This is a genomic window from Yersinia vastinensis (assembly GCF_902726565.1).
Classification (GTDB): Bacteria; Pseudomonadota; Gammaproteobacteria; order Enterobacterales; family Enterobacteriaceae; genus Yersinia; species Yersinia vastinensis.
In genome coordinates, this window is the sequence record NZ_CACVAF010000002.1 from 226,933 (window position 1) to 342,275 (window position 115,343).

Here is a 115,343-nt window from a genome sequence, read left to right on the forward strand (position 1 = left end):
AAAAGCAAAATGTGCAAAAAAATAAAAAGGGCGATAGCTAAATTAGCTTATCGCCCTTTATTTTTCTGAATATCAAACTATTACAGTATTAGCTACTGACTGACCTTAGTGAACCGCACCTTCAGTTTTGCGTTTCTGTGCGCTCTGAAACTCATAAGCCAGTTGCTGTTTCTCTTTATCCAGCCCAACGGTGACCGAACCACCATCAACTAGAGAACCAAACAGTAACTCGTTTGCCAGCGGTTTTTTCAGGTTTTCCTGAATGACCCGCGCCATTGGTCGTGCGCCCATTGCCTTGTCATAACCTTTATCAGACAGCCAATTGCGTGCTTCTTCGCTGACTTCCAGCGACACACCTTTAGCATCTAATTGCGCCTGCAATTCAACGATAAATTTATCGACGACTTGCTGGATTACGGCCGGTGACAAGTGGTTGAACCAAATAATGTTATCCAACCGGTTACGGAACTCCGGCGTAAACACTTTTTTGATCTCTTCCAGCGCGTCAGTGCTGTTGTCCTGTTGTTTAAAACCAATAGAGGTGCGCTGTGTTTCCCGCACACCGGCATTGGTGGTCATTACCAGAATGACATTACGGAAATCAGCTTTACGACCATTGTTATCCGTCAGTGTGCCGTTATCCATCACCTGCAATAACAGATTAAACACATCTGGATGCGCTTTCTCAATTTCATCCAACAACAGAACAGCATGCGGATGTTTTATGACCGCATCGGTTAATAGACCGCCTTGGTCGTAGCCAACATAGCCTGGAGGTGCACCAATCAGGCGGCTAACCGTATGACGCTCCATATATTCTGACATATCAAAGCGCAGCAGTTCGATATCCAGTGCTTTCGCCAATTGCACCGTGACTTCCGTTTTACCGACCCCAGTTGGACCAGCAAACAGGAAAGAACCAACAGGCTTATGCTCATGGCCCAACCCTGCACGACTCATCTTGATGGCCTCTGACAGTGCCTCAATGGCCTTGTCCTGACCGAATACCAACATATTCAGACGGTCGCTCAGATTTTTCAGTACATCGCGATCACTCGCAGATACCGTTTTTTCCGGTATACGGGCGATACGGGCAACCACGGATTCAATATCCGACACATTGACCGTTTTCTTACGCTTATTTACCGGCATCAGACGGCTACGCGCCCCTGCCTCATCAATTACGTCAATTGCTTTATCTGGTAGGTGGCGGTCATTGATATATTTAACCGACAGCTCCACCGCTGCACGTATTGCTTTCGCGGTATAACGCACATCATGATGCGCTTCATATTTTGGTTTCAAGCCATTGATAATCTGAACAGTTTCTTCCGGTGTTGGTTCAGTAATGTCAATTTTCTGGAAACGTCGCGCCAACGCACGATCTTTTTCGAAGATATTGCTGAACTCCTGGTAGGTCGTAGAGCCAATAACCCGGATCTTGCCACTGGATAACAGTGGTTTGATTAAGTTAGCAGCATCGACCTGCCCACCTGAAGCAGCACCCGCCCCGATAATGGTGTGAATTTCATCGATAAATAGGATGCTATCTTTGTCATTTTCCAACTGCTTCAGCAGCGCCTTAAAGCGTTTTTCAAAATCACCACGATATTTAGTACCGGCGAGCAGAGAACCTATATCTAATGAATATAATGTGCACTCTGACATGACTTCAGGAACATCGCCCTGCACTATTCGCCAGGCTAGACCTTCCGCAATAGCCGTTTTACCGACGCCAGACTCCCCCACCAACAGCGGATTATTTTTACGACGACGGCACAATACCTGAATGGTGCGTTCTAGTTCTTTGTCGCGACCAATAAGCGGGTCAATGCCGCCAACGCGGGCCAGTTGATTCAGATTGGTGGTGAAGTTTTCCATACGGTCTTCCCCTCCTGCCTGTTCTTCATTCACCGGATTTTCTGCATTCGGTGCTTGACCCGGTTCGTCCTTACGGGCGCCGTGGGAAATAAAGTTCACTACATCCAGACGGCTGACATCATGCTTACGTAGCAGATAGGCCGCCTGAGACTCTTGTTCACTGAAGATGGCGACCAGCACGTTGGCACCAGAGACTTCATTGCGCCCTGATGACTGGACGTGGAAAACCGCACGCTGTAACACGCGCTGGAAACTGAGCGTCGGCTGGGTGTCGCGCTCTTCTTCACTCACAGGTAATGTCGGTGTGGTTTGTTCGATAAACGCTTCCAGTTCTTGGCGTAATGCCACCAAGTCAACTGAACACGCTTCCAACGCTTCCCGCGCGGCTGGATTGCTTAGCAATGCCAGCAGTAGGTGCTCCACGGTCATAAACTCGTGTCTGTGCTCGCGCGCTCTGGCGAAAGCCATATTGAGACTGAGTTCAAGTTCTTGATTGAGCATAGGCACCTCCCAATAATTGCCTTAATCAGGCTTTTTCCAGCGTACAAAGCAACGGATGCTCGTTCTCCCTGGCGTATTGATTTACATGTGCGACTTTGGTCTCTGCCACCTCGGCAGTAAAAACACCACAAATCGCCTTTCCTTGGTAATGCACATTGAGCATCAGTTGTGTTGCACGTTCAATATCATAAGAAAAGAACTTTTGCAGAACGTCAATCACAAATTCCATCGGTGTGTAATCGTCGTTGTTTAGTATAACTTTATACATAGACGGCGGTTTGAGCGCCTCGATTTGTTTATCTTTGACTAAATGTTCAAAATTCAGCCAGTCGTTGTTCTTGCCCATTGCCTGCCCATCATTTCACTGAACCATACAGGAGCAACATCTCACTCCGGTTATAAGACCATTTCATGCAGATATCTATTATTATTTTAACATCACTTATGCCATAACGCCGCCAGAGAAAGAAGTTGGTGTATTCGCATTAAAAACGGTTAAATTGTATCCAAATAAGTACAATAGCGTTAGCTACATCAAACTTTGAAGAACTGCCTCAGTAAGACAAAAGCCGCCCCCTTGACGTTAAGGCCATTTCCACTAGAGTGTATTTTCGTGAGCTGTTGGAGTTTTAACCAATTCGCGCTCACTTTAACCAGTGATTACCTCATCTCGAACTAGAATAGCCTTGCGAGGAACGTAGAAGTATGGAGACGGGTACTGTTAAATGGTTCAACAATGCCAAAGGTTTTGGCTTTATTTGCCCTGAGGGCGGCGGCGAAGATATCTTCGCTCACTATTCAACTATCCAGATGGATGGCTACCGAACGTTAAAAGCGGGTCAGATGGTTAACTTTGATGTCCATCAGGGACCAAAAGGAAACCATGCCAGCCTCATTGTTCCAATCGGGTTAGAGGTGGTATTGCAAGAAGCTGTACCGCAGGAACTCGCTGCATTGGCCTGACACCGCGCACTTCTCTGCCTGTTTATCTCAAGCATACCATCACCTAAAACACGCTGGTGCCAAAGGTATTGCCAAGGCGATTTGTTGCTATCTTACATCGATAACCATTCAAACATCTGTTCAAAATGCCAGCCAACAATGACTGGCATTTTTCTTTATTACTTTCCTATTATGCGGCCAACGTCGCTAATATCAACCCTTGACTCAATGTCAATTATTCACGTGCTAATGCATCAATAGGATTTAACCGTGCAGCACTGCGGGCCGGTAGATAGCCAAACACTACCCCTATTACCGTTGAGCACAGGAAAGCACTGAATAATGCCATTGGAGGGAAAGCAATTTGCCAGTTAGGTAAAAACATTTCCACAACCAAACCAATAGCAAAGGAGAGTGAAATACCGAGCGCCCCACCGACCAGACAAACCAAGATCGCCTCAATTAAAAATTGCTGCATAACATCACTGGAACGCGCGCCTACGGCCATACGAATACCTATTTCACGGGTACGCTCCGTTACCGACACTAGCATAATATTCATGACACCAATCCCACCAACCACCAGCGAAATCACTGCCACCAATGTCAGAAACAGTTGCATGGTTCGAGTGGTTTTCTCCGCGGTTTGCAGCAAGCTATCCATGTTGTAGGTGAAGATATCTTTCTTACCATGGCGCATAGTCAATAACCTGACCAACTGCTGTTCGGCCTCTTTGCTGCTATAGCCCTCTTTGATGCGAATAGTGATCGAGTCAAAATAGGAACGGCCCATCAAGCGACTCGCCATGGTGCTATAAGGAACCCATACTCTCAGCGCTTTACTGCTACCAAACATGGATTGCTTTTCCTCCACCACCCCCACAACCGTTGCAGGCATATTGCCAATCAATATGACCTGTCCGACCACCTCTTTAAGATGCGGAAACAAGCGGCGCTGAGTATTACGGTCAATGACCACGACTTGCGATTGGCGTTCAACCTGCTCACGGGTGATGGCCGTTCCTTGTTCGAGTTTCATACCATACACTCGAAAATACTGTTCGCTAACCCCGGAGACGCTGGCCGCCACATCAATATTGCCATACCGCAGCCGCATACTACCGGCGATAGTCGGGGATACGGCACTGACATAAGCTTGCGCTTTCAATGCGGTCATATCATCGTGGACCAGCGCTTGCCGGGTACTGGGGTCGTCATCACCAAAATCTTTGCCCGGATAGACATCAATCGTATTAGTGCCAATTGCCCGAATATCTGCCAATACCAACTGTTTCGCCGCATCACCAACGACCAAGATGGAGACGACAGATGCAATCCCGATAATGATGCCCAGCATCGTCAGCGCAGTACGCATTTTGTTGGCTGACATTGCACGCCAGGCCATCAATAGCGCCTCACGGAAACGACCGGCTAATTGTTGCCATGATGGTGCTGGTGGCGTCAGGCTGATAGCTTCCGACGTGGTGACTGTTTGCGCTGCTTTCGAACCAGAGTCGGCCATAATGCGGCCATCTTTGATTTCAATAATCCGCTCCGCCTGAGCAGCAACATTCGGATCATGGGTCACGATAATTACCGTGTGCCCTTGCTGTTGTAGCTGTTTCAGGATAGCCATGACTTCGACACTGGAATGGCTATCCAGTGCCCCAGTCGGTTCATCAGCCAAAATCACCTGCCCGCCGTTCATCAATGCACGGGCAATACTGACTCGCTGCTGTTGCCCACCAGAGAGTTGATTAGGCTGATAACCAACACGTTCGCCTAACCCCAAGCGGGTTAATAACATGGTCGCCCGTTCACGGCGTTCACTTTTGCCCAAACCAGCATAAACAGCAGGGACTTCCACATTATGAGCGGCACTCAAGTGAGGCAGCAGATGGTAGCGCTGGAAAATAAAACCAAAATGCTCACGACGCAATGCCGCCAGCGCATCATTATCTAATGCCGCAACATCTTGGCCGGCGACACGGTAAACACCGGCACTCGGCTTATCCAAACAGCCAAGAATGTTCATCAGTGTCGATTTACCTGAACCGGAAGCACCAATGATAGCTACCAGCTCGCCAGCATGGATAGTAAGTGAGACATCCTGTAAAACATCAACGGTTTCTTCGCCGGACTGATAGCTACGACGGATGCCTTTTAGTTCAAGCAATGCCGACATTATGCTTCCTCCGCCCCGCCGCGGCTCACAATGACATCCTCACCCACTTTCAAGCCCGAAACCACCTGCGCATCGACGTTATTACGGATGCCAATGGTCACTTCGCGTTTTTCTTCCTTGCCATCTTTCAGTACCGCGACCTGATAGCGATTAGTCCCCAACTCATCCCCTAGCGCTGACAACGGGATAACCATCGCTTGCGGAATATTCGCTAACTGAATTGATACCTGCGCAGTCATTTGCAGGCGCAATAATCGATCCGGATTCGGTACTTCAAAACGCGCTGAATAGAAAATGGCATCATTCACTTTTTCTGGTGTAGGTTGAATGTCTTTTAATACCCCATCAAAGCGTTTCCCAGGATCGCCCAGTACGGTGAAAGACGCTTTCATTCCCGGTTTGAGGTGAATAACGTCAGCCTCTGAAACTTGTGCATTCACTAGCATAGTGCTCATATCTGCCAGCGTCAGAATATTGGGTGCTTGTTGCGCGGCAATCACAGTTTGGCCTTGTAAGGTTGTGATTTGCACCACATCACCATCCATTGGAGCCGAAATCTTGGTGTAGTCCAGATTAATGTTGGCGGTATCCAGACTGGCCTTAGCTTTGTTAATCTGCGCATTGATAGTCTCAACTTGCGCCTTTTTCACCGCCAGAGTCGTGGTTGCTTGATCCAAGTCTTGACGTGAAACCACCTGTAATTTCGCTAAGTCTTGTTGGCGACGCAGTGTCACTGCAGCCAGTTGCATCTCGGCTTTCGCCTGCCCTAACTGTGCATTCAAATCCTGCAATGTGGCTTCCACTTCTTTAATTTGGTTTTGCGCCTGCTGTGGGTCAATCATCGCTAGCAATTGCCCTTGCTTAACTTGATCGCCAATTTCCACATACAGTTTTTCTAACTGTCCGCTGACCTGCGCACCAACATCGACTTTACGCACAGCATCAAGTTTACCGGTTGCCAGTACATTTTGTTGCAGGTCACGATTAGCCACTTTTACGGTTTGAAATTGAACCGGTGCAGGCGCCATTAGGTGCCTAATAATGAAAAAGCCACCGATAACTAACGCAGCAATTGCGATAAACCATCGGCGCTGACTTCTACTTAACTGCATCAAAGCAATTACCTTCCTTAAATTGAAATAACTAATCCGCTGAAAATAGCATCGGAAATTCTCATTTAGCTAAACCAGATATCAATGCCCATAGAGCAACAGGTGAAATCTAAGATGCATTGAGACTCCGTTTAGTTCCTGTTTGTTTCAATGTCGCTGGAAATATATTGATATAACGGATTTCATCATGCATAACATTAACAATACCGCATTAATCCCTAACAATATTAACCGTTGGGGGTTAATTACATTGCTATTCAAAGGTCATCAAGCACTCGGTGGTTCATGGAAAGAATTACAGTTTCGGCTTAAATTTATTGCTCGGGCCTTAATCTGCCCAAGGTTGACCTTTAACTTCCTCGGTGTTTTGGTGAAGCAGCCTCTTCTCAACAGCATACTACGCGCTCAACCTGATTTGCCTTGTAAATTACATCGTCCGTATCTGGCCAATACACTTAATAACCGCCAGAAACTTGGGGTACTACAGGATCATTTCCAGCTGATGAATCAATGTATGCCTGAATCATTACGTCATAACTATTTGCATTACTTGCCTTATAAACTGGCAGAGTTAACGGGCAAAAATGATGAAAAGTATTCTCTTTATTTGGGCTGTTTTCCGAAACTCAATAAAGAAGGCGAAATTACGCTGATGCTCGCCAATGAGCAACAGCAAACACTGGCACTGCTGACGTTCAGTCTCTTTTATTATCAAAATCAAAAAACTTTATTTATTGGTGGGTTACAGGGCGCAGATAATGGAACCCCGCACAGCGAAATTCAAACCAGCACTAAAGCTTGTTACGGCTTATTCCCTAAACGTTTAGTTTTGGAGGCCACTGGCTGTTTGGCTGAATTGATGGGAATAACTAATATTATCGCTGTAGGAAATGCCACTCATATTTATCAAAACTGGCGTTACCGGGCGAAGAAAAAAGATAAATTGCACGCAGATTACGATAATTTCTGGATTTCTCTGGGTGGAACACAGTGCACGGATGGTCATTTCCGCTTACCGGCCAGAATTGCACGTAAGCCGATTGAAGATATTGCCAGTAAAAAACGTGCCGAATATCGCCGCCGTTATCAGTTGCTTGAACAGCTTGAGAGCGGTCTGAGCGCGCATTTTACCCGCGACTAAACTCAGACCGCCTACATTCCCGCTAATCAGCACGTCCGCGCGCTAACCACACCACACGAGAAAACATTTTTTTCAGTAACGGGGGGATCGACTCTACCCCCCAGTCCCGCGCTTGGCTGGCAACCTCAATGGCTAAATCTGGCTTGGACGTGCGATGAATCGCTTTCTCAATCACCCTACGTGGCTGCATTTTGGCATTATCCGGAATGCCGGAGATCCGGTGATACACCCCGTCAAAACCTTCGCGATACAAAAAGTGCTCCATATCGGGTGCCGGTAATATCGTCAAGCGATCACGTTCATGGTCACGGCCATCATCCGCCATATTCCGTACCGTCGCGGCATACTTTTTACCCGCATCATCACCATCAGTCAGAACATGCCACTGTATTCCCATCCTGTTGGCAAATTTCAACAATGGGCGCAAACCACTCTGTGCAAATTCAATAACTTTGACCCCCTCAGCTTCAAAGTGATAACCACACTGGCGTGCTAATTCATTGAGTAACCAAATTTCTGTTTCACCTTCAACCAGTAGCCAACAACGAGCAAACAGTGCTGAAGGGCGGTTAAAACGAATATGGAAAGCGATGCGGCGGCTATCTTCAGAACTCATTCCTCGTGGGCCAAGACGGTAAGTGGCAACTTTAGAAGACTCACGGACCAACCGACAAATACTCTCGATTGGCACTAATGAGATTAACTCACCTGAGTTGGTGGTGGTGATGCGTTGCAGAGGAAGTTGACTGAGCAGCCCCCAAGCAACAGACAGCATAATCGGATGTAAACGGGTTTCAGGGTCTTCTACCAGCAGCAGTGGTCGAGCATGTGGGTCAAGGCTTAACGGCCCCTTTGCTTGCAGCAATGTTGAAAACATTCCCAGTAGAATTAATCGCATACTGCGGCTATTTGGCTCCGCGACCATGCGATTAATACTATCGAGAGCGAGCCAAGCCTCACGCTCCGGCTGCGGACGATAGCGATGATTACGCAAATTTGCTGACTGCGACCCCTGCTCGGCAAAGTAGTGCTCCAGCAGCTGGCGCATCGCTTCCAACCCTTGGCGCAGCTCAGAATTCGTCAGTTTCTGTGGATTACGCACTAACTCGCGACTCAACTGATCCAATTGTTGATTCAATGCGGCCTTATCAGGTTCACGATTATTTTCAGCAGCGGTATTGCGTAGACGACGGATAAAACGCGCATCCCGCAATCGCAATACGGGATGAATACGAATCACTCCCCGCGCCAATTTTTCAATATCGTGCAAAGCGAGTGGTTGCCCTTCTAAGTCGAGGAAACTACGCCAAGTGCACACCGTGTCGTCGTCCGCCAACTCTCCCTCGATACGATAATAAATACGATGTAAACCATCGTCGTTTTTTATCCATAGCGGCGCTAACTGGCGATAACGGGGGGCTCGCCAGTGACCAATATCTTTTTCGCAAAACGTGAAGATAATTTGTAAATGGCGTTCTTTGGCACTTTCATCGCCCGCTGGGTGATAAAAATCCTGCGAGGTGAAATGATAAAGTTGAGGTTCGGGGGACAACAGTAATGTTAAGGCGTCTAATAAGCTGGATTTGCCCCAGGCATTCTCACCGATGAGCACTGTATTATCATCAAGATTCAATGAAATGCGATTAATTCCGCGAAAACCAACAATATCGACACGTTCAAGATACATGCTACGCCTCCGGTGCGAATGTATTCATACTGATATTATCAGATAGCGGGCTTAATCTATTACCTGATTATCTGAAACAAAAAAACCTTATAGGTCAAGTACCACGGCAACCGGTGTTGCTTTACTCTTTCCCTGATTTTAGATAGCTTATTGCGCCACAGCCCATTATTCATCTGCAAATAATACCCAAAGTCATTGGCATTTCAGTAAGCCTCAATGAAAAGCGGTATAGGACGGTATAACTCGTGTATTCAGGATTGCTAATCATTCTTTTGCCGTTAATTATTGGTTATCTGATCCCACTTAGCCGCAAATCATTAATTCAGTTGATCAACCGCTTATTGAGCTGGATGGTCTACGTTATTTTATTTTTTATGGGCATCAGCCTGGCATTTCTGGAAAATCTCAGCGCTAACTTGCTGCTTATTTTCCAATATACCAGCGTCTTTTTTCTGTGTATTTTTTGCGCCAATTTATTCGCCCTGTTTTTACTTGAACGCAAAACTCCTTGGAAAAACACGCATCGTCAGGAAGCGTTACCGTCACGTCTGCATATGGCGTTGGAATCATTAAAACTGTGCGGTGTGGTCATTGTTGGTTTTCTGCTGGGGTTGACCCAATGGGCATGGTTGCAGTTTGCCGCGCAGGGTAGCGAATTGGCGTTGATCTTCCTGCTCTTTTTAGTGGGCATTCAATTACGTAACAGTGGCATGACTTTACGCCAAATTGTCTTAAACCGCCGAGGCACCATTGTAGCGTTTGTGGTGGCGGTCAGTGCATTAGCTGGCGGTGTACTCGCCGCAGTCTTGATGGGGTTACCAATTAAAACTGGATTGGCTATGGCTTCTGGCTTTGGCTGGTATTCATTGTCAGGTATTTTATTAACCGACACATTCGGCCCAGTAATTGGAAGTGCCGCATTCTTCAACGATTTGGCCCGCGAATTAGTGGCTATTATGCTGATTCCAACCTTGGTACGCCGTAGTCGCTCCACAGCACTGGGCTTGTGTGGTGCGACCTCAATGGACTTTACTCTGCCGGTATTACAGCGCAGTGGTGGTATAGAAATGGTTCCCGCAGCTATCGTACACGGCTTCTTACTGAGTTTGCTGGCTCCTGTCTTGATTGCTTTCTTTTCCTCTTAATCTTCCTGTTGCGCAGAGGGTCTCTTGGCTCACTGCGCTACATTCCCATCAAAACTGAATAAATTCTCATTCGCAGCAAAAGTTGCGCCAAATCAAAACAAGTTAAAGTTGCATAAGAAAAGCCTTTTTAAACCTCCATAGCGCATCTATGCTTTTAAACACGCATTACAAATGCAACTTTAAAAGGAAAAACAATTATGTTCTGTGTGCAATGTGAACAAACCATCCGAACACCTGCGGGCAATGGCTGCTCTTATGCGCAGGGTATGTGCGGAAAAACCGCCGAAACCTCTGATTTACAAGATTTATTGGTTGCCGTACTACAAGGGCTTTCAGCGTGGGCACTGACAGCCCGCGAGCTTGGTATTGTTGACCATCAAATTGATAGCTTTGCACCCAGAGCCTTTTTCTCAACCTTAACCAATGTAAACTTTGATTCTGACCGCATCATCGGTTATGCCAAAGAAGCCATTCTATTACGCCAGTCACTGGCTATCCGTTGCCGCCTGCTCGACAGCACCATCACTGTCGATCATCCGCTGGCCGAACTGCAATTGCAGTCAGACGACATTCCTACCCTGCTACAACAATCACAACAATTTGCGCTGAACAGTGACAAAGCCGATGTTGGTGATGATATTCATGGTTTGCGGATGCTGTGTTTGTATGGTCTGAAGGGAGCGGCGGCCTACATGGAGCACGCACATGTGCTGGGCCAGTATGATGAACAAATTTATGCCCAATACCATGCCTATATGGCGTGGTTGGGCACACAGCCACGTGATGTCGATACCCTGCTCAATAACGCCATGGGTATTGGCAAAATGAACTTCAATGTCATGGCTATTTTAGACCGTGGTGAAACCCAAGCTTACGGTGATCCACAGCCAACGTCTGTTAACGTGCGCCCAGTTGCCGGTAAAGCCATTCTGATTTCCGGCCATGACCTCAAAGACTTACAAATGCTACTGGAGCAGACACAGGGAACCGGAGTGAATATTTACACCCACGGTGAAATGTTGCCCGCCCACGGTTATCCAGAATTGAAGCGCTACCCGCATTTAGTGGGTAACTACGGCAGCGGTTGGCAGAATCAGCAGACGGAATTTGCCAAATTCCCCGGCCCTATCTTGATGACATCCAACTGTATCATTGACCCGAATGTGGGCCATTATGGCGACCGCATCTGGACACGTAGTATCGTTGGCTGGCCAGGTGTCAATCATTTGGAAGGTGAGGATTTTGCACCCGTGATTGAACAAGCACAAAGCATGGCGGGTTTCCCATACAATGAGCTAGAACATCTGATTACGGTGGGCTTTGGTCGCCAAACACTACTGAATGCTGCCGACACTGTCATTGATTTGGTTGCGAGTAAAAAATTACGCCACGTGTTTTTGGTCGGCGGATGTGATGGTAGTCGCACAGAGCGCAGTTACTTCACTGACTTTGCCCGCAGTGTGCCGCAAGACTGCATCATCATGACTCTGGCTTGTGGCAAATATCGCTTCAACAAACTGGATTTTGGGACGTTGGAAGGATTGCCGCGCTTACTGGATGTCGGTCAATGTAACGATGCCTATTCAGCGATTATGCTGGCAGTGAAGCTGTCAGAAAAACTAGGTTGTACCGTCAATGACCTGCCACTAAGCTTGGTGCTGTCTTGGTTTGAACAAAAAGCCATTGTTATTCTACTGACCTTATTGTCATTGGGCGTAAAAAATATCTATACCGGTCCAACTGCGCCGGGATTCCTGACCGACAATCTGATGGCCATTCTCTATGAGAAATTTGGTATGCGGCCAATCACTACCGTAGAACAGGATATGAACGAGATTTTGGGCCAGTAAGCCGAAAACAACCTGCCCGGTTAATGCATTTCTTATCTCTGACCGGGCTTTTACTCATGGTTTTTTACTGTTTTTTTTGCCTATTATCCAGATTCGTTGTGAGGCCCCGATGACCGATTTTATCCCAACCGATTGCCCAACGCCCCTCTGCCCAAATCGCATGCAAGTCCATTCTATCGTGCAAGAAACCCCCGATGTCTGGAGCTTGCACTTAATTAATCATGATTTTTACCCCTATTTGCCGGGGCAGTATGCCTTAGTCAGCATCTGTAACAGTGATGAGACTCTGCGGGCTTATACGCTTTCTTCTACTCCCGGTTTAAGTCCCTTTATCCAATTAACAGTGCGCTGTCTGGCCGACGGAAAAGGTTCCCGCTGGCTGACTCAACAGGTCAATGAGGGGGATTATCTGTGGCTGTCAGATGCTCAAGGTGAATTTACTTACGCCCATTTTGATGACGACCATTATCTGATGCTCGCCGCTGGGTGCGGTGTCACTCCTGTCATGTCGATGTGTCGCGACTTGTTAGCCCGACGCGCGCAAGCTGATATCCGGGTGATTTTTAATGTCCGAACACCTGCGGATGTCATTTTTGCAGATGAATGGCAAAGACTATTGCAACACTATCCACAGCAATTACAACTCACATTAATGGCTGAGTCAGAAGCCACTGCTGGGTTTATTGCCGGGCGAATCAATGCGCAGGTTATGCAACAAGTTGCCCCAGACATTGCCCGCCGTCGCGTCATGACATGCGGGCCTGCTCCCTATATGGATTGGGTCGAGCAATATTGTCGCGAACAGTCGGTTCCCAGTGATCATTTTCAGAAAGAGCAATTCCGCCCCACTGATGAGGCGATTGATTCCAGCAATGAATTGACAATGACCATCAGCCACCCGCTGCGCAGCGTGAAAGTTCCAGTCGGCGCGTCGCTCCTATTTGCGCTGGAGCAGCACAAAGTCCCAGTGATGGCAGCTTGCCGTGCCGGTGTTTGTGGTTCGTGCAAAACGCGCATTCTACATGGCGAATATACCACGACCAGCACCATGACATTAACGCCAGAAGAGATTTCCCAAGGCTATGTTTTGGCTTGCAGTTGTCAGTTACAAGGGGATATTCAACTGGCCTAAAGTCTATTTTTAACTGCCCCATCGCGGTCTCTCTCTACCATTAATGGGGCAAATATTGTTAAACGCGCCATACTTTGACCTCATAGAATAATGACTCGCCATTAATCCTTGAGGGAACAACAATGAAGCAAACTGTGGCAACACTGGTCGCAAAAACGTTGGAACAAGCTGGCGTTAAGCGAATTTGGGGGGTAACCGGGGATTCACTCAATGGCTTGAGTGATAGCCTGCACCGCATGGGCACGATTGAATGGCTGGGCACTCGCCATGAAGAAGTTGCTGCTTTCGCTGCTGGCGCTGAAGCGCAACTCACCGGACAACTGGCCGTATGTGCGGGGTCCTGTGGCCCTGGCAACCTGCATCTGATTAATGGCTTGTTTGATTGCCATCGCAACCATGTCCCGGTTCTGGCTATCGCCGCACACATTCCCTCCAGCGAAATTGGTAGCGGCTATTTTCAAGAAACCCACCCGCAAGAACTGTTCCGTGAATGCAGTCACTACTGTGAATTAGTCTCCAACCCAGAACAATTACCCCGAGTGCTGGAAATTGCCATGCGTAAAGCCATCCTTAATCGAGGGGTTTCAGTGATTGTGTTACCCGGTGATGTAGCGTTGCAAGCTGCACCAGAGGATGCCGCCGTGGTGTGGCAAACACCTAAATTACCGCTAGTTCAGCCGCCAATGAGCGAGTTGAATATTTTGGCACAGACATTGAACAAGGCGAAAAACATCACTTTGATGTGCGGCAGTGGTTGTGCCGATGCCCACGATGAAGTGGTGAAATTAGCTGAAATGCTTCAAGCGCCTGTGGTGCATGCCCTGCGCGGCAAAGAACATATTGAATGGGATAATCCCTACAGCGTGGGTATGACCGGCCTGATTGGTTTCTCCTCTGGCTATCACGCCATGATCAATGCCGAGACCTTGGTGTTGCTGGGAACACAATTCCCCTATCGCGCATTTTACCCAACCAACGCAAATATCATCCAGATTGACATCAACCCGGGGAGTATCGGGGCTCACTGCCCGGTCAATATGGCTCTGGTTGGTGACATCAAAACGACGCTGGGTGCCCTATTGCCCCAGTTGGAAGCTAAAAGTGATAACACATTTTTGACCAAAGCGCTGGAGCACTATCGCACCACCCGTAAAGATCTCGATGGGCTGGCAACAGCTAATGACAATCAACCCATTCACCCACAATATCTGGCACAACAAATCAGCCGCCATGCCACTGATGATGCCATTTTTACTTGCGATGTTGGCACTCCCACGGTGTGGGCTGCCCGTTATCTGGAAATGAACGGCAAACGGCGCTTACTCGGATCGTTTAATCACGGTTCAATGGCCAATGCCATGCCACAAGCTATTGGAGCACAAGCCACCGACCTCAATAGACAAGTGGTTGCTCTGTGTGGTGATGGCGGATTCACCATGCTGATGGGGGATTTCCTCACCTTGGCGCAACTAAAATTGCCGGTAAAAATTGTGGTATTTAATAACAGTGTACTGGGCTTTGTAGCAATGGAGATGAAAGCCGGGGGCTATCTAACCGATGGCACTGACTTACATAACCCAGACTTTGCCGCCATTGCTAATGCTGCGGGCATCAAAGGGATCCGGGTAGAAAAAGCCTCTGAATTAGATGCCGCACTGGAGAGCGCTTTTGCCCATCCGGGGCCAGTCTTAGTGGACGTTGTCACCGCCAAGCAAGAGCTATCAATGCCACCACAAATCAAATTTGAGCAAGCCAAAGGATTCAGCCTTTACATGCTTAGGGCAATCATTAATGGCCGAGGTGATGAGGTGGTCGAGTTGGCAAAAACTAACTGGCTGCGTTAAGTGCCGACACGTCAATTCATAAAATATCTTCTTTGTCTTTCCGGCCAATGATATCGGCTTTATACCGGTATCATTGGCAAATAATGATTGTATTTTTCTCCCTCAGCTAACAGTTTTCATATTGCATACAGATGAAAATTGAGCTGGTGCATGAGGCTGTTTTATATCAATCATGTGCGGCGTAAAATCACAATACAATCGAATCTTTCTCGGGGATAAATAAAATGGCAAAAAACACTATGTCAGATTTCTCGCCCTCCGCGGAGCTAATTTGCATACTCAGAGCAAAATCTTATGGCGAAAAAAGGGAAGGATACAAAACAGATGACTATATATCATTATTAATCTCACACTCCTTAACCTCATTTTTTTCAATGACACAAAAATCATTCTTGATGCCAGGCAATATTCTTTCGCCACAGATACCGGCAGGCAGTTATGAATTTTTAATTAGCCGAACAAAATATATAGATGAATTTTTTCAATTACATGCCAGTGAGTTTGCCAATATCTTTATTCTTGGTGCCGGTTTTGATTCCAGAGCGATCAGATTTCAGAACCAGCTACAACAAAGCTGTGTTTATGAATTTGACCATCCAGTATCGCAAAAGAATAAAATAGCAAAGTTACAAGAGCTTAGTATCCCCACTCCACCAAACCTGCGCTATATCCCCACTGATTTTAATCAGAGAAATTTGGCTGAAATTTTGCAGGAATTTCCAACTCGAGCAGGAGAAAAACACCTGTTTCTTCTTGAGGGGTTAATCATGTATTTACCCCCTGACACTGTGGAGAGTATTTTCTCTGCGATTAGCTCATATGCCCCCACTGGCAGTGAAATTATCTTCGACTATGTTTATTCCGATGTCCTCACCGGAGATAACACCTCATATGGTTCAATAGAAGTCTTTGAAGGGTTAAGAAATATTGGTGAACATTGGATTTTTGGTATAGAGAAAGAACATCTGGAGACTTTCCTAAATAGCCATCATCTAAAACTGCTTGATGAGATGGATGCCAACGCGCTGGAACAGCAATTTTTTACGAATAAAGAAGGCAAGCCGCTAGGGCGACTGAATACAGCGCTGGCTATCGCACACGCAATTAAATAAAAAACAGAATAAAATCAGCAAATAAACCGGACTCTCAGACGTAATCTGTTATTTAAAACAAATAACGTGTGAGTAGGCTTTTTTGTTTCAATATTCTCGCTATGATGAAACAACTCTTTTCTTTATCTATCCCGTGAGAAAATTATGCTGATTGATTTACGTAGTGACACAGTAACGCAACCAAGCGCTGAGATGCGCAATGCTATGGCCAATGCCGAAGTGGGTGATGATGTATATGGTGATGACCCAACGGTGAATGCTTTGGAGGCAGAAGCTGCGCGGTTATCCGGTAAAGAAGCGGCATTATTTTTGCCGACCGGCACCCAAGCAAATCTGGTGGCGCTGCTCACTCATTGTCAGCGCGGAGAAGAGTATATTGTTGGCCAAAAGGCGCATAACTACTTATATGAAGCGGGTGGAGCTGCAGTTCTCGGCAGCATCCAGCCGCAACCTATTGATGCCAATGATGACGGCACACTGCCTTTGGACAAGGTTCTGGCAGCTATCAAACCCGATGATATTCATTTTGCCCAAACTCGGCTGTTAAGTTTGGAAAATACCCACAGTGGTAAAGTCTTGCCACTCAGTTATTTGCAGCAAGCTTGGGCATTGACTCGTGAAAAGAAACTCGCGCTGCACATTGATGGCGCACGTATATTTAATGCTGCTGTAGCATTGAATGTTCCACTGAGTGAAATCAGCCAATATTGCGACACGCTAACCATTTGTCTTTCCAAGGGCTTGGGAACACCTGTTGGTTCCCTGCTGTGCGGCAGTGCTGAATATATTCATCGTGCCCGTCGCTGGCGCAAAATGACCGGCGGTGGCATGCGGCAGGCCGGCATTCTAGCGGCTGCGGGGTTATACGCATTGGAACATAACGTCGCCCGGCTCAAAGATGACCACGATAATGCGCTCTGGCTAGAGCAGCAATTGCGCGCATTGGATGTCGAAATTGTGGCCCCCGGAGCACAAACTAACGTGCTGTATATTAAGCAATCTGCCGATTTCGCTACCAAACTTGGCCCTTGGATGCGCGAACGTGGCGTATTAATCAGCGCAGCCCCTATCACTCGGATGATTACTCACATCAATATCAGCCGTGCAGATCTGGAAAAAGTGATTGCATTGTGGCGCGAATTTTTGGCCGAGCAGCGCTCATGACGCCACAACGGATATTAGTGCTAGGTGCTAGTGGCTATATCGGCCAACATCTGGTGCCCAGACTCAGTCAGCAAGGGCACCATGTCGTTGCTGCTGCACGCCGTATTGAGTGGCTGAAAGAGCAACCATGGCTAGGTGTTGATTGCCGCTTTGTTGACCTTTATCAACCCGCAACCCTCAGTGCCGCCTTGCAAGATATTGATGTTATTTACTATCTAGTGCATGGCATGGGAGACGGACAAGATTTGATTGAGCAGGAACGTATTGCTGCCAACAATGTGAAAACAGCGCTTCAACAACATCTAGCCGACGCATCCTCTTCGGTAAAGCAGATCATTTATTTGGGCGCATTGCAGCCGGATGATAATAGCTCCGCTCATCTGATTGCCCGTAAACTGACCGGCGACTTGCTGCGTCAAAGCGGCATCCCCGTGACAGAACTGCGCGCCAGTATCATCGTCGGCCCTGGCTCTGCCGCCTTTGAGGTGATGCGCGATATGGTTTACAACTTGCCCATCCTGACGCCTCCGCGCTGGGTACGTTCAAAATCATCCCCAGTTGCGCTGGAAAACTTGCTGGTGTACTTAACCGAATTACTCAATCATCCGGCTCCCGAAAACCGTATTTTTGATGTTGCTGGGCCGGAATATATTAGCTATCAGACCCTATTTGAGCGCTTTATTGCCATCAGTGGTAAACGGCGCTGGCTGGTCCCTATTCCATTGCCAACCCGTTTTATCTCAGTCTACTTCATCAGCATGATCACCTCTGTACCCACCTCGATTGCCAGTGCATTGATTGAAGGACTGAACCACGATTTACCGGCTGACGGCCAAGCGTTACAGGCGCTTATCCCCCAACAACTCATCCGGTTTGACGATGCAGTCAAAGAGACATTGCGTCGTGAGGATGAAGTCGTAGATTCACCTGATTGGGGATATGACCCTGAGGCGCGTGCTCGCTGGCGGCCGGGTTATGGTTTTTATCCTAAACAGGCCGGCTGCCAACTCTATACCACCGCATCCAGTGAAGCACTGTGGCATGTGGTACAACAAATTGGCGGCAAAGAGGGCTATTTCTATGGTAATCCACTCTGGAAAATCCGAGCCTGGATGGATGATATTGCTGGCGGCGGCGTTGTCTATGGCCGCCCGGATCGAGAAACACTGGAATTGGGTGACCTGATTGATGGCTGGAAAGTGATTACGCTAAAACCCTTACGTCAATTAGCGATGATGTTCGGCATGAAAGCACCGGGTTTAGGGCGTTTGACATTTACTATCAAAGAATTGGGTGGGCGTCGGAGTTTTGATGTCCGGGCATGGTGGCATCCGGCCGGTTTTAACGGATTACTGTATTGGTTTGTGATGATGCCAGCGCACCTATTTATTTTCCGGGGTATGGCCAAACGAATCACGACCTTAGCCGAACAATATGACCGCGAAAAAAACCAAGAAAGTCGCGCTCTGCCCAGTTCAAAGAATGACAAGCATACCCAATAGATTCCAAGATACAGGTAGGCGGCAAAGGAGAAACAAATCGGTCGGGAACCGATTTGAGCAGCGCCTGCGCGAGTCAGCAGGATGCGCCTCAAGGATGAGGTTCATTAATCCCGATGAGTTTACATCAGTCAGTGATTCGGGTGAGCGAGAGCAGCCAACCCCCCCCGGTGACTTGAAAGATGAAAGGTATAAGTCGTTTCTGATTGCATAGCGCATCATTTCACGGAAGAATGGCATCTTATTTGCTGGGCGAATAATTCGAAGCTCTAGCATTCTGATTTTTGGTGGGAACCGAATTCGTTATGAAGGTATTGGTTACCGGTGCAACCTGCGGGTTAGGCCGAAATGCCGTTGAATATCTCCGTCGTCAGGGCATCAAAGTCATCGCCACCGGCAACAACTCGGCGATGGGCGCATTATTGACAAAAATGGGCGCTGAATTTATTCACGCAGACCTGACGAATTTGGTTTCTTCACAGGCAAAAGCCATGTTGGCGGGTGTCGATACATTATGGCACTGTTCCAGTTTCACCTCACCGTGGGGCACAGAGCAGGCTTTTGAATTGGCAAACGTCCGCGCTACACGCCGCTTGGGTGAATGGGCTGCGGCTTATGGTGTCGAGAATTTCATTCATGTTTCCTCGCCAGCCATTTATTTCGATTACCATCATCATCGTAATATTCTGGAAGATTTCCGTCCGGCGCGTTTTGCCAATGATTTTGCACGCAGTAAAGCGGCCGGAGAAGAAGTTATTCAGCAATTGGCGCTGTCCAATCCGCAGACCCATTTCACTATTTTGCGTCCGCAAGGTTTGTTCGGCCCCCATGACACCGTGATGCTCCCACGCTTGCTACAAATGATTAAGTATTATGGCACTCTGCTGCTGCCCCGTGGTGGCGATGCATTGGTGGATATGACTTATCTGGAAAATGCAGTACATGCCATGTGGCGAGCAACCCAAAGCCAAGAGACCTTGTCCGGTCGAGCCTATAATATTACCAATCAACAACCCCGACCTCTACGCACTATCGTGCAACATCTGCTGGAAGAGTTACAGATGACCTGCCGTATCCGGTCCGTGCCTTATCCTATGATGGATATCATGGCCAGAGCGATGGAGAAGCTGGGAAACAAAGCAGAAAAAGAGCCGATACTGACACATTATGGTGTCGCCAAACTCAATTTTGATCTGACACTGGACACCCACCGTGCGGAGTTGGAATTAGGTTATCGCCCAATAGTATCGTTAGACGAAGGCATTATTCGCACTGCCCGCTGGCTAAGAGAACACGGTAAATTGCGCGGTTGATAGCAACCATCGTTACTGAAGTTGATGCTGATTTGCCATTCATGCTGCCGGGCTGCAACTCCACATTCTTTGGGTATATACTACAATCACTTTCATAATAGATTCTTTCACTTAAGGTCCTTATATGAAAAAGAAAAGTATTGCCCTAATTCTTCCCCTCGCTGTTTTACTTAGCGCCTGTACCAACACCGTCTCTCCGGCATTTAAGGATATCAGCAGCCGCAGCGCACCTTGCGTTGAAGGCGGACCCGATCAGGTAGCACAAAAATTCTATGATCTACGCATTCAGCAAATTGGGCATCTAAATGGTTTACCTGATGATAATTTATCTGCTCAATTCCGCCCTTATCTGAGTCAAGCACTCTACGAAAGAATTCAAACGGTCAGAAAACAAGCGAGTCATCGCACATCCGGCCAAGCGAATCCAACACAAACCATTAATGGCGATATATTTACCAGCCTGCGTGAAGGTAGCACCAGCGCTGAGGTTGCCAGCGCCTCAACCATTCCCAATACCGATGCCCGGAATATTCCGTTACGCGTCAATTTGACCCATCAAACCGCAGGCGGGAAATCGGTAGCATGGCAGGATGAAGTGTTGATGATCCGCGAAGGAACATGCTGGGTTGTTGATGATATCCGCTTTATGGGCGTCTCTGCCCCAGCCAGCAGCTTGCGCCAACTTTTGGGTGATCGATAAACCTCCGCCGCTTAAAAGATAACGAACATAAAATTGTACCGGTTTTATTCCATCAAACCGGTACGTATTGATTTATAAGAATAAACTTATTTTGGTTATTTTTTAGCCCACACTGCGGATACTCTGTCAGATTTATTCATCGCATGACAAATTCCCTTGGATAGCATTCAAATCCAAATGTTATGCTGCTATACCGCTGTAACACGGGTTATTAATAAATTTTAACGCACAAAGATTGCATAAGTATGCCGCGGAAGTTACCATTCACCGCATCATTGGCTATTCAGATTTGGCGCATGAGTATTCAACTTAACGGAATTAACTGTTACTACGGCGTGCATCAGGCGCTGTTCGACATTACATTGGATTGCCCTGCGGGCGAGACCTTAGTGCTATTAGGGCCAAGTGGCGCCGGTAAAAGCTCATTGCTGCGAGTCCTTAATCTGCTGGAAATGCCTCGTTCAGGCACCTTGCAGATCGCTGGAAATCACTTCGACTTTACTCAAGCTCCGGGCGCAAAAGCTATTCGCGAATTGCGTCAGAATGTAGGTATGGTCTTCCAGCAATATAATCTTTGGCCGCATCTGTCAGTGGTACAAAATCTGATTGAAGCCCCCTGCCGTGTGCTGGGTTTGTCAAAAGATGAAGCCATGGCACGTGCGCAAAAGTTACTGACGCGTCTGCGTTTGACTGATTTTGCCGATCGCTTCCCCTTGCACCTTTCTGGTGGTCAGCAACAGCGTGTGGCGATTGCCCGTGCATTGATGATGGAGCCACAGGTTTTGCTTTTTGACGAACCCACCGCGGCACTTGACCCAGAAATTACCGCGCAAATCGTCAGTATCATCCGTGAATTGGCCGGAACGGGCATCACTCAGGTGATTGTTACCCATGAGGTGGAAGTAGCCCGCAAAACGGCCAGCCGCGTGGTTTATATGGAAAATGGTCACGTAGTGGAACAAGGCGATGCCAGCCACTTTACACAACCAACAACTGAAGCTTTTGCCAGCTATCTGTCACATTGATATCTATTTGGGAATTTGCGATGAAAAAATTAATAATTGCTGCAGTCCTCGCCAGTATCAGTTTGTCTGCCTCTGCCGCTGAAACTATCCGTTTCGCTGCTGAAGCAACTTACCCGCCATTCGAATTTATTGATGCTAATAATAAAATGCAGGGCTTTGATATCGATCTGGCTAATGCGCTGTGTAAAGAGATGCAAGCCGAATGTACTTTTACCAATCAAGCCTTTGACAGCTTGATCCCAAGCCTGAAATTCAAACGTTTTGATGCGGTTATCTCTGGGATGGACATCACCCCAGAGCGCCAAAAACAAGTGGCTTTCACCCAACCTTACTATGAAAACTCCGCACTGTTTATTGCAGAGAAAGGCAAAGTTGCTGACATGGCTGCGCTGAAAGGCAAGCGCGTAGGTATGCAAAATGGTTCCACTCATCAGAAATTCTTGATGGAGAAACACCCTGAAATTACCGCAGTGCCTTATGACAGCTATCAGAATGCCATTCTTGATCTGAAAAATGGCCGTCTGGATGCTGTGTTTGGTGATACTGCCGTGGTCAATGAGTGGCTTAAGCAGAATGACCAACTGGTTGCGGTGGGTGACAAAGTGACTGACGCTAACTATTTCGGTACTGGTTTAGGTATTGCGGTTCGTCAAAACAACACCGAATTACAGGGTAAGTTAGATGCTGCACTGGCGAAAGTTAAAGCAGATGGCACCTATCAGACAATCTACAAAAAATGGTTCCAGCAGTAATTTAAGCACCCATGAATGAATTTCAACCTTTAGCAAGCGCCGCCGGCATGACCGTCGGCCTTGCCGTTTGTGCCCTAGCCCTCGGTCTGGTTCTGGCGATGCTGTTTGCCGTCTGTGAATCATCGCGTTGGAAAGTGGTCAGCTACCTGACCACCGGCTGGGTTACCATTTTGCGCGGGCTACCAGAGATACTGGTGGTCCTGTTTATCTATTTTGGCTCCTCTCAGCTCTTGATGATGCTATCTGACGGCTTCACTCTAAATCTCTACCTGTTTGAGCTACCTATTAAGCTCAATATCGATGATTTCGAGGTCAGTCCGTTCTTGTGCGGTGTTATCGCCTTAGCCCTGCTTTATTCGGCTTATGCTTCACAAACCTTACGCGGCGCTCTGAAAGCGGTGCCCGTTGGGCAATGGGAATCAGGCCAGGCGCTGGGATTAGGTCAGGCGGCTATTTTCTTCCGTCTGATCATGCCGCAGATGTGGCGTCATGCCTTACCCGGCTTAGGCAACCAATGGCTGGTGCTGCTCAAAGATACCGCATTAGTGTCGCTGATCAGTGTCAATGACTTAATGCTGCAAACCAAAAGCATTGCCACCCGAACTCAGGAACCTTTCACTTGGTATATGATTGCCGCGGCGATCTATCTGGTGGTGACCCTGCTGAGTCAGTATGTGCTCAAATGGATTGAGCTTCGTACCACCCGTTTCGAACGGAGCGCATCCTGATGTTGGAATATTTACCCGAGATCCTCAAAGGGCTGCACACCAGTCTGACGTTGACCATCGCCTCCTTGTTGGTGGCTTTAGTGTTGTCGCTGCTATTTACCATTGTGCTGACACTAAAAACCCCCATCATCACACCGCTGGTCAAAATTTATATCACGCTGTTCACTGGCACTCCGTTGCTGGTGCAGATCTTTTTGATCTACTACGGACCAGGGCAATTCCCCGCTATCCGTGAATATCCGTGGTTATGGAGTCTGCTATCGCAACCATGGCTGTGTGCAATGATTGCGTTGGCATTGAACAGCGCGGCCTATACAACTCAGTTGTTCTATGGTGCTGTCCGAGCCATTCCTGCGGGTCAGTGGCAATCCTGCGAAGCACTGGGGATGTCGAAGGCACAATCATTGCGTATTTTGCTGCCCTTCGCCTTTAAGCGCGCATTATCCTCCTATTCCAACGAAGTGGTCTTGGTGTTCAAAAGTACCTCACTGGCTTACACCATCACATTGATGGAAGTTATGGGTTACAGCCAATTGATGTATGGCCGGACCTATGACGTGATGGTATTTGGCGCGGCGGGGATAGTTTACCTGTGTGTAAATGGTTTACTGACCTTGTTGATGCGGTTGGTGGAGCGCAGAGCATTGGCATTTGAGCGGCGTAATTAGTGGGGCGCTTTTCCTCATGGTTTTGCTTGAACTAGGTGCTCAGCTCGGTTGTTAAAGTTTTACTGCTCACCTAATCTCCATCGCCTCAACCGGTTAAGGGTGTGTTGGCGCACACCCTTGACAATCCTGCGCCTACGCACGTATCGCTAACCCACTCCGTGGGTCCTCTCATTCATCGTTTCGGCTGGCAGACGGCTTTACGCGGGCCCCTCCGCGCGGCGCCTAAAACGGGCGTCCTGCCCATTTTCCTTGCCTGATCTCGTCACTCGGCTGCTCAAATGTGCTTTTAACATCGAAACCTACAAACCAGGGTTTTTGGACTTTGTTGTTAAGCGCAATCAGGAATATTGCCGACAAGGATAGCGGGTAGAGTGAGCGGGCCATGATGCCCATCGCGCTGGCTCGTTAAGCCCGAGAGACGCCGGAGGTTTACCCGCAGGGCAATATTCGCGCAAGCGTGGGATTCCACAAGGGTGTGCGCTCACACCCTTTGGCGGTTGGTTCATCCGAGATTAAGTGAGCAGTAGAGCTTTAACAACCGAACCGAACACCTAAATGAATATCCATCAAAATATCTCCCTCTTCTTTTATCACAAAAATAAAAACTAAATTTTTAATCACATTACTTGCATATAAATTCATAAAATGGCAATGTAAATACCATCAATCATCCGAATAAATCGCGATAAAGCATCACCAGAAATAATAAAATCAATAACTAACAGCATATTCTATTAAAAAAATTCAGACAGGAGTTTAAGCATGAAAAAGTTACTATTGGCATCAATCTTAAGTGGTATGGTTTTTAGCGCAACTGCCGCAGACACCATCCGTTTTGCCGCGTCAGCAACCTACCCTCCTTTCGAATCTATCGGTGCCGATAACGAAATTGTCGGATTCGATATGGATTTGGCAAAAGCATTATGCAAACAGATGGAAGCCAACTGTACTTTCACCAATCAGGCTTTTGATAGTTTGATTCCGGCGCTTAAATTCAAACGTTACGATGCCGTGATTTCCGGTATGGACATCACGCCTGAACGTAGCAAGCAAGTGGCATTTACCCAGCCTTACTATGCTAACTCTGCCATTGTCATCGCTACGAAAGGTAAATTCAGTTCTATTGCTGACCTGAAAGGTAAAAAGATCGGTATGGAAAATGGCACCACGCATCAGAAATACTTGCAAGATAAGCACCCTGAAATTCAAACAGTGGCTTATGACAGCTACCAAAATGCGATTATCGATCTGAAAAATGGCCGTATTGATGGGGTGTTCGGTGACACAGCCGTTGTAAATGAGTGGCTGAAAACCAACCCGAATCTGGCATCCGTGGGTGAGCATGTGACGGATCCGCAATACTTCGGTACTGGCTTGGGTATCGCCGTGCGCCCTGATAACACCGTGTTGTTAGAAAAATTGAATAAAGCAATTGATGCAGTGAAAGCAGATGGGACGTATAAAGCCATCAATGATAAATGGTTCCCTAACTGATTCCTCTTTTGAAACACTTATCCAACGTCATTGGTGTTGCAGGTAGGTGGCCAGCGAACTTATCCCGTAAAACTTACTCAGGTAAGTGATTCGGGTAAGTGAGCACAGCTCCTCCTGCGGCTTTAAGGGCGAAAGGCCAGTAGGGTCAGCACTTCATAATGGCTGGTGTGCGGGAACATATCGAACAACTGAACCCGTTCAATACGATAATCCGTTAACTGGCCAATATCTTTTACCATCGTTTGTGCATTACAGCTTGAATAGAGAATAAATTTAGGCGCCATCTGGCTGAGATAACAGCACAATTCAGTACCAATTCCTCGGCGCGGCGGGTTGACCAAAACCAACTGGGGCACTTGAGCCTCACTGGTTGCAAAACGGGTTGAATCGAGCGCGGCAAAATTGACATTCTTTAGCCCCAAATGATTCGCTGACTGCTGTGCACAGGCAATGGCCTCGGCACTAATTTCGATGCCCGTCAACCGAGTGTTGGCATCGGCACAGTGCAAACCAAAGCCTCCTACCCCACAGAATAAATCCCACATGCTCTCAATATTTAGCTCACGCACCCATTGACGCGCTGTGGCATACAGTGAGGCAGCCATCTGCGGATTGGTCTGGAAAAAACTTTGTGGGCGGATAAATAGCGGCACTTGATTGAATAACTCCGGTAGCGCCTGCTGCTCCGTTAATGCAATCTCTTGCTCTCCTTCCAAAATTGCCATATGGACTGGCTGAATATTGGCCGAGATAACCGCCAGTTGAGGCAATTGTTGCTGCAACCACGGCAAAGCCGCCCGCAGTTGCGCCAATTTCGTTTCAGAGCGCAACACAAAGCGCAGCATTAACTCACCGCTATACGTACTTTCAGTCAATAGCAGGAATTTCAGCTCACCGCGCTTACGGGCAACGTTATAGGGCGTCAACCCCGCGCGGGCGATAAAGGTTTTAAGCACCGTAAAAACGGGGGCGAAACTGGCTGGATAAAGTGGACAATCGCATAAATCAACGGCACTACCGTCACGATGCAACATCCCCAATAGCGGGCGCTCGACACTGCCACTGACCACCATTTTCGCTTTATTACGAAAAGCACTTTCACGACCAAAAACCGGCTCAAGCCATTGAGCTACGGCGTGACCGGATAATAAGCTGTCCAAATGATGTTGTTTGTCGGCCAGTTGCTGAGAATAAGGTTTCTCCAGCCACTGACAGGAACGGCAGCGACCCGCCGTATACTGTGCGCAATGCATTAATAATTAACCGTTATAATCTGAGACGTTGAATAATTTTCAGCCGAGGCTGTTGGTGGGGACGGATTGTAGCACTGTGTAACGCTAAACACTCATTTTGACGCGCGGGAATAGCGGTGCCAAGGGAAAAATAACAAACCGATAATCACTGCATCCGGGATTTTCTGTAACAGCAGACTATGCAAAATTTCAGCGCTGGTATCCCCATCAACGCGGAAAACATCCACATCCAACGTTAACCAATCCAGTGAGACCATTAACAAATAGATAATGACAAGTAATTGGCAAACCAGATAAAACCAACGCGCCCAGTTTTGCCGCAGACACACCGCAACGCCACACACAATTTCCAGTAGCAGCAGTAATATACTGATAACAAAGACCAGACCAGAATCCCAGCTTTGCAGGCTTTCATGAATAAAGCTGCCAGTACCACGCCAACCCAGTTCGGCAACTAACAACAATACCCCGAGAATACGGGTAGCAATAATGGCCGTTCCGGCAATTAATACCGGCACAGGAGTGGTGGCTGCAGATGAAAACGCTGGGGATGAAAATAACGATCTCATATTGCCCTGTCTGTCTCCCTGTTAGGGTTTTGCAACCTAATGTTATCCCTGACAATAACGCCGTTTTTACACGGCGTCAGAAGATGATGAAAGACTAACAGTTTTCAGGCTAATCAGCTACGGGCAGCTTTACGTAATTCGCGTAACCGCTGTTTTTCCGAACGAGACATAAACCACCACGCAATTAAGCCGATAATCCCAACCACCAGTAAGATAAGCGTCGCCAGCGCATTTATTTCTGGGTTAACCCCCATACGGACACTGGAGAACACCAGCATCGGCAAGGTTGTCGCCCCCGGCCCGGCCACGAAACTGGCGATGACCAAATCATCCAGTGATAAAGTAAAGGCTAACAACCAACCGGAAATTAACGCCGGCGCTATCATCGGTACAGTAATCACAAAAAAGACTTTCAATGGTGTCGCCCCTAGATCCATTGCGGCTTCTTCAATTGAGCGGTCCAACTCGCGCAAACGAGAGCTAATCACCACCGTCACATAGGCGGTACAGAAAGTCACATGAGCCAACCAGATAGTGAACATCCCGCGTTCCGCTGGCCAGCCAATCGCGTGGCCCATCGCCACGAACAGCAATAATAGAGACAAGCCGGTGATAACATCGGGCATCACCAGTGGGGCTGTCAGCATAAAAGCAAAACCAGTGGATCCTCGAAAACGCCCGAAACGCACCATAACGACTGCGGCTATCGTCCCCAGTACCACCGCCATCGTGGCAGAGGCCGCTGCGATAGTTAGACTTAATCCGACGGCTGATATCATCGCCGAGTCATTAAAAAGCTCGGTATACCAACGTGTTGACCATCCCGCCCATACAGTGACTAGCTTTGAACTGTTAAATGAGTAGATAACCAACATCAGCATTGGTGCATACAAGAATGTATAGCCGACAATCAAAATAGCCCGGCGCCAAACCGAACGCACTTCCGGCAGGTTATTCATACCGAGCCTCCTATCTCTTTATTCTGGTGCTTATGGAACCAGAGTATTGGCGCAATCAGCAATACCAGCATGACAGTCGCGACCGCAGAGGCCACCGGCCAGTCGCGGTTATTGAAGAATTCCTGCCACAAAATACGGCCAATCATGATGCTATCTGGCCCTCCGAGCAGTTCAGGAATAACAAACTCACCGACGGCTGGAATAAAGACCAGCATAGATCCGGCCACTATCCCACCTTTGGTCAACGGCACAATCACACTGACAAAGGTTTTAAATGGTTTGGCCCCTAAGTCCAGCGCGGCTTCAACCAATGAGTAATCCAGCCGGGTCAATGCGGTATAGATAGGCAATACCATAAAAGGCAGATAGGAATAGACCACACCAATGTATACCGCCAAATTGGTATGCAGAATGACCAATGGTTGATCAATAACTCCAGCCCACATCAGGAAGTTGTTTAGAATGCCGTTATTTTTCAAAATGCCCATCCAGGCATAAACCCGAATCAGGAATGATGTCCATGATGGCAGGATAACCAGCAACAATAAGATATTGCGTGTGGATGATTTACTGTGGGCGATCGCCCAAGCCAATGGATAACCAATAATCAAACAGCACAGCGTCGACACCGCCGCCACTTGGAGTGATTGCAAGTAGGCATCGATGTACAGTGGATCATCAAGCAGTTGCAGATAGTTGCCCAAATTGAGCGAGATATCCAACTTACCGTCAAGCCAGGTCACCAGATCAGTATAAGGAGGAACTGCACGCGCCATTTCCGCTAGACTGATTTTAAACACAATCAGAAATGGCAACATAAACAGCAGGAATAGCCACAAATAAGGCATCGCAATGACCACCTTGCGGCCATGCAACATCTGGAAACGTTGTATCAGCGCCTTGAGTGGCCCGACGGTTCGGGCCGGTGGCTCTGCGGCTCCACGGGTAGATTCTGGTATCACAATATTAAGCTCCCAACACCACGCAGCTATCAGCATCCCAGCAAAGTTGCACTTCATCACCCCAGGTTGGCATCCCTTTACGGTAACGGTGGCCATTCTGGAGTTGCGCGCTGAGCATCTGCCCACTGTGTAGTTTTACGTGGTAGATAGACAAATCACCCAGATAGGCAATATGCACCACTTCACCCACCGCAAAGTTACACCCATCTTCCGGCACCTGCTCACACAGCATGACCTTTTCAGGGCGCAGTGCAACGAAGACCGGGACACCGTCAACCACCGAAGCATCAGAATCCACTTTTAACGGATGGCGTAAACCGGGGCTATCAATGATCAGCGCCTCATCCATACGTTCTTTTAGCACGCCTTCAAACACATTCACCGAGCCGATAAATTCAGCACTGAATCTGCTGTTTGGATGCTCATAAATCTCTTCAGGTTCGCCAATTTGTACAAACTTGCCACGATTCATAATGGCAATGCGCCCAGCCATGGTCATCGCTTCTTCCTGATCATGGGTCACCATGACGCAAGTCGCGCCTACCCGCTCCAGAATATCCACAACTTCCAGTTGCATGCGGTCGCGCAGCTTTTTATCTAATGCCCCCATTGGCTCATCCAACAGCAGCAGCTTTGGCCGTTTGGCCAGACTGCGCGCCAAAGCCACTCGCTGGCGCTGACCACCAGATAACTGGTGCGGTTTACGTTTGGCAAACTCTTGCATGTGCACCAGTGTTAGCATCTCTGCTACCCGGCTTTTAATTTCATCAGTCGGTAATTTATCCTGCTTCAAACCAAACGCGATATTTTGCTCAACAGTCATATGTGGGAATAGTGCATAAGACTGAAACATCATGTTGATTGGGCGCTGATAAGGCGGTACGTGCGATAAATCCTGCCCATCAAGAACTATTTGCCCCTGAGTCGGCTGCTCAAAACCGGCCAGCATACGCAACAGGGTGGATTTCCCACAGCCTGACGCCCCCAACAGCGCAAAAATCTCACCTTTATAGATGGTCAAATTGACATCATCTACCGCAGCCTGACCATCAAATGATTTGGTTAAATTACGAATCTCCAGCAAGGGGGTAAACACCTTCTGAGATTTTGGCTGCGGGCGGGGAATTACATCATTCACTCAGCGTGCTCTCCGTAAAAGCAGAACAGGCCGCATTCAAGGTGCGGCACAATAAAAAACAGGAACAGGAAGATATACTCCCTGTTCCTACCATGGTCTATTTTACTTTTTATCAATGGGTTAACAGCCATCGCCAGATGACTGATTCACACCATCGGCTTATTTACCGCTTTTCACTTTGGTCCAAGCCCGGGTGATTACACGATCAATCTTCGGCTCTTGTACTTTTAGTGTAAACATTTTCGCGCGCACATCTGCTGGCGGGTAAATGCCCGGATTATCACGCACTTCTGCGTTCACCAACGGAGTCGCCGCTTTGTTGGCATTGGCATAGAATACGTGGTTACTGATATTCGCAATCACATCAGGGCGCATCAGATAATTCAAGAACTGATAAGCTTCATCCTGATTTTTAGCATCCGATGGCATCGCAAACACATCAAAGAAAGCCAATGCCCCTTCCTTTGGAATGCTGTAAGCCACATTGACCCCATTTTTAGCTTCTTTAGCGCGGTTAGAGGCTTGCATAACATCACCTGCCCAACCTACCGCAACACAGATATCACCATTGGCCAAATCATTAATATATTGTGACGAGTGGAAATAGCGGATATTCGGTCGCAACTTCAGCAGTAAATCAGTGGCAGGGCCGGTGTAATCCGCAGCTTGAATACTGTTTGGATCTTTGCCCAGATAATTGAGTACCGTAGCAAAAATCTCACTCGGGGCATCAAGGAAAGAGACGCCACAACTTTTCAGTTTTTCAAGATTTTCAGGTTTCAGTACCAAATCCCAACTGTTTACCGGCGCATCAGTCCCCAGTGCTGCTTTTACTTTTTCTACGTTATAGCCAATACCTGTCGTTGCCCACAAATAAGGGATAGCGAATTTGTTCTCAGGATCATGCTTGCTGACCAGAGCCAACAGTTCGGGATCGAGATTTTTGTCATTAGGTAATTTACTTTTATCGAGCGGCTTAAATACACCAGCAGACAATTGGCGTTCAAGGAAACTGGCTGATGGCACCACCAAGTCAAACCCGGTACTCCCTGCCATCAACTTACCTTCCAACACCTCGTTGGAGTCAAACACATCATAGACAACCTTAATGCCGGTCTCTTTTTGGAAATTAGCCAGCGTGTCCGGCGCGATATAATCAGACCAGTTGTAAACGTGCAGTGTTTTTTCCTCAGCGGATGCTGAGACGGACGCGGCCATTAACAGGCCAGCAGCAACACCCGATAACCACTTTTTACGTTGGGTGAACATCCGTTAACTCCTCCAAAATAGGGGGTGAGGTCGTACGCTAAATTTGTACCCGAGGGGATACAACACCGTTGTCCTGCCGAGCGCGATTACCACAAATACCGATGCATGACTATGCACGGTGAGTGATTATGAACCTAACAACAACAATCACAAATTTTGTGGGAAATATTATGCCCTTTGCAGAAACAGCAGCATAACCGCACTTCGCAATCTGCACCAGACTCTAGGGTAAAAAACGCCTTTTATCGATTTTTTATGCATATTTTATCTATGTAATGCGCCACTAACGGCATAAACGGCGATAAATATCTGGCAAAGGAGGGTAAAAAGCAGAATATCTTATGGTTTACAGGGAGAATGGCAGTGTGCCACTGGTTACCAGCAGCACTCTGAATATTGATATGGGGATAAATTAATGAATAACGGGGTATGCTGTAGCGGTTTGTGGCTGCTCATCATCATCACCGTTCCCAATGAACAGTAAATCATTGCTACGCGCTTCCAGAATAATCATGGAAATCTGCTCTTCGCTCTGTTGCATAAAATAGCCAAATTGAGCGAGAGTTACGCCAACTTCAACGGTCAATGACTGGCAGACAATCAGTTTCGGCAGATTATCATCTTGAATATCAATAAAGGCTTTCACAGTCAGCGAACTGGCGTTGATTTGGCTAAGATCCGCCACGAGTGGAATCAATGCAGTTGGCCGGACTTCAGCCAATGCCGAGAACAAAATGACGTTATCAACCAAATCGATTTTGGCATCAAACACGCCATCAAAATTTTGCATATGCGGCAAATGCAGCGCCTGGCAGGAATCGCACTCAAAAAATGAGATACCGAGTTGATCCAGCCAACGCCGTAATAAGGCTAAATCCGGGACGATGAGTGAATCCATAACTACCTACCTCACGATTCTCACAATACGAAAAGTGCCATAGCTTACGGAATATTGACCGACAGCGCTACTTCAATCCCGACTAATTTGCTCCCCACTACAGACCAATATGGCCTTACTCTGATTTGTTTTCCTTTTTGATTCGTGCTTCATCTAACTCTTTCTTGGATTGCGGCTTTGATATTCTATCCGCACTGCCTAATAGCGGGCCAAAACCACTGGCAACGCGCCAAACAATATAAGCGGCAGCCGGCAGCATTAGGCCAATTCCGATAAAAATCATCGCCACGGCAACCGCCGGTGTTCCCATTGAGCCTGGTAATGACAAATAGTCATTAATACTCAAATAGGCCACAACCAGTAACAGCATCCCCAATGCTTCTGAAATAATCACAATCCGGGGCATATCTCCTAACGAGCGCATCTTTACCTCCGATAAGCTCTGTACCAACTTTTATCCAGTGTATTGAATACCCACTATTTGTAACAGTATCGAGATGCAAATAGGTAGGATTAATCAGAATAACAGGCAATTCCTGCTTTTTTTTCACTGCGCCAAAGGGCATAGTAGACCCCAGTGAGAGTGAGTAATACGCTAGAAGTCATTTAACAGTTGAATATATCAGTAACTGTTGGCGAAGTGATTATCTCAATTTAATCAAGGAGTTTTACATGTTTGCTGTGATTTTCGGGCGTCCTGGATGTCCTTACTGTGTTCGTGCCAAAGAACTGGCAGAGAAACTGGAAACTGAACGTGACGATTTTAAATTCCGCTATATCGATATTCATGCGGAAGGTATCACTAAAGCGGATCTGGAAAAGACTGTGGGTAAACCAGTAGAAACCGTGCCACAAATCTTTATTGATGAAAAACACATTGGCGGTTGTACTGATTTTGAAGCCTATGCTAAACAAAATCTGAGCCTATTCCAGTAATCTGACGGGCAAAAAGCCGAAATTATCTATACCCATATTAGGGTTATCGTCAATTTTGGCGAGTCTGAACCGATAAAGGGTGTTTTTACACCCTTTTTTATTGCGGCCATGACAGCCGATACAGTAAAACATTTCCCCACTATTGCCCCCCTACCCTTTATTGACAGCATATCTGCCCGCGGCGGTTAAATAGCCAAGCATAATTATCTGGCTGTGCCAAACTTTCTGCTTACTACTGGCTGTCTCGTAACAGACCGATTAGAATAACCCCGCTGTCGCCTATATTTGTCTCTTGGTTGGCGATAAAACTTTTGAATTTAAAGATATGTGTCGCTCTGGCATTCACTCAGGGGCGTGTGCATCGTAAATCATCATCCGGGCAAAATAGAAAGTCATACTCGTGAATATAAACGTCGCAAATTTGTTAAACGGCAACTACATCTTGCTGTTATTCGTAGTTTTAGCGCTGGGATTATGCCTAGGAAAACTGCGGCTCGGCCCTATCCAATTAGGCAACGCCATCGGTGTGCTGGTGGTATCACTGTTGCTTGGACAACAGCATTTCACCATTAATACAGAAGCACTGAATCTGGGCTTTATGCTGTTTATTTTTTGTGTCGGCGTTGAAGCCGGTCCAAACTTTTTCTCCATTTTCTTCCGTGACGGCAAAAACTACCTGATGCTTGCTTTAGTCATGGTTGGCAGCGCCATGATTTTGGCCCTCGGTCTGGGCAAACTATTTGGCTGGGATATCGGTCTAACCGCCGGGATGCTCGCAGGCTCCATGACATCAACCCCGGTGTTGGTGGGGGCGGGTGATACTTTGCGCCATACCATCGCCAATAACCCAGCACTGCAACATGCTCAAGACAATCTGAGTTTGGGTTATGCCCTGACTTATCTTATCGGGCTGGTCAGCCTGATTTTAGGTGCGCGTTATCTGCCAAAACTTCAGCACCAAGACTTACCCACCAGCGCCCAGCAAATTGCTCGTGAGCGTGGTCTTGATACCGATAGCCAACGTAAAGTTTATTTACCCGTTATTCGCGCCTACCGGGTTGGCCCGGAATTAGTGGCTTGGGCTGATGGCAAAAACCTCCGTGAATTAGGGATCTATCGTCAAACGGGTTGCTATATAGAACGTATTCGCCGCAATGGCATTCTGGCAAACCCCGATGGTGATGCGGTACTGCAAGTGGGTGATGAAATCTCGCTGGTTGGTTATCCAGATGCCCACTCACGCCTTGATCCGAGCTTTCGCAATGGTAAAGAAGTCTTTGACCGTGACCTGTTGGACATGCGCATTGTGACCGAAGAAATTGTGGTCAAAAACAGTAATGCCGTCGGTAAAAGACTTAGCCATTTAAAACTGACTGACCACGGTTGCTTCCTTAACCGTGTGATCCGCAGCCAGATTGAAATGCCGATTGATGACAATGTGGTGTTGAATAAAGGCGATGTATTACAAGTCAGTGGTGACGCTCGCCGGGTAAAAAGTGTGGCGGAAAAAATCGGCTTCATCTCCATTCACAGCCAAGTTACCGACTTGCTGGCCTTCTGCGCATTTTTTATTTTGGGATTAATGATTGGCCTGATTACCTTCCAATTCAGTAATTTCAGTTTCGGTATTGGTAACGCGGCTGGCCTGCTCATGGCCGGTATCATGCTTGGATTTTTACGTGCTAATCACCCCACTTTTGGCTATATCCCGCAAGGGGCGCTTAATATGGTGAAAGAATTCGGGCTAATGGTCTTTATGGCGGGAGTCGGGCTAAGTGCGGGTGGCGGTATAAACAGCAGCTTGGGCGCTGTCGGTGGGCAAATGTTGATTTCCGGCCTGATAGTCAGCTTAGTGCCGGTGGTTATCTGCTTCATCTTTGGTGCTTATGTATTGCGCATGAACCGCGCCCTGCTTTTTGGCGCAATCATGGGCGCACGTACCTGTGCCCCGGCGATGGATATCATCAGCGACACCGCCCGCAGTAATATCCCAGCTCTGGGTTACGCAGGAACTTATGCCATCGCGAACGTACTGTTGACATTAGCAGGCTCGTTAATCGTGATTGTCTGGCCGGGCATATTGGGCTAACACATAAAAAGGTGCATTTAGGGGAAAGCTAAACATTATTTTATACTTTTTTCATTTGACCAGAACTTTCTTACCAGGTTGGGGTCTGAATTAATGCCACTGCTTTTCTTTGATGTCCCCATATTGAGGAGCCCGATAGTCCCGCCTTCTTAGGTTCAAGACTAATCGGGTTTTTTCTTGTCTGAAATTCAAGCGCCCCCACTTTCCCTTTCCCTATCCGCTCTTAAGGCTTTCTTAAGGCAACATTATTACAGTACCCACATCATTACTTCTGCTTCAGGTTATTTCGTGAAGACCAACAAATCCACCGCCCAATCTGACGTAGTGACGTCGATATTAAATAATACCTCAACGGCACCAATAATTAGGACAAACTCCCTTTACTCATTGCCGTTATCCTTTTATTTTTGGCAGGTTTTTGGTCTGTTGATCAGTGGATTGCTGTTTCTCTGGCTTTCCCGCAATGAGCAGTTGGATTGGCTTATTAGCAATTACTGGTTTGATCCGGTTGGTCAGAATTTTCCATGGGAGAATAATGTCTGGCTCGATTTGCTGAATCACCGGTTACTGAAGCAGGCCATTATCAGCGCGGCTATTGTCACATTGCTATGGGGAATTTATCGTCGCAATGGGCGTTTGATAACCACCATGTTGCTACTCGGTGTTGGCCCGTTAGTCGTCGGCATCTTAAAAGCCACCAGTGCACACTCTTGCCCTTGGGATTTAGTGGAATATGGCGGTAAATCTTTCAGTTATGTACTGATGGGAACAGCCCCGGTCGGTGCAGGCCCCGGTCATTGCTTCCCCGGTGGTCACGCATCTAGCGGTTTTGCAGTCATGGCATTGTTTTTCTTGTTTTACCCTGAGCGACCACGTCTGGCCACACTGTGTTGGTTTGTCGGTGTCGGTCTTGGCATGCTGATGGGGTTTGGTCAGATCATGCGAGGGGCACATTTTCTAACGCACAACCTGTGGGCTGGTTGGTGGGTATGGCTCAGTCAGTTAACAGGGTTTTGGATAATTAGCGGTTATTACAACCGTGATAAAGGTACAAAATGATAGAACAGATGAATTATTTTTTCTTTTCCATGATAAATGCAACCCCTGCATCCCCAGCATGGCTAATTTCTATGGCGACTTTTATCGCGCGTGACGTCATTATGATTATCCCCGTTTTATTGGTAGGACTTTGGTTGTGGGGGCCGAAAGAGACTATGGATATACAGCGTACTATGGTTACCAAAGCCGCCATTGCACTTGCATTCTCTATGCTCTCAGCCGCATGCATTGGCATGTTGATCCCTCATGACAGACCTTTTGTCGTCGGTTTCGGCTACAACTTCATGCCACACGCTCCGGACAGTTCTTTTCCCAGTGACCACGGCACCGCTATTTTTACCTTTGCCTTAGCTTTTGTTTTTTGGCACAAACTCTGGTCTGCCATCACGATGATGAGTGTGGCTATCGCAATTGCTTGGTCACGAGTTTATCTGGGTGTCCATTGGCCACTAGATATGGTCGGGGCCTTTTTACTCGGGATCGTCGGCTGCCTGTTCGCCCAGTTGGTGTGGAATTTATTCGGAGAAGCTATCTCAAATGGCATGAAACGCCTTTATCACATGAGCTTTTCCTTACCTATCAGCCGCGGGTGGGTCAGAAGCTAGCGTCCTCTCAAGTTATTTATTTTACATTGTCGGTCAACTAAAGGACCGGCAATGTCTTTTCTCATCGCTCGACAGACATTTAAAATACCTTAAAATCAATTAATTACATTTAAATCTGAATGTATGCTTGGCTCATTTTATCAAAATAAATGTTATTAAAATAACAAAATAAAATCTAAAACAGCTTAAATTGTGATAATTATCTTTGTTTTTCATTCAAAATGTTATTATTATAACAACAGAACTAACTTACAGATGAACAAAGGATAATAATCATGACGATCAATTACGCGACTTACATTGACCATACTCTACTGGCAATGGACGCCACTGAAGCACAAATTATTAAGCTATGTGACGAAGCAAAACAGCATCATTTTTATACTGTGTGCGTTAACTCGGGATACGTTCCATTGGCGGTACAGCAATTAGCGGGTAGCCCGGTAAAAGTCTGCTCAGTTATTGGTTTCCCTCTGGGGGCGGGGCTGACCGAAGCCAAAGCCTTTGAAGCACAGGCAGCTATCAAAGCCGGTGCGCAAGAGATTGATATGGTTATCAATGTTGGTTGGTTAAAAAGCGGTAAGATTGATGCTGTTAAAGCTGACATCAAGGCCGTGCGCGATAATTGCGCCTCCACACCGTTGAAGGTAATATTAGAAACTTGCTTGCTTAGCGACGAACAAATCGTGCAAGTTTGTGAAATATGTCGTGAACTTGACGTTGCCTTTGTTAAAACCTCAACAGGTTTTAGTACCGGTGGCGCTAAAGAAGAACATGTAAAATTGATGCGTGCCGCAGTAGGCCCAGTGATGGGGGTTAAGGCATCGGGTGCTGTTCGTGACCGAGCAACAGCTGAAACTATGATTAAGGCTGGGGCGACACGAATTGGTACCAGTTCTGGCGTGGCTATCGTTTCAGGCCAATCAGTGTCCGCATCAAGTTACTAAATTATTGTCAGCCCGGTGATTACCGGGCTGACTTATTGCTGTGTCTATTTTGCATTATTTTGTTTTGCAACCACGCATCAAAACTGCATTTCAAAAAATCGCTTATAATACATGGCGTTGAAAATAACTTGTCAGGGATAGCTTATGGAAACTCGCCGTGCTGAACGAATCAATAAACTAACTCAGGCCCTTAAGCGTTCCGACAAAATCCATCTAAAAGACGCAGCCAATTTGTTGCGTGTTTCTGAAATGACAATTCGGCGAGATCTCAGCGCCGAGCCTACTGCCGTTATTTTACTGGGCGGTTATGTGGTGATGGATCCCAAAAGCAATAACGCCAATAACTATTTTGTTTCGGATCAACAGGCCAAACAGGTGGAAGAAAAACGCCGAATCGGCCAACTGGCAGCCCGTCTTATTGCGGAAAATGATACGGTTTTTTTTGACTGCGGCACCACCATTCCTTCTATTATTGATGAAATAGACGAAGAACTGTCATTTACTGCCATTTGTTACTCCCTTAACACGTTCCTTTCACTACAAGATAAACCCAATTGCAAAGTTATCTTGTGCGGTGGTGAGTTCAAGCCCAATAACTATATTTTCACCCCGATTAGCCAGCACAATGAGCTGGACAATGTCTGCCCGAACAAGGCTTTTATCTCCGCTGCGGGTGTTTCTGTTGAGTATGGTGCCACCTGTTTCAACTTCGACGAACTACCATTGAAGCAGAAAGCCATAGCCAAATCCCAATATAAAATCCTGGTCGCTGACCACAGTAAATTTGGCAAGATGAAACCCGCCAGAATTGGTGATTTAACACTCTTTGATGAGTTAGTCACTGACCGCCAACCGGACGATGAATTCAGTCAGTTCTTTTCACAGCACGGTATTATAACTCACCGTTAAGCTCGCCCCCTCCCCACTGACGACTCCCATTACTGATAGAGATGCGTGTTTTATGCGCATCTTACTTCACTACACGGATATATTGCCTATGATGCAGCCCTATGCCCGTTATGCAGTTAATCAAGCGTGTTAGCCTTGATTACATAGCAAAAATCTTAGCGCAGTAAATTATGAGTGGGTAATGTTAACCGCGCATTATCTAAAAACTGTATTATATCTAAGCAAGATAAGTCATAGCTAATAACCTTATATTAATTGAGGCTAAATGCCATTTGTAATCTATAAAAATTTTAAAACACAATTTCATTATGAAATTAGCTTTTCAGCGCAGCCCGAACATAAAGTAAATTAATTTAACATTTTGTATTCTTTTAATGCATTCGAGTAAAAGAATAGCGTTATTTTATTGTCAGACAAATTACCAACAGCAAAAATTTATATGACAAATAAAGTATAAGCTGCCAATAATCACGCGCTGACTTATTTTTATTTCATAGCAAAACTTTCATTTTAGGTCTTATTTAACGGTTTCTACCCCTCTCCAACCTTAGTTTCATCAATAAGCAGACAAAAATAAAAAACAGATAGATATCAATAAGTTAAATTTAAATCATTATTCTATATTAATGATATTCATCAATAAATCAGTGAAAAAACTGATTTTCACTAGATTCATTCGTATGGTTAAAATATATTGCCCCGCAAGAAGTCGGGGGGATAAAAAATGAATTGTTTATTTATTAATCACTATAGAGATGGATATTTTTATTATTTTTAGTGATGAATTATAAACATTCACATAACAATCAGCCATAAATTCGCAACAAGTGATCAAGAACGATTTTATTGAGCATTTGAGAGCAGGATCACGGTAGTTTTCACTACAAATCGCTATCTTGCCGCCAGCAAAAACTAGAGTTCTCATTAGAACAACAAAAATATCCGATAAAGCGAATTGACGCTCTTAATATCGGTTAAATTTTGCACTTTTACTTTTAGATATAATGCACGGCTACGGCACCAACGCAATAACCAGGGCACACATTTTAAACAAATCGTTTTGACTGAATTTTTCGCCTGATGATGTCGCCAAATAAGGCATTACAGGCACCTAACTTTCGGCTCTTAATTTTAAATTAACGTGTTCACTATGGAGATTTTTCATGGACACTACTCAAACAGGCACTATTGCCTCAACGGGAAAAGTTTCAACAAGCACATGGCGCAAAAGTGACACCATGTGGATGTTGGGTTTGTACGGCACAGCAATCGGGGCAGGTGTCTTGTTCCTGCCAATCAATGCGGGTATCGGCGGTCTTCTGCCGCTTATCGTTATGGCGATTATTGCCTTCCCGATGACTTTCTACGCACACCGTGGTCTATGTCGCTTTGTGCTGTCAGGGAAAAATCCTGGCGAAGACATCACTGAAGTGGTTGAAGAACATTTTGGTAAAGGCGCGGGCAAACTGATTACGCTGCTTTACTTCTTCGCTATCTACCCTATTTTGCTGGTCTACAGTGTGGCTATTACCAACACTGTTGATAGCTTCATCACGCACCAGATGCATCTCCCCTCTCCGCCGCGTGCCATTCTGTCGCTGATCTTGATTATCGGCTTGATGACAATCGTGCGTTTTGGTGAGCATGCCATTGTGAAAGCAATGAGTATTCTGGTCTTCCCGTTTGTTGCTGTATTGATGTTGTTGGCGGTCTACCTGATCCCTAACTGGTCAGGCGCAATATTCGAACATGTATCAATGGACGGCAACGGTACGGGCAGTGGCCTGTGGATGACATTGTGGCTAGTCATTCCAGTGATGGTGTTCTCATTCAACCACTCCCCAATCATCTCTGCTTTTGCGGTAGCAAAACGTGAAGAATACGGCGTTGATGCTGAGAAAAAATGCTCTCGCATTTTAGCCTTTGCTCACATCATGATGGTTGTTACGGTGATGTTCTTCGTATTCAGCTGCGTATTGAGCCTGTCTCCAGCCGATTTGGCTGAAGCAAAAAGCCAGAACATCTCTATTCTGTCTTACTTGGCTAACCACTTTAACACCCCAATGATTGCCTACATGGCGCCAGTGATTGCCTTTATCGCCATCACTAAATCTTTCCTGGGCCACTATCTGGGCGCCCGTGAAGGCTTTAACGGCATGATGATCAAGTCTCTGCGTAGCAAAGGCAAAACCATCAATCATGACAAACTAAACCGCATTACTGCGCTGTTCATGCTAGTAACAACCTGGATTGTTGCTACCTTAAACCCAAGTATTCTGGGCATGATTGAAACACTGGGTGGCCCAATCATCGCGATGCTGCTGTTCCTGATGCCAATGTATGCCATCCATAAAGTTCCAGCGATGCGTAAGTACAGCGGTCACATCAGCAACGTATTCGTGGTTATTATGGGTCTCATTGCTATCTCAGCAATCTTGTACAGCCTGTTCGGTTAATGATGCTGACGCTGGCCAACTTCCACGGCCAGCTTGTTATCGTCATCCGTTGTTGTCATTCGTTTCAAAAGCCGGTGCGTCCGCGCCGGCTTTCTACTCCACGGCAATGTAAGCATTTTAATAATATTACCCAATACGGGTATAACGCCTTTAACACGAAGGAGGCGAATATATGGTCAGCGTTTTTGACATTTTTAAGATTGGTATTGGTCCTTCCAGCTCCCATACCGTCGGCCCCATGAAGGCCGGGAAGTTGTTCACCGATGATTTAATCGCTTTAGGGCATCTTTCCGCTGTCACCCGAATCACTGTTGATGTTTATGGTTCTTTGTCCCTTACCGGTAAAGGTCACCATACCGATATTGCCATTATCATGGGGCTGGCAGGGAATCTGCCCGATACTGTTGATATTGATGCAATCCCCGGATTTATCCGCGATGTAGAATCGCGCGAGCGCCTGTTACTCGCCAATGGTGCTCATGAAGTTGATTTCCCTGCAAAGGGCGGAATGAATTTCCATGAAACCAACTTGCCGTTACATGAAAATGGCATGACCATCAGCGCACATGCAGGTGATGAGTGTATTTTCAGTAAAACTTACTACTCCATCGGCGGCGGGTTTATTGTCGATGAGGCGCATTTTGGCCAGCAAGATACCCATGCGGTTTCTGTGCCCTACCCATTCAATTCTGCCCGTGACTTACAAAAACACTGTAAAGATACTGGGTTGTCACTATCCGGTTTAGTGATGCAAAATGAGCTGGCTTTACACAGTAAAGCCGAGATAAGTGCTCACTTTGCGGCGATTTGGGATGTGATGCGTGCAGGTATTGAGCGCGGTATTAATACTGAGGGCCTCTTACCCGGCCCAATGAAAGTTCCTCGCCGTGCTGCGGCACTGCGCCGTATGTTGGTCACGACAGATAAACATAATGCCGATCCGATGATGGTGGTGGATTGGATCAATATGTACGCTTTGGCCGTTAACGAAGAAAATGCCGCAGGCGGGCGAGTCGTGACGGCACCAACAAATGGGGCTTGCGGTATTATCCCGGCTGTTTTGGCTTACTACGATAAATTCATTCGCCCAGTGAATGAGAATTCCTACAGTCGCTATTTCTTGGTGTCTGGGGTTATTGGTGCACTGTATAAAATGAATGCATCCATTTCTGGCGCAGAGGTGGGATGTCAGGGAGAAGTAGGGGTTGCCTGTTCAATGGCCGCAGCTGGACTGGCTGAATTAATGGGTGGCAGCCCTGCTCAGGTCTGCATTGCCGCTGAAATCGCCATGGAACATAACCTCGGCCTGACCTGCGATCCGGTGGCAGGGCAAGTTCAGGTTCCATGCATTGAACGAAATGCCATTTCTGCCGTACAAGCCGTCAACTCAGCCCGTATGGCGCTGCGCCGGACCAGTGAACCGAGTGTTTGTCTGGATAAAGTCATCGAAACCATGTATGAAACCGGCAAAGACATGAATTCAAAATACCGCGAGACGTCTCGTGGTGGCTTGGCAATCAAGATAGTGGCGTGTAACTAACTCTCTGCGGCTTCAACAATAAAGGGCGACAACTATGTCGCCCCTTTTTGAGTCATCAATGGGTAAAACTAACCTAATACTGCACCGAACCACTGACTGAGTTTCATCATCACGAAGTCCCAAATACGGCTAAAGAAGCCTCCCTCTTTGACTTCGTTCAATACCACCAGCGGGCGCTGATCAATCGTTTTGCCATTCAGCTGAAAATCGATGGTACCGACTACCTGATGTTTCGCCAATGGTGCGCGCAGTTCAGTTTGATCCAACTTATAACTGGCCTTCAGGTTTTTCATCTGCCCTTTGGGGATAGTGATCGCTGCGTCTTGCGCAACACCCAGCTCTGCTTGCCCCGTATCGCCAAACCAGACTTTCTGCGTTACGAAAGGCTTGGTGGCTTTAATGGGTACCACGGTTTCATAGAAACGAAATCCCCAAGTCAGGAGTTTTTCACTTTCACTGAAACGGACTCTATCGCTGGGAGCACCCAGCACGACGGAGATTAACCGCATCGGCCCGTCGGTTGCTGAAGCCACTAGATTGTGCCCTGCCCCAGACGTGAAACCGGTTTTCATCCCATCAACGTTGAGATTAGTGCTCCATAACAGACGGTTACGGTTAATTTGGCGAATCTTGTTGAAGGTGAATTCTTTCTCTTTGTGCAACGCATATTCTTCAGGCACATCGCGAATCAAGGCTTGCCCCAGCACGGCCATGTCACGCGCGGTACTGTACTGCCCCGGCGCATCAAGGCCATGAACAGTCATAAAATGGGTATTAGTCAAACCCAGCGCTTTGGCGTAATTATTCATCAAGCCAACAAAACTATCCTGACTCCCGGCAATATAATCGGCCAACGCGATGCTGGCATCGTTACCTGACTGAATCACAATGCCTTTGTTCAAATCAGACAATTTCACCTGATCGCCCGGTTTCAAAAACATCAGCGAAGAACCGCGCAACGCCGGGTTACCTGTAGCCCAGGCATCTTTCCCAACCGTCACTAAATCATCCGGATGCACTTTACCGGCTTTAATCGCCTGCCCAATCACATAGCTGGACATAATTTTCGTCAAGCTGGCCGGATCGAGACGCTGATCACTGTTACCCTCAGCCAGCACTTTGCCGCTGTTGTAATCCATCAACACATACGCTTTGGCATCTACCGCAGGAGGTGCCGGGTCATCAGCCGCATGGGCCGCAGGCAGTACCAAAAGCAATAATCCGGCACTGAAAGTAAACTTTTTTATCTTAAACGGGAGGGTAAATTTCATCATGAGATCGCCAGAGTATCCTTGCAAATAATCGGAAATATGTGGTGCCCACAGAACAAACCACAGTCCAATTAGCGAAAAAGTAACGTCTTTTCACTGATACTGAAATATTAGCTTAGTCATACTTCAGCACCTTTTCTAAATTTATCCCATTGCTGAGTCAATTGGGCGTAGTTTTACGTTTTGTTTTGTAAAGATGCACTTTTTCACCACCTAGTGATGGCCATACGGCTAACCATCTCCCTATCTAAACGTCTTTACGTTTAAGCACCTAAACATCTAAAAACAAACAAATATATTCCAAAAAGGAATATAAGAGGGTTATTTGTTCTTTTTAGTGCCTAAGCTGCCAGCGCTATTATCCCGCCATAGGTTGTTAATCGAACTCACTCTGTTAACTCATATTTTTGCTGGAGAAAATCATGGCTATCCCTCGCTCGGTGCTTGACCTTATCGGCCACACCCCTCTTCTGGAGCTGACTCGCTTTGATACCGGCCCGTGCCAACTGTTTGTCAAATTGGAAAATCAAAACCCAGGAGGTTCGATTAAAGACCGGGTCGCCCTCTCGATGATTGAACAAGCGGAACGAGATGGCCTGCTGCAATCTGGTGGCACCATTATTGAAGCGACTGCGGGCAATACCGGTCTTGGGCTAGCACTGGTTGCGGCACTCAAAGGCTATAAACTGGTCTTGGTGGTGCCGGATAAGATGAGCCAGGAGAAAATTTTCCATTTACGGGCATTAGGCGCGCAAGTGCTGCTAACCCGCTCAGATGTCGGTAAAGGTCACCCAGCTTATTATCAGGATTATGCTCTACGCCTGGCTCAAGAGACTCCCGGCGCTTTCTACATCGATCAATTCAATAATCCGGCAAACCCAGCGGCCCACCGGACATCCACTGGTCCAGAGCTATGGCAGCAGATGGGGGAAGATATTGACGCCATTGTGGTGGGCGTAGGCTCAAGCGGCACATTGAGTGGGCTAAGCCAATACTTTGCCGATATTTCACCCACGACAGAGTTTGTATTAGCTGACCCCGCGGGTTCTATTCTGGCTGATTATGTCGGCAGCTCACAGATTAATGATGCCGGAAGCTGGTTGGTTGAAGGTATTGGCGAGGATTTCATCCCACCGCTCAGTAATTTCTCTCAGGTGAAAAAAGCTTATCAAATTGATGATGCTGAGGCATTCAGCACCGCGAGAACTTTACTGCGTGAAGAAGGGGTACTAGCAGGATCGTCAACCGGCACTTTGCTGGCTGCAGCATTACGCTATTGCCGTGAACAAACTACACCAAAACGGGTAGTGACCTTTGTCTGCGATAGCGGGAATAAATATCTGTCGAAAATGTTCAACGATTACTGGCTACTGGAACAGGGATTATTAAGCAAACCTCAGCATGGAGATTTGCGCGATTACATCACTTATAGCCATCAAGATGGGGCGACCGTCTCGGTCACACCAGAAGACACTCTGGCCATCGCCCATGCCCGAATGCGCCTCTATGACATCTCACAGTTACCGGTATTAGACGGTGAAAAAGTCGTTGGGCTGATTGATGAGTGGGATCTGCTGAATGCAGTTCAAGCCGATGCCGACCACTTTAAATTACCTGTCAGTACCGCGATGACACGTCAGGTTAACACGCTACAAAAAGAGGCGGATTACCACTCGCTCCTGACCACCTTCAATGATGGGCATGTCGCGGTAGTGCTTGATGGCAACCGTTTCCTTGGTCTGATTACTCGTACCGATGTTCTGAATACCTGGCGCCAAAAGCTGGCTTAATCTTCTCTTATTAAGGATTTTTACTATGGCAAAGTTCGACACATTAACCGTCCACGCCGGTTATACCCCTGACAGCACGGGTGCGGTGATGCCCGCCATTTATGCGACATCCACTTTTGCGCAACCCGCCCCCGGCGAACACACCGGATATGAATATTCTCGTAGTGGTAATCCCACGCGAACTGCGCTGGAACAAGCCATTGCAGAATTGGAGGGTGGCACGCGAGGTTACGCTTTCGCCTCAGGGCTGGCTGCGTGTTCAACTGTTCTGGAACTACTGGATCAAGGCAGTCATATCATTGCCGTTGATGACTTATATGGTGGGACTTATCGCCTACTGGAGAAAGTCCGCAGCCGCACCGCGGGTTTGCGGGTAACCTATGTTTCTCCAGCGGATACAGCAGCACTGGAGCAAGCCATTTTACCTGATACCAAAATGATCTGGGTGGAGACCCCAACCAATCCATTATTAAAACTGGCGGATTTGGCCGCCATTGCTGCAATTGCCCAAAAACATCGCCTGATCAGTGTCGCGGATAATACCTTTGCCTCACCATACATTCAGCGCCCGCTAGAGTTGGGCTTTGATATTGTGGTGCATTCAGCCACCAAATACCTTAATGGTCATTCTGATGTGGTTGCAGGTGTTGCTGCGGTAGGAAATAACCCTGAACTGGCAGAACAATTGGGCTTTTTACACAATGCCGTGGGAGGCATTCTAGACCCCTTCAGTAGCTTCCTGACCTTGCGCGGCTTACGCACGCTGGCTTTACGAATGGCGCGACACAATCAGAGTGCTCAACGCATCGCTGAGTGGCTTGAACAACAACCACAAGTGGAAAATGTGTATTATCCGGGATTGAAAAGTCACCCACAACATGCGCTGGCCACCAAACAGATGGCCGGTTTTGGTGGCATGATTTCAGTCCGGTTGAAAGGCGATGATACTTTTGCTCGTGCAGTGATTAAGCGCTCACATCTGTTTACGCTGGCTGAAAGTCTGGGTGGTGTCGAGAGCTTAATCAGCCAGCCCTACAGTATGACGCATGCTTCAATTCCATTAGAAACTCGACTCAAACACGGCATTACTCCGCAGTTACTGCGCTTATCTATTGGCATTGAAGATACAGAAGATTTGATTACCGATTTGGCACAGGCATTAAACAGCTAATTTTCAATCGGGTAGGAGAGCGCACTCCTACCCAAAAACCACGGTGATGCACACAACACCGTCCGTTGCCAAACATGTCCGCCCTCTTCGAAAACTAATTTCCCCCTTGATTGTTGTGTTTCAGAATCTGCCAATATACGTAAGAAATGGCCCGTATCTCGGAACTCATCGAGAGACGCCACATACAGCGTTCGAATAGGCGTGGGGTAAATCAATAATATAAGGTGAGAACCTTAGCGCCGATGGGCCAGTGACCTGACCCACTTATCCCCCAAACTTTGGACACCCTGAACAAGAATCACCAATATGATTAACGTCGCGACCATCACTTCATTATTAAATCGCTGATAACCATAACGAATCGCCAAATCACCCAAACCACCACCACCAATGACTCCCGCCATTGACGAGAACCCCACCAGCATGACGACAGTTAAGGTTATCCCGGCTAACAGCGCCGGTAACGCCTCTGGTAATAAAACTTTTTGGATCACATGCCGCGCCGATCCGCCCATGGATAGAATGGCCTCAATACGCCCTTTATCCACTTCATCCAGCGCGGCTTCAACCACACGGGCAAAAAAGGGAATCGCCCCCAACGTGATGGGGACAATGGCGGCGGTGCTGCCTAATGTCGTGCCGATAATCCATCGCGTAATAGGAATTAATGCAATGAGTAACACCACAAACGGCATCGATCGTCCTAAATTGACGATGGCACCTATCAAGGTATTTAGCCGGGGCGCTGGCAACACGCCATTAGGGCGCGAGACAAATAATAAAACGCCCAAGGGTAAACCAATCAATACAGTGAAAAAGGTAGCAATGACCACCATATATAGGGTTTCCCCCGTTGCATTGGCCACCAGTGCTAGCAGATCCTGCCAACTCATTGTGTTGTTCATATCAGTTCAGCCCTCACACCCCGTTCATTAAGAAATTGCAGGACTTCCGTCAAGTTCAACCCGCCGTCTGGGTGGCTGAAATCAACTTGCAAGCGCCCTACCCGCTGACCGCCAATCGATTCCACGCCACCACCAAGCAAAGTCACCCCCACAGCATGTTGCTGAGCCAATTCACTGAGGACTGGCGAAGCCGATAGCGTATCGAAAAAAGTCAGTTCTGCCACTGGCAAACCAGAGACTGACACCGGGCCACGTGCCGGTAGTAATGAGCGCCCTAAACGGGAGTGAGGCGATGCCAACAAATCTGCGATGACACCGGTTTCAGCCACCCGCCCACGCTCAAGTAACGCTGCGTTATCGCAGATGGATTTCACCACATCCAATTCATGGGTGATCAGCACAATGGTTAACCCCAACTGGCGGTTAATATCACTGAGCAACGCCAGTATCGAGGCGGTAGTTTCTGGATCCAGTGCACTGGTCGCTTCATCGGATAACAAATAAGAGGGTTTGGCCGCCAACGCTCTGGCAATGCCGACTCGCTGCTTTTGCCCACCGGATAATTGCGAAGGGAAGGCGCGAGCTTTGTCACTCAACCCCACTAGGTCTAATAACTCAGCCACTCGTTTTTGCCGCTGTGCTTTCGGCATGCCAATAATTTCTAAGCCAACAGCGACGTTATCCCATACGTTACGTGAATGAAGTAAGTGGAAATTCTGGAAAATCATACCGATATTCTGTCGCTGCAAACGCAATTGGCTATCAGACAATGTGGTTAGCTCACGGCCATCAACCTGAATACGGCCCGAAGTGGGCCGTTCCAGTAGATTAAGGCAACGGATCAAGGTGCTTTTCCCTGCCCCACTGCGGCCAATAATACCGAACACCGAGCCGGTCGGGATCTCAAGTGAGACCTCCTCCAAGGCCACCATCGGTAGCCCTCCTTGTGGATAGGTTTTACTCAGGCGTTCGATGCTAATCATGATTTAATGCCTGCCACTGGAATGACCGAGCCGGCGTACTTATCCGTGATAAATTTTGCCACTTCCGGAGATTGCAAATCTTTTGCCAATTGTTTGATTCGCGGATCATTGGCCAACGATGGCGTAGTCACCAAAATATTGGCGTATGGATTTCCTGCCGCCTTCTCCAACCCCAATGCATCTTTTGCCGGATTCAAACCTGCTTCCAGTGCATAGTTGCCATTAATTACAGCTAAATCAACATCATCGAGTGAGCGTGGAATCTGCGGTGATTCAATTTCCAGAATTTTTAACTGCTTCGGATTACTGGCGATATCTTTGGGTGTTGCCTGGTTTTTCGCCGGATCGGTAAAGCCCGGTTTCAAGGTAATCAGCCCCTGATCTTGCAATAAATAGAGTGCACGGCTGAGGTTAGTGACGTTATTGGGCACCGCTACGGTGCCATTTTCTGGTACATCCGCAAAAGTTTTATGTTTATGGGAATAGACCCCAAGTGGCTCAATATGCACCGTCGCGGCAACAGCAAATTTTTGTCCTAGCGCTTGCTCTTGAGAGTGCAGATAAGGGACATGCTGAAAGTAGTTGGCGTCCACATCACCGTGCGCTAACAATTCATTAGAGTTCACCCCATTTGGGATCTCTATGACTTTCAGATTTAACGACGGATCCAGTTTTTGGATAAATTGCAGAATTTCTGCATGAGGAACCGGATCAGCGGCAACCCGCAGTGCTTCAGCAGCCTGCGCTGATAATGTCAATGTTGATACCAATGCAGTCAGTAGTGCAGTACGTACCCAGCCGGAAACAGGTGTTTTAGTCATCATCATCATCCCAACAATAAATTTTTTATCATTAATTAACCTAAGGTCATTAGGTTAGTGTTAAGAACCAAGGGTTTCAGGGTAATAGCGCGCGGCAACATCTGGATGCGAGCGCAAACGCCCTTTGAGATAATTAAACCCGACGTCACGAAACAGTGGATTTTGTGGGTCACTGGCAGGCCCACGAGCTTGTGCCGCCAACGATGCAGGCAACTGATATAGCGGCACCACCGCATCGAGACGCGCCCCAAGGAAAAAAGCGATAGACAAACGGTCCGTCCCTGCGGGTGGGGTTTCTACGCGGTGGACTGTGGCGCGCAAATAGCCGTCACTGGCCAATTCCAATAACTCGCCAATATTGACAACAAAAGTCCCTTCTTGCGGAACAGCATCAATCCAATGCCCCTCTTCGACTTCAACCTGTAAACCGCGTTGTTGGTCTTGCAATAAGAAACTGAGGAAACCCGAGTCTTTATGCGCGCCAACACCTTGCCCACTTTGAGTGGTTTCTCGCCCTGGATAACGAATAAGTTTGATGTGTTCATTCGGCTTGTCGCCATACAACTCGTCAAAGGCGTTTTCATCCAAGTCCAAAGCCAAAGCGAAAGCGCGTAATAGCCGCAGTGCCATACCGGTCATCTCTCTCTGCCATTGCAGTAATGCGGGCTTTAACGCAGGCAACGCCTCAGGCCACTGGTTTGGCCCTTGTAGTCGCGCCCAACTTGGGGTGCTTGAGTTGTGGGGTAATGGGGTTCGTTCAGCACCAATATCAAACTGTTCGCGCCAATCGGGTTGGCCACGAGTGAGTTCAGATGCCGCACGGTTGTAGCCGCGGAAATGGGGGGAGTGCACCATCGCCACCGCCAATTTTTCTTCATCTGGCAACGCAAAGAATTCACGTGAGAGGGTTTGAATTTGCTGTAATAACGCGGGGTCAATTCCATGCCCGGTAAGATAAAAGAATCCAATATCTCGAGCGGCATGGCGTAGAGCCGTTAAAAATTCCTGACGTTCAGTTTCGCTGCCGTTGAGTAATGAAATATCCAATAACGGTAATGCGTTAGTGGCTGCCGTACTCGTTGCTGATTGATTAACAAATAGTGGATTGCTTAAGGGTTGGTGGCTCATTTTTGACTCCAGAATGTTCGGTTGGCTGCTTTTTTTGCTCAGAACCAATGAAAACTGGACAACCATACAAACGAATAATCAGCATAATTAGCTCCTGAGCTGTGGCGGTAAAAAGTCATTTTAAGAGCGTTTCAGACTAGATATTTAACAATCTATACCCAAACGATATAAAACAATTAACACCGAAATTTATCGACGCACCAATATCAATCCGTTCTATGTTATTTCTTTCATCATTATCCGCATTAACATCAGCTCGTTCACAATGTTGTCTTAATGATTCACTAACCTGCTTAACTTCCCTATTTAGGGAGAAAGTATTAGGTTAATCATTGATGCTCGTTATTCCGGTGAGGAATTTACTGATGTCCAGCACAAGCACTGTTAGGTTTCACTTCATTCGATTTATCAACCCAGAGGTGGCTTAATGGATTTGGCCCTGTTTGATCTTGATGAAACGCTGATCAGCGATGACAGCTCTGGCCTATGGTTGCGCTGGCTGGTTAATGAGGGGCTTGCTCCCGTAGCGCTGGCAGAACAAGAACAATATTTAATGAAACAGTATTATCAGGGGAGCCTGTCGATGTCCTGTTATATGGAATCGACCTTGTCGCCCTTGGTGGGGAAGCACCAATTGGAAGTAGCGGGTTGGGTTGAGCGTTTTATTGAGCGCGATATCCTGCCCCGTATTTATCCTCAAGCCAGAAAATTACTGAGCTGGCACCGTGATCGTGGCGATTATATTGTGATTATTTCAGCCACAGGTGAGCATTTAGTCACCCCCATTGCACGGCATTTTTCCGCCAATGCAGCACTGTCTATCGGCGTGGAAGTGGAAAACAGCCGTTACACGGGTAAGACCTATGGCACCCTGACGTATCGCGAAGGTAAAGTCGAGCGGCTGAAACAGTGGCTTGCAGAGTCGCCCCAATTAGCTTTCCAACGCACTTATGGTTACAGCGATTCAATCAATGACAAACCGTTGCTGGAATATGTCGATCGCGCCACCGTCATCAATCCGGGAACAGAATTGGTGGACTTAGCCATTTTACATGACTGGGAAATTCATCATTGGCAACGGCGCTAAATTAACTCAAGGGGATTTATATGCTGAAGGTGTGGGGTCGGAATAATTCGACCAATGTCAAAAAAGTGTTGTGGTGTCTGGAAGAGTTGGGCCTTAGCTATGAGCGTACGGATGCTGGCGGTCAATATAGCGACCTTAGCTCACCAGAGTACCGCGCATTGAACCCAAATGGTCTGATTCCCTGCCTGCAAGATGATAACTTCATTCTGTGGGAGTCCAATACCATTGTGCGCTATCTGGCGGCGCAATATGGGGAAAATGCCCTTTACTTAGCAGATGCGCAAGTACGTGCCAGCGCAGAGAAATGGATGGATTGGGCGTCGACCAGTGTCGTGGAGCCGTTTAAAGCCGTGTTTATTGGATTAGTACGCACGGCACCAGAACGACAAGATAAAGCAAAAATCGCTCAAGGCATTAAGCAGCTCAATACCTTAATGGCAATTGCGGATGCAGCCCTTAGCCAACAGAATTTTCTTTCTGGTGATAAGTTCGGGATTGGCGATATTCCGTTGGGATGTCTGGCTTATGCTTGGTTTAATCTGGCTATCGAGCGCCCAGAATTACCCCATTTACAGCGCTGGTATTATGATCTGACCCAAAGAGCAGCATTCAAGAAAGTCATTGATATTGGCCTGAGCTAATCAAGAAAACAGGGGTCAACTAATATAGCTAACCCCTGACATTTCAAAGAAAAACTCCATTCCCGATGAGCTGACTCAAGTCAGTGATTCGGGTGAGTAAGCGCAGCTAACACCCCTGCGGCGCCAAGGACAAAACCCATCCCCGACGTCATTGGTGTTGCAGGAAGGCAGCCAGCGAACGCATCCCGATGAGCTGACTCAAGTCAGTGATTCGGGTGAGTAAGCGCAGCTAACACCCCTGCGGCGCCAAGGACAAAGGGGATTTAGAAATCATAGCTCGCCCCAACCATATAACGACGCCCATCCAGAACTTTATCGTTAACTTCAATATCCACACGTTTATCTAACACGTTGTAGACGCCGCCCATGAGACGGAACTCTTTTGTCAGTCGGTAGTTTGCCCCGATATCAACAAATGTATAAGACGGGGTTTGGGTGCCCATGCTGGTACGGTCAAGATATTCCGAGGTTTTGCCGCGATAGTTAGCCCGAATCCAGGTGGCCAGTTCTTCACTGGCTTGCCAGTTCAGTGTGCCGTTCAACATATGCTTTGGCATCTGGTTCAATGGCTGGCCAGAGAACTGCCCACTCTTCTGTTCAGATTGAGTGAAGGTGTAGTTGGAGGTCAGGGACCACTCTTTATTGATATCCCAGCCGAAAGTTGCTTCCACGCCGCGGGTCATGGCTTTATCGACGTTGGTGCGATCACTGATAAACTTATACGGTGTACCGTTGATCATGCACTGACCAGACGCGTTACCGGTAGTATCTGTACAACGACGAACTTCGGTGATTTTATCTTTAAAATCAGTATTAAATAGTGTTACGCCCGCATTCATACCTTCCTGATCATCCCAGAGAATGCCAATTTCTTGGCTAAGGCTTCTTTCTGGTTTCAGGTTAGCATTACCGACAATGATTGCCGGATCACCACGGCCACCACCGGTGATTTGCCCCCAGTTTTCAGTTGCCTGACGTAAATCAGGTGAACGATAACCGCCGGAGACACCACCTTTTAATGTCCATTGCTCTGCCAGATGCCAAACGCCGTATAAACGCGGTGTCCAGTGAGTGCCATAGTTTTCATCCTGATCCATACGGATACCGCCGGTCAGGGCAAAATCATTGGTCATCTGCCATTCATCTTCGGCAAACAAGGCCCAACTCCAGCGTGTTAATTTAGTCAAATCACTGGCGGAGGCAAGTTGATTGCCCTCATCATATAATTCCTCGTAGCGATATTGGCCGCCCAGAATTAATGTGTGGCTATCAAATAAGAATGAGGTTTGGCTATTAAAGACATTATCGACGCTTTTCATTTCACGCGATGGGTTACGAGTTTCGTCACGCTGAACATAGCTGGTTGAATTACCGAAATCATAATAACCGTGATGAGTCACAGCATAATTATTGCGGTCATATTGCACATCACTGCTTTTACCGTTTAATGCCACTGAACGTCCGGCAGTTGAATTTCGGTCTTGCACATAATGGCCAATATCAAAATCAAATTCGTTCTTATCATCGGGGGTCAGAGTAAATGTCGCCGCACCATTTCTTAAGCGCTGTTCATTATAACCATCGACAATTCTATCTTCACTACGATGAGAAAGTAGGCCGCTGACTTTTAATCCCAGTAAACCGTCAATTAATGGGCCAGAGGCATAAGCATTGGTCTGATAAATATCACCAGATTTAGAATCTTCCTGCAATGTGGCATCAGCACGCACCGTACCGTGCCACTCTTTACCCACTTTACGGGTAATAACGTTAATCACCCCGCCCATCGCATCTGAGCCGTATAAAGAGGACATTGGGCCACGGACGACTTCAATGCGTTCAATCGCTGCTAGTGGTGGCAACCAGCCCTGTTCGATACCGGAACCATCGCTGTTTGGTCGTGTACCACGAGTATCAACGCGTTTGCCATCCACCAGAATCAGCGTGTATTTCGCCGCCATACCACGGATGCTGATATCACTGTGGCTCCCACCACCAGTGACTACTACACCCGGAACATCTTTCAGCGCATCGGTAATATCACGATATGCTTTATTCTCAATTTGTTCGCGAGTCACAACAGAAATAGACGCCGCTGAATCTTGAATACGTTGTTGGAAGCCCGACGCAGTTACTACCATGGTGTCTGTTGTCGTGGTATTGGTTTCAGCTGCATATGCCTGAGATGAAACAATTGTCGCTATCACCCATGCCGCAGCATTAGTTTTCCTAAAACTCTTATTGGCCTTCGCCATTGTACGTTCTCCATGAGATATAATTTACTCAGAGCCTTTCCATCAGGTTCTTTTTGCCTGTGGCGATGCCGCCTGACGGGCAGGTGATAAATATTATTTTTATAAAAACCGGCAATAGCTCACCAAAGCAGAAATAGCGCTTCCAACGATTTCTGCTTAATACATAATTATTGTTTTATTAAACCAATGACTTCTCAAATATATGCCTTACATCACGATGCTATTACCCACCGTAAGAATAAGGCATCAAAATAACTGACTTATATTGTGGGTTCAGTCACTAACCCATCAATTAATACTTGTGATGTTCCTTGTGAACACCGCTCAATACGCCCTTTCACGCCATACACTTTGGCCAAACTTTGTGGCGTAATCACCTCTTCCGGTAAACCATCGGCAATCAGTGTGCCGTTTTGCAGCATCAGTACATGGTCACCGTGGCGTAGAGCAATATTGATGTCATGAACCACAACCACGGTAATAATATTGCGTTTACGGGTTTCCTTACGCACCAGATCCATCACATGAAATTGATAGTTAAGATCCAGCGCACTGAGCGGTTCATCAAGCAATAGCAGCGATGGTTGGCGAATAAGGGATTGTGCTAACCCCACTAACTGCTTCTGACCACCAGAAAGTTGATCCAGATAGCTGAGTGCCAGATGAGCAATACCCAATTGCTCCAGCAGTGCCATCACTTCGGCTTCGCTACTGGCATTGCTGCGCCCACCAGAGGCGCGCTGGGCCACGATAATCGACTCCAGCACATGCAGATGGACTCCGGCTGGCAAGGATTGCGGCAAATACACCACTTTTTCTGCCCGCTGGGCAAACGGCATCTGCATCAGATCATCACCCTCTAGCCACAATTGGCCTTGGGCGCGATTTAAACCCGCTAATGCACGCAGTAAGGTGGACTTGCCACTGCCATTCGGTCCGAGCAATACCGTGATTTTGCCGCGCGGTAACAATGGCACGGTTAAATCTTGAATCACCGGGCGTTTCGGGTAACCCGCATTAAAGTGTTCAATACATAAGCCAACAGTCATACATTCCCCCTATGGCGCAAAATAATACTTAGGAAGAACGGCACCCCCACCAGCGAGGTTACAATCCCAACCGGAATAATGACGCCGGGGATCAGGTTTTTCGACGCAATCGATGCCATGGACAGCACCAGTGCGCCAATCAAAGCACTGGCAGGCAGATAAAAACGGTGATCTTCGCCAAACATCATGCGGGCAATATGCGGGGCGACCAGACCGATAAAACCAATCGGCCCGACAAACGCCACGGCCAGTGCTGATAACATGCTGATACGCAGCAAAGTTCCCAAGCGCAAGCGACGAACATCGATACCAAAACTGATGGCTCGGTCTTCACCTAAACGCAATGCGGTTAGTTTCCACGAACTCATCATCGACAATGGCAGCATCAGGGCGAACACCACCAACATGATACCAAGTTTGGCCCATGATGCCCGCGCCAGACTGCCCATCGTCCAAAATACCAAGCCTTGCAGCGTATCTTCACTGGCAATGAACTGCATCATCGAGACCAGCGCATTGAAAGTAAAGACCAGTGCGATGCCGAACAGCACCACACCAGAGGTCGCGACCCGCGTCCAGCGCGTAATCCCATCGAGCATCAGTGCGGCAAACAGGGCAAAAATAAACGCATTTACAGAGATAAACCACTGATCAGGCACACCCGGAATGCCAATCCCTGACACAATCGCTAGCGCCGCACCAAAGGCCGCCGCAGAGGAAACACCCAAAGTAAAGGGGCTCGCCAGCGGGTTATTCAAGATGGTCTGCATTTCCGCCCCAGCAAGCCCGAGCGATAAACCAATCACCACGGCCATCAAGGCATAAGGTAAGCGAATATCCCAAACAATCACCCGAGTTCCTGCATCGGCACTGGCCGGATCAATAAGTGTCTGCCACAACGACGACAATGTGAGGCCCGACGGCCCCATAGTGAAGTCCAGCAACAAACAACCGACAATTGCCAACACCAAAACACCCATAATGAGCAAACGGTGACGTACAATATTCTTATAACTTCCCATAACGCTGACATCAGTTTGCTGCGGTGTTTTTGCCATGGGTTCAGTGGTTATACTCATTTATGTCTGCTACCTGCTGCGGGCGTCATAGAGATGATGGGGTTATCGGCAGAACCTTTTGCAGATTCAGGATATCCAGCGCCCTTACACTTTCTTATCAATTGCCGCTAACAATAAAGCAAACGATAATACTTATCAATAAGATTACTATAACTGATTTGCTGTAATTCTATGTAACTGCTTATTTTGTAAAATCATTTAATCAATGAGGCGCATTTTACCCACGATGTTATGAGGGGAATATGGCAAAATCAGCGAAATTTTTTGCGGAAGAAGATGAAGAAAACACCTATTTGGGGCATAAAAAAAGGGCGATAAGATTATCGCCCTACTCTTTATTGGTTCTTTATGTTAGTCAGAAATCAGTACCGCTTTTTTCGGTTCTTGATCATCATGACTTTCATCACGCCATTTCGGGAATTCCATCTCTTTGTATTTAATGACCTTAGTACCACGAGTCAGCTTATAGCCGAACCAAATCACCAAGAACAATGGAATACCGATATAAGTTGCAGTCACCCCATACCAGTCGATGCGATCTTGCAGGAATGCTTGATAGTTCTGACCCAAAGTAATGATCAAACACAGCACAAAAGCAAAAATCGGCCCTAACGGGAAGAAACCCGACTGATAGGGTAAGTCATTCAAATCACGGCCTTGCATCATATAACCACGACGGAAACGGTAGTGGCTGATAGCAATACCCAACCAAGCAATAAAGCCCGTCATCCCTGAGGTATTCAGCAACCACAGATAGACTGTTTGATTACCAAACATGGAACTTAAGAAGCACAACCCTGCTACAACAGTCGTCGCATATAGCGCATTGCGCGGTACGCCGCCGCTAGAAAGTTTGGCGAAAATACGCGGAGCTTTACCTTCTGACGCCAGCGTAAACAGCATACGGGTCGAAGCATACATTCCGGAGTTACCCGCCGATAATACTGCTGTCAGAATAACCGCATTCATCACTGCTGCCGCTGACAACAGACCTGCATTCTGGAAGACCAAAGTGAACGGGCTGACGCTGATGTCTTTAACATCGTTACGCAACAGACTTGGGTCGGTATAAGGAATGATCAGGCTGATAATCAGGATAGCGAAGATATAGAACAGCAAAATACGCCAGAACACCTTACGCACTGCACGGGGAATATTTTTGCCCGGATCTTTTGACTCACCTGCCGCAATCCCGATGAGTTCCGTCCCTTGGAAAGAGAACCCGACAATCATTGCCACACCAATCATTGCGGAGAATCCCCCTGCAAACGGTGCGTCACCGATAGTCCAGTTGTGCCAACCTGCGCTCTCGCCGCCTTTCATGATGCCGCTTATCATCATCACACCCACGATGATAAAGATGATAACGGTGGTTACTTTAATCAGTGAGAACCAGTATTCCGCTTCACCAAAACCTTTAACTGATATCCAGTTCAGTAAAAACATCAGGCCGAGGAATAACGCACTCCAAATCCAGCCGGGAGTCTCAGGGAACCAGTAATTCATCACTAGCTGTGCAGCAACCAAGTCAACGGCAATAGTTACCGCCCAGTTGTACCAGTAGTTCCAGCCGAGGGCGAAGCCAAATCCTTCCTCAACGTATTTTGAACCGTAAGTCGAGAATGAACCCGATACCGGCATGAACGCCGCCAATTCACCGAGGCTGGTCATCAAGAAATAGACCATCAGGCCAATCAATGCATAGGAGAGCAATGCTCCACCTGGGCCTGCCTGTGATACTGTCGCCCCTGAGGCCACAAATAGACCAGTACCAATTGAACCACCGATTGCAATCATGGCTAAATGCCGTGATTTAAGCTCTCGGCGTAAGCGCTGTGCACCCTGCTGCGCTGGGATTTTAGTATGTTGCTGAGTCATTCTTACCCTAATCCGCCCTTAAAAATGAGGCGGGATTGTAACAAATCCCACCGGCTCTGTGAGTAACAATGCGCTGATATAAGATACCTTCATGATCCCAACCCTATTATTAGCAAAAGCTCGATTGTCAGAAGAATCTCATGGCAACAGGGTATTCAAGCCACAATCCCCCTTTTAACTGGTGTAAAACACTTAAAACTCTCTCTATGATGCGGCTAATACGCTTGTACGAAAACCCGCCAATTCACGTCTCTTCTTGGCAATAACTGAGGAAACGTTGCAAGGCGTTGGAGATATGTTTTTGCCGATGATGAATCAGGTATAGCGTGCGAAAAAGTGGCGGCAAAGGAATGTTAAGCACGACCAGTTCCCCACTGGCGAGTTGATCGGCAATGACCCGACGTGACAAACAGCTGATCCCCATGCCGTAACGCACCGCCCGTTTAATGGCCTCTGAGTTACCCAGCTCCATGACGAGTTTAAAATGGGGTAATTTCGCCAGTAGTAAATGGTCAAGCACTTCACGTGTACCTGATCCCCGCTCACGTAGGATCCACGCGGCATTGGCTAACTCATCCAAAGTCAGCATCCTGTGGCATAACGGATTGTCCGGTGCTGCAAACACCACCAATTCATCTCGCTGCCAAGCCTGTGTCAATAATTCAGGCATATGGCACGGCCCTTCAATCAGACCAAGATCACCGCGAAAATCAGCAACCGCTTCAATCACATCCTGAGTGTTGCCGATATTCAGCTCCAGCGGCGTGCCGGGGAAATCACGTCGGTATTTGGCAATCATGCCCGGCAACATATAATTGCCAATAGTGCTACTGGCAGCAATACGTAAGGCACCTAAATCCTGTAGGAAAAGTTGTTCTATTTCAATGGATTGATCAAGAAGCGCCCGCGCTTTGGGGTAAAGCAGCCGCCCATGTTCATTGGTCACTAAACGCTTACCGACCCTATCGAAAAGTTGCACCCCTAATTGCCCTTCCAAATCCGCCAACGCTGCGCTGACTGCCGATTGTGAAAGCGCGAGCACAACCGATGCTTGGGTTGTGGAGCCGCTTTTTAGCACCTCAGTAAAGACTTCAAGTTGACGTAAGGTTATGTGCATAACGGTCTCTGTCGTAAAAAATGGAGGACGCTATTATCACTCTGTTCGTCAGTGACTATGGAGTTGACGAACAGATTATATAGTCTCAATTACCGTATAAGACTAACACCTTTGAGTAAAATCGGGAGGTTATCAGGGATGAAATTAAACAGTAAAAATACTAGTCATCGTCATCTGAGTGAAAGAAGATACGATAAATAATCCCAAAAATCACACTAATAACCACGTTAAAAATCAACCACATAATTAAAAGATAACTAAATACATACGAGAGTGGAATACCGCGCTCAGTCTTAAACGGATTAAAATGTGGTAGCAACGCAATATGGAAAGGGTTCAAGTTATATAATTTGAAAAAATAAGCGACTATATAAGGTGGAATCAATAAATAAATAAGTGGTGCAATGACTAATATCACCCAAAGCGACTTTTCTGGTTTTCCTTTTTTCATACTAAAACCTTATATCGCCTATTTAATGTTACCACTGTAGCATAATTACCCGTTTTCCCCGCAAGTCTCATCCACCACCTGCAGGTTATTCCGATGCTTTAGTCCCATTAATACCAGTATTAGTTCATTGCGCTGTGAGCTTTATCGTCATATTCTTTCTTTGATGTGGTAACTCATTGTATATATTAGGTATAAACATTATTAATTAACATGGAAATGAGTATTCCTCTTGAATTTATCACATCTTCATTCTGTGGATATATTTAATTTATTGAGGTGTTTCTCATGAATAATCCTATTAAATACTTACTGCTTTCATTAATTATTCCGCTGTCTGCAAATGCTTGTATAGAAGATGGAGGAGAGCCGAGTGAATGTGCTATTGCCTGCACACTTCCATCCGGAGATATAGATGAGGGTTGTTATTTCGGTGACTCGCCCCCGTATACCTATGACCAGCCCGTCCCTGAGGTGACTGAGGCGACAGGACAATAACGCCAACACTAAGCGGACATATTGGGTCCTGGCCTGCATCATCAATAGCATCACCCGTTTTTCTTATCGTTTTCAAATAGACTTACCACTTATATAGATTGATTATAAAGATATAATGAATTTATCTATTATATCGTGAGCAGGTAAACTGTGCGCAATCTTTACGGGACACAGGAGATAACATGGCGACTTCTCAAACTAAAGGACTCTCCCAACCACAGCAGTTTGCCCTAACCCGCTATATACCGGGCTTGGTGTTGACCGGTGTGATTACTGGGGCAGCACTTAAAGTGGGTGATATGCCGTGGTTTATCAACATGGGGCTGGGGGCACTGACTCTGGCTATTTTATTCGGCATCGTGGTGGGTAACACGCTGTATCCGTGGGCACAACCGGTCTGTGCTGATGGGGTGCTGCTCGCCAAACAGCATTTGCTGCGGCTGGGGATCATTTTGTACGGTTTCCGGCTGACTTTTCAGCAAGTTGCTGATGTCGGAGCTACTGGCATGATTATCGACCTTTTAACCTTAAGCTCGACTTTCGTGCTGGCGTGCTGGTTGGGTAAACGCCTATTTGGTCTGGACCAGCAAACCGTCATGCTGATTGGTGCTGGTAGCAGTATTTGTGGTGCGGCGGCCATTATGGCCACTGAGCCAGTACTGAAAGCCGATGCCAGTAAAGTGGCGGTTGCTGTCGCGACAGTGGTCATTTTCGGGACGCTGGCTATTTTTATCTACCCGTGGCTGTATCAGTTGAACCTGCATTATCAATGGTTGCCATTGACTCAGGAAACCTTTGGTATTTTTGCTGGTTCGACTATTCATGAAGTAGCACAGGTGGTAGCGGCAGGTCACGCGATGGGGCCTGATGCTGAAAATGCGGCGGTTATCACCAAAATGATCCGCGTGATGATGCTGGCTCCGTTTTTGCTGTTGCTTTCAGCTTATTTAGGCCGTAATGGCACGAAGGCCCCCGGAGAAAAACGTGAGAAAAGTGCCATCACCATTCCGTGGTTTGCGGTGATATTTATTCTGATGGCCGGTTTCAACTCACTTAACTTGTTGCCAGCGGCATGGGTCAACCACCTGATTGTACTGGATACCATCTTGCTGGCGATGGCGATGGCGGCGCTGGGATTAACCACTCATATCGGCTCCATACGTCAGGCGGGGATCAAACCACTGTTGCTGGCTTTCATGCTATTTGCTTGGTTGCTGATCGGCGGTACTGGCATCAACTTGCTGGTTCAGCATCTCGCGGCATAGCGCATTGATTCAAGGGCTGCATTGGCAGCCCTTTTCTTTCTCCGCAGTTTATCCCATTCAATCATGCCGCTATCAATGCCATAATGACCGGGTTATCAAAGGAGAATGGAATGAAATTTGTCGGTGCACATGTTAGCGCAGCAGGGGGGGTCGATCAGGCTGTTATTCGGGCGCACGAACTTGAGGCCTCTGCCTTTGCCCTGTTTACCAAAAATCAGCGTCAATGGCGCGCCGCGCCGCTCGCAGATGATGTTATTGAGAAATTCAAGCAGGCTTGCGAACAGTACGGTTATACCTCAGCCCAGATCCTGCCTCATGACAGTTATCTGATTAACCTTGGTCACCCGGTGACCGAAGCACTGGAAAAATCCCGTGACGCTTTTATCGATGAAATGGCACGTTGCCAGCAACTGGGGTTGTCATTACTGAACTTCCACCCTGGTAGCCACTTGCTACAAATTGATGAAGACAAATGTCTGGCCCGCATCGCTGAATCTATCAATATTGCGCTGGACGCAACTGAAGGGGTAACGGCCGTCATTGAGAACACCGCGGGTCAGGGCAGTAATCTCGGTTTTAAGTTTGAGCATCTGGCCGCCATCATTGCCGGTGTAGAAGATAAAAGCCGCGTTGGCGTTTGTATTGACACCTGCCATGCTTTTGCTGCCGGTTATGATTTACGGACCGAAGCCGATTGTCAGCATACTTTTGCTGAACTGGGCGATATCGTCGGTTTCCAATATCTACGTGGCATGCATCTTAATGATGCCAAAAGTGAATTTAACAGCCGTGTTGACCGCCACCACAGCTTAGGTGAAGGCAATATTGGTAAAACAGTGTTCAGCTATATTATGCGCGACTCGCGTTTTGACAATATTCCGCTGATTCTGGAAACCGTGAATCCAGATATCTGGGCAGAAGAGATAGCTTGGCTGAAATCACAAGCTGAAGCTTAACCGTATCATCTTGAGTCAGCATAAAAAAACCGGCACTTGAGGCCGGTTTTTATTGGGTAATACAACTTGAGCACGTGATTAAGCGATTTTCGCAACCGCAGCATCAGGGCGTTTTAGCAGCGCATACAGACCACCGGCCAATACTGTACCGGCGATAATGGCCACGAGATACAGCAGGACTGGGTGAATTGCGCCCGGGATCAGCAGCACGAACAGACCACCGTGTGGTGCCATCAGTTGTGCACCGAATGCCATAGACAGAGCACCCGTCAGTGCGCCACCGGCGATGCAGCACGGCAAGACACGCATTGGATCACGAGCCGCGAATGGAATCGCCCCTTCAGAGATAAAGCACAGGCCCAGTACCAGCGCCGCTTTGCCCCCTTCTTGCTCGCCTTTGTCGAACTTATTACGCGCCAGCAGTGTTGCCAGCCCCATCGCCAACGGTGGAACCATCCCCGCCGCCATGATGGCCGCCATCGGTGCATAAACTGACGAACTCAGCAGTGCCACACCAAAAGCATAAGCAGCTTTGTTCACCGGCCCACCCATATCGGTACACATCATTGCGCCCAAAATGGCCCCCAGCAGTACCGCATTCGCAGTACCCATAGATTGCAGCCAGTTAGTCAGGCCTGTCATGATTTTTGCCACCGGCGTACCGACTACATAAATCATCACCAAACCAACAATCAAGCTAGCGACCAGCGGGATAATCAGTATCGGCTTAAGCGCTTCCATACTTTGCGGTAAGTGCAGCTTGGTGCTGATAGCTTTTGCTACATAACCGGCAAGGAAACCGGCAATAATGCCCCCAAGGAAGCCCGCCCCAGTGCTAACAGCGAGCATACCGCCAATTAAACCTGGAGTCAGACCCGGACGGTCAGCAATGGAGAAGGCGATAAAACCTGCCAATACCGGCACCATCAAGGCAAAGGCTGAACCGCCACCGATTTGCATCAAGGCCGCAGCTAAAGTGCCTTTCACTTCAAACGCTTTGATACCAAACACGAATGACAGTGCAATACACAAGCCACCAGCAACCACCATCGGCAACATATAAGACACACCCGTCAGCAAGTGGCGATACGGGCCGCCAGTCTCTGCTTTCTTCACCCCAGTACTACTGCCGGTTTTTGGCTGATAGACTTCAGCTTCTACCAAGGATTTATCCAGCTCTTGCGCGGTCTTCTTCAGTGCCAGACCTGTAGTAGTACGATACATCGGTTTACCAGCGAACTTATCCAGATCCACTTCGATATCCGCGGCCACAATCACTAAATCTGCGGCTGCCACTTCTTCCGGAGTGATAGCATTGCCCGCACCAACGGAACCGCGTGTTTCAACTTTCACCCACCAGCCACGTTTTTTTGCTTCACTTTCAATGGCTTCTGCCGCCATAAAAGTATGCGCCACGCCGGTTGGGCAGGCGGTAATCGCCACAATCCGTTTAGGGCCAGTTGTCACTGAGGCCGCAGGTGCTGCTGTTGCAGTCGCCTGATAAGGTTTTGCCTGCGCAATCGCGTGCGCCAGAAAACCTTCCGGGTCACGAACCGCTTTTTCCACATCACCGAGATACACTTTTTTGCCGTTCAGCGCAGCGTCAGCTGGGATTGATTGCCCTGCGACAATCACCAACTCGGCATCAGCGGCTTTGTCTACCCAGCTCAGTCCTGCTTTTGCCGCCGCAGCACCCAACATCAGTGTCGCAAGGTGGCCTCTGGCCTGCCCGAGCGAACTGTCTATTATTAGTAGCGTTTTCATTTCGCCTCCGGAGATCAATTAAAGGGTTTCAGGTCAACTTTCGCCATCATGGCTGCCAACTGCGGGCGATCCGTAATACCCACATTGCTCTGACTGACAGCCAAAGCGGCGACAGCGGTTGCCAAACGCAGCGTATGTTCGCTGGATTCGCGCATCAGCAACCCATAGATCAAGCCCCCCACCATGGAGTCGCCGGCACCCACGGTGCTGACCACTTCACAAGCAGGCGGTTTTGCTAACCATGCCCCAGAGGCATTGACCCAGAGTGCCCCTTCCGCGCCAAGAGAAATCACCACATGGGCAATTCCCTGATCACGCAGTGCGTGCGCGGCATCCACCACATCACCCAATTCAGGTAATGGGCGACCGGCCCAGATTTCCAGCTCACGGCGATTGGGTTTTACCAACCATGGTGATGCTTTCAGCCCCGCAACCAGCGCTTCACGGCTGCTGTCGAAAATAATGCATGGACAATGGGAACGTAACCGCGTCATCCAATCAGTAAATGCATCAGGATCAACGCCCGCAGGCAGACTGCCACTAACGGCAACCATGTCGAATTGCCCCAACCAGCTCAATGAGTCGGTTACAAAGCGATCCCAATCCGGCTTAGTGACTTCAAAACCAGAGAAGTTAAAGTCAGTCACTTCGCCATCTTTTTCAGTCAGTTTGACGTTTATGCGAGTGCGGCCCGGCACCACTTGAAAACGGTTGGCAATACCCAGCTCGCTAAACAACAGTTGGAAGCCATCTTGGTTATCTTTACCGAGGAAACCGCCGACCGTGACATCAATACCAAGGTCTTTCAGTACTTTGGCGACATTGATGCCTTTACCCGCGGCATGCAGACCGGCCGTTTTCACCAAATTCACTTCGCCACGTTCAATTTCCGGGCAAAAACCGACCAGATCGTAAGCCGGGTTTAGTGTGATAGTTGCAACTCTTCTGCTCATGCTGCCCCCTCACCTAAACCGGCGGCGATAGCTTCACCAATCGCATCCAGTGCTGCTTGTGCGTCTTCACCGCTCGCGGTAAAGCGCAGGCGATTCCCTTTTTTAACCCCTAAAGCCACAACTTTCATCAGACTACGTCCATTAGCGGGTTTACCGGTGCCGTCCAAATTGGTCACGGTGATTTCACTGGTAAACTGTTTGATTGTATTGACTAAAATCGTCCCTGGGCGCGCATGTAATCCATGGTCATTACGGATAACAAACTCAGCGCTCAATACTTCGTTTTGTTCGACATACTCACTGGTCAGCAATGCCAACAGTGCTGCCGCATCAGCGTTCAGCAACGCGTCAGCTTTTTTCGCCAATAACAGGTCGCTTAAATAATTCAACACGGAGAGAGGTTGGTCATCGGCAACGGACAATGTCAGCAGCAACGCTACTTTTTCTCCGTTATGCTCAAATGCAGTCGCTGGGCGACTGACAGTAGCGGCACTGACCAAATTGCCTTCAGTACTGTCACTCAACCAGATACCCTGCCCTAGGTTCAGCGGTTCACGGGTAATGACATCACTGACAAAGCGAGCATCGACTGCCCCGATTTGCTGTAAACGACCCGCATTCAGCGCTTGCAGTGTGATCAAGTTGTCTGCGGCAACGTCGAGCGCGATAAGTGAGGTATCGAAATGGAATTCAGCTGCTTTTTGCTCACCCATCAGCAAACTGCGCAGCTCTTCAGCTGAAGTAGTTTTTGCTAACTGCGCAGCGATGGCATCATCACTTAATACATGTGTTAACTGGCGCAATAATGCCAAATGCTCATCAGAACGCGCGGCAATCCCGATAACAATATAAGCCGTTTGATCTTCGCCCCACGCAATGCCCTGCGGGAATTGGAAAACTTGTACACCGGTGTTCAGTACCAGATCACGGGTATCAGTAGTACCATGTGGAATGGCAATGCCATTACCCAGATAGGTCGAAGTTTGTTGCTCACGGGCTAACATACCATCGACATACCCGGCGGCAACACACCCGGCTTGAGTCAGCGCGGCGGCCACTTGGGTGATCGCTTCGTTTTTGCTGTCTGCTTGTGCAGCCAGATGGATATCTTTAGTTGATAACTGGAACATTATGTCTCCTCTCTTGCTGAAATTGAATCGTTTCAGCTTCAATGAGAAAAAGGAGCGTTACCCTTTATCATCTGGTGACGAGATAACGCTGAAACGTTTCAAGGAGTGTGTTTCCGACTAAGAATATATGCAAGTTTTCTGCTTTTATTCTTGATGATTTTTTGACATTCCGCACATTTTCATGGTGAATGAGTTTGTATCAGCAACAAAATAGCATCCATGGCTGATAGTTGCTGACGCACATTATAAAGGGGTTAATACGATGTCTGTAGTGGTCGGTGTGGGCGTCATTATCGTCAATCAACGAGGCGAAGTCTTACTGGGCAAACGCTGTGGTCAGCACGCGCCTTATTGGTCTATTCCCGGTGGACACATGGAGGCTGGAGAGTCTTTTGAGCAAGCCGCTCAACGAGAAATCCTCGAGGAAACTGGCTTATATATCAATGAAATGTATGTCGTGGCATTGTGTAATAATCTTGCAACCTGGCGTGCAGAAGGTAAACACACCGTTTCTGTCTGTTTGCAGGCGCAGCACCCCGGTGGACAGCCAGAGCTGAAAGAACCTGATAAATGTCAGCAATGGATATGGTGTGACCCGCGAGAATTGCCCGAGCCACATTTTGAAGCCAGCCGCCATGCTATTAATTTATGGTTAAATCAGCAGTTTTACGCCATCTTTGACTAAGAAACAGCGCTGTATCATTCGACAACAGTTGAGGATTACCCTCAACTGTCTTTAAGGCGCGGTATCCGTTTCCAGTTGAATCAAATACACCAGAGCTTGGTCGCGAGTATCAAAACACATCTCGCGTAACGCTTGCAGACTGGCACAGACCGCCGGACGGGAAGGCGAATGGAAAATACCGCAACGCATGGCATCATCCAAATGCAGGCAACGAGTGTTGGCTGGTTTGCCTAAAGGCATACCAGGGATCGGGCTGGAAATCGAAGGAGCAATACAGCAGGCACCGCAATCTGAGCGACAGTCCATCAGCAGGCTCCTGTAGGCTGGTGGAATAACAGCGGACAATAGCAACCGCCCTCATCAACTACCAGCACTATCCTTGATTAATGGCTGAATAGCTGACGCCGTCCACAGCTTTTGTCTTTTCATTGTGCACGTTATGTCTGTTTTTAACTGGAACGACCTGAAAATCTATAAGTTTCGAACTGCAAGTAGGTGGTAATGATATGAACTCAAGGCGTTGAGATAGCTCAATGAATTAAGTGAATGATGGTAGTCAACCGCCTGTGTCTCAGATAGTTTTGTACGATATTTAATCAGCATTAATTCTAATGACCAGACTAATCACTAACCAAATGAACCCCGTAAGCATATTCATCTGTTTACAGCGTCAGCGCCACCATGTACCATTAGGCTAGTACAAAAGAACAATTAACCTATTATTAATATCCAACGTTATTGACGTTGCAACAGGGCCATCAGCCCCTGCAACATCAAGCACGAAAGAAATGCGGAGTGACAGATGTCAACAGACCTAGCCCAATCCCTATCACGACCTTCCGTTCTGGGGGGAGCCATGATCGTTGCTGGCACCGCTGTGGGCGCTGGGATGTTCTCAATCCCAATCGTGACAGCCGGTGTATGGTTTAGCGGCTCAGTGGCACTGCTGATTTATACTTGGGCCTGCATGCTGATTTCGGGTTTGATGATTTTGGAAGCCAACTTAAATTACCCAACAGGTGCCAGTTTCCACACCATGGTGCAAGACCTGCTTGGTAAGGTTTGGAGCTCAATCAATGGGCTATCGATCACCTTTGTTCTCTATATTCTGACCTACGCCTATATCTCTGCTGGTGGTTCAATCATTACCCATACATTGCAAAATACCGTGGGGATTGGTCAGACCGGTGCGGGCTTTATTTTTGCTTTACTGGTGGCGTTTATTGTTTGGTTATCCACTCGAGCAGTGGATCGCTTAAGTACGATATTAATCGGTGGGATGGTCATCACATTTGTCATGTCCATCGGTGATATGTTTAGCCATGTAGAAAGTGCGGTTCTATTCAACCAAACTGACAGTAATGCCAGCTATTTACCTTATGCCTTGGCAGCGCTACCCTATTTGCTGACATCGTTTGGTTATCACGGTAACGTGCCGGGGCTGGTAAAGTATTACCACAAGGACGGCAAAGCTGTCGTGCAGAGCTTGCTGTATGGTACCTTGATTGCCTTAGTCATTTATATCCTGTGGCAGTACGCCATTCAGGGCAATATTGCCCGGGATGCATTCAAACAAGTGATTGCTGATGGCGGTAATATTGGTAGTTTGCTGAAACAGATGGATACGGTCTCGGCCAGCCAGATCACCAGCCAACTCCTCAACGCCTTCTCTTATATGGCATTGGCCAGCTCATTCCTCGGTGTGTCTCTGGGGTTATTCGATTATATTGCCGACTTCTTTAAGTTTGCCGATGATCGTCGTGGGCGCACTAAATCTGCATTAATCACGTTTGTACCGCCGACCGTCGGTGCTCTGCTGTTCCCGAATGGCTTTCTTTATGCGATTGGCTTTGCCGGGTTAGCGGCCACCATTTGGGCCGTCATTGTTCCTGCGTTGATGGCACGCGCCAGCCGTAAACGCTTCCCACAGGCCGGTTATCAAGCTCCGGGTGGCCGTCTTATGATTGGCTTTATTATCTTATTTGGTCTGATCAATGCGGTGGCTCATATTGCGGCATTATTCGGCCTGTTGCCGGTGTTTGCATAAGGCCAGTTTGATACCGAAAATCTCACTCTTTTTTGCGCTATCTGCTTGCCTGAAACACACGGCACGAGTAACTTGTCGCAACTTATCTTCAATTCTGATTGGCGGTTAATAAATGGCAAGAGCGAACGAAATAAAACGGGGTATGGCGGTCAACCTCAATGGCAAATTATTGCTGGTGAAAGATATTGATGTGCAAAGCCCAAGTGCCCGTGGCGCAAGTACACTGTATAAAATGCGTTTTTCTGACGTACGTACAGGCTTGAAAGTTGAAGAGCGTTTTAAAGGTGATGAAATCCTCGATACCATCACGCTAACCCGCCGCTCAGTGAATTTCTCATACATCGATGGCGACGAATACGTCTTTATGGATGATGAAGATTTCACGCCTTACAACTTCAAAAAAGAACAAATTGAAGAAGAGTTGCTGTTTATTCCTGAAGGCGGTATGCCGGGGATGCAAGTTTTGACAATGGACGGTCAGTTGCTGGCATTGGAATTGCCACAAACGGTTGATATGGAAATTGTTGATACCGCACCGAGCATCAAAGGCGCATCAGCCAGTGCCCGTAACAAACCGGCGGTGATGAGTACCGGCCTATCCATTCAGGTGCCAGAATATATCAGCCCTGGTGAGAAGATCCGTATTCATATTGCAGAACGTCGCTATATGGGACGCGCCGAATAATATCCCCATCATCTTTCACGTTACAGGTGTGTTGACTGCTCTTACTCACCCGAATCACTTACTCATGTAAGCTCATCGGGATGAGTTCGTTTGCCGCCTTCCTGTATCGCGAAATCTATTGGGTATACCTACAATAAAGGGCCGATTTCTCGGCCCTTTTGCTTTTTCATCCTAAAACACCGCTGTAACATGAAAGATGACGGGTATGGATACTATTTTAGCTCAGGGAAAAACGCCCGCTTCAGCGCCAACTCCACGCCACGAACCTCTGCCAACCCTTTCAGGCGGCCAATGGCGGAATAACCCGGATTGGTTTTCTTATGCAAATCATCCAGCATCTGATGACCATGGTCTGGTCGCATCGGGATCGGACGCATATCACCCGCCGCCTGACGACGTTGTTCTTCGGTCAAAATAGCTTTAACGACGGAGTACATGTCGACATCACCCTGCAAATGACCGCCTTCATGGAAGGTTTTTGGATTCCCTTCACGACAGGTTGAACGCAGGTGCGTGAAGTGAATGCGATCACCGAAAGTTTCGATCATCTTCACTAAATCATTGTCAGCACGTACGCCATAAGAACCGGTACACATGGTAAAACCATTGTGAATGCTATCGACGGTCTCTTTCAGCCACTGCATATCTTCAATCGTTGAAACGATACGCGGTAGGCCCAGAATTGGACGCGGTGGATCATCCGGGTGTACCGCCATACGCAAACCGACCTGTTCAGCAACCGGAATTATCTCGCGCAGGAAATAGGCCATATTTTCACGCAACTGCGTTTTATCAATACCATCATATTCAGCTAAACGGGCACGGAATTGATCCAGCGTGTAACCCTCTTCAGCGCCCGGTAAACCGGCAATAATATTACCCGTTAGCTTGGCAATATCCGCTTCAGTCATGGCTTTGAAATAATCTGCCGCCTGCGCACGCTCTTCAGCCGTGTAATCATTCTCTGCACCAGGGCGCTTGAGGATGTGCAATTCGAAAGTGGCAAACGCGATTTGGTCAAAACGCAATGCTTTGGAACCATCCGGTAATTGATATTCCAGATCAGTACGTGTCCAGTCCAGAATTGGCATAAAGTTGTAGCACACGGTATCAATACCGCAGGCAGCCAAATTGCGCAGCGTTTGCTTGTAATTATCGATATGTTGCTGATAGTTACCGCTGTGCGTTTTAATCTCTTCATGAATCGGCACGCTTTCCACGACCGACCAGACCAAACCTTTCGCCGCCAATTCAGCCTGACGCTTTTCGATTTCACTCACCGGCCAAACTTCGCCATTCGGGATATGGTGTAACGCGGTCACTACCCCAGTTGCGCCAGCCTGACGGATATCATCTAAGGACACCGGATCATTCGGGCCATACCAACGCCATGTTTGTTCCATTTATTTTTTTACCTTCTATGTAAACTATTCAGGTGTGCTAAAAATGCTGTTATACAGATTTCCAAGAGGTATCACTCAGCTTTATCCTTACTCTTTCAGGGCTAAGTGTCAAAAAGCAAAACCTCATTGGTTGATCCACTTCACGAATATTATCAATATTGGACTTACCAATTTTATTTTCTGTCATATGGCTTTACACTGCAAGCCGATATTCATGGCAACGAGCAAAAGAAAATGATCACGATGGTGTGGCTTTTTTCCTACAGATGGCTCACCAAAACTGGTCTAACAACTTTTTATTTGCCACCTTTTACGTCAGCCCCTTGCAGCTACTGTGGGGTGAATGATTTTGGAGCCACGTATGAACACCATAGCTAACAGCCCCCTCCCCTCAACCGTACAGTTGCCGACTTATGATAGGACTGCGCTAAAAAGTCGCATTGTTCACATTGGTTTTGGCGCATTTCATCGTGCCCATCAGGCACTCCTCACTGACCGGGTATTGAATAAACAAGGTGGAGACTGGGGTATCTGCGAAGTCAGCTTATTGGGTGGCGACGTATTGATTCAAAATTTGCGTCAGCAAGACCATCTTTTCTCTGTCTTGGAAAAAGGGGCGCAAAGTAATCAAGCAATTATTGTCGGTTCTGTCTGTGAGTCACTACATGCCCGGCTAGATGGCATCATGCAAGTATTAGAGAAATTGGCCGAACCGCAAGTGGCGATTGTCTCGCTGACCATCACAGAGAAAGGTTATTGCATCGAACCTGGCACCGGCCAATTGGACCTGCAAAATGAGTTTGTCCGTGCTGATCTGGCAATACCTGATGCCCCAACTTCTGCACCGGGTGTATTGGTTGAAGCCCTTCGGTTACGTCGTCTGCGCGGCCTGCCACCCTTTACCGTGCTTTCCTGCGATAATATCCCAGAAAATGGTCATATCGTGAAAAATGCAGTTCTGGGTTTAGCCACTGCCCGTGATCCTGAGCTGGCTAATTGGATTAGCCAGAATGTGACCTTCCCTAACACCATGGTCGACCGCATTGTGCCTGCAGCCACTTCCGAAACCTTGCAAGAAATTGCCGACGAATTAGGTGTCGTTGACCCATGCGGTATTGCCTGTGAGCCATTTATTCAATGGGTTGTTGAAGACAAATTTGTCGCTGGCCGCCCTGACTGGCAAATTGCTGGGGCCCAGTTGGTGGATGACGTATTGCCTTTTGAAGAAATGAAACTGCGCATGTTAAACGGCAGCCATTCCTACCTCGCTTATCTGGGTTATCTGGCCGGTTACCCGCATATTAATGATTGTATGGCTGATGATAATTACCGTATTACTGCCCGCCGCTTGATGATAGATGAACAAGCGCCAACCCTGCGCGTCACCGGTGTTGACCTTAATGCCTACGCCGATCAACTCATCGAACGTTACAGCAATCCGTCACTGAAACACCGCACATGGCAGATTGCCATGGACGGCAGCCAAAAATTACCGCAGCGGATGCTGGATTCCGTGCGCTGGCACTTACAGCATGGCGGCAACTACCGCTGTTTGGCATTAGGTATTGCAGGTTGGATGCGTTATGTCAGTGGTGTCGATGATAATGGCCAGGTTATTGATATCCGTGACCCAATGGTTGACAGCTTTAAGAAATGTGTGGCCAACAGCGAAGATGGCGTAGCCAGAGTACAGAGTTTACTGTCACTGAAAGCCTTGTTTGGTGAATCCTTGCCACAGCAGCACGCTTTCGTCCAAGCGGTAACCGAAGCCTATCTCAGCCTGCAACAATTTGGCGCGAAAGAGAGTGTGAAACGTTTGGCAGAACAGGCTTAATTTCATTGTTGCGTAATGGCTGGATGAGCATTCTTCGTCATTCAGCCAATACATTTATCAAAGACGTTCTATTCTTCAAGCTGATAAGGTGCCGACTCAAACAAATAGCCATCGAAGTCAGGATGGTCAGCATCAGAAAGTTCCAGTAATTTCATTTTAACATTTTCCAAATGCTGCCACATGGCTTGCTTGGCGGCCTTGCTATCACGGCGTAACACGGCTTGCAGGATTTTTTGATGATCTTCCAACCATTGCCAACGATAACTGAAATCAACAGTATGACCGTGAGCACCGAGCCACATTGCGCTGGTTTTTCGTGCCTGCCAAGCTTCTGCAACCATATTGGCCAACACGCTATTTTGTGTCGATTGCGCCAGCAGACAGTGGAACAGTTCATCTGCGCTTTCATCCACAGCCCCGGCTTCTAATGCCCGTTTTTCCTGCTCGATGGCCTCACGCATTTTGATAATATCGGCCTTAGTGGCCTGCATAGCAGCGAAAGCAGCCACTTCACTTTCCAGCAATTGGCGGGCTTGTAGCAGTTCAAATGGGCCATAACCGCTGTCAGTTGAAACAGCTGACTCTCCATTTACAAGCATATCGGGTACATTGACCACGTAAACACCGGAGCCTTTGCGCACTTCCACCAATTTTTCCAGTTCCAGCATAATCAGTGCTTCTCGCACCACACTGCGACTGACACTGAAATTTTCAGCAATATCTCGCTCTGGCGGTAAACGGTCACCGACATGATACTGACCACTGACAATCGCTGCACGTAACTGACTGCCCACTTCCTGATATAACCGCATAACCTTAAGTTCCTATATCAAGCATTGGCGTTGATAATACCAAATTGGCCTGACCAAAGGGGTGTCTGATTGGCACTAAGTATACCATGTGGTCACACAATTTCATTGTGGTCATATAGTGTCTTGACGCCAAAATATGCAACGAGCTAACACGGCTTATCATTATGATAAACCGTGTTTATAGATATTCTTTTCTACAGCGATGTGTATTTACAGAAATTAATAATGCGGTCTGAAATATTAAAGATAAGTGACGGTTAAAATTCCCAGATTACGTTGTGGATTCAGCCATTCCAGATGAGAAGAAGCTAAATTCCCTGGCAATCGGGATGTCAGAGGCATATTACGTGAGAGTGTTTGTCGCTGAGTCAGTGTTTCACCATTACGATAACAGCGGGTTGTTATCGTTTGGCCCACTAATGCAGTATCACATGGACTGTCTACAATGGCTCCAGAAAATGTAATTGTTCCTGAAGCAGACAGGTTTGATTGCGCACTACTTGCAGTAAAAGATATTGTCCATGAAAACATTATCGCTAAGATAATTAGTACTCGATAATTGTTCATAATCACCTCGACTCTCATATCTGTCATTTTAAAGATAGAGGATTTCAGCGCGAGTAATGGTAACGGTAGAGCATTTTTTATTGCTCTACTCTTTCCATAACTCAATAAAATCCCCGGAATAAGCTCATTATATTTCTTCTCCGAGGGCCGCCATTAGGCGCGGTTCTGAAATTTCCTAGGAAATACTCTTAATTTGGACTTTTTTCGTTCAATAATTAGCCTGCTTGTTGTTATATCCTCTTCTAATAACAACGGCTAAAATGGGATTAACTTAATAGCTAATTAAAAAAAAATTTTCATCGCGGAGATCCATATGACAAGAACCAACTTGATTACCGGCTTTTTGGGATGTGGAAAAACCACTACAATTAGACATTTATTGGCACAAAAACCAGAGAACGAAAAATGGGCGGTTCTGGTCAATGAATTTGGCGAAATAGGTATTGATGGTGCTCTATTAGCAGACAGTGGCGCGGTATTAAAAGAAATACCCGGTGGGTGCATGTGCTGCGTAAATGGCTTGCCCATGCAAGTTGGCTTGAATATGTTGCTACAACAGGCAAAACCCGATCGTTTACTTATCGAACCAACTGGATTGGGTCACCCAAAACAAATCCTATCCCTTTTGACTTCAGATATTTATCAGCCATGGATTGATCTGCGAGCCACGGTAACCTTACTTGATGCGCGCCAGCTAAGTGATGATCGTTATACCAGCAATGAGAATTTCCGTGACCAACTGGCGGCGGCTGATATCCTTGTGGCAAATAAACAAGATACTTACAGCGCCACAGATTACAACGCACTACAACAATGGCATGAGCAACAATCACCATCACGCCCTCTCTATTATGCTGAACAGGGTGAAATTGATGTTGCCCTACTCGATATATCCCATAGCAATAATAATGAATTGCCCGATGGGGCACATCATCACAGTTCAACACGTCAAAAAGGGCTGGCAGCATTAAGTTTAAAAGGAACTGAGCCTTGGCGTCGGGCGCTGAATAAGGGTCAAGGTTATCTGAGTTGTGGCTGGGTATTTAATGCCGATACCGTATTTGATACAGTTCCCTTATTGGAATGGGTAAGATTGAACCCAGTGGAGCGAGTAAAAGGCGTGATGCGTATTGCCGAGGGAACCTTGGTAATTAATCGCCAAGGTAATGACTTGCAAATAGAAACGCGCCAAATTCCCCCGTTGGATAGCCGAATCGAACTCATTAGTGCAAATGAAGCTGATTGGAATGCACTACAGCATCAATTACTGAATATTAGGTTAACTAAAGGGGTATAATATGCCCCGATTTTTGTTCGTTACACAATTTATGTATAGGCCATCGCATGACCCGTCGTAATTTACCGACAATACTACTGCTCAACTTGCTTGGAATTGCTCTATTTTTTTCCTGGTATATCCCAGTAAACCACGGTTTCTGGTTCAAAATAGATTCTGCAATATTCTTCTATTTTAACCAACACTTGCTGTCCAGCCCCCCATTTTTACACTTGGTGGCTATCACCAACAATCGAGGTTTTGACGCTATTTCCCTGATGTGCATGGGCCTGCTGTACTTGTACTTCTATATTAAGGAACCCCCCACAGGTCGCCGTCGGTTAATCGTCACAGGGGTGGTGATGTTGTTAACTGCGGTTATCCTCAACCAGCTAGGTCATCTGCTACCGGTTTCTCATCCTAGCCCGACACTGACTTTTGAGAATATCAATCGCGTCAGTGAATTGACGGGCATTCCGACCAAAGATGCCTCTAGCGACAGTTTTCCTGGTGACCACGGCATGATGCTGATGATATTTGCCTGCTTTATGTTGCGCTATTTTTCTCGTGGTGCATTTGCCATCGCTCTGTTGATTGTGGTCATTTTTTCAATGCCGCGAGTCATGATTGGTGCGCATTGGTTTACCGATATTGCTGTTGGTTCTCTTGCCGTTGTTCTGGTTGGGGCAAGCTGGGTTTTGCTCACACCACTCAGTGACAAAATAATTGATGTCATTAACCGAAATTTACCCGGTTCAAAAGACCATTAATCCATCATCGCCTTAATGTTAGGGCAAAAAAGCTTATTTTTTGCCCTAATCGCTATTCGCTTATCCCCCTCATTGTTATTACCAAATGGTTACAAATTCAGCTATCCGCGTTTTAATATCAAATTTCATGCTGCATTAACATTTAGTAAAATAATGGTTATAAAAGCGCTCGCCTTTTATTAATCATTACGGTAATCTCAAAAGCGTTTGTGCTCGGATATCGCTATTCCATCACTGTCCTGATTAATATTGTGCGTTCCCGCACATTTATTTGGTTAAGTGATTGTCTGATCAGACCACAATCAATAATCTCGATTCGTTTGGCATTTTGGTAGCGACATCCGTCGTAAGGACAGCAAGGGAAAACAACAACAATGGTCAAGTCTCAACCTATTATGAGATATATTCTGCGGGTCATTCCTGCGGTTGCAGCAGCGGTCATGTTATCCGCGTGTACTACACCACAGACTTCGAACTTAAATACGCAAACTGAGATGCGTGCAGTTAATGACAAAGATGGGCTTTTACTGCAAGCCTCTCAGGATGAATTCGAAGCGATGGTGCGCAACGTTGACGTCAAGTCGAAAATTTTAGAACAGTATGCAGGGTGGAAAGGGGTTCGTTATCGTTTAGGCGGTAGCACCAAACGCGGTATTGATTGTTCCGCATTTGTACAAACGACTTTCCGTGAACAATTTGGAATGGATTTGCCACGCTCAACATCTGAGCAGCAGGATCTTGGCAAGAAAATCCAACGTACCAAGTTGCGCCCCGGCGATTTAGTGCTGTTCAGAGCTGGTTCGACAGGTCGCCATGTGGGTATCTATCTAGGTAACGATAAATTTGTTCATGCTTCGACCAGCGTCGGCGTGACAATATCGAGCCTAAATGAAGATTATTGGAATAAGCGTTATCGCGATGGGCGCCGAGTGCTAAGTAGCGGTTCGCGCAGCTAGCAGATTTTTATTCCTGTTGTCCGAGATACCAAACGAAACGATGAAACGCTACCTTCTGGTGGCGTTTTTTATTATTTATACGTCTCTAACCGATTTTGGGTAGGCCTTCCTTTCTAACCCCTTTTCCTGTTTGATTGTAGGAAATGTCCTTTTTTTTTAAGAACCGCGAAATTCAAGAATTTTCTGTGTAAAATTCGCTCCGCTTAACCGAGATTTTTCTGGTACTAAGGCATATTAACCAACGATTCTCCTTTCGAAAATTAAGTCGATTAGGTTAATAAGCTGAAAGTTTGTTTTACTGATATATCCCTAAAATACATCGGTACAAATTAAGTCTGCTTGTTTTACGTATTTGATGCATTTAGAGAGCATGTTTTCTTTATATTGGATGAAATTCAAATCGATAAGCTTATTAATACCAATAATACTCCCTAGCAAACCGGTAGCGCTGCGCTACTAACTTACTTATACTCATTACACTTTTATCATGCTGAGGGGCGACGTAACATGAGTTCAAACAGTGCGTTCTCCCGCAATATTCTATCCCGTCGTCATCTTGTAAAAAAAAGTGTCATCCTCGCACTCTGCTTCTTTATTTGTTTCGTTATTATTACGTTGTCATTACTTTATCGCAGTAGCGAACGAAAATTAACAACACAAAGCGATCATATTATCTCTTATTCGTCCCAGTTCCTTAATGAACTGACGACAACCATGTCTCAGCTTATCCCGCTGAGTACAAAAACATGTGAACAAGCCAGCTCTGCATTACATTATCGGGCCGCCTTTACTAATGGTGTTAGAGCCTTTTTATTGGTTCGTGATGACATCACTTATTGTTCTTCAGCTACGGGTGACATGCACATTCCTGTCAATGCGTTATACCCCAAAATTAATGTATCCCAGCCTTTGGATTTTAAAATCCAGCAAGGGACGCCTATGATGCCAAGTAAACCGGCAATTGGCGTATGGCTTCGTGAAGCCGGTCGTGGTAACTCCGGAGTATTGGCAACACTGGAATTAACATTACATCCTTATTTATTATTAAATTACGCTGAAAACCAAGTTAACGATTTAGCGATTGTGATTGATGATTTGGCCGTAACCACTCTTGACTCTAAAGTCATCCCCGTTAGCCAGCTACCCACCAAGGCTTCGCGTGAAGTGCAATTACCCGGTTACCCAATTAAAATATTGATTTATCACTCCAGCCTCACAGCGGATGATATTCGCATGACCCTATTAGGCGGACTGTTACTTTCAGGTTTGGTGGGGATACTGGCATATTATATTTTGATTGCCAGTCAAAGTGCTGAAGCTGAAATTTTACGCGGTATTCGGCGTGGTGAATTCTTTGTGGAGTATCAACCGGCATTTAGCTCACAGGATCGTTCATTACGTGGCTTGGAGGCATTGATCCGGTGGAAGCACCCCATTGAAGGGCGAATCTCCCCTGATCTTTTTATTCCCTATGCTGAAGCTCAACATTTGATTCAACCACTAACCCGGCATTTATTTGAGTTAATCATCAAAGACAGTAAATTAATAGAAAGTCATGTTTCTGTTGGAACAAAATTGGCCTTTAATATTTCACCTATTCACCTTGCTGATGATGACTTCCGTAAAGATGTCTCACACATGTTGAAGCAATTAAATACCGATATCTTTGCCCCTATATTTGAGATTACCGAGCGCGGTATGGTGGAAGAAGAATTGGCGATTAAGCAATTTGACTGGTTGCGTTCCCAAGGAATACAAATTGCTGTTGATGACTTTGGCACGGGACACAGTGCGCTGATCTATTTAGAACGTTTTACTCTAGACTATATTAAAATTGATCGTGGTTTTGTCAGCACAATCGGTATTAATACTGTTGCGGCACCGGTATTGGATGCAGTATTAATGCTAGCGCACAAACTCAATATTGAAACCGTTGCCGAAGGCGTCGAAACAGAACAACAACTCCAGTATTTAACACAGCATGGGGTTAACTTCTTACAGGGTTATTTACTTAGCAAGCCATTGTCTGTTGAGGATTTAATCGAGTTTTGTAAGAAAAAGAATTCGTAACAAAAACGCGTCGCCTTAATGTTTGCTTTACCCCTGCAAACTGGTAATTTTATCTAAGAGTATGACTATCTGAATAACGGCAGGAGATAATCACCAATATGTTGTTACGCCTACTTGCTGCCTTGATGCTTGCAACCCTCAGTTTTGGCTTACAGGCCGAAACAATTAAAGAAGGCAGCTCTTTTGCCATCCTGGGCGAACCTAAATACTCATCAGATTTTAGCCATTTTGATTATGTTAATCCTGCGGCCCCTAAAGGCGGTAACATCACGCTGTCTGCTATTGGCACCTTTGATAACTTTAACCGTTATGCATTGCGTGGTAACGCGGCCATACGTACTGAGCGGCTGTATGACTCGCTATTTACTACATCAGATGACGAGATTGGCAGCTATTACCCTTTAATTGCTGAATCAGCGCGTTTTGCTCCCGACTTTCACTGGATTGAAGTGGATATTAACCCCCGTGCACGTTTCCATGATGGTGCCCCAATTACTGCGCGGGATGTGGCGTTTACTTTCAATAAGTTTATGACGGAAGGCGTACCACAATTTCGTATTGTCTATAAAGGTGTACAAGTTAAAGCTATTTCTCGCCTAACTGTGCGTTTTGAATTCCCGGAACCTAATAAAGATAAAATGCTGGGCCTGTTTGGCTTACCTGTCATGCCCGAGCATTTTTGGAAAGACCATAAACTCAGTGACCCGTTGAGTAAACCACCTGTCAGCAGTGGTCCTTATCGTATTGGTAAATATAAAATGGGCCAGTTTATTACCTACGAACGAGTCAGAGATTATTGGGCAGCTAACTTGCCAGTCAATCGCGGCCAGTATAATTTTGATACCATTCGATATGATTACTATTTAGACGATAAAGTCGCACTGGAAGCTTTTAAAGCCGGTGCGTTCGATTTCCGCGAAGAAACTTCGCCAAAAAGTTGGGCCACGCAATATGTGGGCGGTAACTTCGCAAAAAACTATATCGTCAAACAGGATATCCTCGATAATTCGGCGCAAAATACTCGCTGGTTAGCATTTAATGTCCAGCGCCCAATTTTTAGCGATCGGCGTGTCCGTGAAGCACTGACTCTGGCCTTTGACTTTGACTGGATGAATAAAGCCTTTTATTTCAATAGTTATCAGCGCACAAATAGCTTCTTCCAGAATACTGAATATGCCGCAAAAGGTTATCCAGACAGCGCGGAATTAGCTTGGTTAGCCCCACTCAAAGGCAAAATACCGCCAGAAGTCTTCACGCAAATATATCAGCCACCACAAACTGACGGCAGTGGTGACTCGCGGGATAATCTATTAAAAGCACGTGAATTACTGAGTGAAGCGGGTTGGGAAGTTAAAAATCAACGATTGGTTAACAGCGAAACCGGTAAACCTTTTGAGTTTGAATTGCTGTTACTTAGCGGCAGCAATTTCCAGTATGTCCAACCGTTCAAACATAATTTGCAGCGATTGGGTATCACCATGAATATCCGCGAGGTTGACAGCTCTCAATTTGTTAACCGCCTGCGTAGCCGGGATTACGATATGATCCCGACGGTTTACAGGGCCTTCCCTTACCCTAGCCCAGACTTACAAATCTTGTGGGGCTCGGCTTATATTGATTCCAGCTACAACGCACCGGGTATTAAAGATCCCGCGATTGATCACTTAATCGAACAGATTATTAAACATCAAGAACAGCCGGAGGCTTTACAGTCTCTAGGCCGAGCGCTTGATCGCGTGTTGACCTGGAACTATTTGATGATTCCGATGTGGTACTCCAATCATGCCCGCTTTGCTTATTGGGATAAATTCTCAACGCCTGCGGAACGCCCCACTTATTCGCTAGGGTTTGATAGCTGGTGGTTTGATGTCAATAAGGCAGCTCGCCTGCCAGCAGAACGTCACTAGGGGGCTGTTGTGGGCGCATATCTGTTACGACGGCTGTTGCTGGTCATTCCCACGTTGTGGGCGATTATTACTATTAACTTTTTTATTGTGCAAATCGCCCCTGGAGGCCCGGTTGATCAGGCCATCGCCAACATTGAACTGGGTCATTCCAGCAGTTATAGCACTGGTGGCGGTGATGCAGGCTTAGGAGGCGCAAAAGTTGGCCTAAATGCCGCACAAGTGGGTGATAGTAACTATCGCGGCTCACGCGGATTAGACCCGGAAGTCATTGCCGAAATTAAACAACGTTTTGGTTTCGACAAACCGCTACATCAGCGCTATTTCGACATGCTATGGAGCTATGTGCGTTTTGATTTTGGTGACAGCCTGTTCCGCGGCGAATCTGTCATGTCATTAATTAAACATAGCCTACCGGTGTCTATCTCCCTCGGGCTATGGAGCACACTGATAATTTATATGGTCTCCATTCCGCTAGGAATCAAAAAAGCGGTCCGAAATGGTACGGCATTTGATACTTGGAGCAGCACCTTAATTATTATTGGCTATGCCATCCCCTCTTTCTTGTTCGCTATTTTGCTGGTTGTACTGTTTTCGGGTGGCAGCTATTTCGATTTATTCCCACTGCGTGGACTGGTGTCTAGCAACTGGGACACACTGCCGTGGTATAGCAAGATAACGGACTATCTGTGGCATATCACCTTGCCGGTATTGGCGACAGTGATTGGTGGCTTCGCTACATTGACTATGCTGACTAAAAACTCATTCCTCGACGAAATACGCAAACAATATGTTGTCACTGCCCGCGCCAAAGGGCTGCCCGAAGAAAAAATTCTGTATCGTCATGTATTCCGTAATGCCATGTTGTTGGTGATAGCCGGTTTCCCTGCCACCTTTATCAGCATGTTCTTCACCGGTTCACTCCTGATAGAAGTGATGTTTTCGCTTAATGGCTTAGGATTGTTAGGTTATGACGCTACCTTGCAGCGCGACTATCCGGTGATGTTTGGCACCCTTTATATTTTCACTCTGATTGGTTTGTTGCTAAACATTCTCAGCGATATCACCTATACCCTGGTTGATCCACGGATTGATTTTGAGGGCCGCCAATAATGATACGGCTGAGTGCAATTAATCAGGCCCGATGGGCGCGATTTCGTCAAAACCGCCGTGGCTACTGGTCACTGTGGATTTTCCTGACACTGTTTATTATCAGTCTATTTGCCGAGTTTATCGCCAATGATAAACCACTGCTGGTGAACTATCAGGGGCGAATCTATATGCCCTTTATGACCAATTACAGCGAATCAACCTTTGGCGGTATTTTAACCACGGCAGCCGATTACCAAGACCCTTATGTGCTGGCCAGAATTAAAGAAAATGGCTGGGCTATCTGGGCACCTATCCGTTTTAGCAATAACACCATTAATTTTGCCACTGATGTTCCCTTCCCCTCACCTCCCAGCCGCACCAATTTATTGGGTACGGACAGCACCGGCGGTGATGTGTTGGCTAAAGTCATTTATGGATTTCGTATCTCGCTGCTATTTGGCCTGACATTGACGCTATTTTCCAGTGTGATTGGGATTTGTGCCGGGGCAGTTCAAGGCTATTACGGCGGCCGGGTTGACCTGTGGGGCCAGCGCTTTATTGAAGTCTGGTCCGGTATGCCAACACTGTTTTTAGTGATTTTACTGTCCAGTATTGTGCAGCCAAATTTCTGGTGGTTATTGGCCATTACCGTAATATTCGGCTGGATGGGGTTAGTCGGTGTCGTTCGTGCAGAATTTTTGCGCACGCGAAATTATGACTATATCCGCGCGGCGCGGGCCATGGGAGTGCGTGACCGAGTGATTATGTCACGTCATATGCTGCCTAACGCCATGGTCGCCACATTGACGTTTTTGCCTTTCATTCTATGTGGCTCAATCACCACCCTTACCTCACTCGATTTCCTCGGTTTTGGCCTACCAATGGGTTCTCCCTCACTAGGCGGACTGCTGCTGGAAGGTAAGAATAACCTTCAGGCGCCCTGGCTTGGGATCACTGCATTTTTGGTATTGGCCGTGCTGTTATCTCTGTTGATTTTTATCGGCGAAGCGGTACGTGACGCCTTTGACCCAAGTAAGGTGTACTGATATGGCGACCTCCCCACTTCTGGATATTCAAAATCTCAGTGTTGCATTTCGCCAAGCCGGTGTTGATCGTCAAGTTGTCAGCGAACTGTCATTACAGATAGAAACCGGTGAAACACTGGCTTTGGTCGGGGAGTCCGGCTCTGGCAAGAGTGTCACAGCTCTGTCTATTTTACGTCTACTGCCCTCGCCCCCCGTCGTTTACCCAACCGGCGATATTCTGTTTGCGGGAACATCATTGTTACACGCTGATGAACCAACATTACGCCGTATTCGCGGTGACCAGATTTCAATGATTTTTCAAGAGCCGATGGTCTCATTAAACCCATTACATACCATTGAGAAACAGCTGGCAGAAGTGCTGTCGCTGCATCGGGGTATGCGTCAGGAAGTGGCTCGAACTGAGATTATTCAGTGTCTTGATCGGGTGGGGATTCGTCATGCCAAAAGCAGATTAGCCGATTTCCCACATCAACTCTCCGGGGGCGAACGCCAGCGAGTGATGATTGCGATGGCGGTCTTGACGCAACCCAAGTTATTGATTGCCGATGAACCAACGACGGCGCTGGATGTCTCGGTGCAAGCTCAAATTTTGAGTTTGCTGAAAGAGTTAAAGCAAGAAATGGGGATGAGTTTACTGTTTATCACTCATAACCTGAATATTGTGCGCCGGTTAGCAGACAACGTGGCGGTGATGCGTGAAGGACGCGTTGTTGAGCAAAATAGTCGTCAGGCTCTATTTAGTACACCACAGCATCCCTATACCCGCCAGCTACTGGATGCCGAGCCACAAGGTGACCCATTACCGCTGAACACCAACTTGCAACCCTTGCTTGAAGTTAAAGGGTTGCAAGTGGCTTTTCCCATCAAGCGAGGTTTATTACGCCGCACCGTCGCTCATCACTATGCGCTGAAAGATCTCAGTTTTGATTTAAAACCCGGCGAAAGTTTAGGGTTGGTGGGTGAGTCAGGCTCAGGGAAAAGCACCACCGGGTTGGCATTGCTGCGCTTACTGCCCTCCCAAGGCGAGATTTGGTTTAGTGGTCAACCGCTACACAATTTTTCACCAAAGCAAATGCTGCCCTATCGTAGCCGCATTCAAGTGGTGTTTCAGGACCCATACTCAGCACTTAACCCTCGCTTGAATGTTCAGCAGATTATTGCTGAAGGGCTGGAGGTGCATCAGAAACTCAGCGCCACACATCGCGAACAGCGAGTGATCAAAGCTATGGAAGAAGTTGGGTTGGATCCGGTGAGCCGTTATCGCTACCCGACAGAGTTCTCAGGCGGGCAGCGCCAGCGTATTGCCATTGCGCGAGCACTCATTCTGCAACCCCAGTTGCTGATCCTCGATGAGCCAACCTCATCATTGGATAAATCAGTACAGGCGCAAATTTTGGCTTTACTGAAATCCCTTCAACAACGCTACCAGCTCAGTTATCTGTTTATCAGCCATGACTTACAAGTTGTACGCTCACTTTGCCATCAGGTGATTGTGTTAAAGCAAGGCGAAGTCGTGGAGCAAGGTGATTGTCGGGCGATATTTGCTGCGCCCAAACAGCAATATACTCAGCAATTGCTGCAATTTGCAGACTAGTTTGCTGAAGATCGGGAATCAAGACATAAAAAAGCGCCAGCATGGATAACTGACGAGTAGCGCTGACGAACGCGATCGCACGTCAGAAGGGATAGAGCGCCGTCATCGTTTCAGCAATAGCAACACCCACATCTTTCAGACGGCACATAGTGGCACTTTCATCTTGATTATGGACAAACAAGCAAGGCTCGCCTTCCCATTCAACAATGGCGGAATCCACTTGTATCTCTTGTAACGAGAGATGGAGCCGCTGCATGATAATTTGCGCATGTGTGCCATCGTGGCTGAGTAATTTCAGCCCCATAAGGTCATTATTGGTATCGTCTATCGCCGTCAGTGGTATCGGCTCAACTTTGACGCCGATGAAACCAGATAACCAACGGTAACTTTGCGGCAGACGATGTACTACCGAAAGTTGGATATTATTCACGTATTTTTCCTAGTTAAAATAAAAAATCAAAAAACCATAAAAGCACCACAATGACTCACACTCACTAAAGTTATAGCCGCTAAGTTGGTATTGTGCTTGATTCAAACCTCATCAAAACACAACATTGATAACAATTTAGAAACTAAAAACCAACAATGCTACTTTTGTGCTGTTTTCAACCTTGATTCAGTCATCAGTGCCAAGCCCGAGACTGCCGGTTTGGGATTTAGATCCCATTTTTCGTTATATTTATACCTTTATGGCGGCTATCTCAACCATTTTTCTTGCAAACACGTTACCTAATACCAGCCAATATTTTACATTTCAGGAACAAATCAGCGTCATACCATGCGAATAAAGTTCAATTAATTAATTGATAAATATATATATTCACTGATATCCGTCACCTTTTTACGCGAAGAAATAACAGATAAAAATTACGTCGCAACAATTTAGATGTTTTTATAATATTGCTCAAAAAGTTAACAATATGGTGCCAAGCATAACTATGCAATGAATAATGATATGCATGCTTATTATGTTGATGAAGCGCAAGAATCTGCTGCTTTTTCGTGGCAATTAGAGCGATATTTAACAAAGTGAAGGGAAGCAGAGGAAGGATTTAAGCATGATGTTAATTAATGGCTAGTGACTCATAAAAGACATAAGAAGAGGTTCGAGCACCTCCTCTCATGCCTAAGTATGAATTATTTCACCGCATCTTTATGAGGGCGGCTGGCATAAAGATAAAACAGCATGGCGACAATAATACAAAATGCCATTGAGCTGACCATAGGCCAGGCACTACGCGATGGTGCCATCGACAACAACGTTCCCACAATCGCGCCGATACCAAAACGCAAAGTCCCGGCCAGAGAAGAGGCCGTACCTGCCATATGCGGGAAATCATCCAAGATAACAGCCATGGCATTCGAGGTGATCATCGCGATACAGCCAACATAAGCCGCTACACCCAATACCAGTGCCCAGAACCCCAAGCCGGTAGCACAAACCACCAGCAACCAGATTCCCATAACAAGTTGCACCAACATACCAAAGCGGAACATTTTCAATGCTCCGAAGCGGCGAACATTGCGGCTGTTAATCAGTGTCATCAAGAATAGAAAGACAATATTCAGCGCGAAATAATAACCAAAGTTCTGCGGAGAAACGCCGTTTAAATCGATATAGACAAAAGGACCGGCACTCAGGAATGAGAACATCCCAGCAAAAGAGAAGCCGCTGGCTAGCATGTAGCTCAGGACCCGCTTATGACGGAATAAAGTGGCGAAATTGCCAATAGTGGTACGCAAGTGAAACCGCTGTCGTTTTTCTTGCGGCAAAGTTTCTTTGATAAACAGTGAAACCAATATCGCGGCCACCAACGCAGCACCCGCCATAGTCCAGAAGATAGCATGCCAGCTAAACCACACCAGCAACGCCCCGCCAATGATCGGTGCCAAGAGCGGTGCGATAGTCATCACCAAAACCACAAAAGACATCATGCGGGAGAAATCGTCTTTGGTGAACATGTCTCGCATCAAGGCATTAATCACCACACTCGCGGCGGCTGCCGACAAACCATGCAGGAAACGCATGTTAATTAATTGTTCAATCGATTGCGCCATAGCACAAGCCATCCCGGCAAGCGCGAAGATTAGCGTCCCCCAGAAAATGACCGGCTTGCGCCCAAGGCTATCGGCCATTGGCCCATAGAACATCTGCCCGATAGCAAATCCCAGCACGTATGCGCTTAAGGTCATCTGCACCGAACCACTCTCTACACCAAACTCTTGGGCAATCGTGGGCATGGCGGGAAGATACATATCAATCGCCAGCGGCATCAGCATCGACAACAAGCCCAGGATAAAGATTAAGCCAAAGTGGGATGTCCGATTTTTCTCTTCTTGATTACTGGCAAGCACGTTCAATAACTCCTTCAATAACCTGTAGTCGGTTATATCAACGGCAAAACAGCGTGGAAACCATTCGCCCACGCTGCAATAGAAAAATCACTTACAGATGTGGTGCGCCGACACTCGCAATCTCTTCTGCCGTTAGTGGGCGATACTCGCCAGGTGCCAAATCATCATCGAGCCTGATTTCACCAATTCGCTCACGGTGCAGTTCTACTACCCTATTTCCGACGGCCGCGAACATCCGTTTAACCTGATGATAACGCCCTTCGCTGATGGTCAGACGCACCAACTGCGGCTCGATAACTTCAAGCAGTGCCGGTTTGGTCAGGGATTTTTCGTTATGCAGTTGTACGCCGTCAGCAAATTGCTGCGCCGTATCATCGGCCAGTGGATGTTCCAATGTCACCAGATAGGTTTTTTCACAATGGTGGCGCGGCGAGGTGATACGGTGTGACCACTGACCATCGTCGGTCATCAGTACCAACCCTGTAGTATCAATGTCTAACCGACCGGCAGCATGAAGTTTGTATGCTACTGGTTCATCAAGGAAATATAGCACCGTAGGATGATCCGGATCGTCGGTTGAGCACACGTAGCCTTGTGGCTTGTTCAGCATAAAGTAACGTGGACCAACCATTTGTTGTAATGGGTTGCCATCAAATCTCACGTCCTGCTCTGGGGTTAGCTTAATGGCACCACTTTTAACCACTTCACCATCAATGGTAACTCGCTTTGCCCGTAGCTCGCGCGCGACCAACGCCCGGCTGACACCTAATTGCTGAGATAAAAACTTGTCCAATCGCATTGAATCTACTTTGCCTGTTGTATAGTCGTGCCCGTGACAGGCACGATACCGTAATCACGCCTACATCTTGAAAAATGAGGGGAATTATACGGTGTGGAATGAATGAAGCCGTAAAGTTATATAGAGGAAAATTATTCGCTGTCTAACCAACCTAATCCACCAGTATAGCGGCGGTTGTCATATCATCCTAGAAACAGTTGCAACCAGCCCCTTATTTAGAAACTGCATCGTGGTAAAATTCAGTTATCGCCCCAGCCCCGCCAATCGGCATAATAGAGAGTAGAAATTTTTTCACTACGGGTAGAGAGAAATGTTGTTTATATCCGGTAAAAGAGTGTTGCAAATGATGTCTTCCGCCAACGGCCATAACCTGTAATGGCATTTACATTACGCCCTTATCAGCAAGAGGCGGTGGATGCCACCCTTGCCCATTTTCGTCGACATGCCGAACCCGCTCTGATTGTTTTGCCTACCGGGGCAGGTAAAAGTCTGGTCATTGCCGAACTGGCAAAGCTGGCTCGTGGCCGCGTTCTGGTGCTGGCGCATGTCAAAGAATTGGTTGCGCAAAATCATGCCAAATACTGTGCCTACGGTTTAGAAGCTGATATTTTCGCCGCGGGTTTACAGCAACGCCAAAGTGAAGGGAAAGTTGTTTTTGGGAGCGTGCAATCAGTCGCGCGAAATCTTTCCCTATTTGATAGTGCTTTTTCATTGTTAATTATTGATGAATGCCATCGCATCAGTGACGAAGATGACAGCCAATATCAGCAAATTATTCAACATTTACGCAGCACCAACCCGCGCCTGCGACTATTGGGGCTGACAGCCACACCTTATCGTCTGGGCAAGGGGTGGATTTATCAATTCCATTATCACGGCATTACGCGCGGTGATGGAAAATCACTGTTCCGCGATTGTATTTATGAATTACCCCTGCGCTATATGATCAAACACGGTTTTCTGGTGCCCCCAGAGCGGTTAGATATGCCGGTAGTGCAATACGATTTCAGCCGTCTGACCAGCAACAGTGACGGGATGTTCCGTGAAGCAGATTTAGACCGTGAACTTAAACAGCAGCAAAGAATCACCCCACATATTGTTAGCCAAATAATTGAATATGCCGCCCAGCGCCGTGGAGTGATGATTTTTGCCGCCACCGTCGAACACGCCAAAGAGGTCTACGGATTACTGCCTCAGGGTGAAGCGGCGCTGATCAGTGCCGGGACACCCCCTGCGGAACGCGATGCATTAATTACCGCCTTTAAAGCACAACAATTACACTACTTGGTGAATGTTGCTGTATTGACGACCGGTTTTGATGCTCCTCATGTTGATTTAATTGCCATTCTTCGCCCGACGGAATCAGTCAGCTTATATCAACAAATTGTCGGACGTGGCTTGCGACTCTTTCCGGGCAAAAAAGACTGTTTGATTCTAGATTATGCGGGTAATCCCCATGATCTTTTCACACCCGAAGTTGGCACCAGTAAACCCCATAGCGATAGCCAACCCGTGCAAGTTTTTTGCCCGGACTGTGGTTTTGCCAATATTTTTTGGGGGAAATGTACCGCGTCAGGCGAAATTATCGAACACTTTGGCCGCCGCTGTCAGGGCTGGTTTGAGGATGACAGCGGTAGCAGAGCGCAATGTGACTACCGCTTCCGCTTTAAATCCTGTCCTCATTGTGGGGCTGAAAATGATATTGCTGCGCGCCGCTGTCATCAGTGTCAGGAAGTGCTGGTCGACCCCGACGATATGCTAAAAGCCGCATTGAAATTGAAAGACGCATTAGTACTGCGCTGTGGCGGCATGAGTCTGGAGTCTGGGCATGATGCAAAGGGTGAATGGCTAAAAATGACCTATTACGACGAAGATGGCACCAATACCAGCGAACGTTTTCGGTTAACCACACCAGCACAGCGGATGGCTTTTGAGCAAATTTTCCTACGCCCCCATCAACGAGCGCCGGGAATTACACTAAAATGGCAAACCGCAGCAGATATTATTGCTCAACAAGCACTATTGCGTTATCCAGATTTTGTTGTCGCCCGGCGCCGTGGACAATGGTGGCAAATTCGAGAAAAGATATTTGATTATCAGGGGCGTTTTAGAAAAGCAGACTCGTTGGCTTAACACATACAACCAACACGCTGTAGCGCCATGCGAAGCAGATAACCCAGTTATTGGCGTTACAGCAAGGCGGCAAGTGAAAGAGTTCCGATGAGCTTACATCAGTAAGTGATTCGGGCGAGAGAACGTAGCCAACACCGCTGTAGCACCACGCGAAGCAGATAACCCAGTTATTGGCGTTACAGCAAGGCGGCAAGTGAAAGAGTCCCGATGAGCTTACATCAGTAAGTGATTCGGGCGAGAGAATGTAGCCAACACCGCTGTAGCACCAAGAACGCAGGTTATATGCGGTATTGTTTGCTGTCTGGCTGAGACTTCGCTAGAATATCGCCCGCTTTGCTCTGGGTTTACCCGATCAAAGCCGACTATCGAACCTGTTGCTGGGTCGCCTGTAGCAGGGTAAATTTTCTTTAAGAGAAAACCAAATGACCACTATCAATGTAGAAGTACGTAAAGACCAGGGTAAGGGTGCGAGCCGCCGCCTGCGTGCAGCAAATAAATTTCCGGCAATCATTTACGGTGGTTCAGAAGCAGCAATCGCTATTGAACTTGATCATGACACCACCAAGAACCTTGAATTGAAACCGGGCTTTTATGATTCAGTACTGACTCTGGTTGTTGACGGTAAAGAAACCAAAGTTAAAGTACAGGCTGTTCAGCGTCACGCTTTCAAGCCAAAACTGACTCATATCGACTTCGTTCGCGTTTAATCGCGTCGCTTTCGATATTCGGGACGCCGAAATAAAAAACGCCGCTTATGCGGCGTTTTTTATTGGCTAAACATTTTACTGATACAATATACAGTCACTTCTTGCCCGCATTACGCTGCAACTGATCTCGCAGGTTTGGTGGCGTGCCTCTGATAGTCAATGTATCTGTCGCGGGATCCCAGAAAATACGTTCCCCCAGCAACAATGCGTCAAAATTGATACTCAACCCACCACCGCTGCCGGCAAATTTGGTCAACTGACGCAGTGTTCCGCGATCCGCTGGGAAGCTCTCTTCCAGTGCATAACCTTGCTCGACAGAAAATTGCTGGAAATCCTTTTCGCCCAACTTAGGTAATTCTTGTGCAAGCTCCTGCAAAGCAATCTCTTCACCCGCCTGCAACTGCTCATTACAGTAGCTATATACCTGCTGGCGGTATGCCTGACGCTCATTTTTGCCAAGCTCTGCATCTGCACAATAGTCGTCAACTGCCTGCAATAAACCACGGTTTTGTGCTTTAGTATCCAGCCCCTCAGACGCAGACAGGAAATCCATAAAGAAGTCAGATACTTTGCGCCCAACCCGCCCTTTCAGGAAGGTCAAATAGCGGGTTGACTCTGGATTATTTTCCCACTCTGTCAAATCGATACGGGCCACGATATCAGCACGATTGATATCGAGATAATGGGTGGTACTCAGATCAAGCTGCTCATTCACTCGCATACTATTACAACTGCTCAACACCGAGATCAGCAAATATTCCACAGCCAAGTAGCGGTATTGGCAAAACAGCACCACACCACCTTCAGCAAACGGATATTTCGCTAACTCATCGCGTAAACGCCCGGTTACTGCGCGACTAAAGCTGAGGAAGTCTTCATCACCCTTACGGCTTCGTTTCAGTGCTTCAGCTAACTCACTTTGCTCATTAAACAGCCCGTAAGCTTTGCTTTTGGCACTGTAAACCCGATGCAGCTCGGCCATCATTTCTTCGACTACAGCATTGGTTGGTAACAGTGAATCGCGCAACACCACATCAAGCGTTTGCTCATCACGCTTGATAAGCTGATGTAAGGCTATCTGGTCAATATCCAGACTCATGATAAATACTCCTTTTGGCTAGGGGCGTATTCAATCACTGATGCCTGAGAGCTGCAACCCAAAAGCTATCGCGCCCCTCAATTAATGGCTAATGATTCTTAATGCTATAAAATAGCGGAAAAGCGCGTCTCTATACGGTAAGATATGGGACTTTGTCAGGTGTTGAGCACAATTTTTATGCCACAATCATCCCGTTATAGCGACGAACACGTTGAACAATTGCTATCTGAATTGGTCAGCGTACTGGAAAAACACCGTACCCCAACCGACCTTTCTTTAATGGTTTTGGGGAATATGGTAACAAATCTGATCAATACCAGCATTGCCCCCGCGCAACGCAAAGTATTGGCGCGTTCTTTCGCTGAGGCCCTTCAAGCTTCAGTACGTGAAGATAAAGCTCATTAATTTATCGGCCAAGACTGCAATCTCAATATGGTGACAAATCGTCAGCGCTATCGTGAAAAAGTCTCCCAGATGATCAGCTGGGGGCACTGGTTCGCCTTGTTTAACATCCTGTTCAGCCTGGTGCTGGGTAGCCGCTATTTGTTTGTTTCCGATTGGCCCTCATCGCTGATTGGCCGTATCTATGCCCTTGTCAGCTGGCTCGGGCATTTTAGTTTTATCGTTTTTGCTGCCTATTTATTGGTGATATTCCCACTGACCTTTGTGGTGATGTCGCAGCGGCTGCTGCGTTTCCTTTCAGCTGCCTTTGCGACGGCGGGTTTAACGCTATTATTAGTAGATACAGAGGTTTTCACTCGTTTCCACTTACACCTTAATGCTGTCGTTTGGGAATTAGTGATTAACCCAGACCAAACTGAGTTGGCGCGTGATTGGCAATTGATGTTTATTGCCGTGCCAGTTATTTTTCTGGTCGAGATGCTTTTCGGTACTTGGGCATGGCAAAAATTGCGCAGTCTCAACCGGCAGCGCTTTGTTAAACCATTGGTTGCGGTGTTTATTTCCGCATTCTTTGCCTCACATTTGATGTATATCTGGGCTGATGCAAACTTCTATCGCCCGATCAGCATGCAACGCGCCAACTTACCACTTTCATATCCGATGACGGCCCGTAAATTCCTAGAGAAACATGGTCTGCTTGACCAACAGGAATATCAGAGGCGCTTAGTCGAGCAGGGGAATCCAGACGCGCTGACGGTTGAATATCCTCTCAGCCCAATGACTTTTAGCGATAAAGGCAGTGGCTATAATCTGCTGTTAATTGTCGTTGATGGAATTCGTGTCGATAGCCTGCAAAAAGATATGCCAGCATTGGCCGAGTTTAGTCACTCGAATATTCAGTTTGACCGACATTACAGTTCGGGTAATCGCCAAGATACCGGTTTATTTGGCCTGTTTTATGGCATATCCCCAACTTATCTGGACGGTGTTCTCTCTGCCCGGAAACCCTCGGCATTCATTACGGCATTGAGTGCGCAAGGTTACCAGTTTGGCCTGTTCTCGTCCGATGGCTTTGCATCGCCACTTTACCGCCAAGCCCTGTTGTCCGATTTCACCTTACCGGCTCCCACAGAACAGACTGACAGCGAGACTACGGCGCAATGGCAACAATGGTTGTCAACCTTGACCAGTAATGCGCCATGGTTCTCATACATTAATCTGAATGGGGCCGCTGAAGCACAAGATCCTATCAAGGGTGAGAAAATTGCATCACCGAACAACTTTGTCCGTCACTATAAGGCGGGCGCACAAGATGTGGATCAGCAGATTGCAACGATTCTGGACACCCTGAAACAGCGTGGCCAACTCGATAAAACCGTGGTTATTATCACTGCTGCACATGGTGTCGAATTTAATGATTACGGTAATGATAATTGGGGGGCGGGTAGCAGTTTTAATCGTCAACAGTTGCAAGTCCCACTGATTGTCCATTGGCCAGGTACGCCAGCACAGACGGTGAACAAGCTCACTAACCACGAAGATATTATGACGACACTGATGCAACGGTTATTGCATGTTAAGACGGCATCGGAGGATTATTCACAAGGTGAAGATCTATTTGCCGCGCGACGTCATCATAACTGGGTTGCTACGGGTGATAACGGAATGTTAGTGATTACAACACCGACACAAACGATTGTGTTAGATAGTAATGGCCAATACCGTACTTATGATGAGCAAGGCAATGAAATTAAAGATGAAAAGCCGCAGCTCCCACTGCTACTGCAAGTACTGACGGATATAAAACGTTTTATTGCGAACTAGCTCTAAAATTCGGGCATTACGTGCTTAAAAAAACGGCAAACGTTTTTATCCGGTATTGCATTAGTCACTGTAAAATGTAGTATAAATGCCACTGTATCGGCATGTAGCGCAGCCTGGTAGCGCACCGTCATGGGGTGTCGGGGGTCGAAGGTTCAAATCCTTTCATGCCGACCAAAATACCTAAAGAAAACCAACCTGTTAGGGTTGGTTTTTTTGTTTGTGTGATAGGAACTGAACGTCGGGGTAGAAGGTCGCTCGATAGCACGCGACCTTGCCCTGATGACCTGCTATAAACCTAGAGTTGAGTAACGTTAAAGTTCTTCGCCGTTGGTCTCGATGACTTTTTTATACCAGTCGAAACTCAGTTTTCGCGAACGCGCCATCGTACCAGTGCCATCATCATTTTTGTCTACATAGATAAAACCATAACGTTTACTGTATTCACCAGTCGTGAATGACACGCAATCGATACAACCCCACGGGGTGTAGCCCATTAAGTCGACACCGTCTTCAAACACTGCTTTTTTCATCTGCTCAATATGCGCTTTAAGATAAGCAATGCGATAATCATCGTGAACCATGCCGTCATCGCCCACTTTGTCGATAGCACCAAAGCCATTTTCGACAATAAATAGCGGTTTTTGATAACGCTCATACAATACGCTGAGTGAATAACGTAAGCCGACGGGATCAATCTGCCATCCCCAGTCAGAGGCTTTAACGTGTGGATTTGGCACACTGCCCTCAAAACCAGACAATGAGTTACCGCTGCCGGGATTGGTCGCCGAAACTGCATTGCTCATATAATAACTCAGCCCCATATAGTCAGCACACCCCTCACGCAGCACTTCGAGATCTCCCTCTTCCATATGGATAGTAAAACCACGACGTTCCCATTCATTGAGAATATATGAAGGGTAATAACCACGCATATGGACGTCACCGAATAGATAACGCTCACGCATAGCTTCCACGGAATACATCATGTCGTCAGGGTGGCAAGAGAATGGGTATAGCGGCACCATGGCAACCATGCAGCCGATTTTGAATTCAGGGTTAATTGCATGACCCAATTTGACCACTTTAGCACTGGCAACAAACTGGTGATGCAGCACTTGGTACATTGTTTCTTCTGGATTTTCTTGTTCAGTGAACACCACGCCAGAGCAGCAATAGCCAAATAATGGGTATTTCCAGTTGCGCTGATTGTTAATCTCGTTGAACGTCATCCAATACTTAACTTTGCTTTTATAACGCTCCATGACCACTTCACTAAACCTAACGAAGAAGTCGACCACTTTGCGGTTTTTCCAGCCACCGTATTCTTTAACCAAGTGCCATGGCATTTCGAAGTGCGACAAAGTAATAACCGGTTCGATGCCGTATTTCAGCAGCTCATCAAACATATCGTCGTAAAATTGCAGGCCCGCTTCATTCGGTTGTAACTCATCACCCTTAGGGAAAATGCGTGTCCAAGCAATGGAAGTACGAAAACATTTGAAGCCCATCTCAGCAAACAATGCGATGTCTTCTTTGTAATGACCATAGAAATCAACGGCTTCATGGTTCGGATAGCGATAGCCTTCTAGCACACCATCCGTCATCACACGGTCAACGCCGTGCGCGCCGCCGGAAAGTACATCGGCGATACTTACCCCTTTACCCCCCTTATCCCAGCCACCTTCAACCTGATGTGCTGCGACTGCGCCACCCCATAAGAAATCCTTCGGTAATTGTTTGTAATTCATAACTTTCTCCCATAGTGCGGTAGGCAAGTACCCACCCTGAAAATAAAATTCAATGACGGGGGTCGCCCGCCTAAACATTAAGGCTATTTTAACCCTGATTCATTTGCGCCTGAGTAATAGGTGACGATGATGCTTTTTCCTCTACACTCTCAACCTCATCGGTAAAGCCAACCAGCCAAGTGAACACAGCACCCAATACGAAAGCGACAGTGATTGATATTAAGAAACCCAAGAATTGGGTCATATGCCCTTCTTTAAAGAAGACGGGCAGCACGGCAATACCCGGCAAACAGTAGCTCCACGACACCGCATTAAAACTTCCGGCGATAGCCCCACCAATTCCGCCCGCGGCACAACTGCACAGGAACGGTTTTTTCAGTCGCAATGCCACACCATAAATAGCCGGCTCGGTAATACCGAATAAAGCGGTAATCCCCGCCGACAGAGAAATACCTTTCATTTCGCTGTTTCGCGTTTTTAAGTAGACCCCAAACATAGCGCCGGCCATAGCGAAGACAGCAGAAGCTTGTAGACCAGTGAAAGTGTCATAACCCAGGGTTGCGTAGTTACCTACTGTCACCGGCGTGATACCCCAATGAACCCCTAACGTGACCAAGGGTTGCCAAAATGCACCTACCATAAACCCGGCAACTGCGGGACTAAGGTTATAAAGCGTGTTGTATACACCACCGATAGCGCCACCAATCAAATTACCTACTGGGCCGAAAACCAGCAGGGTTAATGGCACCATAATGGCAATACAGAACATTGGAGTGAACAGGTTACGCACAACCATCGGCAGGACACGTTCAAAAAAGCGCTGCACATAAGACATAGCCCAAACCATCAAGATAATCGGAATAACCGAGGCGGTATAGCTCAGGTATTGCACAGGAATACCGAAGAAATCCAGTGTCGGTGAAGACAAAGGGATACCTGCAATAGTATTCAAAATTTGAGCAACTTGTGGGTTATTCACGGCTTCATGCATTAATTGTTGAACCGCAGGATCCGCTGAATTGACAGTAACTATCTTATTGGCTGTCAGCATATTCATGTAATCTGGGCTGATCAGCGCACAGGCTGTAATCACAGCAGTAAACGGATTCACATTGAATTTTTTTGCCGCGGTAAAGGCCACCATCACTGGCAGGAAAGTGAACCCAGTCCAAGAGACAAAGTTCAAAATACGATAAGTACCACTAGCAGCATCCATCCAACCAATGGCTGCAAGGAAAGAAATAATCCCCTGCAAAATACCGCAGGCCGCTAACGGATAAAGGAAAGGTGCAAAAATACTGGAAATAATATCCATCAAACGACTAATAATACCGACTTTCGGTGCAGCAACAGCTGCACTTTCATCTATATTAATCAGGTTAGTGACATGTTTGTAGGCATCACCGACATGATTACCAATCACCACCTGCATTTGCCCGCCAGCTTCGATAACGGTAATAACACCCTTAACACGATTTAATTTTTCTTTATCGACCGCTTTATTATCTTTCAATATAAAACGTAAACGCGTCGCACAATGTGTGACGGTAATCACATTATTATCACCGCCGATATATTTAATAATTTCTTGAGCGGTTAATGAGTAATCAATTGCCATTATTAATCTCCTGTCAAGGATACTGAGTATAAGATAAACAGAGTATTAGCGATTTATTATTAATATTTTTGGTCGATTAAGACTGAAGTTTAACAAAAAGAGAATTGAAGTCACGATATAACAAAAGTCGTGACTTGGAATATGTAACATATAAAAAACACCTTGTTTTATGGCGTTTTTTCATTCATTAGCGGAGGGAGTTTCTTACCTATGGTTTCAATAATATACAACACAGGTATTTGGGTAGTAATATTATAATGACCTTCTAATACAATAGGTGGCATATGATAAGAGATATTTAAATCAGCCATCTTAGCCAATGTTGAATTATCACTATTGGTCAGGCTGATAATCTTACAGTTTTGCAAACTGAACTGATTAGCAATACGGATAATTTCTTCGGTCTCTCCAGAAACGGAGAGTATGATGGCAATCGCATCCTGATACATATCACTATTAATCGGGTAATAAGGATCATCAATGTATGTACTGTATTTACCAATATTAGAAAAGAATCGAGCACTATATTTACCTAATGCACCAGATGTGCCTATCCCAACAAAAATAATTCTCCGTGTTTGTGCTATTTGTGCTGCAGCCAGATCAAGTAGTTCATCAAATTCACTATTATTGATACTTTTAAAATAGTTAATTATTTCACTGATACCAAAACTAATCGGTGGTTTTTCGTCATGCTCTAAATACAGTTTAAAACGCACGCGGAATTCAGAGTAACCATCACAATTCATTTTTTTGCAAAAACGCAAAACGGTGGTAGTGGAAACACCAGCAGAATCGGCGAGTTCCCTGATAGTCATATACATCACTTTGTCAGTATTTTTTATGATGTAGTTATAGACAATCAGTTCCAGTTCGTTTAACGAAGATATTTCTTGATAGGTAAACATACTGGTCCCCGAAAAACGATGTAATGGCTTAAGATATGGGAATTTAGCATGAAATGAGGAGCGTCACGAGGGGATTGATGAAGATTGATAAGGGTTTTATCGGGGGAATAGAGATAGTATAACCGGACGATTAAACCCGGTTATACTATTAGCTTTAGGGGACTAACGGCCACTCAATATCAGGAGCTACTGATATATCAATACGATTCAACAATACACGATAAGTTTTCCATGCTATGAGTTGTTCTTTCTCGCTATCCGTTGCCAGTTCGGTATCTATAGCATCTTGTAATGGTGCTATACTAGCTGCAGCTTCATTCAATAACTGCTTTTTCGTATCTTCAGCTATTTGTATTGCTGCAACATGCTGTGCTTTTGTATCCGTTACCCACAGATCCCCATTCCAAAAATCATAAGTAGTCTGCGGTGCCAATAATGTATGGGTATCAGGTAGATCGCCAAGGTAGTTCACTGGTTCCAACTGCCCAGAGTCCGTTCTGTAAGCTGCTTGGTCACGTAAATCAGTCACAGCTTCCCAAGCTTTTCCATCTTCAGTACGCCGGATCGCCTTGTTATTATCATCAAGTGGCATTGGAGCATCAATATAGCTCCCGGCAGGTATACCTACACCCACTGCCAAATACTCACTATTTACACCTATGTACTCTCGCGAGTCTCGACTTACACTATAAACAGAGATCCACCCCTCGATTATAGCCAAACCATCTTCATCTAATTGGGCTTGAGTAATATTCAGCATATTTTTCTTCATTATAAGGCCCTCACAATATAGTTGAACGCAATATTTCGCATACGGTTTTCAGCAGCTGTAGGCACAACAGTGGCCGCTGAAAAATTAAATTGGGGAATGGTAGTATCTCCACCAGATGCAACATTATTTTTTCCTGCAACACCACTGATGGCAAATGCCCCACTCGCAGCTGATGGATATGACGTTGATAATTCTTTAGCACCATGAACGCTAAAGGTGCCTGTTATATTGCGAATTGCATCACCCTGCTCTGATAACAGTGCTCGACCTGGATCAATTCCTCGTCCATCATCCCATGCGCGAATAACATCACCACGCATATCCGGTAAAATACCCGATGGATAGGCAAGAGCCAGTTTGGGGTATTGTGTTTTACTAAAAGCTGCACCGTTACATTTCAAATAACCAGTGGGGAGGGTAGATTGGGGCCAAGGAATTGGAGAGCCAACTAGATCAATTGTATTTATATAACTATAAAGATTACTACCCCATATTGAACCGGTAATATTCCCATCAGTGCCAAACATGGCTGTCCCACCAGCTCCATTCTCATTAGCATAAACTGCACCTTTAGATATCAGTCGTCCACAACGAAGGTCATCAGTTACGGAAAGGCTTTTCACCCCCAAAACACCCACTAATTGAATATTGGCATCCGTGCTATTAATAAACGGCAAAGTAATATCCGCAGTGCCATCAAAATTTACACCACCAATTTTTCGTGCTGTGGCAAGCTTAGTTGCAGCCGCGGCTGTTCCTGTCGTGGATAACCCCCCCAGATTTGCGAGAGCCGCAGCAACCGCTGCTGGGCCAGCAGCTTTTATTTCTGATAAATTATTACCCGACTGTAAAAATAGTTTCTTCAGCGCTGCTAATACCTGGGTATCATCGTTTGGATCTAATGTTAATCCTCCATCTTGTACGACTTTAATTAACTCCCGCTGCAAGGTATTAAACCATTCAGCCGGTAATATCGTTGGGGGAACACCGGCAGCAACATTGCCGTCGGTAAATTCGCCATTGTTGTCGGCGCGCGTATTAGGAATATCGCCAATTTTTTGCATAGAAAATCCTCACTAGTGAAAGCGATCTGTATCGATAATTAATTAACTGATATATATCCGAATGAATTGGTGTTGCAGCTAGCGGCGCTGAAGCATCAAGTCATAAGGGTATAGCCGAACTTCAAATTTGTATGAGACGGATTTAATACCGCTAATCTGCATTCAAGTTGTTTATTACCCCATGAACGCAGAGGGTCGCTGCAATAAGTTAAGCCACATTGAGCATAATGGATGGTGGTTTCCGGCGCGGTAATGAGCCAAGTAAAGGGCCACTCTTCGCCGTTAAGTGCATCATGACAAACTGCCATTCCTGCACAAGCTTGCCGATATTGAGTGACCGTAATGGAATAACCCAGGGCTTTTGCGACTCGAATAAAATAAGCCGCGGACTGCCCCCCCATACCAAACAATTTAGACACCACGGCACGCTGGCGTTGGATCATGCTATCGACTTCACCGATGGCGCACAGATCCGGTAGCCCCAAGGCCGCTTCCCACTCCGGCAACATCGCCGTAGCGGTTGCCGGAAAAGCGCCAGATAACAAATCTTGTGCATCTTCATCACTGCGCCGATAAGCACTGGCTAATGCCCGTAAAACTTCAGTTTGCACCCCATCAGATCGTCGTGGCCAAACCAAACCCATTGGCATTAATGCCTGCAAAGCTTCAGTATATTCACTGACAGAATAGCGGCTCATAAGTAGCTCACTGTACCCCTAATGGGGAGTTTACCGGTTTGCAGCTCAATATTGGCTGCCGGAGATTGCATAATAAACCCCCCAATGCCAGGGACTTCCCCAATGGCCAACAACAGTGATGACCACAGAATTTTTCCACCGGGCTCGCCCTCAGCGAAAAAAACCTCGTCGATCGCGGCATTGATGGCGGCCGTGGTGGTGCCATCTACATGAGAAATGCCGCTGAAGACGAAATCAATGGGTTGTGCGATGGGAGCGCAGACATATACCAAGGCAATAATGGGTTGCTGCGGATAAATAGCATCGGCTACCCGCCTCTGATCTCCCGTGGCTTTGACGGCCCCCCACTGTTCGAGTGAAGAAATGCCGTCACTGCCCTGCGGGAAGCCAGCGTAATCATTATCATCACACATGATATAGACTCCGACTGTGCCGGCCCCCATCAAGCGCCGTTTAACCCAGCATCGCGTCACTCCCGGTGCTGCCAATGCCCAAGATTGATAGTCTGTGTCATTACCGCCTTGCGGAATGTTTTGGTAAGCCAATAACATTCGCGAGCGAAAGGCATCTTCAGATTCAATGTCTGCCCCCCCGGTGATTTTACTCAGTGCTGTAGCAGTAGCTTGCACCCCCTCAATAGCAATATCGAGTGTCAACACGGTTCCTGCTGCACTGTTCCCTCGGTTGCCACCGCCTGTCGCATCCTCCAGTGGGCTAGGTAAAATCGCGGTAATTCTACCGATTGCGTTGCCATCAGCGGCGATCGTCACGGCATTATCGAGTTGATACTGATAGCCATCAGCCCGATTAAGACGCCGCCCGGCAGGAATGACCCGCCCGGCAAGACCACCGAAACGCACATCAGTACAATTGGCTGGATTCGCTGCTTTGCGAAACACATCTTTTAGTGCCGCCCAGGCCGCAAGATATTCATCGCTCGCATTGTAGGGGGTCGCTTGCCGGGCAATATAATCAAGATAACCGTAATGCAGATGTGCCATTCCGGCATCTGCGTCACTGATCACGCCAATATTAGAAAAACGCAATAAATTACCACCCGTTTTCAGTTCCGATTGCATATAGGACTGATTTCGTTGCCGTAATTCGCTTAAGGTGGGTCGATTAAATGGCATGAATTATTCCTCCCATACCCATGAAAATTTAACTGAAGATTGAGTTTTGTCTGGTTGCTGGTACGCAATAGCAAGCAACAATGTGTTGGGGTACATGATTTGTGCGCGAACGGTGATTACAGCCACAACGGCATCCTCGATCAGCCATGCCAACGCTTCCCGCGCATAGTCCTCCGCTTTGATGGCAATCTGGGTGGTCAGTTTTTGTCGCCGTAATAACCAAAGTCGCGAACCTATCGCGGATACCGCATCACTGTCCCCCCACCAGCCCCGACGATCATCGCCATCGATATCATCATCAACCCGAGCTAGGCGATCGGTGAATAAACTCAACAAAATGGCAGTATGCAGATCATCCCCCTCTAGCAATCCACCATGGCCTGTCCGCCAATCCCCCAGAGAGGCATCGACATCCCAAACTGTTTTAATATCCGTTGTCATCGCACCACCTTAGCGGGTGCCTCACTGGTGAGTGTTGCACTACCCGACTGTACGTTTTTGAGTTGATGATTGTGGCTGTTATAGGTATCTCGCAAGGTTTTAAGTGTCGTGGTATTACTGCCTGCGTTATCCACAATATCGCCACTCACTTCTAATAGCGGGGTATTTAGCCTCACTTTTACCGATGCATTTACCGTCACGTCAGTAGCGTTATTCACGATCACTGGCTGATTATTGGCCTCAATGATTACCCCACTTTCCGTCAATTTGATAAACTGCCCCCATTGAGAGTAAATCACTGTTTCTCCAGAGTTTAATTCTCTATGCCGGTAAGAGGGATGATTAGAGGCAATGATCATACCGCTGGAGCGATCGCCCCCCAGAAACCCCATCACCACATCACTACCCGCCGGTAATCCTGACGAAAAGCCGAATTCAGCTAGCCGTGGTGTGTCACTGTGAACTTCCAGTGAGGTCTGATACTGCACGGTTTGTACCCCCTCACTGTCATCAAAGGTAGCGGCTCGCCCGATCCCCAACAGCATTTTTATCTGTCGGTATAGAGTCGAGAATTGTCCACTGACATCATGCATATAACCCCCTGTTTCATTTGATTTTGTAGGGCTGAAGAGCAAAAGCCTCTGGGGGCATCAGCGTCATAGTTGCCACTGTGCCCTTAGCGTCTTTTAGATAAATCACCTCCGACAACAGCCATAACTCATCTTTTAGCCCTAAAGCTGGAATGGAGATAGGAATCAGTGAGTTGGTCTCCCAGAGTCGGTGCTCGCGATCGCGCCAGCTATCAACTTGCACCTTAAGAGCTTTAGAGCGGCCATTATTGCGGTTGATGCTCCAATCGAGGCTATTTCTCACCAAATCGGGTGAGTCCATGGTGCTTTCGACGATAACTATTTTGTTTCGATAACGGGTGGGAAACTGTTCAGCCAGTTGTGTATCCTGCTTTTTCACCAAAGCCGAGGTGTTATTGCCGCCCGAAGCAGAACGGCGGGCGACAGTATTGCTCGACAGGGTTACACCGGTGTAGTCAATAAAACGTTGATTAATATCCGTATGCAGGTTTGCACTCAGAATATTGACTCCCTGTTCTACGCCACTAGCCGCTTTACATGTACCGACACGAGTGAGGTATAAATTGCCATCTGGTTGGTCGTAATAGAGCAGTGCTGCCCAGCGGGTTGCATGTTCAATGACCGCCTGCGCGGTTTCTCCCCAGTTAAGGGTGAATTTCGGCACCACCACCAGATCGGTAACGTCAGAGGTCACCTTAATGCCATAAGGATCGGCCAATTTTTGTGCAATTTGCAATACCGTGGACTGACTGATTACGCTGTTGGGCCATTGCGCAGAGCAATCGACCAAATCCTGACACTTGCTCCGCCCCTTCGCAGTAACCTCACGACTGGTGGCCGTGATGGTGCTATCCCAGCTGTCGATATAGCCGGTCAAGACGGCATCGTTGCCCAGTTTGACCACACAGGGATCTCCGGGGTTTATCCATTGCAGTCCTTCACTGCCGGGATAGCGATCCATCAATGACAGTTCAAAACTACTGGGTAACGTTTCAATGCCTCTGGTGACCTGAATTTTACTCCAGCCGGTGATTGCCCTGCCGCCCACTTCCAGTGTTAAGTCATCGTTTACCCATTCATCATTCATAGGTTCAATGCCTTAAATCTAATGGGCATAAATGCCGGATGAATAGGATTGGCCATTTTCACTAACGCCTCTGCGCGAGAAGCATCTTGATACAACCGATTTGCTAGCATCAAAGCAGGTAGCGCACGAGTGAAACTTACATCGCCAACCCGCGATAAATTCGCTCCTGCTTGTTGCAAACGCAACACAATGGATTCCCGCATCAGCATCAGTGAACGGTATACATCATCATTTCCACTATCGGCAGCAGCCAGCGCTCGGTTATCAATGACTTCACACACCCGTCCTAAAATGGTCACCGCATCGTCATAGCTTTCCGGCTGATATTGCGCTGCAGCATAAACCATCCCCCCAGCACACAATGTCGCCATTAATTGATGACTGGCATCGGCAACTGCCGCCTCACTTTCATTGGCACGAAAGGTGTCGTCTTGCATTGTTGCCAATATTTCCATCATGCGAATCACATCTAAGATACTGACACCGCTGTTTTGCAATGCATTCACCAGCGCCAACAGCTTACTGGCATGGGCATCAATGCTATTGGCATCAAGCAAGTCATTTACTGCAAAATTAACTGCCGACTGCCCTTCAACCGCTAATGCCAGCCGCTGCGATACCAAGAGTGCGAGGTCCGCAGTATCACTTGTCAAATTGACAGTTTGTGTCGCCCCGGAACTGCTGCCCCCCACGGTGCCGTGGTGATAGCGGCCATACCGCTTGCTACCGAAGGTTGAGCGCAACGCATTTCCCAAATTGCTGGCCTCATTGGCGGTGCTTGTTACCATCCTCCCCCAAAATGCCGCCGTATTTTTCAGCGTTTTTATCGCCTGAGTCGCAGAGCGCATCTCACCCTTTACTGTGGCAATAAAACCGGCAACCGCTTTGGCACTCAAACCCAGCCAGGAAGATTGGATTGATGCCCCCATCTCTGCCGCACCAGTGATGGCGAAAGCGCGTAAGCCGGATTCATGCGCCTTTATAGTGAATGAAAATATCCGCCCAGCGGCGGTATTCTCATCAATCTGCAATTCACTCACACTGACGGTCATTTCGCCGAGAGTTGGGTGTACTAACGTCCCCGGCCCTTGCATTTCACATGCAGCAATCAATGAATCACGCTGAGTCATCACATCTGGCGCGGTATAAATCTGGCTGTTTTGCACCAGAAATCCCGTTAGCACAATGCTCCGAGCGCTACGGCCGAGATCTTCGATATAGCTGGTATCACGATAAGGGTAACTGTGCACCACCTGACGCCGGCCAAAAGTATCAACACTTTTATTGATGACAAAAGGTACACCGCGAAACGAGGCTTGATGTAGATGATCCGACCATTGCCAGTTGTCATCACCGCCACCGAGTAGCGTGGATAAGGTATCGCCGATAAGTGACATTGCGTTCTCCTGTTTAGGATTCTTACGATAGAAAAGCAAAAAACCGCCGAAGCGGGTGATGACAGAAAGGAAGGGAAATGACTCGCGTAATTACATTGGCATGACCATGGCGTAGCTAATCCGCCCGCCTCCCTGCGCCTGAATCTCTGACGTTTCACCCGTCCGGCTATCAATAAGTGTCAGTTCGATCTCCACTCGGTTATTCTGCATAGCAGTCGCAATAACATCGGCAATCACATCAGCATTAAAGCCCCCCTCCGCCTCAGAATAAATAGGCGATATATTGGTAACATGACTGACGATATTGTCGTTGGGTGATGTAGCTGGCTCTATCGAATAAGTATCACGTATATCAGAATCACTAACTTGGCTGTTATCACTCATCCAAATATCATCAATACTCTGATTAAATCGTTCTACTTGCTGATTAAGATTAGTCTGTGGATAAGGAGTTTGACTAATAGTACTATCAGCTACTGGCGAGCCTATTCTTTGCGTATTTTTCTTTAAAGCTTCGTGTTCATGCATTTTTTTCTTAACACTGCCTGATATTCCAGGAAAGTTAAGCATGAAAAGCTCATACGTATTAAGTTTATCTAGAAAATCAGGATCACTCTGTGCTTGTTGTTTCTTTAATAAATTATAGCCATCTATATTCATCCAGTTTGTAATAAATGAGCTTTCATCAAAGTCATAAGCGATTAAATCAGAAAACCGGCCTGTTATATTTGCAAGAATATCATCAAATAAAAATGGGCTAGTTACATTGTAATTAAACTGCTGCAACCATCCCTCTTTAGCCGCTTTTAGTGTGGTTTTTTCATGCTCCAAAGTGACTGCTTTTTTGTTATATTCAGGATCGACATCAAGTCCGAAAGTTTTAACTCGAGTAAATAAAGAGTTAAGATCAGTACCTTCACGTGGCAATAGCATTTCATTACTGTCGAACTCAATGACATTATCTAATTCGCTCTTATCTCTTGGTGACAATGGTGCATAAGCAGTAGCATAATTTGTCATCGTTTTAGGAGCATCAACGGTGCCATTATCATTGAGGATAATATCGATTTTATGCTTAGTGAATAATTCAGATGCCGGCTTATTATGGCCCCAAGCTATATCATTGAGCCTTTTATATAGTTTCTGTGTGGATTTGATGGCCTCAATATTATCAACACCACGAATTCTCATGGCACCAGTAACATCACCGAACTGTTCAACAGGCACTCCAACACCTTGAGCTGCATTGTTAACAATGAGTGCATTACTTGCACCTTTATTTATTAAGCCTAATAATTCAGAACTAATGGTATAGGCTGTATGTACACCATTAGCAAGCTTATAAGCCTTAACCATGGCCCCCGGAATTTTTTTATACGCCGGTATTTTACCCCCAGCGATATCGTCCAAAGGTGGAATCCCATCAATACTGTTTTTATCAGCCATTTTTGCCAGCCTTAATTTTATTAATCCGCTCGGCCTGCTGACACCACCACATTAATTTACTGTAGGTCAGGGACCAGGCATCGCCCGGCCCCCAGCTATAGTAGTAAGTGACGTCAGCGATTATTTCGCGCCATCGTCCCCCATTGGGGAGTAGGCTAAAAAACCCATCATGTAGACCTCGCAAGCTTTGTAGTCGGTAAAAGCCATCTTTTTGATAGCTTCACGCGGCACCCCAGACACCAATGCAATCAACAATCCCATACCACTGAGCGAGCCGGTTTTGGTTTGCTCATCGTAAAATTGCTGCACTTGCAATAACGTCGGCTCGCTGAGTTCGACCACCTCATAGGTGGTCTTAGTGGCCTCGTGCGAGATGGGTTTCACTAGCGAAATGGTTTTACTGCGATCCAATTCAGCCATCTTAGTTCTCCGTCACCGAACCGCCTTCCCAACTGACATCAACTGTACCTTCGGTGCTATCCACCACCAAAGTACTAACCGACCACATACCACTGCCGATAATGGTTTTGCCATTAGCTAATTCACACACGATATTGACATTAGTTTGGTCATTGAAGTCACTGATGGAAACACCGCCGCTGTCGCGGATAGTGCAAGAAATTGACGGTGCAACCACGGTTTCTTTATAGCCATGAATGCCATCCATCCCCATCACGGTTTCGCGTTTCACTTTTGATGGGCTGTATTTGAACTGACCAGCTACCATAATCGTAATGCCATCAACAGTGACATAGGCAGTACCCGCCAGACGGTTTGAAGAATCGCTCATAATTTATTTCCTTATTTATTGTTAAAATGTTGAGAGTTAAACAGCCGCTTGCAGGCGGAATTGATTAAGTACTGCAAAAATACGCAGTTGGTTAATCAGCACCCCAGTCCACAGCACATCAACTCGATTCGGATTACTGGCGTTTTTCTCAACAATCAACCCACGAGCGAAACCTTTGGCATCCTGCACGTAGCCGTTAAATTCCAATGTTTGATACTGGGCAATCAGTTCAGCGCGGATAACATTCGGAGTAATAATGGCCGAACCCGGAGCAAAACGGGTGCCATCGGCGGCCAACTTCATGCGAGCAAACTTAGAGGTTACTTGCGTGCGCAGATAACGGGTGACAAACATCAGTAAGAACAAAGTTTCGATTTGCAGGTAACTATCATCTTCAGCACCGTATTTATTGGTCTGATAAGTCGTGATGATATTTTCCACTTGAACCTTGCCGTCATCCGCCACTGTCACCGTGGAAATACCGCTGTGCAGTAAGTTATTACGTTCCGTCAGCGTGAAACGGCTGGACAATGGTGGCGCCAAGACGCCGCTGATAGCCAGTGTTTGCAGTGGGCGACCTGGATCATTGCGCAAACTTTGTGCAATGGCTCCCACATAAGCCGCCGACCAAATGTAGGCCGGTGTCGGCGAGTGATGAACACCCAACAGTGAAGCATGCTGATCATTACGTAGTTCTCCGGCAGCCGTCAGTTGACCATAGGTGCCAGATTGCGCGGCGAAACTGTGCCCATACAGTTGTTGGCTATAGCTCCAGCGCCCCGTGCTATCGGAAAGGAAAGATTGAATAGCATCCAATGACGCTGTATCGGTGTAGGGGTTGATGATGAAATCAAAGGTGCGATCCTGTAAATTCGCCAAACCACTCGCCAGCTCTGGCGCCCCTGCGCCACCGGCCATTGGGGTCATCGTTAGCATCAAACTCTCTGGTGTTGCTTCCCCACCAGCGCTGCCAAGATAGTTCAGACGCAAGTCAATGTTATTGCCATGCGCACCTTTGTTCTTTGCCGCTAAGACGATAACGCCCCCTTCAGATGCCTGCTCCTCGGTATGAACAACCGTCACTGGCAATTCAGGCTTACTCTCAATTGCCGCAGCCAGTGCTGCAGCAACCGTGGCCACATCATCCGTCGCCACGACAGTGGTTTGTACCCGAATACCGCCGATGTAGAGCGAAATCACACCCGTCGCCGAAGCGGGCGTAGTCACAGTGATTTTACCGGTGGCTGCCACCATGGCATCAGTTTCACTCAGGGGAAGAAGATAGATTTCACCCGCCGTGTCGTTTGCCAGATAGGCCGCCATTTGCCCATGCAACATCGAGCCGGCTCCCGCCAAACCAGCAACCGTCGCTGTGGATGAAACCAGTACCGGAACATTGGCGGGCAAAGTGCTGTCCGATAATGTTTGTCCAATAATCAATGTGCGCTGGGTAGTGCTCGCCGTGTTGGCTTGAGAGTTATCAAACTCTGCAAAAAACAGCGGTGTGCGCAGATTACTTGGGATATTAGTGAAAGGAATGCTCATAGTTTTGTACTCTCCATTGTTGATACTTCAAATGCAGACACCACTGATTTAGCGGTTATCTGCACCACATCACCGTCTTGAATGCGACGATGCCAAAATGCGTTATCAGGAACCTCAGTACCGAATTTAGGCAAAAAGGTGCCCTTGACCGGATCGCGCACCGCGCGGCCAGCCGTAGGTTTTACGAACATAGAGTTACTCCGGGAAGGTAATGGCGATCAGAGGATCTGTGGTGCCATCGGGCATAGAAAGAGTGACGTCAATGCCCTCCAATGGGGTAGTTTCCAGCGGGAAGAAATCCTCCGGCCCTTGGTAATATTCAATATCCAACTCCATTTTAACTTCAGAAAAATGCTGCTCACTGCTAGTGTCGATGCCCATGGTGGTGCGCACCTTGGCGAATTGCTGAATCTGACGAGTCAGCTCATAACTGTTGATAACCGCACGTTGAATTTGCTCACACAAACGTTCAAGCGCGGATGCTGCTTCAGTGACCCGATTTGTCGCCTCGCTCAGTTGGATATGTCCACTGATTCGCAAGGTCGTCATGGTCTTAAACTGCGGCGCATGCCGACCAATGGACTCTTTAACTTCCATCGGCGTTTGCAACAAAATGGCCGGGTACGTGGTGACTGGCCATGCGTCAGTTGAATAGACTCTGCCTTCAGCATCCGTTTTTCCCACTAACGCGGCGGCGGCCAGTTGCCTGATTTGAGTTGCATTCATGATTCCACCTGACAAAAAGTACATATTCCGATATCAATCCATGCCATGATTATTCTCCTGATAAATAGTTGCCCGTAGGGGATAAAACGTTAACGAGACCCAACGTCATTCGAGCCGCAGATCCGCTGTAAACCACTCAGCGCAAGAAGTCATTCAAGTGAATTCTCGCCACTAACGTACCTAAGATTTCAAGGGCGAAGGGTTGCACGCCAAGAGATAATTTCATCTAACCGCCCTTTACAGATGCGCAATTCCCGTTTCAGGGCCAGAGCATAGAGCGCACTGTCCCCCCATGTTGAACCGGTAAATTCGGGAATTTCACATTCCGTCATTGCCGACTCTGGTGGTAGTAGCACCGGAGTTTTGGCTAAAATTGTGCCGGGTTTATTCGCGCAAGATGTTAATACCAGACTCAGGCATACGGTGAGCAGCGCAACTATCAGTTGCTGCCGCAGCCGCAAAACGCTTGAGACGATCTTCAGTTTCATGTCGTAACGTCCTTTCACTTTCCAACTGTCTGGCAACAGCGGCTCGATTCGCCGCATCGTTTAACTGATAGGCATCGATGATGTTCCCTAGCGTTTGATTCACTACTTGCTGGGCTTGCAGCTCTGCATATACTTGCCGCTGTTTAGCACTCAGGCGAACAGCATTTGCCATCAGACCGAGCAGCAATAACAGCAGCGCTACCGCCGTGACGATTCGCGTCTTCATTTACTCTCCTGCGTGCTATTAGTGATTTGCGGCGGCATCAAACAGAGTTCACGTTCAATCTCGCGGCGATTGACCAAGCCCTGCCAACGTTTTCCCCCTGCCATGATCCAGCGCCGTAATTCGTCGCATGCGCCAGCAATATCTCCGCTATTCAATTTCTTTAATAAGGTTGAATTGATAAATGCGGTGCTGCCGACGTTGTAGGTAAAGGAATAGAGTGCAGCACGGGTGTAATCCCCCAAAGGGACATGCACTGCACTATCTACCCGCTGCTTTACTGGCAGTAAGTCCTGTTGCAGCAATGCATCACATTCCTGGTCGCTGTACTGTTTATGGCGAATAATGTCTTTGCCAGTGTGCCCATCGCACACCGTCAACACCCCCGCAACATCATAATAAGCACGGTATTGACGGCCCTCGACCCCCTCATGCCCACCAAGTAGAACACTCGCAATAGCAATTGCACCGCCAGCGATCGCACCAACTATTTTGTTACGCAATGCTGGCGTCATCTCAACTCTCCATCTTATTTAATGCGTCATTGCATACTGCAATAGCGGCTGGAATATTCTCGGCTGTTTTGTTTTTCAGAAAATCACGTAAAATCTCAGTTCTGCGCTGTTCCTCTTTAATTATTGCGTCCTTTTCACGCAGATTGACGTAATACGTTTTGATGGTGAATATGACGCTAATTACCGTGCCGAGAATAAAGATGTAATCCTGTAAACTCAGAGCCGAGAATAATGCCAGTGCGCCTGTCCACCAATAGGGTAGTTGATTTTGTTCATTCATTTATAACCTCCCTCCCTGACCCACCGGCATATATAATCAACAGAAACAGGAAAGCCCCGACATTGCGGGGCTTTCCTGTTAGTTAATCAGTATGTAATGAAGCAGTGATATCAGACTAATATACTTTTTGCGGACCGCGTTAGCTTTTTTTTAATTATTTTTAATTTTATTTTCTTTCATTAAAAATAGAAAATACAAAAACAAAAAATCCTGCCAAAGCAGGATTTCAAATAATTAGTCTTACGTAACCGACTAACCACTCATTTCAGACTAATACACTTTTCGCGGACCGCGTTAATGTTTTTTCATAAATATGTAAGTTTTCGATCAACGGATCCATTTCTAATTTCACATTCAACATTGCCAGACAACCATCAACAAAACCCTCCGCCATTTGCATATTAATCCTTACCAGCTTTTCATCTCTTTTTTGCTGGCGTGCAATCGCCCGTTTTGATTGATTAAGAACATAATGACGGATAATTAATTCATATTCTTCTGGCCGATATTGTTTTAGCCTAGCAACACAACCATCCACCACTAAACCATCATCATCACAACAGGATGCTTTGCTTTTCGAAGTATCAGGAAGCAGGCCTTTGAAACCGGCAGCGATGGAGGAATAATCCAGCCCTGAGCTGCATCTTGCCCACACACCCCAGCGGGCAAGTACTAATTGAATGTCTCTTATGCCCTGGTTCTTCTGGCTGGTGTTTCCGGCTTGCGGACTGTTGATTGAACTCATATATAGCTACTCCACAAAGGCGGGGCCACACGGTGACACCTCAACCTATCAATTGTTCAACAACGGAAACCACCGGTAAATCAGGCCGCCGTCTTCTTGTGATAACCAGAGCAACTCACATCGCGTAGGCTTGTAGCACTGCAGAGAGTGCCTGTTACCGATGCGATTCTATGCGTTTCTCTTATATATTTTGATTGATTATTACCGCAAGTGATTTTATAGTCAATACCGCAGGTGATTGGATATTATTGCTAACGGTAATAAAATTGACTCATGAAAAAGAAGCCACTGACGCCAGAACAGTTAGACGACGCTAAACGGCTGAAAGAGCTGTTTAATGCCAAGAAAAAGGCACTGGGTATATCCCAAGAGTCTGTTGCGCACGAATTGGGCGTGGGGCAAAGTGCCGTCAACCAATTCTTGAACGGCATCAATCCGCTCAATGTGACCAACGCTGCTGCTTTCGCGAAAGTACTGAATGAGCCTATCAGTAGCTTTAGCCCCTCATTGGCAAAAGAGCTGGCAAAGATGGCCGAGAGCCTATCGATCCCGACTCGCGGTGGGCTAAATGACAAACCGGTAGGCTCTGTCGCCAACAGTTACCCACTGATCAGTTGGATCAGCGCGGGTAATTGGTATGAAGCAATAGAGCCTTATACCCTGCGTGATATTGAAATTTGGCCAGAGTCGACCAAGAATGCGCATGACAGTGCCTTTTGGTTGAGTGTCAAAGGCGATTCCATGACCTCACCGTCGGGCATCAGCTTTCCAGAAGGCATGATTATCCTCATCGACCCAGAAAAAGAACCGATGCCGGGTAATTTTGTTGTTGCCAAATTAACAGATGACAACGAAGCCACATTTAAGAAATTGATTGTTGATGCTGGCGTTAAGTACTTGAAACCATTGAATCCAGCCTACCGTTTAATCGAACTTAATGGTAACTGTAAGATCCTTGGCGTCGTCGTTGATGCCCGCTGGTTGGAAATAGATTAGCCAAAAGCATCTATTTTTGAGAACGCACTCTCACGGCAAAAAATTTAAATTATCTATATAAACAAGCAGATAAATTCACACAAAAAAAATAACCGCCAGTTATTATCCAGTAAATCACCTGCGGTTATTTTTCAATAACAAAAACCACTCATTAAACAGAAAGTTAGCTTGTTCTCTCGCTAAAATGACTAAAATCCTATTGCCTCACACTTAAAATACTGTATATTAAAACAGTATTATTTACTCAGGAAAGAACCCATGCGAGTTGAACTAATCTACGACAAACGTAATGTTGCTGGCCTTGCCAATGCGAATGAAATGATTAAGACCGAACTAACCAAGCGAGTGCATCAAGTATTTCCAGATGCCGACGTTAGGGTCAAACCAATGCAGGCTAACGGCATCAACACGGATGCGAGT

106 protein-coding genes and 1 tRNA gene (1 of these 107 running past the window's edge) are annotated in these 115,343 nt (G+C 47.0%); 50 read left to right on the plus strand and 57 right to left on the minus strand.

Features of this window, described 5'->3' with window-relative positions; translation table 11 throughout:
- Nucleotides 1–105: 105 nt before the first annotated feature.
- The gene (clpA, locus tag HUZ92_RS03735; RefSeq protein WP_050097101.1) at nt 106–2,382 is read right to left on the minus strand and encodes an ATP-dependent Clp protease ATP-binding subunit ClpA; all 2,277 of its coding nucleotides are present in this window, start codon (nt 2,380–2,382) and stop codon (nt 106–108) included.
- Between the two features lie 25 nt (nt 2,383–2,407).
- Entirely contained in the window at nt 2,408–2,728 is a 321-nt protein-coding gene (gene clpS / locus HUZ92_RS03740) for an ATP-dependent Clp protease adapter ClpS (protein ID WP_004389612.1), read from the minus strand.
- A 359-nt stretch (nt 2,729–3,087) separates the two neighbouring features.
- Between clpS and cspD the strand changes: the two genes are divergently transcribed.
- Nucleotides 3,088–3,345, plus strand: coding sequence for a cold shock-like protein CspD (gene cspD / locus HUZ92_RS03745; protein ID WP_050097100.1), 258 nt, complete (start codon nt 3,088–3,090; stop codon nt 3,343–3,345).
- Between the two features lie 214 nt (nt 3,346–3,559).
- On the opposite strand, the gene macB is transcribed toward cspD, so the two are convergent.
- Complete coding sequence (gene macB / locus HUZ92_RS03750) at nt 3,560–5,509, minus strand: macrolide ABC transporter ATP-binding protein/permease MacB (protein ID WP_050139712.1); 1,950 nt, start codon at nt 5,507–5,509, stop codon at nt 3,560–3,562.
- A complete protein-coding gene (gene macA, locus HUZ92_RS03755; RefSeq protein WP_050097098.1) occupies nt 5,509–6,621 on the minus strand; it encodes a macrolide transporter subunit MacA in 1,113 nt (370 codons plus the stop codon). Before macA ends, macB begins: the two co-directional genes overlap by 1 nt.
- A 187-nt stretch (nt 6,622–6,808) precedes the next feature.
- Here macA and HUZ92_RS03760 point away from each other — a divergent pair, with 187 nt between their 5' ends.
- Nucleotides 6,809–7,762 carry a VirK/YbjX family protein gene (locus HUZ92_RS03760; RefSeq protein ID WP_050097097.1) on the plus strand — a complete coding sequence of 318 codons (954 nt, stop codon included), beginning with the start codon at nt 6,809–6,811 and terminating at the stop codon, nt 7,760–7,762.
- Between the two features lie 22 nt (nt 7,763–7,784).
- Here the strand turns inward: HUZ92_RS03760 and HUZ92_RS03765 are convergent, their stop codons facing one another.
- Nucleotides 7,785–9,449 (minus strand): ATP-dependent endonuclease, encoded by a 1,665-nt coding sequence (locus HUZ92_RS03765; RefSeq protein ID WP_050097096.1) that lies wholly within the window; start codon nt 9,447–9,449, stop codon nt 7,785–7,787.
- Between the two features lie 245 nt (nt 9,450–9,694).
- On the opposite strand from HUZ92_RS03765, the gene HUZ92_RS03770 reads away from it, so the two are divergent.
- The 14 genes from HUZ92_RS03770 (at nt 9,695) to HUZ92_RS03835 (ending at nt 25,875) form a co-directional block, all read left to right on the plus strand.
- A complete protein-coding gene (locus HUZ92_RS03770) occupies nt 9,695–10,594 on the plus strand; it encodes a LysO family transporter (protein WP_050097095.1) in 900 nt (299 codons plus the stop codon).
- Between the two features lie 197 nt (nt 10,595–10,791).
- Complete coding sequence (hcp, locus tag HUZ92_RS03775; RefSeq protein WP_050097094.1) at nt 10,792–12,444, plus strand: hydroxylamine reductase; 1,653 nt, start codon at nt 10,792–10,794, stop codon at nt 12,442–12,444.
- A 109-nt stretch (nt 12,445–12,553) separates the two neighbouring features.
- Nucleotides 12,554–13,576 carry an NADH oxidoreductase gene (gene hcr / locus HUZ92_RS03780; RefSeq protein ID WP_145579985.1) on the plus strand — a complete coding sequence of 341 codons (1,023 nt, stop codon included), beginning with the start codon at nt 12,554–12,556 and terminating at the stop codon, nt 13,574–13,576.
- Nucleotides 13,577–13,698: 122 nt separating this feature from the next.
- Nucleotides 13,699–15,420: a ubiquinone-dependent pyruvate dehydrogenase gene (gene poxB / locus HUZ92_RS03785; protein WP_050097092.1), complete on the plus strand. Its 1,722-nt coding sequence runs from the start codon at nt 13,699–13,701 to the stop codon at nt 15,418–15,420.
- Nucleotides 15,421–15,644: 224 nt separating this feature from the next.
- Nucleotides 15,645–16,532, plus strand: coding sequence for a class I SAM-dependent methyltransferase (locus tag HUZ92_RS03790; RefSeq protein ID WP_145579986.1), 888 nt, complete (start codon nt 15,645–15,647; stop codon nt 16,530–16,532).
- 144 nt (nt 16,533–16,676) lie between these two features.
- The gene (gene ltaE / locus HUZ92_RS03795; protein WP_050097090.1) at nt 16,677–17,696 is read left to right on the plus strand and encodes a low-specificity L-threonine aldolase; all 1,020 of its coding nucleotides are present in this window, start codon (nt 16,677–16,679) and stop codon (nt 17,694–17,696) included.
- Entirely contained in the window at nt 17,693–19,198 is a 1,506-nt protein-coding gene (locus tag HUZ92_RS03800; RefSeq protein ID WP_128450964.1) for a DUF2867 domain-containing protein, read from the plus strand. The genes ltaE and HUZ92_RS03800 overlap by 4 nt, the downstream gene beginning before the upstream one ends.
- Before the next feature lie 302 nt (nt 19,199–19,500).
- A complete protein-coding gene (locus HUZ92_RS03805; protein WP_050097088.1) occupies nt 19,501–20,508 on the plus strand; it encodes an NAD-dependent epimerase/dehydratase family protein in 1,008 nt (335 codons plus the stop codon).
- Between the two features lie 124 nt (nt 20,509–20,632).
- The gene (locus HUZ92_RS03810) at nt 20,633–21,208 is read left to right on the plus strand and encodes a lipoprotein (protein ID WP_050139716.1); all 576 of its coding nucleotides are present in this window, start codon (nt 20,633–20,635) and stop codon (nt 21,206–21,208) included.
- Between the two features lie 296 nt (nt 21,209–21,504).
- Nucleotides 21,505–22,233 (plus strand): arginine ABC transporter ATP-binding protein ArtP, encoded by a 729-nt coding sequence (gene artP / locus HUZ92_RS03815; RefSeq protein WP_042839384.1) that lies wholly within the window; start codon nt 21,505–21,507, stop codon nt 22,231–22,233.
- 20 nt (nt 22,234–22,253) lie between these two features.
- Entirely contained in the window at nt 22,254–22,985 is a 732-nt protein-coding gene (artJ, locus tag HUZ92_RS03820; RefSeq protein ID WP_050097086.1) for an arginine ABC transporter substrate-binding protein, read from the plus strand.
- A gap of 11 nt (nt 22,986–22,996) precedes the next feature.
- Nucleotides 22,997–23,713: an arginine ABC transporter permease ArtQ gene (gene artQ, locus HUZ92_RS03825; protein WP_145579987.1), complete on the plus strand. Its 717-nt coding sequence runs from the start codon at nt 22,997–22,999 to the stop codon at nt 23,711–23,713.
- Nucleotides 23,713–24,381, plus strand: a complete 669-nt coding sequence (artM, locus tag HUZ92_RS03830) for an arginine ABC transporter permease ArtM (RefSeq protein ID WP_050097084.1) — start codon at nt 23,713–23,715, stop codon at nt 24,379–24,381. The genes artQ and artM overlap by 1 nt, the downstream gene beginning before the upstream one ends.
- Before the next feature lie 762 nt (nt 24,382–25,143).
- Complete coding sequence (locus tag HUZ92_RS03835) at nt 25,144–25,875, plus strand: arginine ABC transporter substrate-binding protein (RefSeq protein ID WP_050097083.1); 732 nt, start codon at nt 25,144–25,146, stop codon at nt 25,873–25,875.
- Nucleotides 25,876–25,997: 122 nt separating this feature from the next.
- On the opposite strand, the gene rlmC is transcribed toward HUZ92_RS03835, so the two are convergent.
- The 8 genes from rlmC to HUZ92_RS03875 all read right to left on the minus strand — a co-directional run bounded on the left by rlmC (nt 25,998) and on the right by HUZ92_RS03875 (nt 33,347).
- Complete coding sequence (rlmC, locus tag HUZ92_RS03840) at nt 25,998–27,128, minus strand: 23S rRNA (uracil(747)-C(5))-methyltransferase RlmC (protein ID WP_050139717.1); 1,131 nt, start codon at nt 27,126–27,128, stop codon at nt 25,998–26,000.
- A 92-nt stretch (nt 27,129–27,220) separates the two neighbouring features.
- The gene (locus HUZ92_RS03845; RefSeq protein WP_050097081.1) at nt 27,221–27,697 is read right to left on the minus strand and encodes a YbjO family protein; all 477 of its coding nucleotides are present in this window, start codon (nt 27,695–27,697) and stop codon (nt 27,221–27,223) included.
- A 113-nt stretch (nt 27,698–27,810) separates the two neighbouring features.
- Nucleotides 27,811–28,656 (minus strand): putrescine ABC transporter permease PotI, encoded by an 846-nt coding sequence (gene potI, locus HUZ92_RS03850; RefSeq protein ID WP_050295315.1) that lies wholly within the window; start codon nt 28,654–28,656, stop codon nt 27,811–27,813.
- Nucleotides 28,653–29,618 carry a putrescine ABC transporter permease PotH gene (potH, locus tag HUZ92_RS03855; protein ID WP_050097735.1) on the minus strand — a complete coding sequence of 322 codons (966 nt, stop codon included), beginning with the start codon at nt 29,616–29,618 and terminating at the stop codon, nt 28,653–28,655. Before potH ends, potI begins: the two co-directional genes overlap by 4 nt.
- A 4-nt stretch (nt 29,619–29,622) precedes the next feature.
- On the minus strand, nt 29,623–30,756 hold the full coding sequence (gene potG, locus HUZ92_RS03860) for a putrescine ABC transporter ATP-binding subunit PotG (protein WP_050097079.1): 1,134 nt from the start codon (nt 30,754–30,756) through the stop codon (nt 29,623–29,625).
- 159 nt (nt 30,757–30,915) lie between these two features.
- Complete coding sequence (gene potF, locus HUZ92_RS03865) at nt 30,916–32,025, minus strand: spermidine/putrescine ABC transporter substrate-binding protein PotF (protein ID WP_050097078.1); 1,110 nt, start codon at nt 32,023–32,025, stop codon at nt 30,916–30,918.
- Nucleotides 32,026–32,437: 412 nt separating this feature from the next.
- Complete coding sequence (locus HUZ92_RS03870) at nt 32,438–32,923, minus strand: type III secretion system chaperone family protein (protein WP_050097077.1); 486 nt, start codon at nt 32,921–32,923, stop codon at nt 32,438–32,440.
- Nucleotides 32,924–33,038: 115 nt separating this feature from the next.
- Complete coding sequence (locus tag HUZ92_RS03875; RefSeq protein WP_050097076.1) at nt 33,039–33,347, minus strand: YbjC family protein; 309 nt, start codon at nt 33,345–33,347, stop codon at nt 33,039–33,041.
- Nucleotides 33,348–33,595: 248 nt separating this feature from the next.
- Here HUZ92_RS03875 and HUZ92_RS03880 point away from each other — a divergent pair, with 248 nt between their 5' ends.
- The 8 genes from HUZ92_RS03880 to HUZ92_RS03915 all read left to right on the plus strand — a co-directional run bounded on the left by HUZ92_RS03880 (nt 33,596) and on the right by HUZ92_RS03915 (nt 43,464).
- Nucleotides 33,596–33,859 (plus strand): GrxA family glutaredoxin, encoded by a 264-nt coding sequence (locus HUZ92_RS03880; RefSeq protein ID WP_004710767.1) that lies wholly within the window; start codon nt 33,596–33,598, stop codon nt 33,857–33,859.
- A 400-nt stretch (nt 33,860–34,259) separates the two neighbouring features.
- Nucleotides 34,260–35,948: an aspartate:alanine antiporter gene (locus HUZ92_RS03885; RefSeq protein ID WP_050077825.1), complete on the plus strand. Its 1,689-nt coding sequence runs from the start codon at nt 34,260–34,262 to the stop codon at nt 35,946–35,948.
- Between the two features lie 387 nt (nt 35,949–36,335).
- Nucleotides 36,336–37,007: a phosphatase PAP2 family protein gene (locus HUZ92_RS03890; protein WP_050295312.1), complete on the plus strand. Its 672-nt coding sequence runs from the start codon at nt 36,336–36,338 to the stop codon at nt 37,005–37,007.
- A complete protein-coding gene (gene ybjG, locus HUZ92_RS03895; RefSeq protein ID WP_164908311.1) occupies nt 37,007–37,612 on the plus strand; it encodes an undecaprenyl-diphosphate phosphatase in 606 nt (201 codons plus the stop codon). The genes HUZ92_RS03890 and ybjG overlap by 1 nt, the downstream gene beginning before the upstream one ends.
- Nucleotides 37,613–37,887: 275 nt before the next feature.
- Complete coding sequence (gene deoC, locus HUZ92_RS03900; protein WP_050097073.1) at nt 37,888–38,559, plus strand: deoxyribose-phosphate aldolase; 672 nt, start codon at nt 37,888–37,890, stop codon at nt 38,557–38,559.
- Nucleotides 38,560–38,703: 144 nt separating this feature from the next.
- Nucleotides 38,704–39,468, plus strand: a complete 765-nt coding sequence (gene deoR, locus HUZ92_RS03905; RefSeq protein ID WP_050097072.1) for a DNA-binding transcriptional repressor DeoR — start codon at nt 38,704–38,706, stop codon at nt 39,466–39,468.
- Nucleotides 39,469–40,631: 1,163 nt separating this feature from the next.
- Nucleotides 40,632–41,924 carry an HAAAP family serine/threonine permease gene (locus HUZ92_RS03910; protein WP_050097071.1) on the plus strand — a complete coding sequence of 431 codons (1,293 nt, stop codon included), beginning with the start codon at nt 40,632–40,634 and terminating at the stop codon, nt 41,922–41,924.
- Between the two features lie 172 nt (nt 41,925–42,096).
- Entirely contained in the window at nt 42,097–43,464 is a 1,368-nt protein-coding gene (locus tag HUZ92_RS03915) for an L-serine ammonia-lyase (protein WP_050097070.1), read from the plus strand.
- A gap of 68 nt (nt 43,465–43,532) precedes the next feature.
- On the opposite strand, the gene HUZ92_RS03920 is transcribed toward HUZ92_RS03915, so the two are convergent.
- Nucleotides 43,533–44,738 (minus strand): serine hydrolase, encoded by a 1,206-nt coding sequence (locus tag HUZ92_RS03920; protein WP_174846787.1) that lies wholly within the window; start codon nt 44,736–44,738, stop codon nt 43,533–43,535.
- Nucleotides 44,739–45,157: 419 nt separating this feature from the next.
- Here HUZ92_RS03920 and HUZ92_RS03925 point away from each other — a divergent pair, with 419 nt between their 5' ends.
- Together HUZ92_RS03925 and HUZ92_RS03930 are read left to right on the plus strand one after the other, a co-directional pair.
- On the plus strand, nt 45,158–46,525 hold the full coding sequence (locus tag HUZ92_RS03925; protein WP_050097068.1) for a pyridoxal-phosphate dependent enzyme: 1,368 nt from the start codon (nt 45,158–45,160) through the stop codon (nt 46,523–46,525).
- 25 nt (nt 46,526–46,550) lie between these two features.
- Nucleotides 46,551–47,696: a trans-sulfuration enzyme family protein gene (locus HUZ92_RS03930; protein WP_050097067.1), complete on the plus strand. Its 1,146-nt coding sequence runs from the start codon at nt 46,551–46,553 to the stop codon at nt 47,694–47,696.
- A gap of 233 nt (nt 47,697–47,929) precedes the next feature.
- Here the strand turns inward: HUZ92_RS03930 and HUZ92_RS03935 are convergent, their stop codons facing one another.
- Genes HUZ92_RS03935 through HUZ92_RS03950 form a run of 4 tightly spaced genes read right to left on the minus strand, consistent with a single transcriptional unit; the run spans nt 47,930 to nt 51,533 of the window.
- Nucleotides 47,930–48,601 carry a methionine ABC transporter permease gene (locus HUZ92_RS03935; protein WP_050097066.1) on the minus strand — a complete coding sequence of 224 codons (672 nt, stop codon included), beginning with the start codon at nt 48,599–48,601 and terminating at the stop codon, nt 47,930–47,932.
- Nucleotides 48,598–49,584: a methionine ABC transporter ATP-binding protein gene (locus HUZ92_RS03940; protein WP_050097065.1), complete on the minus strand. Its 987-nt coding sequence runs from the start codon at nt 49,582–49,584 to the stop codon at nt 48,598–48,600. Before HUZ92_RS03940 ends, HUZ92_RS03935 begins: the two co-directional genes overlap by 4 nt.
- On the minus strand, nt 49,581–50,405 hold the full coding sequence (locus tag HUZ92_RS03945) for a MetQ/NlpA family ABC transporter substrate-binding protein (RefSeq protein WP_050097734.1): 825 nt from the start codon (nt 50,403–50,405) through the stop codon (nt 49,581–49,583). Before HUZ92_RS03945 ends, HUZ92_RS03940 begins: the two co-directional genes overlap by 4 nt.
- A gap of 60 nt (nt 50,406–50,465) precedes the next feature.
- Nucleotides 50,466–51,533, minus strand: a complete 1,068-nt coding sequence (locus tag HUZ92_RS03950) for an isopenicillin N synthase family dioxygenase (RefSeq protein ID WP_050097733.1) — start codon at nt 51,531–51,533, stop codon at nt 50,466–50,468.
- A gap of 427 nt (nt 51,534–51,960) precedes the next feature.
- Here HUZ92_RS03950 and HUZ92_RS03955 point away from each other — a divergent pair, with 427 nt between their 5' ends.
- Together HUZ92_RS03955 and HUZ92_RS03960 are read left to right on the plus strand one after the other, a co-directional pair.
- Complete coding sequence (locus HUZ92_RS03955) at nt 51,961–52,620, plus strand: HAD family hydrolase (RefSeq protein WP_050097064.1); 660 nt, start codon at nt 51,961–51,963, stop codon at nt 52,618–52,620.
- Nucleotides 52,621–52,640: 20 nt separating this feature from the next.
- Nucleotides 52,641–53,261, plus strand: coding sequence for a glutathione S-transferase family protein (locus HUZ92_RS03960; protein ID WP_050097063.1), 621 nt, complete (start codon nt 52,641–52,643; stop codon nt 53,259–53,261).
- A gap of 263 nt (nt 53,262–53,524) precedes the next feature.
- Here HUZ92_RS03960 and HUZ92_RS03965 read toward each other — a convergent pair whose 3' ends face one another.
- From HUZ92_RS03965 to HUZ92_RS03990, 6 genes are all read right to left on the minus strand, one after another.
- Entirely contained in the window at nt 53,525–55,516 is a 1,992-nt protein-coding gene (locus HUZ92_RS03965; protein WP_050097062.1) for a ligand-gated channel protein, read from the minus strand.
- A 260-nt stretch (nt 55,517–55,776) separates the two neighbouring features.
- Entirely contained in the window at nt 55,777–56,565 is a 789-nt protein-coding gene (locus HUZ92_RS03970) for an ABC transporter ATP-binding protein (RefSeq protein WP_145579988.1), read from the minus strand.
- Nucleotides 56,562–57,644 (minus strand): FecCD family ABC transporter permease, encoded by a 1,083-nt coding sequence (locus HUZ92_RS03975; protein WP_050139761.1) that lies wholly within the window; start codon nt 57,642–57,644, stop codon nt 56,562–56,564. Before HUZ92_RS03975 ends, HUZ92_RS03970 begins: the two co-directional genes overlap by 4 nt.
- A gap of 351 nt (nt 57,645–57,995) precedes the next feature.
- Nucleotides 57,996–59,522 carry an amino acid permease gene (locus tag HUZ92_RS03980; RefSeq protein WP_050097059.1) on the minus strand — a complete coding sequence of 509 codons (1,527 nt, stop codon included), beginning with the start codon at nt 59,520–59,522 and terminating at the stop codon, nt 57,996–57,998.
- Nucleotides 59,523–59,766: 244 nt separating this feature from the next.
- Nucleotides 59,767–60,639: a DNA-binding transcriptional regulator YeiE gene (gene yieE, locus HUZ92_RS03985; protein ID WP_050097058.1), complete on the minus strand. Its 873-nt coding sequence runs from the start codon at nt 60,637–60,639 to the stop codon at nt 59,767–59,769.
- Nucleotides 60,640–60,799: 160 nt separating this feature from the next.
- Nucleotides 60,800–61,090 (minus strand): hypothetical protein, encoded by a 291-nt coding sequence (locus HUZ92_RS03990; RefSeq protein WP_050097057.1) that lies wholly within the window; start codon nt 61,088–61,090, stop codon nt 60,800–60,802.
- A 285-nt stretch (nt 61,091–61,375) separates the two neighbouring features.
- Between HUZ92_RS03990 and HUZ92_RS03995 the strand changes: the two genes are divergently transcribed.
- From HUZ92_RS03995 to nfo, 3 genes are all read left to right on the plus strand, one after another.
- The gene (locus HUZ92_RS03995) at nt 61,376–61,585 is read left to right on the plus strand and encodes a hypothetical protein (protein WP_145525339.1); all 210 of its coding nucleotides are present in this window, start codon (nt 61,376–61,378) and stop codon (nt 61,583–61,585) included.
- A gap of 182 nt (nt 61,586–61,767) precedes the next feature.
- A complete protein-coding gene (locus HUZ92_RS04000) occupies nt 61,768–62,850 on the plus strand; it encodes a YeiH family protein (protein WP_050097056.1) in 1,083 nt (360 codons plus the stop codon).
- A gap of 110 nt (nt 62,851–62,960) precedes the next feature.
- Nucleotides 62,961–63,806: a deoxyribonuclease IV gene (gene nfo, locus HUZ92_RS04005; RefSeq protein ID WP_145579989.1), complete on the plus strand. Its 846-nt coding sequence runs from the start codon at nt 62,961–62,963 to the stop codon at nt 63,804–63,806.
- Between the two features lie 78 nt (nt 63,807–63,884).
- On the opposite strand, the gene fruA is transcribed toward nfo, so the two are convergent.
- From fruA to fruB, 3 genes are read right to left on the minus strand one after another with little or no spacing between them, the layout of a single operon-like run.
- Entirely contained in the window at nt 63,885–65,570 is a 1,686-nt protein-coding gene (gene fruA / locus HUZ92_RS04010; protein ID WP_128450887.1) for a PTS fructose transporter subunit IIBC, read from the minus strand.
- A gap of 14 nt (nt 65,571–65,584) precedes the next feature.
- Nucleotides 65,585–66,523 (minus strand): 1-phosphofructokinase, encoded by a 939-nt coding sequence (gene fruK, locus HUZ92_RS04015; RefSeq protein ID WP_050097053.1) that lies wholly within the window; start codon nt 66,521–66,523, stop codon nt 65,585–65,587.
- Complete coding sequence (gene fruB, locus HUZ92_RS04020) at nt 66,520–67,653, minus strand: fused PTS fructose transporter subunit IIA/HPr protein (protein WP_050139765.1); 1,134 nt, start codon at nt 67,651–67,653, stop codon at nt 66,520–66,522. Before fruB ends, fruK begins: the two co-directional genes overlap by 4 nt.
- Nucleotides 67,654–67,915: 262 nt before the next feature.
- On the opposite strand from fruB, the gene HUZ92_RS04025 reads away from it, so the two are divergent.
- Nucleotides 67,916–68,338: a nucleotide triphosphate diphosphatase NUDT15 gene (locus tag HUZ92_RS04025; protein ID WP_145525337.1), complete on the plus strand. Its 423-nt coding sequence runs from the start codon at nt 67,916–67,918 to the stop codon at nt 68,336–68,338.
- Nucleotides 68,339–68,389: 51 nt separating this feature from the next.
- Here HUZ92_RS04025 and HUZ92_RS04030 read toward each other — a convergent pair whose 3' ends face one another.
- A complete protein-coding gene (locus tag HUZ92_RS04030; RefSeq protein WP_050097050.1) occupies nt 68,390–68,644 on the minus strand; it encodes a YkgJ family cysteine cluster protein in 255 nt (84 codons plus the stop codon).
- Nucleotides 68,645–69,140: 496 nt separating this feature from the next.
- Between HUZ92_RS04030 and mtr the strand changes: the two genes are divergently transcribed.
- Both mtr and yeiP read left to right on the plus strand, forming a co-directional pair.
- Entirely contained in the window at nt 69,141–70,385 is a 1,245-nt protein-coding gene (gene mtr / locus HUZ92_RS04035; protein WP_050097049.1) for a tryptophan permease, read from the plus strand.
- A gap of 112 nt (nt 70,386–70,497) precedes the next feature.
- Nucleotides 70,498–71,070 carry an elongation factor P-like protein YeiP gene (gene yeiP / locus HUZ92_RS04040; protein ID WP_005193072.1) on the plus strand — a complete coding sequence of 191 codons (573 nt, stop codon included), beginning with the start codon at nt 70,498–70,500 and terminating at the stop codon, nt 71,068–71,070.
- 212 nt (nt 71,071–71,282) lie between these two features.
- Here the strand turns inward: yeiP and uxuA are convergent, their stop codons facing one another.
- Nucleotides 71,283–72,473: a mannonate dehydratase gene (gene uxuA, locus HUZ92_RS04045; protein ID WP_145579990.1), complete on the minus strand. Its 1,191-nt coding sequence runs from the start codon at nt 72,471–72,473 to the stop codon at nt 71,283–71,285.
- Nucleotides 72,474–72,834: 361 nt separating this feature from the next.
- Between uxuA and HUZ92_RS04050 the strand changes: the two genes are divergently transcribed.
- Nucleotides 72,835–74,307: a mannitol dehydrogenase family protein gene (locus HUZ92_RS04050; protein WP_050139804.1), complete on the plus strand. Its 1,473-nt coding sequence runs from the start codon at nt 72,835–72,837 to the stop codon at nt 74,305–74,307.
- Nucleotides 74,308–74,375: 68 nt separating this feature from the next.
- On the opposite strand, the gene HUZ92_RS04055 is transcribed toward HUZ92_RS04050, so the two are convergent.
- Both HUZ92_RS04055 and HUZ92_RS04060 read right to left on the minus strand, forming a co-directional pair.
- A complete protein-coding gene (locus tag HUZ92_RS04055; RefSeq protein WP_050295310.1) occupies nt 74,376–75,119 on the minus strand; it encodes a GntR family transcriptional regulator in 744 nt (247 codons plus the stop codon).
- Nucleotides 75,120–75,359: 240 nt separating this feature from the next.
- Nucleotides 75,360–75,686 (minus strand): type 1 fimbrial protein, encoded by a 327-nt coding sequence (locus HUZ92_RS04060; protein WP_050097045.1) that lies wholly within the window; start codon nt 75,684–75,686, stop codon nt 75,360–75,362.
- Between the two features lie 313 nt (nt 75,687–75,999).
- On the opposite strand from HUZ92_RS04060, the gene HUZ92_RS04065 reads away from it, so the two are divergent.
- From HUZ92_RS04065 to yejF, 8 genes are all read left to right on the plus strand, one after another.
- Nucleotides 76,000–76,983 (plus strand): CobW family GTP-binding protein, encoded by a 984-nt coding sequence (locus HUZ92_RS04065; RefSeq protein ID WP_050097044.1) that lies wholly within the window; start codon nt 76,000–76,002, stop codon nt 76,981–76,983.
- 47 nt (nt 76,984–77,030) lie between these two features.
- Nucleotides 77,031–77,732, plus strand: coding sequence for a phosphatase PAP2 family protein (locus HUZ92_RS04070; RefSeq protein ID WP_050097043.1), 702 nt, complete (start codon nt 77,031–77,033; stop codon nt 77,730–77,732).
- A gap of 374 nt (nt 77,733–78,106) precedes the next feature.
- A complete protein-coding gene (gene mepS, locus HUZ92_RS04075) occupies nt 78,107–78,688 on the plus strand; it encodes a bifunctional murein DD-endopeptidase/murein LD-carboxypeptidase (protein WP_050097042.1) in 582 nt (193 codons plus the stop codon).
- Between the two features lie 507 nt (nt 78,689–79,195).
- The gene (locus HUZ92_RS04080) at nt 79,196–80,758 is read left to right on the plus strand and encodes a cyclic di-GMP phosphodiesterase (protein WP_050295308.1); all 1,563 of its coding nucleotides are present in this window, start codon (nt 79,196–79,198) and stop codon (nt 80,756–80,758) included.
- Nucleotides 80,759–80,856: 98 nt separating this feature from the next.
- Nucleotides 80,857–82,665 (plus strand): extracellular solute-binding protein, encoded by a 1,809-nt coding sequence (locus HUZ92_RS04085; RefSeq protein WP_128450891.1) that lies wholly within the window; start codon nt 80,857–80,859, stop codon nt 82,663–82,665.
- Between the two features lie 9 nt (nt 82,666–82,674).
- Nucleotides 82,675–83,775 carry a microcin C ABC transporter permease YejB gene (locus tag HUZ92_RS04090; RefSeq protein ID WP_050139774.1) on the plus strand — a complete coding sequence of 367 codons (1,101 nt, stop codon included), beginning with the start codon at nt 82,675–82,677 and terminating at the stop codon, nt 83,773–83,775.
- On the plus strand, nt 83,775–84,800 hold the full coding sequence (locus tag HUZ92_RS04095; protein WP_050097038.1) for an ABC transporter permease: 1,026 nt from the start codon (nt 83,775–83,777) through the stop codon (nt 84,798–84,800). The genes HUZ92_RS04090 and HUZ92_RS04095 overlap by 1 nt, the downstream gene beginning before the upstream one ends.
- A 1-nt stretch (nt 84,801) precedes the next feature.
- Nucleotides 84,802–86,394: a microcin C ABC transporter ATP-binding protein YejF gene (gene yejF, locus HUZ92_RS04100; RefSeq protein ID WP_050097037.1), complete on the plus strand. Its 1,593-nt coding sequence runs from the start codon at nt 84,802–84,804 to the stop codon at nt 86,392–86,394.
- An 82-nt stretch (nt 86,395–86,476) separates the two neighbouring features.
- Here yejF and HUZ92_RS04105 read toward each other — a convergent pair whose 3' ends face one another.
- From HUZ92_RS04105 to rsuA, 3 genes are all read right to left on the minus strand, one after another.
- A complete protein-coding gene (locus HUZ92_RS04105) occupies nt 86,477–86,824 on the minus strand; it encodes a YejG family protein (protein ID WP_050097036.1) in 348 nt (115 codons plus the stop codon).
- A 707-nt stretch (nt 86,825–87,531) separates the two neighbouring features.
- The gene (locus HUZ92_RS04110; protein WP_050097035.1) at nt 87,532–88,749 is read right to left on the minus strand and encodes a Bcr/CflA family multidrug efflux MFS transporter; all 1,218 of its coding nucleotides are present in this window, start codon (nt 88,747–88,749) and stop codon (nt 87,532–87,534) included.
- Nucleotides 88,750–88,840: 91 nt separating this feature from the next.
- Nucleotides 88,841–89,548, minus strand: a complete 708-nt coding sequence (gene rsuA, locus HUZ92_RS04115; RefSeq protein ID WP_050097034.1) for a 16S rRNA pseudouridine(516) synthase RsuA — start codon at nt 89,546–89,548, stop codon at nt 88,841–88,843.
- A gap of 375 nt (nt 89,549–89,923) precedes the next feature.
- Between rsuA and HUZ92_RS04120 the strand changes: the two genes are divergently transcribed.
- Together HUZ92_RS04120 and rplY are read left to right on the plus strand one after the other, a co-directional pair.
- Nucleotides 89,924–91,681, plus strand: a complete 1,758-nt coding sequence (locus HUZ92_RS04120; protein WP_050097033.1) for a DEAD/DEAH box helicase — start codon at nt 89,924–89,926, stop codon at nt 91,679–91,681.
- 422 nt (nt 91,682–92,103) lie between these two features.
- The gene (rplY, locus tag HUZ92_RS04125; RefSeq protein WP_050097032.1) at nt 92,104–92,388 is read left to right on the plus strand and encodes a 50S ribosomal protein L25; all 285 of its coding nucleotides are present in this window, start codon (nt 92,104–92,106) and stop codon (nt 92,386–92,388) included.
- Between the two features lie 94 nt (nt 92,389–92,482).
- On the opposite strand, the gene yejK is transcribed toward rplY, so the two are convergent.
- Entirely contained in the window at nt 92,483–93,487 is a 1,005-nt protein-coding gene (yejK, locus tag HUZ92_RS04130; protein WP_145579991.1) for a nucleoid-associated protein YejK, read from the minus strand.
- Between the two features lie 177 nt (nt 93,488–93,664).
- On the opposite strand from yejK, the gene HUZ92_RS04135 reads away from it, so the two are divergent.
- From HUZ92_RS04135 to HUZ92_RS04145, 3 genes are all read left to right on the plus strand, one after another.
- Nucleotides 93,665–93,892 (plus strand): YejL family protein, encoded by a 228-nt coding sequence (locus HUZ92_RS04135; protein WP_002208836.1) that lies wholly within the window; start codon nt 93,665–93,667, stop codon nt 93,890–93,892.
- Nucleotides 93,893–93,919: 27 nt separating this feature from the next.
- Nucleotides 93,920–95,713, plus strand: coding sequence for an LPS biosynthesis-modulating metalloenzyme YejM (gene yejM, locus HUZ92_RS04140; protein ID WP_050097030.1), 1,794 nt, complete (start codon nt 93,920–93,922; stop codon nt 95,711–95,713).
- A 97-nt stretch (nt 95,714–95,810) separates the two neighbouring features.
- Nucleotides 95,811–95,887, plus strand: a tRNA-Pro gene (locus HUZ92_RS04145).
- Nucleotides 95,888–96,024: 137 nt separating this feature from the next.
- Here HUZ92_RS04145 and HUZ92_RS04150 read toward each other — a convergent pair.
- The 22 genes from HUZ92_RS04150 to HUZ92_RS04260 form a co-directional block, all read right to left on the minus strand.
- Nucleotides 96,025–97,461, minus strand: coding sequence for a 6-phospho-beta-glucosidase (locus HUZ92_RS04150; protein WP_128450894.1), 1,437 nt, complete (start codon nt 97,459–97,461; stop codon nt 96,025–96,027).
- A gap of 88 nt (nt 97,462–97,549) precedes the next feature.
- On the minus strand, nt 97,550–99,079 hold the full coding sequence (locus HUZ92_RS04155) for a PTS transporter subunit EIIC (protein WP_050096972.1): 1,530 nt from the start codon (nt 99,077–99,079) through the stop codon (nt 97,550–97,552).
- Nucleotides 99,080–99,246: 167 nt separating this feature from the next.
- Nucleotides 99,247–99,987 (minus strand): MurR/RpiR family transcriptional regulator, encoded by a 741-nt coding sequence (locus tag HUZ92_RS04160; RefSeq protein ID WP_050096971.1) that lies wholly within the window; start codon nt 99,985–99,987, stop codon nt 99,247–99,249.
- A gap of 154 nt (nt 99,988–100,141) precedes the next feature.
- Nucleotides 100,142–100,759, minus strand: a complete 618-nt coding sequence (locus HUZ92_RS04165) for a tail fiber assembly protein (RefSeq protein WP_050295306.1) — start codon at nt 100,757–100,759, stop codon at nt 100,142–100,144.
- Complete coding sequence (locus tag HUZ92_RS21005) at nt 100,759–101,823, minus strand: phage tail protein (protein ID WP_409350110.1); 1,065 nt, start codon at nt 101,821–101,823, stop codon at nt 100,759–100,761. The genes HUZ92_RS04165 and HUZ92_RS21005 overlap by 1 nt, the downstream gene beginning before the upstream one ends.
- A 95-nt stretch (nt 101,824–101,918) precedes the next feature.
- Entirely contained in the window at nt 101,919–102,521 is a 603-nt protein-coding gene (locus tag HUZ92_RS04180) for a YmfQ family protein (RefSeq protein WP_050096968.1), read from the minus strand.
- Nucleotides 102,518–103,654 carry a baseplate J/gp47 family protein gene (locus HUZ92_RS04185; protein WP_145579992.1) on the minus strand — a complete coding sequence of 379 codons (1,137 nt, stop codon included), beginning with the start codon at nt 103,652–103,654 and terminating at the stop codon, nt 102,518–102,520. The genes HUZ92_RS04180 and HUZ92_RS04185 overlap by 4 nt, the downstream gene beginning before the upstream one ends.
- Before the next feature lie 3 nt (nt 103,655–103,657).
- A complete protein-coding gene (locus HUZ92_RS04190) occupies nt 103,658–104,095 on the minus strand; it encodes a phage GP46 family protein (protein ID WP_050096966.1) in 438 nt (145 codons plus the stop codon).
- Nucleotides 104,092–104,688: a phage baseplate assembly protein domain-containing protein gene (locus HUZ92_RS04195; protein ID WP_050295305.1), complete on the minus strand. Its 597-nt coding sequence runs from the start codon at nt 104,686–104,688 to the stop codon at nt 104,092–104,094. The genes HUZ92_RS04190 and HUZ92_RS04195 overlap by 4 nt, the downstream gene beginning before the upstream one ends.
- 13 nt (nt 104,689–104,701) lie before the next feature.
- The gene (locus HUZ92_RS04200; protein WP_050096964.1) at nt 104,702–105,772 is read right to left on the minus strand and encodes a phage baseplate assembly protein; all 1,071 of its coding nucleotides are present in this window, start codon (nt 105,770–105,772) and stop codon (nt 104,702–104,704) included.
- Nucleotides 105,769–107,169 (minus strand): DNA circularization protein, encoded by a 1,401-nt coding sequence (locus HUZ92_RS04205; RefSeq protein WP_050140430.1) that lies wholly within the window; start codon nt 107,167–107,169, stop codon nt 105,769–105,771. Before HUZ92_RS04205 ends, HUZ92_RS04200 begins: the two co-directional genes overlap by 4 nt.
- Before the next feature lie 90 nt (nt 107,170–107,259).
- The gene (locus HUZ92_RS04210) at nt 107,260–108,615 is read right to left on the minus strand and encodes a hypothetical protein (protein WP_145579993.1); all 1,356 of its coding nucleotides are present in this window, start codon (nt 108,613–108,615) and stop codon (nt 107,260–107,262) included.
- Between the two features lie 120 nt (nt 108,616–108,735).
- Nucleotides 108,736–109,035 (minus strand): phage tail assembly protein, encoded by a 300-nt coding sequence (locus HUZ92_RS04215; protein WP_050096961.1) that lies wholly within the window; start codon nt 109,033–109,035, stop codon nt 108,736–108,738.
- A 1-nt stretch (nt 109,036) separates the two neighbouring features.
- A complete protein-coding gene (locus HUZ92_RS04220) occupies nt 109,037–109,405 on the minus strand; it encodes a phage tail tube protein (RefSeq protein WP_004708659.1) in 369 nt (122 codons plus the stop codon).
- Between the two features lie 36 nt (nt 109,406–109,441).
- On the minus strand, nt 109,442–110,950 hold the full coding sequence (locus HUZ92_RS04225; RefSeq protein ID WP_145579994.1) for a phage tail sheath subtilisin-like domain-containing protein: 1,509 nt from the start codon (nt 110,948–110,950) through the stop codon (nt 109,442–109,444).
- Nucleotides 110,947–111,141 (minus strand): DUF2635 domain-containing protein, encoded by a 195-nt coding sequence (locus HUZ92_RS04230; protein WP_050140427.1) that lies wholly within the window; start codon nt 111,139–111,141, stop codon nt 110,947–110,949. Before HUZ92_RS04230 ends, HUZ92_RS04225 begins: the two co-directional genes overlap by 4 nt.
- Nucleotides 111,142–111,145: 4 nt before the next feature.
- Complete coding sequence (locus HUZ92_RS04235; RefSeq protein ID WP_174846788.1) at nt 111,146–111,676, minus strand: ATP-binding protein; 531 nt, start codon at nt 111,674–111,676, stop codon at nt 111,146–111,148.
- 188 nt (nt 111,677–111,864) lie between these two features.
- On the minus strand, nt 111,865–112,164 hold the full coding sequence (gene lysC / locus HUZ92_RS21085) for an Rz1-like lysis system protein LysC (RefSeq protein WP_422645877.1): 300 nt from the start codon (nt 112,162–112,164) through the stop codon (nt 111,865–111,867).
- On the minus strand, nt 112,061–112,390 hold the full coding sequence (locus HUZ92_RS04245; protein ID WP_128450899.1) for a DUF2570 domain-containing protein: 330 nt from the start codon (nt 112,388–112,390) through the stop codon (nt 112,061–112,063). Before HUZ92_RS04245 ends, lysC begins: the two co-directional genes overlap by 104 nt.
- Nucleotides 112,387–112,902: a lysozyme gene (locus HUZ92_RS04250; RefSeq protein ID WP_050140426.1), complete on the minus strand. Its 516-nt coding sequence runs from the start codon at nt 112,900–112,902 to the stop codon at nt 112,387–112,389. The genes HUZ92_RS04245 and HUZ92_RS04250 overlap by 4 nt, the downstream gene beginning before the upstream one ends.
- 1 nt (nt 112,903) lies before the next feature.
- Complete coding sequence (locus HUZ92_RS04255) at nt 112,904–113,182, minus strand: hypothetical protein (RefSeq protein WP_128450900.1); 279 nt, start codon at nt 113,180–113,182, stop codon at nt 112,904–112,906.
- Nucleotides 113,183–113,447: 265 nt separating this feature from the next.
- Nucleotides 113,448–113,873 (minus strand): antiterminator Q family protein, encoded by a 426-nt coding sequence (locus HUZ92_RS04260; protein ID WP_260653986.1) that lies wholly within the window; start codon nt 113,871–113,873, stop codon nt 113,448–113,450.
- Between the two features lie 327 nt (nt 113,874–114,200).
- Between HUZ92_RS04260 and HUZ92_RS04265 the strand changes: the two genes are divergently transcribed.
- A complete protein-coding gene (locus HUZ92_RS04265) occupies nt 114,201–114,923 on the plus strand; it encodes a LexA family protein (protein WP_050096953.1) in 723 nt (240 codons plus the stop codon).
- Nucleotides 114,924–115,181: 258 nt separating this feature from the next.
- Nucleotides 115,182–115,343, plus strand: the 5' portion of a protein-coding gene (locus HUZ92_RS04270) for a DinI-like family protein (RefSeq protein ID WP_050096952.1). The gene runs 81 nt beyond the window's last position; 162 of the gene's 243 nt are visible here — the first part of the coding sequence; its start codon is at nt 115,182–115,184; the stop codon falls past the right edge of the window.

Coding starts and splice junctions, on each gene's coding strand:
- clpA (WP_050097101.1), bottom strand. CDS start 2,382: ATGCTCAATCAAGAACTTGAACTCAGTCTCAATATGGCTTTCGCCAGA.
- clpS (WP_004389612.1), bottom strand. CDS start 2,728: ATGGGCAAGAACAACGACTGGCTGAATTTTGAACATTTAGTCAAAGAT.
- cspD (WP_050097100.1), top strand. CDS start 3,088: ATGGAGACGGGTACTGTTAAATGGTTCAACAATGCCAAAGGTTTTGGC.
- macB (WP_050139712.1), bottom strand. CDS start 5,509: ATGTCGGCATTGCTTGAACTAAAAGGCATCCGTCGTAGCTATCAGTCC.
- macA (WP_050097098.1), bottom strand. CDS start 6,621: ATGCAGTTAAGTAGAAGTCAGCGCCGATGGTTTATCGCAATTGCTGCG.
- HUZ92_RS03760 (WP_050097097.1), top strand. CDS start 6,809: ATGCATAACATTAACAATACCGCATTAATCCCTAACAATATTAACCGT.
- HUZ92_RS03765 (WP_050097096.1), bottom strand. CDS start 9,449: ATGTATCTTGAACGTGTCGATATTGTTGGTTTTCGCGGAATTAATCGC.
- hcp (WP_050097094.1), top strand. CDS start 10,792: ATGTTCTGTGTGCAATGTGAACAAACCATCCGAACACCTGCGGGCAAT.
- hcr (WP_145579985.1), top strand. CDS start 12,554: ATGACCGATTTTATCCCAACCGATTGCCCAACGCCCCTCTGCCCAAAT.
- poxB (WP_050097092.1), top strand. CDS start 13,699: ATGAAGCAAACTGTGGCAACACTGGTCGCAAAAACGTTGGAACAAGCT.
- HUZ92_RS03790 (WP_145579986.1), top strand. CDS start 15,645: ATGGCAAAAAACACTATGTCAGATTTCTCGCCCTCCGCGGAGCTAATT.
- ltaE (WP_050097090.1), top strand. CDS start 16,677: ATGCTGATTGATTTACGTAGTGACACAGTAACGCAACCAAGCGCTGAG.
- HUZ92_RS03800 (WP_128450964.1), top strand. CDS start 17,693: ATGACGCCACAACGGATATTAGTGCTAGGTGCTAGTGGCTATATCGGC.
- HUZ92_RS03805 (WP_050097088.1), top strand. CDS start 19,501: ATGAAGGTATTGGTTACCGGTGCAACCTGCGGGTTAGGCCGAAATGCC.
- HUZ92_RS03810 (WP_050139716.1), top strand. CDS start 20,633: ATGAAAAAGAAAAGTATTGCCCTAATTCTTCCCCTCGCTGTTTTACTT.
- artP (WP_042839384.1), top strand. CDS start 21,505: ATGAGTATTCAACTTAACGGAATTAACTGTTACTACGGCGTGCATCAG.
- artJ (WP_050097086.1), top strand. CDS start 22,254: ATGAAAAAATTAATAATTGCTGCAGTCCTCGCCAGTATCAGTTTGTCT.
- artQ (WP_145579987.1), top strand. CDS start 22,997: ATGAATGAATTTCAACCTTTAGCAAGCGCCGCCGGCATGACCGTCGGC.
- artM (WP_050097084.1), top strand. CDS start 23,713: ATGTTGGAATATTTACCCGAGATCCTCAAAGGGCTGCACACCAGTCTG.
- HUZ92_RS03835 (WP_050097083.1), top strand. CDS start 25,144: ATGAAAAAGTTACTATTGGCATCAATCTTAAGTGGTATGGTTTTTAGC.
- rlmC (WP_050139717.1), bottom strand. CDS start 27,128: ATGCATTGCGCACAGTATACGGCGGGTCGCTGCCGTTCCTGTCAGTGG.
- HUZ92_RS03845 (WP_050097081.1), bottom strand. CDS start 27,697: ATGAGATCGTTATTTTCATCCCCAGCGTTTTCATCTGCAGCCACCACT.
- potI (WP_050295315.1), bottom strand. CDS start 28,656: ATGAATAACCTGCCGGAAGTGCGTTCGGTTTGGCGCCGGGCTATTTTG.
- potF (WP_050097078.1), bottom strand. CDS start 32,025: ATGTTCACCCAACGTAAAAAGTGGTTATCGGGTGTTGCTGCTGGCCTG.
- HUZ92_RS03870 (WP_050097077.1), bottom strand. CDS start 32,923: ATGGATTCACTCATCGTCCCGGATTTAGCCTTATTACGGCGTTGGCTG.
- HUZ92_RS03875 (WP_050097076.1), bottom strand. CDS start 33,347: ATGCGCTCGTTAGGAGATATGCCCCGGATTGTGATTATTTCAGAAGCA.
- HUZ92_RS03880 (WP_004710767.1), top strand. CDS start 33,596: ATGTTTGCTGTGATTTTCGGGCGTCCTGGATGTCCTTACTGTGTTCGT.
- deoC (WP_050097073.1), top strand. CDS start 37,888: ATGACGATCAATTACGCGACTTACATTGACCATACTCTACTGGCAATG.
- deoR (WP_050097072.1), top strand. CDS start 38,704: ATGGAAACTCGCCGTGCTGAACGAATCAATAAACTAACTCAGGCCCTT.
- HUZ92_RS03910 (WP_050097071.1), top strand. CDS start 40,632: ATGGACACTACTCAAACAGGCACTATTGCCTCAACGGGAAAAGTTTCA.
- HUZ92_RS03915 (WP_050097070.1), top strand. CDS start 42,097: ATGGTCAGCGTTTTTGACATTTTTAAGATTGGTATTGGTCCTTCCAGC.
- HUZ92_RS03920 (WP_174846787.1), bottom strand. CDS start 44,738: ATGATGAAATTTACCCTCCCGTTTAAGATAAAAAAGTTTACTTTCAGT.
- HUZ92_RS03925 (WP_050097068.1), top strand. CDS start 45,158: ATGGCTATCCCTCGCTCGGTGCTTGACCTTATCGGCCACACCCCTCTT.
- HUZ92_RS03930 (WP_050097067.1), top strand. CDS start 46,551: ATGGCAAAGTTCGACACATTAACCGTCCACGCCGGTTATACCCCTGAC.
- HUZ92_RS03935 (WP_050097066.1), bottom strand. CDS start 48,601: ATGAACAACACAATGAGTTGGCAGGATCTGCTAGCACTGGTGGCCAAT.
- HUZ92_RS03940 (WP_050097065.1), bottom strand. CDS start 49,584: ATGATTAGCATCGAACGCCTGAGTAAAACCTATCCACAAGGAGGGCTA.
- HUZ92_RS03945 (WP_050097734.1), bottom strand. CDS start 50,405: ATGACTAAAACACCTGTTTCCGGCTGGGTACGTACTGCACTACTGACT.
- HUZ92_RS03950 (WP_050097733.1), bottom strand. CDS start 51,533: ATGAGCCACCAACCCTTAAGCAATCCACTATTTGTTAATCAATCAGCA.
- HUZ92_RS03955 (WP_050097064.1), top strand. CDS start 51,961: ATGGATTTGGCCCTGTTTGATCTTGATGAAACGCTGATCAGCGATGAC.
- HUZ92_RS03960 (WP_050097063.1), top strand. CDS start 52,641: ATGCTGAAGGTGTGGGGTCGGAATAATTCGACCAATGTCAAAAAAGTG.
- HUZ92_RS03965 (WP_050097062.1), bottom strand. CDS start 55,516: ATGGCGAAGGCCAATAAGAGTTTTAGGAAAACTAATGCTGCGGCATGG.
- HUZ92_RS03970 (WP_145579988.1), bottom strand. CDS start 56,565: ATGACTGTTGGCTTATGTATTGAACACTTTAATGCGGGTTACCCGAAA.
- HUZ92_RS03975 (WP_050139761.1), bottom strand. CDS start 57,644: ATGAGTATAACCACTGAACCCATGGCAAAAACACCGCAGCAAACTGAT.
- HUZ92_RS03980 (WP_050097059.1), bottom strand. CDS start 59,522: ATGACTCAGCAACATACTAAAATCCCAGCGCAGCAGGGTGCACAGCGC.
- yieE (WP_050097058.1), bottom strand. CDS start 60,639: ATGCACATAACCTTACGTCAACTTGAAGTCTTTACTGAGGTGCTAAAA.
- HUZ92_RS03990 (WP_050097057.1), bottom strand. CDS start 61,090: ATGAAAAAAGGAAAACCAGAAAAGTCGCTTTGGGTGATATTAGTCATT.
- HUZ92_RS03995 (WP_145525339.1), top strand. CDS start 61,376: ATGAATAATCCTATTAAATACTTACTGCTTTCATTAATTATTCCGCTG.
- HUZ92_RS04000 (WP_050097056.1), top strand. CDS start 61,768: ATGGCGACTTCTCAAACTAAAGGACTCTCCCAACCACAGCAGTTTGCC.
- nfo (WP_145579989.1), top strand. CDS start 62,961: ATGAAATTTGTCGGTGCACATGTTAGCGCAGCAGGGGGGGTCGATCAG.
- fruA (WP_128450887.1), bottom strand. CDS start 65,570: ATGAAAACGCTACTAATAATAGACAGTTCGCTCGGGCAGGCCAGAGGC.
- fruK (WP_050097053.1), bottom strand. CDS start 66,523: ATGAGCAGAAGAGTTGCAACTATCACACTAAACCCGGCTTACGATCTG.
- fruB (WP_050139765.1), bottom strand. CDS start 67,653: ATGTTCCAGTTATCAACTAAAGATATCCATCTGGCTGCACAAGCAGAC.
- HUZ92_RS04025 (WP_145525337.1), top strand. CDS start 67,916: ATGTCTGTAGTGGTCGGTGTGGGCGTCATTATCGTCAATCAACGAGGC.
- HUZ92_RS04030 (WP_050097050.1), bottom strand. CDS start 68,644: ATGGACTGTCGCTCAGATTGCGGTGCCTGCTGTATTGCTCCTTCGATT.
- mtr (WP_050097049.1), top strand. CDS start 69,141: ATGTCAACAGACCTAGCCCAATCCCTATCACGACCTTCCGTTCTGGGG.
- yeiP (WP_005193072.1), top strand. CDS start 70,498: ATGGCAAGAGCGAACGAAATAAAACGGGGTATGGCGGTCAACCTCAAT.
- uxuA (WP_145579990.1), bottom strand. CDS start 72,473: ATGGAACAAACATGGCGTTGGTATGGCCCGAATGATCCGGTGTCCTTA.
- HUZ92_RS04050 (WP_050139804.1), top strand. CDS start 72,835: ATGAACACCATAGCTAACAGCCCCCTCCCCTCAACCGTACAGTTGCCG.
- HUZ92_RS04055 (WP_050295310.1), bottom strand. CDS start 75,119: ATGCGGTTATATCAGGAAGTGGGCAGTCAGTTACGTGCAGCGATTGTC.
- HUZ92_RS04060 (WP_050097045.1), bottom strand. CDS start 75,686: ATGAACAATTATCGAGTACTAATTATCTTAGCGATAATGTTTTCATGG.
- HUZ92_RS04065 (WP_050097044.1), top strand. CDS start 76,000: ATGACAAGAACCAACTTGATTACCGGCTTTTTGGGATGTGGAAAAACC.
- HUZ92_RS04070 (WP_050097043.1), top strand. CDS start 77,031: ATGACCCGTCGTAATTTACCGACAATACTACTGCTCAACTTGCTTGGA.
- mepS (WP_050097042.1), top strand. CDS start 78,107: ATGGTCAAGTCTCAACCTATTATGAGATATATTCTGCGGGTCATTCCT.
- HUZ92_RS04080 (WP_050295308.1), top strand. CDS start 79,196: ATGAGTTCAAACAGTGCGTTCTCCCGCAATATTCTATCCCGTCGTCAT.
- HUZ92_RS04085 (WP_128450891.1), top strand. CDS start 80,857: ATGTTGTTACGCCTACTTGCTGCCTTGATGCTTGCAACCCTCAGTTTT.
- HUZ92_RS04095 (WP_050097038.1), top strand. CDS start 83,775: ATGATACGGCTGAGTGCAATTAATCAGGCCCGATGGGCGCGATTTCGT.
- yejF (WP_050097037.1), top strand. CDS start 84,802: ATGGCGACCTCCCCACTTCTGGATATTCAAAATCTCAGTGTTGCATTT.
- rsuA (WP_050097034.1), bottom strand. CDS start 89,548: ATGCGATTGGACAAGTTTTTATCTCAGCAATTAGGTGTCAGCCGGGCG.
- HUZ92_RS04120 (WP_050097033.1), top strand. CDS start 89,924: ATGGCATTTACATTACGCCCTTATCAGCAAGAGGCGGTGGATGCCACC.
- rplY (WP_050097032.1), top strand. CDS start 92,104: ATGACCACTATCAATGTAGAAGTACGTAAAGACCAGGGTAAGGGTGCG.
- yejK (WP_145579991.1), bottom strand. CDS start 93,487: ATGAGTCTGGATATTGACCAGATAGCCTTACATCAGCTTATCAAGCGT.
- HUZ92_RS04135 (WP_002208836.1), top strand. CDS start 93,665: ATGCCACAATCATCCCGTTATAGCGACGAACACGTTGAACAATTGCTA.
- yejM (WP_050097030.1), top strand. CDS start 93,920: ATGGTGACAAATCGTCAGCGCTATCGTGAAAAAGTCTCCCAGATGATC.
- HUZ92_RS04150 (WP_128450894.1), bottom strand. CDS start 97,461: ATGAATTACAAACAATTACCGAAGGATTTCTTATGGGGTGGCGCAGTC.
- HUZ92_RS04155 (WP_050096972.1), bottom strand. CDS start 99,079: ATGGCAATTGATTACTCATTAACCGCTCAAGAAATTATTAAATATATC.
- HUZ92_RS04160 (WP_050096971.1), bottom strand. CDS start 99,987: ATGTTTACCTATCAAGAAATATCTTCGTTAAACGAACTGGAACTGATT.
- HUZ92_RS04165 (WP_050295306.1), bottom strand. CDS start 100,759: ATGAAGAAAAATATGCTGAATATTACTCAAGCCCAATTAGATGAAGAT.
- HUZ92_RS21005 (WP_409350110.1), bottom strand. CDS start 101,823: ATGCAAAAAATTGGCGATATTCCTAATACGCGCGCCGACAACAATGGC.
- HUZ92_RS04180 (WP_050096968.1), bottom strand. CDS start 102,521: ATGAGCCGCTATTCTGTCAGTGAATATACTGAAGCTTTGCAGGCATTA.
- HUZ92_RS04185 (WP_145579992.1), bottom strand. CDS start 103,654: ATGCCATTTAATCGACCCACCTTAAGCGAATTACGGCAACGAAATCAG.
- HUZ92_RS04190 (WP_050096966.1), bottom strand. CDS start 104,095: ATGACAACGGATATTAAAACAGTTTGGGATGTCGATGCCTCTCTGGGG.
- HUZ92_RS04195 (WP_050295305.1), bottom strand. CDS start 104,688: ATGCATGATGTCAGTGGACAATTCTCGACTCTATACCGACAGATAAAA.
- HUZ92_RS04200 (WP_050096964.1), bottom strand. CDS start 105,772: ATGAATGATGAATGGGTAAACGATGACTTAACACTGGAAGTGGGCGGC.
- HUZ92_RS04205 (WP_050140430.1), bottom strand. CDS start 107,169: ATGTCACTTATCGGCGATACCTTATCCACGCTACTCGGTGGCGGTGAT.
- HUZ92_RS04210 (WP_145579993.1), bottom strand. CDS start 108,615: ATGGCTGATAAAAACAGTATTGATGGGATTCCACCTTTGGACGATATC.
- HUZ92_RS04215 (WP_050096961.1), bottom strand. CDS start 109,035: ATGGCTGAATTGGATCGCAGTAAAACCATTTCGCTAGTGAAACCCATC.
- HUZ92_RS04220 (WP_004708659.1), bottom strand. CDS start 109,405: ATGAGCGATTCTTCAAACCGTCTGGCGGGTACTGCCTATGTCACTGTT.
- HUZ92_RS04225 (WP_145579994.1), bottom strand. CDS start 110,950: ATGAGCATTCCTTTCACTAATATCCCAAGTAATCTGCGCACACCGCTG.
- HUZ92_RS04230 (WP_050140427.1), bottom strand. CDS start 111,141: ATGTTCGTAAAACCTACGGCTGGCCGCGCGGTGCGCGATCCGGTCAAG.
- HUZ92_RS04235 (WP_174846788.1), bottom strand. CDS start 111,676: ATGAATGCAACTCAAATCAGGCAACTGGCCGCCGCCGCGTTAGTGGGA.
- lysC (WP_422645877.1), bottom strand. CDS start 112,164: ATGAAACTGAAGATCGTCTCAAGCGTTTTGCGGCTGCGGCAGCAACTG.
- HUZ92_RS04245 (WP_128450899.1), bottom strand. CDS start 112,390: ATGAAGACGCGAATCGTCACGGCGGTAGCGCTGCTGTTATTGCTGCTC.
- HUZ92_RS04250 (WP_050140426.1), bottom strand. CDS start 112,902: ATGACGCCAGCATTGCGTAACAAAATAGTTGGTGCGATCGCTGGCGGT.
- HUZ92_RS04255 (WP_128450900.1), bottom strand. CDS start 113,182: ATGAATGAACAAAATCAACTACCCTATTGGTGGACAGGCGCACTGGCA.
- HUZ92_RS04265 (WP_050096953.1), top strand. CDS start 114,201: ATGAAAAAGAAGCCACTGACGCCAGAACAGTTAGACGACGCTAAACGG.